Genomic DNA, 115,343 nt, shown 5'->3' on the forward strand with positions numbered 1-115,343 from the left:
AATCTTGGCTATTCGAATTCGGAAGCAGCACTTGCCGTAAAAAAGATCGGCGATATCGGACAGATGGACACAGAAGCTATATTAAAGGCAGCATTGAAGAAATTAATATAAAAACGGATACAGGTGGACATAGTGGGCAGAATTATTTCAACAGAAGCAGATATAGAAGAATTAAATAGCGAATACAGTCTGAGACCAAAGTATCTGGATGAATATATTGGACAGAATAAAGTAAAAGAGAATCTGAAGATTTTTATAGAGGCGGCAAAGAGAAGAAATGAACCCTTAGATCATTTGCTTTTATATGGTCCGCCGGGACTTGGTAAAACGACACTAGCATCTATTGTCGCAAATGAGATGGGTGTCAATATCAAGATCACATCCGGACCGGCAATCGAGAAGCCGGGTGAACTTGCGGCTATTTTAAATAATCTCTCAGAAAATGATATATTATTTATTGATGAGATTCACAGATTAAACAGTCAGGTAGAGGAAGTCTTATATCCTGCAATGGAAGATTTTGCGATCGATGTTGTGATCGGTAAAGGAGCAGGAGCAAGATCGATCCGTCTGGATCTTCCCAAATTCACATTGATCGGTGCAACGACAAGAGCCGGTATGCTTACAGCACCGCTTCGTGATCGTTTTGGAATGGTAGATCGATTGGAGTTCTATTCACCGGAGGAATTGAAGCAGATTGTAATTCGTTCCGGAGATGTGCTTGGTGTAGAAACAGATGATGCAGGAGCCCTTGAGATTGCAAAGCGTTCCAGAGGAACCCCAAGACTTGCCAACCGTCTGTTAAAGAGATGTCGGGATTTTGCTCAGGTGTGCCACAATGGCTGTATCGATTATGAGGTCGCAAAGACTGCACTCGATAAGCTTGAGGTTGATTCTATGGGGCTTGATAATACAGACCGGAATATCTTGATGACAATGATAGAAAAGTTTGGAGGCGGACCGGTAGGACTTGATACTCTGGCTGCAGCCATCGGCGAAGATTCCGGAACGATAGAAGATGTATATGAACCATATCTTATTAAAAACGGTTTTATTAACCGGACTCCAAGAGGTCGGGTTGTGACCGAGCGGTGTTATAAGCATTTCGGACTGGATGCATTTATCGAATAGAAAATATATTAGTAGAATAACGAAAAATAAATACCTGCATGATATGCACGGATATAACAAATATAAAAGAAATAAAATGAATATATAAAGGAGGAGAGTTATGTCACAGAAAAATGATATCCCGGTGGTTATTAACAATAAAGTGTATACATTGAGCGGATTTGAAAGTGAAGAATATCTCCAGAATGTAGCGTCTTATATCAATGGTAAGATTCAGGAGTGTCAGTCTTCCGAAAGTTATCGCCGTTTTAATGCGGAATATCAGAGCGTATTACTTGCACTTAATATCGCAGATGATTATTTCAAGGCAAAGCTTCAGGTGAATCAGATGCTGACGGAGGATGATGACAAGGACAAGCAGATCTATGATCTCAGACATGAAGTGATCGAAACACAGATTAAGTATGAATCTGCGCAAAAGATGATTGACGAATACAAAGAAAAAGTCAACGCTTTACAGAGAGAAATAATTAAGTTGGAAGCAGAAAATAATGTTAAATAGACCTGAGATTTTAGCTCCGGCAGGCTCGATGGAATCATTGAAAGCTGCAGTAAATGCAGGTGCAGATGCATGTTATGCCGGAGGCAATATGTTCAGTGCTCGTGCATTTGCGGGAAATTTTGATACAACAGAATTACTGGAAGCAATTGATTACTGCCATATTCATAATGTGAAGTTATATATGGCAGTTAATACTTTGCTTAAAAATAGTGAAATGAAAGATCTGATTCCTTACCTTGACCCTTTTTACAGGGAAGGTGTAGATGGGATTATTGTACAGGATGTTGGTGTTATAAGAAGTCTTTCAAAAGCATATCCTGATCTGCCTTTACATGGAAGTACGCAGATGAGTGTATGCAGTACTTACGGGGCAGAATTTCTTAAAAATCTGGGCATGACAAGATTTGTTCCTGCAAGGGAATTATCATTAAATGAAATAAAATCTATAAAAGAAGCAGTTGATATCGAGATAGAGACCTTTGTACATGGGGCGATGTGCTTTTGTTATTCCGGAAAATGCCTGATGAGCAGTTTTGCAGGCGGCAGAAGCGGCAATCGTGGACGTTGCGCACAACCTTGCAGAAAGGCTTATAACAGCAAACAATTTAATCATGAATATGCACTCAGCATGAAGGACATGTGTACACTTGCAAGCTTGCCACAGCTGATTGAGGCGGGTATTGACTCTTTTAAGATTGAAGGCAGAATGAAGAAACCGGAATATGTGGCTGCAACGGTTCATGCATATTCAGAGATTACAGATGAATGTATAAACGGACATTTGAATGAGAAGCGGATCGCATATCATACAGACAGGCTAATGGATATCTATAACCGGGGCGGTTTTTCGTCCGGTTATTATTATATGAAGAACGGAAAAGAAATGCTTGCGAACAAGCGCCCGAATCATACCGGAACTTTAATCGGTAAAGTAGAAGCGGTGGAAGCACCATTTGTCTATATTCGTCTGGAACGTGGAATTCAGGCAAAAGATGTCTTGGAGATCCGTACCGGTACAGAACAGAATATTGAACTGACATCCAATGTAACTGCACAGGCAGGACAGAAGATTCGACTGAATGCGAATAATCTCCGGCAGATTCGAAAAGATATGCATGTATACCGGACAAGAAACAATGCGCTGATCGAAGATATCGGTGTACGTTTTATACAGAAAGAAAAACAGACGGATATTTATGGAAAGGTAACAGCAAAAATCGGAGAGCCGATCACTTTGGAGCTGTTTTCAGGTGTGGACGATATCTCGGTAAAAGTTAAAGGAGAATGTATATCACAGGCTGCAAAACGTCCGGTTGAGGTGACGCAGATCATAGATAAGCTGTCAAAAACAGGCGGAACCGGTTTTAACTTTTATCTGGAATCAGAATGCGATGAGAATATCTTTATATCTCTTGGAAGTCTGAATGTATTAAGGCGGGAAGCTGTTCGCCGGTTGGAGCAGGCGCTGATCGGACGATATAGACGAAGGGTATCAGATGAGATGAAACCACTATATAACAGTCGGGAAGATATCAAGCGAAAAAATGAGATGAAAACCGATCTTAAAAGAGCTGCAGGTTGCTATGTGTCTGTAAAAACAATGGAACAATTTCAAATTGTTAATAATTATGAATTTGTACGTCATATCATTATCGATTATAATATAATACGTGAAGCAGAAGTCGGGAAGATGAACAGTGAGAAGAAAATTTATGTGGCGTTTCCTGATATCTTACGTGAAAACAAAAAGCATAACATGAAGGATCTTTATTTTCTGGCCGGAATGACAGATGGAATCTATGTAAAAAATATAGATGAACTGGGGCTTCTTAAAGAATACGGATATAAGGGAACTGTTCTGTTAGATTCTTTCCTGTATGCTTATAATGATGAAGCAATTCGCTTCTATAAGGATACATTTGATAATGTAATATTCGTGGGCTCGGTGGAACTGACTCATCATGAATTAGAAAGTCTTTGTACCGGTACGGTAGAACGGTTATACGGATATCAGCCGGTAATGATCACGGCACAGTGTTTTATCAATAATTATCTGGATGGCTGCGGTTATAACAGAAGCAAGCGCTTTTCGTTCCGGGATGAAAAGGGTAATCGCTTTTTCAGTGTAAATAATTGCAGAGATTGTTATTCAATTATCTATAACGGCGTACCGACAGATAATGTGAAGCAGTTGACAAATAACAGAAATACTGATATAACCAATGAATATTTGATTGATTTTACGATTGAATCCGTAGATCAGACGAAAAAGGTCATGGATCGATTGGAAAAGATTCAGACCGGTGAAACTGATATAGAATCGGATGAGTTAGATTATACAAGAGGACATTATATAAAGGGTATTGAATAATGGCAACAATAATTACTGAAATTTCAAAATACTTGATTATATTTTTTATGCTTTTATATACAGTTAAATGTTTTACGGTCTTGAAGCCTGTAAGAGAAGATAAAAAAAATCATGCACTTAATGTACAGATTTTCTATGTATTTATCATACATTTTCTGTGTTATCTGACCCTGTTTTTAAAATATAAAACAGTCAGTATTATTATTTTTTATCTGTTACAGATGATCGTATCCATTGTATATATGGTGTCTTATCACGGAATATATAAGAAATCATCCAGATTGATCACAAATAACATGTCATTTTTACTTCTGATCGGATATGTTATGCTGACTAGACTGGATTTTGATCTGGCAAAAAAGCAGTTTGCTTTTGCTACGATCACATTAGTTATTACTGCATTTATTCCGCTTATTATTGTCAAATGCAAGAATCTTAAGAACTGGGATATTTTTTATGCAGTATTAGGAATCGGTTTCCTAAGTACGGTCTTTATTCCGTTTCTTGGAGTATCCAAATATGGTTCTATGAACTGGATCCAGATAGGATCGATCTCTTTGCAGCCGATGGAATTTGTTAAAATAATATTTGTATTTTTCCTTGCAAGTGCGCTTAATAAAGCGAGGAGTTTTAAGGATTTGATAAAGGTCACGGTTGTATCCGGATTATTTATGCTGGTGCTTGTTGCAGAAAAGGATCTTGGTGGTGCGGCTATCTTTGTTATGATCTTTATCATGATGGTATATCTTGCAACACAGAAGACGATGATCCTGATTGGAGGACTTGGCGGCGCGGCGGTTCTTGCAACTGTAGGATATATGATATTTAAGAACAAATTCAGTCATGTGACAACCCGAATCAATGCATGGTTAGATCCATTTTCTTATATTAATGATGCAGGTTATCAGATTTGTCAGTCGTTATTCGCCATTGGATCGGGTGGAATGGAAGGGCGCGGTCTGGGAAAAGGTTTACCGACTGCGATACCGGTTGCATCCAGTGATTTTATTTTTTCAGCAATCTGTGAGGAGTTCGGCGTAATCTTTGCACTTTGTCTGATCCTTATGTATATCAGTTGTTTTATTTATTTTATTAATATCTCAATGAAGATAAGAAATACTTTTTATAAAAATGTAGCATTTGGATTTACAATATGTTTTATATTCCAGACATTTTTAAATATTGGCGGTGTAACGAAGTTTATTCCTTCTACCGGTGTAACACTTCCGCTTGTCAGTTATGGTGTAAGTTCGGTAGTGAGCACATTATTCCTGTTTGGTATTATTCAGGGAATCTGTGTACTTGAAAATAATGGAGTTGGTGGCAATGAAGAACAAACGATCTACAAACAAAGCAATCATGAAGAAGTATTCTCAGGGGAGTAGAGAAGAAATCGAAAAAAAGAAAAATGATAAAAAGAACGTTCCTGTACTTATAGTGACATATTTTGTTGTCTTTATCTTTATTGGAATGATGGCGCATCTGATCAAATATGTAATCGTGGATTCAGATTCTGATATCGCAAATTCCTACAATAAAAGACAGAACCTGTATGCGGAGACAGTTATCAAAGGACAGATTATTTCGGATGATGGTGTTGTTCTTGCGGAGACAAAGACAGATGACGATGGAAATGAAACAAGAGTTTATCCGTACAGCAATATGTTCGCCCATGCAGTCGGATATGACAGCAATGGTCAGGCAGGACTTGAGATGGCATCAAATTATTATCTGCTGACCTCGAATCAGAATATCCTATATCGTGTGTACCATGCATTATCAAATAAAAAGAACATGGGAAATAATGTTATAACTACATTAGATTATGATCTTCAGAGTACAGCTTATAATGCACTGGGAAGCAATGATGGCGCGATTGTTGCGATAGAGCCGTCTACCGGTAAGATCAAGGTGATGGTTTCCAAACCGGATTTTGACCCAAACCAGATTACATCTGTTATAGAAGAAACAGCAAATTCAGATAGTTCGTGCCTGTTAAATCGCGCAACACAGGGAATGTATCCACCGGGATCTACATTTAAGATACTTACAACCCTTGAATATATCAGGGAAAATCCAAATTACAAATCATATTCTTATGAATGTGAGGGTGAGGGAATCTTTAACAGTGTATCCATACATTGTTATAATCATAAAGTGCATGGAACGGTGGGTCTGGAACAGTCACTTGCATATTCCTGTAATACTTCATTTTCCAATATAGGTACAAAGCTTGATATGGATGCTTTAAACAAGCTATGTGAGGATTTCCTGTATAATAAAGAACTTCCGTATGACGGATATTATTATAAATCCAGCTATTCACTGACATCAAAGACAGATAAATCTCTGATTCCTCAGACTGTGATCGGGCAGGGAAAGACATTGATTACGCCGCTTCACAATGCGATGATCATGTGTGCGATCGCAAATGGCGGTGTTCTTATGAAGCCGTATATGATGGATCGAATTGAGAATTGTGACGGAAGCGTTGTAAAGAAATTCTCTAAGAGCTCTTATGGCAGGATCATTTCCGCAAAAGAGGCACAGACATTAACGGATCTTATGCGGTCTGTTACGGACTATGGAACAGCTTCTGATTATTTTTCAGGCGCAGATTATACGGTAGCCGGCAAAACGGGAACAGCGGAATTTAATGAAAATAAGGACTCCCATTCCTGGTTTATCGGGTTTTCAAATATTAACAATCCTGATCTGGTGGTCTGCGTTCTGGTGGAGAATGCGAGTAATACAGGAACTTCGGCGACGTCCATAGCCAGAAAGATATTTGATGCATATTATGATTAATCAGCTTGAAATAATGCAGTAATACTGATATACTTATAACCAATTAAGGGCTGGCAGATGTAAGTCGGTTCAGAGTTTTATTCGTAGTCGAATGTGAGTAGAACTTGAAGCATTTACAACACCGAAAAGACAGGAGGATTTGCTGTGATCGAAGCAACAAGCTGCGGAGGTGTGGTAATCTTCAGAGGAAAAGTATTATTACTGTACAAAAACTACAAAAACAAATATGAAGGATGGGTTCTCCCGAAGGGTACAGTTGAAAAAGGTGAAGAGCATAACCAGACTGCACTCAGAGAAGTAAAAGAGGAGACAGGTGTTAGCGCATCTATTATTAAGTATGTAGGAAAAAGCAATTATACATTTAATACTGCTTTTGATGTGGTAAACAAGGATGTACACTGGTATCTGATGATGGCGGACAGCTATTACAGCAAACCGCAGCGTGAAGAATATTTTGTGGATTCCGGTTACTACAAGTATCATGAAGCCTACCACCTTCTGAAGTTTCCGAACGAAAAGGATATTCTGGAACAGGCATATGCAGAGTATGTAGAACTGAAACGGAATAATCTTTGGGGAAGCAGAAAGTATTTTTAAGGTTTAAAATCTGACTGTTTATTTAGAAATAGTCAGATTTTTACTTTATAATAATAAATTACAGTTGTATAAAAATTACATAAGGAGGATCTCGATTCGAATGAAAGAATCAAAAGAAAAGGCAGACATGGATAAGAGACAGCCGGATCAGAATTCAGATTATGATGATTCGTTAAAAAATATGAAAAAAAAGAATGGATTATTTTTAAATATCATACTTGTGCTGTGTATTCTGGTCTTCCTTGGCTGCGGCGGTTATCTGGGTATCTATTTTTATACGAATTATAAAGCGGAGACAGCGTTTTCGGCTATTAAGGAAACGGTAGAAGATGGTGACTGCACAGATGATAAAGGAGAACCTGTCTATGTAACAGTACAGAAGAAGCAGGTTTATAAAAAATATGCTTCGGTATATGAGGAGAATCCTGATTTTATCGGTTGGCTCTATATCTATGGAACGAGGATCGATTATCCGGTTATGTATACGCCGAATGATGAGGAGTATTATATTCACAGAAACTTTAATGGAGAATACAGTGCGGCAGGTACTTTATTTGCAGCGGCAAACTGCAGCCCGACAGGTGAAGTATCTGATAATGTTATCCTGTATGGTCACAATATGAAAGCCGGAAGCATGTTTCACGATCTGTTAAAATATGAGGATGAAAATTTCTATAAGGAACATAAGACGATCATTTTTGATACTTTAGATGGACCGGGTACTTATACCGTGATTGCAGCCTTTTATACAAAGGCATATCCGGAAGATGATACAGAGCATTATAATATATATAGTTTTATTAATGCCGAATCGGGAACAGCATTTGATGATTATGTAAGCCGCGCAAAAGTAAATACACCATATACAATAGAAGAAACAGCTTCTTATGGTGATCACCTGCTGACATTATCAACCTGTGCATATCATACAGATAACGGACGGTTTGTAGTCGTTGCAAAGAAGATTGATAACAGCAGCCGATTACAGTAACAGGGACAGCGCACCGATAGGAATCGAAATTACATTTGCAGAGCAGCTTAAGTCTCATATAAATAAAAAGCCACCAAATCTGGTGGGCAAAAGGTGCAAACATATTGCATTTAGGGGGCAAAATGTTACATTTAATTGCATATGTGATACAATATGAAGCGCCTAGAAACAGCTTAAAACCAAGCTTTTTTCAATTATATTCATAGTTGGGAAAAATTTAGAAAGTGCCGGCAGCGGGACTTGAACCCGCACGATGTTGCCACCAACAGATTTTGAGTCTGCCTCGTCTGCCAATTCCGACATGCCGGCGTTTGTGAACCTTTGTAATAGTAACACATGGTAAAAACAGTGTCAATAATTATTTCCTGAAATGAGGTATGAAACAATGATGAAACGTAATATAAAACAACAGTTGAACGCGAAGCTTACGGAAATGAATATGAATCTTGCCAATAACTATAAAGATCTGGCTCATGATGCTTTAAATGAACTGGATCGGATGGTAGAGGATTTTAAAGCATCTGGTGATCTGAAAGAAAAAGATTATCAGAAGATGCGCCGGATGGTAGACGATTATAAGAGAAAGTTGGCTGATTACCATCATTAAGATGGTGTCAGCTCATTTTCATAATCTCTTTTTTCAATTTCTTTATTATCTTTTTCTCTAATCTTGAGATATAGGACTGGCTGATCCCTAAAAGATCGGCCACCTCTTTCTGGGTGCGTTCTATCCCATTGATAGTATTAATACCATAGCGCAGTTCTATAATAGTCCGTTCCCTTTCCGACAGATGTGAGACGGCGGTCTCCAATAAAGAATGATCCATCTCGGTTTCCATATTTCGATAGACGGTATCCTCATCCGTGCCGAGAATATCGGATAACAGTAATTCGTTGCCATCCCAGTCAACATTTAGCGGTTCGTCGATGGATATCTCCATACGAAGCTTGCTGTTTCTGCGCAGATACATAAGGATTTCATTTTCGATACATCTGGAGGCGTATGTTGCCAGTTTAATATTTTTATCACATTTAAAGGTATTGATAGCTTTGATCAGACCAATCGTACCGATCGAGATCAGATCTTCCACACCGATTCCGGTGTTGTCAAATTTCTTTGCAATATAAACTACAAGACGGAGATTTCGTTCAATCAGTATTTTTTTGATTTCTTGATCGTCGCCGTTTCCAAGACCTGCAACCATTGCACTTTCTTCATAAGGTTCAAGAGGAGCCGGTAGTACATCACAGCCGCCTATGTAATGGACATCCTTTCGGGATACAGGTAATAAAGTCATAATATTTGAAACTACTGAAAATTTAAAATCGTTATTTGCTAATGTATTTATCATTTTTTCTTACCTTTCTCAAATATGCTGAATTTAATAATATGCATTTGGACATATGACTGATTTGTAAGGTATGCCTGCTAAGCCCGATCAATGGTCGGTTTCGAATCAGCCGATTGTTAATAAAGAAGAAATCACAGTCGAAAGCAAGCATTAGGTCCGATTCAGAACTGATTGTCCGGTATGGAACCAGATGGATGCCTTCCGGCATTGATAAAGCTGATTTTCGATCGAAAGACTGGGTGCCGTTTGTGTAGTCATATACAATGTAATGGTATTGTCTGGGCAAAAGATCATACATGATCTCAGGGGATGCAATGACGACGTGTTTTCCTGTTGAAATGTCTTTTAAGGTATTTCCGGTATCCATAAAGCCATTTGCCTGTATTGTCTGATGTTTTCTGCCTATAAATAAATTAAAAAAATAGTTCATATGATTTACTTTCTTTTATTTTGCAAATGCAATTATATATACATACAGGGAAATATTTCGTCGTATTAGGGAATTTGAAAACAAGGAATCCCGACTGTATATGACAAATGTGGATAAATATAGGATGAAATACCTGTTTTTTAGACTGAAAATCTTATTTTTGTGTATAAATCTGTTGATAATGTGGAAAAGTTCTAACTTTATTTATATTTTTCGATGTTTTCAAACAATTAACAACATTTTACAAAATGATTTGAATATTCTAAATTGCTGTAAAAAAACATATGATTAACAGATAAAGATTATACCTGAAAACAGGGTGGAAGTTGAAAATGGAAAATAATATTGATACGCAATTGGAGCTTGCGATATCGACAAGAAATACATACAACGAGAGCGAGGCAGAGCTGTATATCGGATACAGTTCCGAGAAGAGTACATGGCAGCTTTTGATTCGATATAATGATGATATATCTGATCTGGTGGAACGGTATCGGATGCAGATATATTATCTGTTGGCAGGCTATGCAATTATTGAGATTTCAGAAGCGTATTTGAATGCATTTGCAGCAGATCCCAGAATTATCTATATAGATAAACCGAAAAGTGTGGAACAGCAGGTGTCTTATGCTCAGTATGCATCCTGTCTGTCCGGAACTTTCATCAATAATTACGGCCTGGATGGTGACGGAACAATCTTTGCGATTATTGATTCGGGAATTGATTATAGACATAATGAATTTGTCAGGGATGGAAAAAGCAGAATTTTATCTTTTTGGGATCAGCAGGCGGTATATCAGGATACATATGCAAATACTTATAAGCTGGGACGTATTTATACAAATGAAGAATTGAATTCAATACTGGATGGAAGTTATGCAGGAATTCTTCCATCTGAGGATCGTTCCGGGCACGGAACACAGGTTGCGGCTATTGCGGCCGGTACGAATATTGGCGTTGCTCCTCAGACAGAGCTTTTGGTTGTAAAGATCGGAAGCGATACCGCATCTAAGCTCCCAACTACACTTGGTCTTATCCTTGGAATTGACTATGCAATCCGGACGGGAATCGAAATGAATCGACCGATATCGATAAATCTCAGTTATGGAAATAATTACGGCTCCCATAAAGGTGATTCGCTGCTTGAAAATTATATCAACGATGTGTCCAGATTTGCTATCTGCTCAATATCGACGGGAACAGGAAATGATGCGATCAACCGAAGGCATCAGCGTGTAATTCTCGGAAATACTTCATATCGTATGATTGATCTGCTTGTAAGCGACTATGTAGCTTCATTTAATCTTCAGTTATGGAAAAATTATAATGACCGCTTTGATATTGTGATCATTGCGCCAAACGGAGACATCATACTGACCTTAAGTGAGTCGCAAAACATCGGAACAGGATCCTATCGAAACACTTTTGTAAAAGGAATCTATGGAACGCCAAATCCGTATAACCGTAATCAGGAAATATTTGTATCATTTCAAGGACAGAAAAATTATATAGATAAAGGGCAGTGGAAGGTCTTGATTCACCCGAAGCAAATTGTTAGTGGGGTGATAGATGCCTATCTGCCGATTCGGGCAAGTCTTACAGGAAATGTGGAATTCCTGAATCCAACAGAATTTGGGACACTTACGATTCCCGCTACTGCCGAAGGGTTGATTACGGTAGCGGCTTATGATCAGAATGTGGATGATTTTGCATATTTTTCAGGAAGAGGTTATACGGCAAATGACAGGATCAAACCGGATCTTGCTGCACCCGGTGTGGATATTTACACTGCATATCCGGGAAATGATTATTCCTTTGCATCGGGAACATCTATGGCTGTTCCGTTTGTATCCGGATCTGCATGCTTGCTGATGCAGTGGGGAATTGTAAACGGAAACGATCCGTTTCTGTATGGAGAAAAGCTGAAGGCTTCGTTGATCCGCGGAGCAAAAAGGATAAAATCAGCGAGAGAGTATCCAAACATATATATCGGTTGGGGAACTTTATGTGTAGAAAATTCTATCCGTTAGAAATGTGAGCCGTAAGGAACACATAAAAAGAGCCAGTCACTAGAAAAGCTAGTGATTGGCTCCGCTTAATACATGATCTTTAATTGCTTTAAAGCTTTCTTTGCTGATCACATGCTCGATCTTGCAGGCATCAGCAGATGCAATATCGGGATCAACACCAAGTTGTATAAGCCAGGCAGAGAGAAGCTCATGTCGTTCATATATCATCTCAGCAATTTCTTTTCCTGAATCGGTGAGTGAAATAAAACCTGCATCACTCATCGTTATGTAGTTGTTCTCACGAAGATTTTTCATAGCAACACTGATGCTTGATTTCTTATAACCAAGTTCGTTTGAGATATCAACCGAACGGACAACAGGCAGCTTCTTGCTTAATACCAATATTGTTTCCAGATAGTTTTCAACTGATTCATTCGTTGTTAACATAGCTTTACCCCATTAAAAATTTATTTACAAAAAATTATATCACAAACCGGAATAAGGTTCAAATGAAAGAAAGATAAAACTAATGGCATCCGTGACAATTGTTACAGTTTCCTCCGCACTGAACAGATTTTCCGGATTTTTTATCTTTTACCATTGAACGGATCGCAAGTACGCACACAAGTATAATAATAGCAGCAACAATAATAGTACCTATATATTTCTCCATAATAATCCAACCTTTCAATTTTATAATCGTAATTAGTTTAAACTAACCATATGAAAATGTCAAGCATAATAAATAAATTTGCATTTTAAGAATATAGCTTTGTTATATACGACTAAGATACGTTACAAGCTTCTAAATGATGTTATATTTTTCTAAAAAATGTTATTGACTTCTAATGAGGGTTAGTATATACTAACGATGAAATTTGAAACAGCATATTGCTTAATGATAAATTTATACGATTATGAAAGAAGATGGAATATGATGCCTTTAACTTTTATGAATATTGGAGAAACAAAGACCATTACCAAAGTTGGTGGAAAAAATGAAACAAGACAGTTTCTTGAGAAGCTTGGTTTTGTCGTGGGTGGAGAAGTAACAGTTGTTTCAGAGATAAACGGTAACATGATTGTAAATGTAAAAGAATCCAGAGTTGCCATCGGAAAAGATATGGCAGCCAAAATTATGGTATAAGGATACCGAAAAAACAGAAATATAAGTATTTGCACATTGGTAGCTGCCGGTGCAATTGTTTATATACACAAATGTATAAGAAGAAAAGCCGTCACAGAATCCGGTCTGAATATGTGAAGACGTTCTTATATGTATAAAGAAAAAGAAGGAGCAAAATGGTATGAAGACATTAAGAGAGGTTGCCGTCGGACAGACAGTTAAGGTAACAAAACTTGTTGGCGAAGGACCTGTAAAGAGACGTATCATGGATATGGGAATCACGAAAGGTGTAGAAATCTATGTCAGAAAAGTTGCACCGCTTGGTGATCCGGTTGAAGTAACAGTACGCGGTTATGAGCTTTCTTTAAGAAAGGCAGATGCCGAAATGATCGTTGTTGAATAAATGTGTGGATCGTACCGATCCTACAGACAACGAAGCAGATGATTTACTTATTTGATGAATCATAGAAAATGACAGACAAAAAGGAAGGAGCATAAAAATGTCAGTTAAAATAGCGTTGGCAGGTAATCCAAACAGTGGAAAGACAACATTATTTAACGCACTTACAGGTTCAAACCAGTATGTAGGTAACTGGCCTGGTGTAACAGTAGAGAAAAAAGAAGGAAAATTAAAGGGTCACAAAGATATTATCATCACTGACCTTCCCGGTATTTATTCACTTTCTCCATATACATTAGAGGAAGTTGTTGCCAGAAATTATCTGATCAAGGAATATCCGGATGCGATCATCAATATTATTGATGGTACGAACATCGAAAGAAATCTGTACTTATCAACACAGTTGATCGAGCTGGGAATCCCGGTTATCATGGCAGTTAACATGATGGATCTTGTAAAGAAGAATGGTGACAAGATTGATATCAAGAACCTGAGCAATGCACTTGGATGCGAGGTTGTAGAGATCTCTGCATTAAAGGGTACTGGAATTGATGAAGTAAAAGAAAAAGCAGTTGCGGCAGCACAGAAGAAAGTACAGAATAAGCGTGTACATAGCTTTGATCAGGCTGTTGAAGATGCAATCGACAGCGTAAGTGCAAAGCTTACAGTTGAAGAAAGAAAGAAGAGATTCTTTGCGATCAAGCTTCTTGAAAAAGATACAAAGATTGCAGGGCAGATGGACAGTGTTCCGGATTGTAAAGATGAAATCAAAGCACTGGAAGACAAATTTGATGATGATACAGAGAGTATTATCACCAGTGAGAGATATGCATATATCTCATCTATCATCGGAAAATGTGTGAAGAAGAATACAAAGGGTGAAAAGCTTACAACCTCAGATAAGATTGATAAGATCGTTACAAACCGTATCCTTGCACTTCCGATTTTCATCATTGTAATGTGGCTGGTTTATTATATTGCGATGTCAACAGTCGGTGCATGGTGCACAGACTGGACAAATGATAATCTGTTTGGTGACGGTTTCCATTTATTCGGTATCGGAAGCAAAGATTATGAAGAGGCATCCGGTGATTACGATGCAGCTACAAATGCACTTGACGCATACGGCGTACTTGTAACAGATGATGAAGACGCTATAGATGTTGATGCAACAAAGGCAGCTATCGAAGCAAATACAAATACAGAAGCAAGTGTTAAGTATCAGATGGAAGATGAAGAAACTCTTGATACTTACGATATCGATGTATATTATTCAGAAGTACCTGCTGGTGCAAAAGAAGATAAGACAAATGCTATGTCTTATTTAGATGCAGTAGAATACTTCAACAAGACAGAAATGGCAGAGATCGATCCTGCTGATTATGGTGTGTTCGTTCCGTCTATTCCTGATCTTGCGGAAAGAGGTCTTGATAAGATCGGATGTGCAGACTGGTTAAAGGGACTGATCCTTGACGGTATAATCGCCGGTGTTGGTGCTGTACTTGGTTTCGTACCTCAGATGCTCGTATTGTTCATCTTACTTGCAATCCTTGAGTACTGTGGCTATATGGCACGTATCGCATTCATCATGGACCGTATCTTTAGAAAATTCGGTCTTTCGGGAAAGTCATTCATTCCTATTCTTGTAGGTGTAGGTTGTGGTGTTCCTGGTATCATGGCATCTCGTACAATTGAAAATGAAAAAGACCGTCGTATGACAGTTATGACAACAACATTTATTCCTTGTGGTGCTAAGGTTCCGTTTATTGCAATGATCGCAGGTGCGATCTTCGGTGGATCTTCACTGGTTGCTACAAGTGCTTACTTTATCGGTATTGCAGCAATTATCTGCTCCGGTATTATCTTAAAGAAGACAAAGATGTTCGCAGGAGATCCTGCTCCATTCGTTATGGAGTTACCTCCTTACCATATCCCGACAATCGGTTCTGTATTAAGAAGTATGTGGGAGCGTGGCTGGTCATTCATTAAGAAGGCCGGTACCATCATCCTCCTCTCAACAATCTTTGTATGGTTCACAACATACTTCGGTATTCTGGATGGTAAATTCCAGATGCTTTCAGAAGATCAGATCGACCACAGTATCTTAGCTAAGATCGGTGGAGCAATCTGCTGGATCTTCAAGCCACAGGGATGGGGCGACTGGCAGGCAACTGTTGCATCTATTACAGGCCTTGTTGCTAAGGAAAACATCGTTGGTACTATGGGTATCCTTTATGGTGGTGGGGAAGGCACTGTATACAGCGAGCTTGCAAAAGCATTCACAACAGCAAGTGGTTTCTCATTCCTCGTATTCAACTTACTCTGTGCTCCATGTTTCGCAGCAATGGGTGCTATTAAGAGAGAGATGAACAGTGCAAAATGGTTCTGGTTTGCAATCGGATATCAGTGTGGTTTCGCATACCTTGTATCCCTTGTTATTTACAGAATTGCAGGACTCTTCACAGGTGCATGCTCATTCGGTATCGGCACTGTTGTAGCAATCCTGATCATCGTTGCTTTCTTCTTCCTGTTATTCCGTCCGGATCCAAACAAGAAGGTCAAGACAAGCAAAGAATTCTTAAATGCATAATTATAAAGGCTAACATATAATACACATACAATACGATGCGCGCTTCCCTTTGTGGCAGCGCGCATTTTGTGTATCGGTTATTATACAGAAATCAGATTTATATAAATTCCTGTCTGTCGGCTGGCGTTCATAGAATTGACAGACAAGATGACAAATGTAGATATTTATTAAAACTCCGTGAAATGAGTTGACAAATAAATATATGATAGAGGAAAATGAATGTATACTATAATACAAGAACACTTACTTGTCAGAAATGTTTTTTGAAAGTACAGATGTAAGATGATTGAGATGTCTGTATAATTAACGAATGACGAATTGGAGGTTTTTACTATGGCAGTTATACATTTAAATGAAAAAGAATATGAAGATCAGGTTTTAAAGGCAAAGGGACTTACGCTGGTTGATTTCTGGGCCACCTGGTGCGGACCATGCAGAATGGTTGCACCGATCGTTGAAGAATTGGCTGACGAATTTCCGGAGGTAAAGGTATGCAAGGTAGATGTAGATGAGAATCAGGAACTTGCACTTGCAAACAAGGTTGTATCAATTCCAACATTTTTATTATATAAAGATGGAGAAGTTATAAAGAAAATCGTGGGAGCAGTTCCAAAATCCGAGCTGATTCAGGCAATCCGCCAGTTTCAGTAGATAAGAATGCAGTCCAAAACGCTTGCAAAAGAAAGCATATTATTATAAGATGAAAGACAGCGACCAGATAAATGGGTACATGAATTGACTAATTTACTAAACGGAGGTTTACAAATGAAAATGTTATCATTATCAGAGGAACTTAAGGGTAATTCTTATCCCGGCAGAGGAATCGTGATCGGACGTTCGGAAGACGGAACAAAGGCAGTTACCGCATACTTTATCATGGGTAGAAGTGTGAATTCCAGAAATCGTGTATTTGTTACAGAGGGCGAAGGAATCCGTACAGAAGCATTTGATCCATCCAAGCTTGAGGATCCAAGCCTTATCATTTACGCACCGGTTCGGGTTCTTGGCAATCGGACGATCGTAACAAATGGTGATCAGACCGATACGATCTATGATGGAATGGATAAAGAGCTTACATTTGAACAGTCACTCAGATGCCGCGAGTTTGAACCGGACGGTCCAAACTATACACCGAGAATTTCCGGAGTTATGCATATCGAAGGCGGACAGTATGACTATGCAATGTCTATCTTAAAGAGCAATAACGGAGATCCGTCGGCATGCAACCGATATACATTTTCATATGAGAATCCCGCAAACGGAGAAGGACATTTTATTCATACATATATGCATGATGACAATCCACTTCCAAGCTTTGAGGGAGAACCGAAGTTAGTTGGTATATCAGGTGATATCGATACATTTGCAAATATGGTATGGGAAAGCCTGAATGAAGACAATAAGGTATCCCTGTTTGTCAGATATATCGATATCGCAACAGGAAAGTATGAGACAAGAATCATCAATAAGAACAAGTAATTATCACGAATCGGGAGGAAATACAGAATGAACGAAATTCAATTAAAATACGGATGCAATCCAAATCAGAAGCCATCAAGAATCTATATGGAGGATGGAAGTGATCTTCCGGTTACCGTATTAAATGGTAAGCCGGGCTACATAAATTTTCTGGATGCATTTAATGGCTGGCAGCTTGTTAAAGAATTAAAGGCAGCAACCGGACTTCCGGCAGCTACATCCTTCAAGCATGTATCACCGGCAGGTGCAGCGGTAGGACTTCCTCTTACAGATACACTTGCAAAAATCTACTGGGTAGATGATCTTGGTGAACTGTCACCGCTTGCATGTGCGTATGCAAGAGCCAGAGGTGCAGATCGTATGTCATCCTTTGGTGATTTCATTGCATTGTCAGATGTCTGTGATGCAGATACAGCCCGTCTCATTAAGCGTGAGGTATCCGATGGTGTGATCGCTCCCGGATATACAGACGAAGCTATGGAGCTTCTGATGCAGAAGAAGAAAGGTAATTATAATATTATCCGGATTGATGAGAACTATGTTCCTGCTGAGATCGAACGCAAACAGGTATTCGGAATTACATTTGAACAAGGAAGAAATGAACTGAATATTGATAAGGATCTTTTATCCAATATTGTAACAGAGAATAAAAATATACCGGAAGAAGCTCTTATCGATATGAAGATCGCACTGATCACATTAAAATACACACAATCTAATTCCGTGTGCTATGTAAAGGGCGGGCAGGCAATCGGTATCGGAGCCGGTCAGCAGTCCAGAATCCACTGTACAAGACTTGCCGGTCAGAAGGCAGATAACTGGTGGCTGCGTCAGTCTCCACAGGTTATGGGACTTCAGTTTGTTGATGGACTTGGACGTGCAGACAGAGATAATGCGATCGATGTATATATGGGTGATGAATATGAGGATGTTCTCCGTGATGGCGAATGGCAGAAGCGTTTCAAGGTAAAGCCGGAAGTATTCACAGCAGAAGAAAAGAAAGCATGGCTTGCCGGAAATCAGAATGTTACACTTGGTTCTGATGCATTCTTCCCATTCTCAGATAACATTGAACGTGCGAAGAAGAGTGGTGTTGCGTACATTGCTCAGCCGGGTGGATCTGTCAGAGATGATCTTGTGATCGAAGCATGTGATAAATATGGAATGGTAATGGTATTTACAGGTATCCGTTTATTCCATCACTAATCAGGAGCGACAGATATGGCAAGAAGAAACAGAAGACGACGCAGAAAGAAAAGATCCAATATTGATTTTGGAAAAGTATTTATATTTTTGCTTGCATGTGCGATCATTATTTTTGCTGCTGTTGTGATTCTTTCAAAATTAATATCACATAAAGATCGGTATTTTGATGAAGGACTTACATATTATCAGAATTCGGAATATGACAAAGCTCTTGATAAATTCACAGAAGCTCTTTCGGAAAAACAGATTTTTTCTCAAAACAAGGATAAGAATACCAGACTTTATATTGCAGATATCTATATGAAAACTGCAGATTATAAAAAAGCGGTAGATGAATACGATACGATCCTTCAGAAGACATCAGCGGATAAGAAGGATGTGAAGAAGATGCAGGAGATTGCTCAGGCGTTATCGGATTTCTCAGATTCGAATTATGCCGGAGCACTTCCGGTTCTGGAACAGTATGTTAAAGATTATCCGGAATTATATCTTTATATCGGAACCTGTTATGCTTCCATGGATGATTCCGAGCATATGTTTGAAAATTATGAGAAGTATATAAAAAAATATGGATATAATTCTTATCTGTATGCACAATATGCGGCATATTATATCAGTATCGGCGAACTGGATAACGCATACGGCTATATCAATAATGGTCTGGCCAGTGATAACACATTCCAAAAGGAACTCCGTTTACAGGAGATCACATATTATGAGAAGATACAGGATTATGATAAAGCATATGAGCTTGCAAAAGAATTATATAATCTGTATCCCGATTATCAGGCGGGTGCAGATGAATATAATTTCCTTTACACCAGAGTATCCCATGATGATGAATAGATAGAATTGGCAGGAGGCATTTTATTCATGGAAATACAATTATGGAAGGAGATCTTATCTCCATATGAGCAGGCAGTAGATGAACTGCTTCTGAAATTTAAGCATATCATAAAAGATTACCGCAGTCAGGGAATGTATTCTCCGATCGAGAATGTGACCGGACGTGTGAAAAGAATTTCAAGTATTTTGGATAAGATGCAGAAGAAACATATTCCGATGGATCATATCGTGGAAGAAATGGATGATATCGCAGGAATCCGTATTATGTGCCAGTTTGAAGAGGATATCTACAAGGTTGTAGAGATCATAAGAAATCGCAAGGATATGTCAATCCGAGAAGAGAAAGACTATATTACAAATGTAAAGGCAAGCGGATACAGAAGTTATCATATTATACTGAATTATGATGTTTATACGATCAAGGGACTGCAGACAATCCAGGCAGAGATCCAGATACGTACAATGGCAATGGATTTCTGGGCGACGATCGAACATTCTCTTCAGTATAAATATCGTCACAATATGCCGGAGCATATCCGGGAAAAACTGTTAAATGCAGCAAATGCAACCGTTGCACTGGATAAAGAGATGTCATCTGTTCGTGGCGAGATTATGGATGCACAGAATTCATTTAATTATAAGGCATCTGTAGTAGCAGATATACTGACTAATATACAAAATCTGTATTATGTCGGTAATCAGCGAGAGGTTGTAAAGATACAGAATGAATTTTATGATATTTACCAGAAGGATGATCTGGAAAAGCTGGAGGATTTTTCCAAACAGCTTGATATTATCGCAGAAGGATACAAAGCACAGGGGTTATAGATTATGAACTTACCGGAGTCATTTACAAACAGGATAAAGACACAATTAGGAGACGAATATGAAGCATATATGAATTGTCTGGATCAGGGCATGCATCATGGACTTCGTGTGAATACAAATAAAATCAGTGTGGAAGATTTCTTAAAGATCTCTCCATTTGAATTAAAGCCTGTACCATGGACAACAAATGGTTTTTATTATGATGATAAAGCATGTACACCATCCAAACATCCATATTATTATGCAGGGCTTTATTATATTCAGGAACCGAGTGCGATGGCACCGGCGAGTATTCTTCCTGTTGAAGACGGGGATGTGGTTCTTGATATCTGTGCAGCACCGGGAGGTAAATCAACCGAGCTTGCAGCAAAACTTCATGGAACCGGGTTCCTGATCTCAAATGATATCAGTAATTCCAGAGCCAAGGCATTGCTAAAGAATCTGGAATTATTCGGAATCGGTAATATGTGTGTGGTAAGTGAAGCTCCGAATAAGCTGAGCACAAAATTCTATCAGACCTTTGATAAAATTTTGATTGATGCGCCTTGCTCCGGTGAAGGAATGTTCCGTAAATCCCAGTCAATGGTAACAGCGTGGGAGAACAATGGCGTTGAGTTATTTGCCGGTTTACAGCGAGGAATTTTAAATGAAGTTGTAAAAATGTTAAAGCCGGGCGGAACCATGCTGTATTCGACCTGTACGTTTTCTCCGGAAGAAAATGAACAGTCAATCGAATATCTTTTATCACTGGATGATACATTAGAATTAATCGAAGTTCCGAAGTATCCGGGCTTTTGCAATGGAAATCCGGCATGGGGAAAGACCGAAAATGCAGAGCTTGAGAAATGTGCAAGATTATGGCCGCATCATATCGAAGGGGAAGGCCATTTCGTTGCACTTATCCATAAAAAAGAGGCAGAGCAGACACAGGTGTTTCAGTCATGGATTCACAGAGGCTGTAAGCCGGATAAAAATGCGGAAGAATTTTTTACACATATTTCGGCTGATGCAGGAATTAAGTCTGCATATATTGAGGAAAATAACGGAAGACTGTATTACATGGCAGAATGTATGCCGGATGTATCTGGGCTTCGGATGTTAAGACAGGGCTTGTTCCTTGGCGAGATCAAGAAGAACCGGTTTGAACCGAGTCAGTCACTTGCCATGTATCTGCGGCAGGGACAGTTTGATAATGAAGTAAATCTGACTTCTTCAGATGACCGTGTTTTTAGATATCTGAAAGGCGAGACGATCGAAGCATCGGATCAGAAAATTAAAAATGGATACGTGCTTGTTCTGGTGGACGGATATCCGCTTGGATGGGCAAAAAATACAAACGGAACGTTAAAAAATAAGTATTTATCTGGATGGAGGATGATGTCATGAGTAAAATAGCAGTCGTTACCGGAGCTTCTTCCGGATTGGGCAGAGAGTTTGTTGTTCAGATCAGTGAAAAATATAAGACGATTGATGAAATATGGGTGATCGCCAGACGTACAGAACGCTTGTATGCCTTAGAAAGAGAGATTGAAGGCAAGAAGGTTATTGTTCTTCCGCTGGATGTAACAAAGCAGGATGATCTTGAATCCTATAAGAAGATGCTTGCAAAGGAGCATCCATGGGTGCGTGTTCTGGTAAACGCAGCCGGTTATGGCATTATGGGACATGTAGAGGATGTTGTATGCGAGGAACTTACAGGAATGATCGATGTTAACTGTAAGGCTTTAGTTGCCATGACGAAGATTACTCTGCCATATATGAAAGAACAGAGCAATATCATTAATATTGCATCATCTGCGGCATATCTGCCACAGCCATCTTTCGCTGTATATGCAGCAACAAAATCAATGGTAAGAAGCTTTTCCAAGGCATTAAATAAAGAATTGGAGGACAGAGGCATTACAGTGACAGCAGTATGTCCTGGACCGGTTAATACTGAGTTTTTTGATGTAGCCGAGAAATATTCCCATACAAAGGCATTTAAAAGATTGTTCCGTGTAGAAGCAAAAAATGTAGTAAAACGTGCCTTATTTGATGCATATTATCTGAAGACAGAATCTACCTACAGCATAACGATGAAAGCGTTCAAGGTCGTAACAAAGCTGCTGCCGAATGACTGGATCGTTTCCATGATCAAATAGAGACAGATATCCGGTTAATACAAAGATTTACCGGGGATTTGAAGAACATTATAATAAAAACAGAACAGGACAAAAACAATGGAAAAAGGACAGTATGGATATATAAAAAAACATAAGAAAAAGATCATAACCAGTATTATTATACTTGGTGTTATGATCCTTACAGGAGTAATTCTTTCGCTTGTTATGTTTAAAACAACAAAAACCTTGATCATCATACTTCCGATATTGATCAGTCTGCCATTTGCCAAACAGATCGTAGCACTTATCATGTGCTCCAAATTCAAGCCTTTAACAGAGGAAGAACACAAGAAAATAGAAAAAGGGATCCATTATGAGAACCGGGACGGCATCCTGTATGATATCTCAATCAGTCGATACGAGGGAATGATGTTTTTCCCTGCCGTGATCGTACGGGATGGCAGAATGTTGTTCTTGTATCAGAAAGCATTTGATAAGAAGATTCCTGATGTGGAATTCCTGAAAAAAGAAATTGCACGTTCCTTTGAAATGATAAAGAAACCGTATGTTATTATTACAGCGTTAACCGTAGATGAATTTATAAAAAAGGCAGAGGCGATCAAAGAACCGGATGAAGATTACGTAGTAAAGGATCAGTCTATGCGTGAAAAAATATTTGAACTTGGTGTATAGGAGCCGGGCATGAAAGAGATCATTATATCGCAGAATGAAGCAGGACAGCGTGTAAATAAATTTCTTTTGAAATATCTGAATAAGGCACCGTCAAGCTTTGTTTATAAGATGATGCGAAAGAAAAACATCAAATTGAACAATAAGAAAATTGAAGGAAACGAATACATCTATATCGGAGATACGATCCAGATCTATATGTCCGATGAAACGATCGCCAATTTCCGGGAAGATGTCAGCGGGACAGACTGCACTTCCTCTAAAAAGAAGATTCCGGTCGAGATCATCTATTCGGATGAAAATATTCTGATTGCAGATAAGCCGGCCGGCGTTTTGTCACAGAAAGCATCAAAAGATGACTACTCCTTTAATGAAGCATTGATCGACTATCTGCTCGACAGTGGTCATATCACAACTGAAGAATTAAGAACCTATCGTCCGTCTGTATGCAACCGTTTAGACCGCAATACATCCGGACTCATTCTTTGTGGGGTGAGTCTTACCGGAAGTCAGGAATTATCCAGAATTATAAGAGAACATCTATTACATAAATATTATTATACACTTGTACGGGGACGCCTGACGCAGAAGCTTGACAGTACCTGTTATCTACAGAAGGATAATGCAAAAAACAAAGTCCGGATATCGGATCGTCCATGGGAACAGGGCAAGAGTGAAGAAATCCATTCAATCTTTTATCCGGTTAAAAAAAATGATGATTATACGTTGGTAAAGGTTGAGCTTATCACAGGTAAGTCTCATCAGATCCGTGCGCAATTAAAGCATCTGGGATACCCGGTAGTCGGTGATACAAAGTATGGCATACCTGAAGTGAACCGGTATTTTTCAGATTCTTATCATGTAAAGCATCAGCTTCTTCATTGCGGAAACATTATATTTAAAGAAACAGACGGTCCGCTTTCTTATCTGGGCGGGAAAGAGTATTCGGCATTTCTTCCGGAACCGTTTCGGACGATCGAAAAAGATTTATTTGGGTAATTTGGATAATAACTTTAGTAAGATCAGAATCAGATAAAAGATAAAGAGGCAGAATCGGATGGCAACTTGGAATTCCAGAGGACTTCGTGGTTCCTCACTTGAGGAACTGATTAATTATACAAATGAATATTATCGGGAAAAGAAGCTGGCAGTTGTCCAGAAGATCCCGACTCCGATCAAACCGATCCGTATGGATAAAGACAGCAGCCAGATCACACTGGCGTATTTTGAAAAAGATTCTACGGTCGATTACATCGGTGTCGTACAGGGCATTCCGATATGCTTCGATGCGAAGGAATGTGCGGTTGATACGTTTTCCTTACAGAATATACATGAGCATCAGTATCATTTTATGAAAGAGTATGAGGAACAGCAGGGAGTCAGCTTCCTGATCATATTTTTTACGCATAGAAACAAATATTACTATTTACGTTTTTCGGAATTAAAGACTTATATGGATCGCGTGAATGAGGGACATGCAAAGAATTTCAAATATGAAGAACTGAATCCGGATTTCTTTATTCATGCAAAAAACGGTGCATTGGTTCATTATCTTGAGCTTCTCGATAAAGATTTGCAGTTAAGAGCATAAGGGTTCAGGAAAAAATCTTGACAAATATCGACTGCTCCCCTATAATGAGCACATTGTTAAAATAACTAATTACCATGTTATCACTTCAATGTAGTAAAGTGATATGTGGATACAAGGAGGAAAAAAGATGCAGGACAAACTGTTGCAGACTCCGGATGGAGTAAGAGACACTTATGATGTAGAATGTAAAAAGAAAAGAAAGATTATTGAAAAACTGCATCATACTCTGGAGTTATACAGCTATCATGATATAGAGACACCTACATTTGAATATTTTGATATATTTAACCGTGATAAGGGATCTGCACCGTCAAATGAAATGTACAAATTCTTTGATCGTGATAATAATACACTGGTATTACGCCCCGATATCACACCGAGTATTGCAAGATGTGTAGCAAAATATTATAAGGACGAACAGTTACCGATCCGTCTGTGTTATACGGGTAATACTTATTCAAACCCGAGAAAATTACAGGGTAAATTAAAGGAAGTAACACAGATCGGTGCCGAGCTTATAAATGATGATTCATCTGCGGCAGATGCAGAGATCATAGCAACCGTTGTTGATTCTTTTAAGGCACTTGGAATCGATGAGTTCCAGATCGAGATCGGACAGATCGATTACTTTAAGGGAATCGTCGCAGAAGCCGGAATTACAGAAGCTGAGGAGCTTCAGATCAAAGAATATATCAATATCAAGAACTTCTTTGGTTTGGAGGAATATTTAAAGAAGCTGGATATGAGCCCTGTTTTAAAGAAAGCCTTTCTTGCGTTTGACTCTTTATTCGGTGGAGAATCCATGTTAGAGGAAGCAGAGAAGCTGGTTACGAATCCGGTATCACTTGCAGCCGTTCACAGATTACAGAGAATCCATAAAGCGTTATGCTGTTATGGATATGACAAATATATCGGCTTTGATCTCAGTATGTTAAATGGTTATAACTATTATACCGGCGTGATCTTCCGCGGATACACCTACGGAACCGGAGATGCCGTTGTAAAAGGTGGACGATATAATAACCTGTTAAAGCAGTTCGGCAAAGATGCACCGTCTATTGGTTTTGCATTTACCGTAGAAGAACTGATCATGGCACTGTCCAGACAGAATATCGAGGTTTCGGTTGAATATTCGAATACGATCATTCTCTATGATATCGAGAATCAGGAGCCTGCGATCAGCCTTGGTAAGTCTATGCGCCAGAATGATAAGAAGATTGAATTGATACGCAAATCTGTCAGAAAGTCAGTGGACGATTATCTGGAATATGCAAAAAGAGAGCATTTCTCCGGACTGTTTTATTTTGAAAACAGTGATACGGTCAAGGTATTTGATCTTGTGTCCGGTGATGAGAACGAGGTGGCAATCGCATCCCTGAAATAAGCGGACAAAAGCAGAAAGAAATTCAAAATTAGAATTTGATCGATGGATAGATTGGAGAGATAAATCAATGAGATATTTAACATTTGCGCTTGCAAAGGGCAGACTTGCAAAGAAAACCCTTGCATTGCTTGAACAGATAGGAATTACCTGCGATGAGATGAAAGACCCGGATACCAGAAAGCTGATTTTTATAAATGAAGAACTGAAGCTGAAGTTCTTCCTTTCAAAGGCAACAGATGTGCCAACCTATGTAGAATACGGTGCAGCAGATATTGGTGTAGTTGGTAAGGATACGATATTAGAAGAAGGCAGAAACCTGTACGAGGTAATGGATCTCGGATTCGGTAAATGCCGGATGTGTGTCTGCGGTCCTCATAAAGCAAAAGAATTATTGAAGAAAAATGAGATCATCCGTGTTGCCAGCAAATATCCGAATATTGCAAAAGATTATTTTAATAATCAGAAGAACCAGACGGTTGAGATCATCAAATTAAACGGTTCGGTCGAGCTTGCGCCGATCGTTGGCTTATCGGAGGTGATCGTTGATATCGTCGAGACCGGAAGCACCCTTCGCGAAAACGGACTGGAAGTTTTAGAAGAAGTTTGTCCGTTATCTGCAAGAATGGTTGTAAATCAGGTAAGCTTAAAGATGGAAAATGAGAGAATTAGAAAGCTGCTTGCTGATCTGAATTCGTTAATTAATAAGGAGGCATAAAAATGAGAATTGTAAATCTGACGGAAGAAACCAGAAAGAACATTTTAAAAGATCTGTTAAAAAGAAGCCCAAGCAATTTTGGATCTTATGCAGATACAGTAGAGAAGATCGTAAATGATGTCAGAGACCGTGGAGACGAGGCGTTATTTGGATATACAAAGCAGTTTGATAAAGCAGATATCAATGCCGGAAATGTTCTGGTTACAAAAGAAGAGATTGAATATGCTTATACACAGGTTGATGAGAAGCTGATCGAGGTTATCAGAAAAGCAAAAGAAAACATTCGTACCTATCACGAAAAACAGCGTCAGTACAGCTGGTTTGATTCTGATCCGAAAGGTATCATGCTTGGACAGAAGGTAACAGCATTGGAATCTGTCGGAGTATATGTACCGGGCGGAAAAGCTGTGTATCCATCTTCCGTATTGATGAACATTATGCCTGCAAAGGTAGCAGGTGTTAAAAATATTATAATGACCACTCCTTGTAACAGCGAGGGTGAAGTATATGCGACTACATTGGTTGCAGCAAATGAAGCCGGTGCGACTGCTATCTACAAGGCAGGCGGCGCACAGGCAATCGCGGCTCTTGCATATGGAACGGAATCCATTCCAAAGGTTGATAAGATCGTAGGACCCGGAAATATCTTCGTTGCACTTGCAAAACGTGCGGTATACGGACATGTCAGCATCGATTCGATCGCAGGTCCATCCGAGATCCTTGTAATTGCAGATGAGACTGCAAATCCAAGATATGTTGCTGCCGATCTGTTATCGCAGGCCGAACATGATGAGATGGCATCCGCCATTCTGATCACAACTTCAAAAGAACTTGCCGAAAAGGTATCAGCACAGGTTGATGAATTTATAGAAGTATTATCCAGAAAAGAGATCATACGGAAATCTATTGATACATACGGCTACATCTTATTAGCCGATAATATGGCAGATGCGGTTGAAACAGCAAATGCAATTGCCTCCGAACATCTGGAGATTGTAACTGCAAATCCATTTGATGTCATGACAAGAATCAAGAATGCCGGTGCGATCTTCATCGGTGAATATTCATCCGAACCATTGGGTGATTATTTTGCCGGACCGAACCATGTACTTCCAACAAACGGAACAGCGAAGTTCTTCTCCCCGTTAAGTGTGGATGATTTCATTAAGAAATCCAGTATCATCTATTATTCCAGAGAAGCTCTTGAAGAGGTACATGAGGACATTGAAAGCTTTGCAAAATCAGAGCAGCTTACAGCACATGCTAATTCTATTGCAGTAAGATTTGAATAGTGGTATAATATGAAACCAAGATTGCACAGGCGTCTGTATTATCAGTCCGCCTGTGCTTGTAGTTGCCAAAGTATCGGGAGAAAAATGTATAAAAACAAGGGAGAAAAGATATGGCGGATAGAGCAGTAAAATGCACAAGAAAAACCAGCGAGACAGATATTGTTCTGGAATTAAATCTGGATGGAAAGGGAAATGCAAAGATCGATACCGGTATCGGATTTTTCGATCATATGCTGACAAGCTTTGCCAAACACGGATTCTTTGATCTGAATCTGACTGTAAAAGGTGATCTGTATGTGGATTGTCATCATACGATCGAGGATACGGGAATTGTTCTCGGAAAAGCGATCAAGGGTGCGCTTGGAGATAAGAAATCCATTAAGCGTTTCGGTAATTTCTTTCTTCCTATGGATGAAACGCTTGTTATGTGTGCGATCGACCTTTCCGGAAGACCATACCTTGTTTATGATCTGAACCTGACAACAGAACGGGTTGGATATTTTGATACACAGATGGTAAAGGAATTCTTCTATGCAGTATCCTATGGAGCAGAGATGAACCTGAATCTGAAGCAGTTCTCCGGTTCCAATGACCATCATATCATCGAAGCAGCTTTTAAGGCATTTGCAAAAGCTTTAGATGAAGCAACTTCTATAGACGACAGATTAAATGGTAAAGTGTTATCTACCAAAGGTTCACTTTAAGGAGGTACTATGAGTTATAAGAAAATTATTCCATGTCTGGATCTTGAGAATGCACTCGAAATGGCAAAGTTCTATAACGATGCCGGTGCAGATGAGATTGCATATTTTGACAGTAAAGCAACAAAGGAAGGCAGAGAAGCGAATATTGCAGTTATCAAAGAGATCTGCAAGAATGTCGATATTCCATTGATCGCATGTGGTGGAGTAAGAAGACTGGAAGATATCAAGAAGATGTTATACGCAGGTGCTTCCAAGGTTTGTATGAAATCAGCAGCATTAAATACACCGGAGCTTGTAACGGAAGCCGCTGACCGTTTTGGTTCAGAACGTATCATCGTAACGATCGACCTGAGCGAATGTAAAGAGCCTGTAGCTTATGCAGAGCAGCTTAAGGAACTCGGAGCAGGTGAGCTCCTGTTATTACATAATAATATGGTTCCGGAATATATGGATATCGTAAATGAGATCAAAAATCGTGTAGCACTTCCTGTTATTGTTTCCACCTATTCAACAAATGGGGAAGCAATCTGTGAGATGCTTGAAAAGACAAATGCTGAATCCATTTCTTTATATAATCTGAAACAAATGGATATAATGGAGATAAAGCAGGAATGCAGAAAAGAAGGCATTCCGGTTAATACATTTGAAAGTGCAGTATCCTTTGATGAATTCAAGCTGAATTCTGATGGGCTGATTCCATGTATCACACAGCATTATAAGACTGGGGAAGTTCTTATGATGGCATACATGAATAAGGAATCCTTTGAAAAGACGATTGCGACCGGCAGAATGACATATTACAGCAGAAGCAGACAGGAGCTTTGGACAAAGGGAGAGACATCCGGTCATTTCCAGTTCTTAAAATCATTAAAATTAGACTGTGATAAAGATACCCTGCTTGCAGAGGTTTCCCAGATTGGTGCAGCATGCCACACCGGCAGCCCGACCTGCTTCTTTACTGATCTGGTTAAAAAGGAATACGATAATACCAATCCGTTAAAGGTATTTGAAGAAGAATACGATATTATCGTTGACAGAAGAAATCATCCAAAGGAAGGTTCCTATACAAATTATCTGTTTGACAAAGGAATTGACAAAATACTGAAAAAGGTTGGCGAAGAGGCAACAGAGATTGTAATTGCTGCCAAGAATCCTGATTCAGATGAAATAAAATATGAGATATCAGATTTCCTGTATCACCTTATGGTTCTTATGGTTGAAAGAGGTGTCAGTTGGACTGATATTACCAAAGAACTGGCTGATAGAAGGTAGGAGGAGAAAACAGTGGAAAAATATGGCGTAAATCAATTAAGAAAAATGTTTCTGGAATTTTTTGAGAGCAAGGGACATCTGAAGATGAACAGTTTCTCACTGATTCCACATAATGATAATAGTTTGTTATTGATCAACTCAGGTATGGCACCATTAAAGCCTTACTTTACAGGACAGGAGATCCCGCCAAGAAGACGTGTGACCACCTGCCAGAAGTGTATCCGTACCGGAGATATCGAAAATGTAGGTAAGACTGCAAGACATGGTACATTCTTTGAGATGTTAGGTAACTTCTCATTCGGCGATTACTTCAAGCATGAAGCAATTTCATGGTCATGGGAGTTCCTGACCAAGGTTGTAGGCTTAGATGAAAATCGTTTATATCCATCTATCTACGAGGATGATGACGAAGCATTTGATATCTGGAATAAAGAGATTGGAATTGCACCGGAGAAAATCTTCCGTTTTGGGAAAGAAGATAACTTCTGGGAGCATGGAGCAGGTCCTTGTGGTCCATGTTCCGAAATCTATTATGACAGAGGCGAAAAGTACGGATGCGGTAAGCCTGGCTGTACAGTAGGTTGTGACTGTGACCGTTACATGGAAGTATGGAACAACGTATTTACCCAGTTTGAAAATGACGGCCATAATAACTATACAGAACTGGTTCAGAAGAATATCGATACCGGTATGGGACTGGAGCGTCTGGCTGTTGTTGTTCAGGATGTAGATTCCATCTTTGACGTTGATACGATCAAAGCGTTACGTGATAAAGTATGTGAGATGGCTGGCGTAAAGTACATGGAAGATGAGAAGACAGATGTCTCGATCCGTGTTATTACCGACCATATCCGTTCTGTTACCTTTATGGCATCTGACGGTATCCTTCCATCAAATGAAGGACGAGGTTATGTATTAAGACGTCTTCTCCGTCGTGCAGCAAGACATGGCAGATTACTTGGTATCGAAGGCAGATTCCTTGCAGAGCTTTCAAAGACAGTGATCGAGGTTTCTAAGGATGCATATCCGGAGTTGGAAGAAAAGAAAGCACATATCTTTACCTGTATCAATACAGAAGAAGAAAACTTCAATAAGACGATCGATCAGGGCTTATCAATCCTGAACGGCTTCGTTGAGGAGTTAAATAACAGCGGCAAAAAAGTATTAAATGGCGAAAATGCATTTAAGTTATATGATACCTATGGTTTTCCTCTTGATCTGACAAAAGAGATTCTGGAAGAAAAGGGCATCGAGGTTGATACGGAAGGCTTTAATAAGGCTATGGACAAGCAGAGAGAGACTGCTCGTAAATCAAGAAAAGTATCAAACTACATGGGAGCAGATTCAACTATTTATGAAGACATCGACACAGCTCTCACAAGTAAATTCATTGGTTATGACAAGGTAGAAGCATCTTCCAATATTATTGCCATAACAGCAGAATATAAAGAGGGCGATCAGGTAACATCCGAACTGGTTGATGTTATTTCCGAAGGCACAAACGGTTCGATCATCACAGCAGAGACACCATTTTATGCTACTATGGGTGGTCAGATCGGTGATGCCGGTGTGATCGAGACAGAGAGCGGACGTTTCATCGTTAAAGATACGATCAAGGTTGCCGGTGATAAGATCGCACATCTTGGCTATGTTGAATCCGGTGAATTAAAGAATGGAAGCACAGCGAAGCTTTCTGTAACAGCAGACAGACGTGCACTGATCTGTAAAAATCATTCCGCTACACATCTGCTCCAGAAAGCCTTAAAGATGGTCCTTGGTGATCATGTTGAACAGGCTGGTTCTTATGTATCCGAAGACCGTTTAAGATTCGACTTTACACATTTTCAGGCTATGACTCCTGAGGAAATCGCCAAGGTTGAAGCAATCGTAAATGAACAGATTGATAAAGACCTTAAGGTTAAGACAGAGGTTATGAGTATTGAAGATGCCAAGAAGACAGGTGCTATGGCATTGTTTGGTGACAAGTACGGCGAGAAGGTTCGTGTTGTATCTATGGATGACTTCTCCGTTGAATTCTGTGGTGGTACTCATGTTCCGAATACCGGTGTGATCGGTACATTTAAGATCATCTCTGAAATGGGTGTTGCTGCCGGTGTCAGAAGAATTGAAGCACTGACTTCTGTTGGCGCATTTAATTATTATAAAGAGATGGAAGACGAGTTGAAAGCAGCAGCAAAGGCAGCAAAAGCTGAACCTGCAAAGCTGGCTGAAAAGATCGAGACAATGCTCGCTGAGATCAAAGCGCTGACATCTGAAAATTCCAAGCTGAAGGATAAGCTGGCAAAGAATTCTGCCGGAGATGCACTTGCAGATGCAATAGATATAAATGGCGTAAAGGTTCTTGCTACCAGCGTAGAAGATACCGATATGAACGCACTTCGTAATCTGGGTGATGATTTCAAGAACAAGCTTGGTACATCGGTTATCGTTCTTGCTTCCGCAAAGGATGGCAAGGTAAATCTGATCGCTATGGCAACAGACGATGCTGTAAAGAAGGGAGCACATGCAGGAAATATTATCAAAGCGTCTGCAGCACTTGTAGGCGGTGGCGGCGGTGGTCGTCCAAACATGGCTCAGGCCGGGGGAAAGAATCCTGCCGGTATTGCAGATGCACTTGCAAAAGCAGTTGAAACAGCCAAAGAACAGTTAAATGCCTAAAAATAGAAAAATAGAAAATAATAAAATTTTTTGTTGACGTTTTAATAATATATGTTATAATTGACTTCGTGCTTAAATAATACCCAAACAGTTGTTATTTTATTAGCATAGTACACAACTGGAGGGAGGTCAGGTGAGAGAATGTCAAATGTAATAGTTAAAGAAAACGAAACATTAGATAGCGCTCTTCGCAGATTCAAGAGAAATTGTGCGAAGGCTGGTATCCAGCAGGAGATTCGTAAGAGAGAACATTACGAAAAGCCAAGCGTTAGACGTAAAAAGAAATCAGAGGCAGCTAGAAAGCGCAAATATAAATAATCTATAGTTTGGATTAGTAAATATGATTTTTTTGAGTACCGAGCAATCGGTACTCTTTTTTTACGCGAGCAACGAGCCGAAGTCTGTGTTTACACGAGGCCTCGGCGACTGCCGCGATAACCACAAGAAAATTACAAAGTAATTTTCTTGTGGTTGCGGAAGTATCTATCTGTGCTTGGCTCACTTACGCAAAAAGTTGACACAGACAACGCTATAAGATACAATAAATTAATATTCGAAAACGAAAGGGACAAACGAATATGAAAAACGCAATTAATATTTTTGCAATAATCTTTGCCTGGGGAGCACTGATCTTAAGTATTTTTGCATTTGGCGATATGACCGGAAATATATTTAAGGCAGTTACCTATGGATTGATTGTAGGAAATGCCGTTCTGGTTAATTTTATCTGTGTCCATAATCTTAAAGAGAATAAAGAGTAAGTCATAATCCGATACCCAACCAACATAGTATAGATATAAAGTCAATTGGGTATCAGATCATGCAGCTTCCATTTAATCATAACAGTCTATATGATGTGCCGGATGTCACACCGGACATTAAAAAAAGTTCGTCTAAAATCACAATTCATGATAACCACATTATCTATATTGAAAACTATAAATGTATTATATCCTGTTCAGATACTCAGATCCTTGTTAAAACTAAAAAGAATACCATATCGATAAATGGAATTTGCTTGAAAATTGAATATTACTGCCCGGAAGAACTGAAGATATCAGGCAATATTCTATATATCAATTATGAATGATAATGTTGTGTACATAGAAGGGAGAAACCGGATGTTTGATATTATATTAAGGTATCTGTATGGCTTTGCAAAAATTCATCTTCGCGGCATTCATATCAACCGTTTTGTTAATCTATGCAAAGCGAGAGATATTAAGCTTTGGGATCTGGAGCAGAAAGAAGATGAAATATTCTTTTTTACTGCTTCTAAGGATATAGCACGGTTGGAAGAACCTGCACGGAAAACAGAAAGTGACGTAGAGATTCTAAGAGTATATGGTATTCGCGAGTTTATTCGAAAAAATAAAAAAAGAATTCCATTTGTGGCTGGGTTTATCTTGTTTGCTGTTTTGATTTATATTCAATCGTTATTTATATGGGAAATTTCCGTTTCCGGTGAATCAGATTATACATCGGATGAGATACTACAGCATATCAATGAATATTATGTGCAGACAGGAACTCCGAAATCAAAAGTAGATTGCGCCGAGCTTGAGAAGAACCTCCGAAAAGATTTTGAAGATATCGCATGGATATCATGTGCGCTTACAGGAACAAAGTTGTCTGTAGAGATTACGGAAACATTGAATGTATGTACGGACACCTCCATGAAAGGGCCATGCAACATCGTTGCATCAAAGAACTGTACGATCGCAGAGATCGTAACCGCTTCCGGTACACCAGTGGTTAAATCAGGGGATGACGTAAAAAAAGGGGATGTCCTGATATCCGGAGCTGTCTATCTGTATGATGACAATAACGAAGTGATGGATACAAATTATGTGTCGGCAGAAGGAGAGGTTTATGGCATCTGTGTGTATCATTATGATGAAAGTATACCAAGAACAAATTATGTGAAAGAGTATACCGGAAACGAGAAAAAATATTATTCCTTTGGATTGTTAAAGTATGATTTTACCCCTTATGTACCGAAATGTCCTTATGATACATTCGACCGATTAAGTGATGATAAGAGATTACACATAGGAAAAAATCTTTATCTGCCATTTGAGATAAAAAAGACTACAGTCAAAGAATACACATTGATGATGAAAAAATTGTCCGAAAAAGATGCTACAGATAAAATGCAGGAAAAATTAAATCACTATATTGGCAATTTGCAAGAAAAAGGGGTGCAAATAATAGAAAAAAATGTTAAAATAACATGTAGCGAGGACGCATGCCATGCAGTTGGAGATATCACTGTAAAACAGCTGATCGGTGTCCCGCATGAATTACAGATAATAAGTGAGGAGCAGACACTTGAGTGAATTCAGCAAATCAATTACTGTTATGTCCGAATACGTTCAAAATGTATTTGGACAATTTGATGTACATGCAAAAAAAAATTGAAAAAGCATTTCATGTTTCTATGATCCTGCGCGATGATAAGCTGAAGATTTCAGGAGAAGAAAAAGACGTGGAGCAGGCGGTTCATGTACTGATCCAGTTATTTGCAGTTGCAGCCAGAGGTACTGCGATTGATGAACAGAAGGTCGATTATACGATAGCCATGTCTAAGGATCATCCTCAGGAAACACAGGAAAATATCGCTGAGTTGGATCGGGATATCATTTGTCATACGATCAACGGCAAACCGATCAAACCAAAAACACACGGACAGAAGGCATATGTAAATGCAATCGATAAATCCATGATCGTATTCGGTGTAGGTCCTGCCGGAACCGGTAAGACATATCTGGCAATGGCGAAAGCGATCACTGCATTCAAAAACGGTGAAGTGAATCGTATTATATTGACACGTCCGGCGATCGAAGCAGGTGAGAAATTAGGTTTTCTGCCTGGCGATCTGCAAAGTAAGGTCGATCCTTATTTAAGACCGCTTTATGATGCGCTCTATGAGATCATGGGACCGGAATCTTTCGCTAAAAATATGGAAAAAGGATTGATAGAGGTTGCTCCGCTTGCGTATATGCGAGGCCGGACTCTGGATAATGCGTACATCGTGCTTGATGAGGCACAGAATACAACTCCTGCACAGATGAAAATGTTCTTAACCCGTATCGGATTTGGATCAAAAGCCATCATTACTGGAGACCTTTCCCAGAAAGATCTTCCGTTTGAGACAAGATCCGGACTTGAAGTTGCACTGATGGTTATTAAAAACATCGAAGAAATCAGTGTTTGTCATCTGACAAGTCTTGATGTTGTGAGACATCCGCTTGTACAGAAGATTGTCAATGCCTACGAAGTGTATGAGGAAAAGCAGAACAGACAGAAGAAAAGATCCGACCAGACAAAGCATGAGATAAGTGACAGCAAGCGTTACGGAGATAACCGCAATAATAAGAGAAAAAGGTAAGGATGTACAATGTCTTTAAATATTGAAAATGAATTCGGAGAGATCCGTGTGCCTGATTATGAACATGTAATAGAGACTGTGATCGGACAGGCGCTGGATTTTATCAAATGCCCATATGAATGTGAGATTTATGTATTACTCACAGACAATTCGGGCATACAGACTATCAATAATTGTCAGAGAAATATCGATGCACCTACAGATGTGCTGTCATTTCCTCTGATTGATTATAAAGAACCCGGAGATTTTAGTGTTGTAGACGGGGATACCTGTGATTATTTCAATCCGGAATCAGGAGAACTGATGCTTGGAGATATTATTATTTCCATGGATCGAGTATATGAACAGGCAAAAAGTTACAATCACTCGAACACCAGAGAACTGGCATTTCTGGTTGCACACAGTATGCTTCATTTATTTGGTTATGATCATATAGATGAAGAAGAACGCAAACAGATGGAAGATCTTCAGGAACAAATACTTAATGAGAAAGGATACACAAGGGATTATGAAGAAAACTAAATATGCAATTGCATTAGCAGCATTAGGAGTTTTATCACTTGGTGTTATGGGATGTGGAAAGAAAGAGACATCAACAGAAGGAACCACAGAAACCACAACGACAGAAGCAACAACAGAAGCAACTACAGAGGCAACAACAGAAGCTCAGCATGAGGGCGTGTACAACGACCTGACCGGAGAATGGGTTACAGACCGTACAGAAGAATATGGACGCCCGATCGCGGTTATGTTAAATAACATTTCTGACGCAATGCCGCAGTGTGATATAGGAAAGGCAGATATTGTTTATGAGATGAAGGTAGAAGGTGGAATCACACGTTTGCTTGGAATCTTCAATGATTATTCCAATCTTGAAAAACTGGGTTCAATCAGAAGCTGCCGTCCATATTATGTAACAGTTGCTATGGAATATGATGCTATCTACATGCATTATGGTCAGTCTCCACAGGGAGAAGATAAGCTTGCAAGCTCAGGGATCAATAATCTGAGTGGCTTAAGCTCAGAAGGTGGCGTAACATACTACAGAGCATCTGACCGGGTATCTCCACATAATGTATTCACAGATACCGAGAAGATCAAAGCCGGAATCGAACAGAAGGGCTATGAAACAAAACACAGCGACAGCTTTGAAAGTGTATTTTCATTCAATGATGAGATCACAACACCTGCCGGTGGGGAAACCGCTAACGAGATCAAGACACCAATCAGCAACTATACATCACCTTGGTTTGAATATCATGCTGATGATGGTCTCTATTACAGATTCCAGTATGGCGGAGAACAGACCGATGGAAATACAGGCGAACAGCTTAAGTATGAAAACGTCCTGATCCAGTTTGCTCATTATACAAGCATTGACGATCACGACAGACAGCAGCTTGATCTGGTCGGTGAAGGCACAGGCCTTTACGCATCAAATGGTGTGATCATTCCTGTAACATGGAAAAAATCTTCTGAAAATGCTATAACAAAGTACTACACAGAAGACGGCAATGAATTAAAACTGAATCCGGGAAAAACATGGGTAACTGTTTTTGAAAAAGATAAAGCAGACAGTGTAACCTGGAACTAAAATTTAATCAGACTTTTAAGATGTCTGTCATATCGGTTATGATATGGCAGGCATCTTTTTGTATATTTAGCCGTAAAATGCAGATAATCACTGATAAGAGGTGATTATTATGAAAAAAGTGCTTTTTTTGATCGGTGGAGCGGTGTTACTTTTTTTATTTTCATTTTACTGTTCATATTCGATCTATAAGAATTCTCGTGGATGCAATGATACAACGAAAGGACAGTCTAATATCGAAGAATATATCTGGACGATTGACAGAACAGATTCAGAAGAAACCACGGATGCGGTTGACAGGGTAGAGACGGTTGAAACCATATCAAAAAAAGAAAACTCCGAAACAGAAGAAGCTGCAGAAAAAGACTATCATTTTCTGGTCAGTGATCTGAATGGTTATGTTGCGGTTTTTACAGAAAAGGGAAGCTTATATGAATTTACCGACATTCGGATGGATCAATTGGAAAATAATATGAAAAAACGAATAGAAAATGGAATAAAATTTCAAAAAGCGAAAGAATTATTTACTTTCCTTGAATCATGTTCCAGTTAATGCTAGAATATGGGATGATTTAAAAGGAGAGAACAAATGATATATGATATGATCGTTATCGGTGCGGGAGCATCCGGCATGACAGCGGCTGCCTGTGCAGCAGATCCGAATATGATTTCAGATAAAAAGACTGATCCGGCATCGAAAAAACAACTTAAAATTCTGCTACTTGAAAAAAATAAAAAGATCGGGAAGAAGATTTATGCGACAGGAAACGGAAAGTGTAATATCGCAAATCAGGCATTTGATATAAACTGTTATTTCAGTAACAATGAGTTTTTCCCTTATAAGGTAATCGCTGCGGATGATTATAAAAAAGTAATTTCATTTTTTGAACAGGTGGGTGTATTGGTATCAGATGAAAATGGATATTATTACCCGATGTCCAGACAGGCTTCGACTGTTGTATGGGCATTTAATGATGTTCTGAAAAAGAATGAAATCGAGATCCATACCGGAGAACAGGTTGCAGAGATATCCATAAACAAGGATCATATCTATGAGATAAAAACAGATCATGCCGTGTATCATACAAAAAATGTTGTTCTTTCATGTGGCGGATCAGCAGCCCCGGCTCTTGGAGGAACAGATGCCGGTTTAGATCTGCTGGAACAGTTAGGCGTTCCTGTTTATCAGTTCCATCCGGCATTATGTAAGGTGAAATGCACAGAAGATATATCTGAATTATCAGGTGTTCGATGCAAAGCAGGCGTTTATGTTGAATGTGGAGAAAATTCGACTTCTGATCACGAGAAAGAATTTGGCGAGGTACAGTTTACTGATACCTGTATCTCCGGCATTGTCGTATTCAACCAGAGCCATATCATCGGTGAAGCCTTAGAAGCCGGCGAACATGTCAGGCTCCACATATCACCGATACCGACGATGAATAAAGAAGATGTATTAAAGTATCTGAGAACATTTGTAAAGAACAATCCTGAGCGGAATATTCAGGCCTGTCTGAACGGACTGGTGCATGAAAAGCTCGGAGCCTATATAATAAAAAAATGCGGCACAGAGAAAAAGAGTGTGCAGCAATTATCAGAAAAAGAACTGGTAGAGCTGGCAGGTATACTCTTTGATCTACGGTTTGAGATCACGGACACAGCAGAGATTACAGAGGCACAGGTAGCACGCGGAGGAGCAGACACAAGATTTGTAAATCCTGAAACAATGGGATTAAAGATGGTTCCCGGATGTTATGTTACAGGAGAACTATTAGATGTAGATGGAAAATGCGGCGGATACAATCTTATGTGGGCAGTTATCACAGGAATGAAAGCAGGAAAGAGTATATATGATTCGTATAAATAATATCAAATTGAAAATCGGCTATACGGCAGATGATATAGAGGCTGTAATTAAGAAAAATCTGAAGCTTTCGTATGTGCCTGCATATAAAATTGCCAAATTATCGATTGACAGCCGTAAAAAAGATCAGATCCATTATGTGGCAGCTGTAGATGTAATTTGTGACAATGAAGAAAAGATATTGCGAAAAGTTCACAATAACAATATTATGTTAACAAAAGAAACAATATACCTGATACCGGAGCCGGGAACTACGCCGATGCAGTATCGACCGGTTATTATCGGAAGCGGCCCGGCAGGTTTGTTTGCAGGACTTTTTCTCGCAAGAGAGGGCTATCGACCGATTATTCTGGAACGTGGTATGGCGGTTGATGAACGAACAGCCTGTGTAAATGGATACTGGAAAAAGGAACATCCGTTAAATCCAAACTGCAATGTTCAGTTTGGGGAAGGCGGAGCCGGAACATTTTCTGACGGTAAATTGAATACCGTAATTAAGGATAAATCAGGAAGAAGGACTGCGGTTCTTAAGACATTTGTCGAATTTGGTGCAGATCCGTCAATCCTATATGTGAATAAGCCTCATATCGGTACAGATGTGTTATTGACTGTAGTCAAGAATATCAGAAATGAGATTATAAGGCTGGGTGGAGAGGTGCGATTTGAGCAGCTTGTAACAGATATAGAAGTGATAGATTCTGAGACAACGCTCTTACAGATAAAGAAGCTTTTGAAACCGGAAGACACATATGAATTAAAAAGCAATGCGGTGATACTTGCAATCGGTCACAGTGCAAGAGATACCTTTGAAATGCTCTATAAGCGTGGAATTCCGATGGAACAGAAGCCGTTTGCAATGGGACTCCGGATCGAACATCCAAGAACCTTTATCAATGAAGCACAATATGGATATCATCCCGATTATGAAGATTTACTGCCGACAGCAGATTATAAGCTGGTGCATCAGGCAGCAAACGGACGGGCGGTCTACTCCTTCTGTATGTGTCCCGGTGGTTACGTTGTAAATGCATCCTCAGAATCCGGAAGGATATGTGTCAATGGTATGAGCTACAGTGACCGAAAAGCGGATAATTCAAACAGTGCGATCGTTGTGAATGTTACGCCGGAAGATTATCCGGGAGATCATCCGCTTGCCGGTATGTATTTTCAGAGAGAGCTTGAAGAAAAGGCGTATCAGGCAGGAAAAGGAGCAGTTCCGGTACAACGTTTCGGTGATTTTAGAATGAACAGAATGTCTGAAATAGCCGGCAAGATCAAGCCTTGCATAAAGGGGGCGTATACGTTTTCCAACCTGAATTGTTGTTTGCCAGAGTATATCAGAGATGCTATAATAGATGGTGTTTTGTCATTTGACCGGGTGATATCCGGTTTTGCAGATGATGATGCAATATTAAGCGGCGTGGAAGCAAGAACATCTTCGCCGATAAAGATACTACGCGATGCAGATCTGACATCTGCACATACTTGTATTTATCCCTGTGGAGAAGGTGCAGGTTACGCGGGAGGTATAACATCCGCAGCCGTTGACGGAATAAAAGTTTTTGAGGCGGTTATGTCGAAATTTATGATACCGGAAGCATCAACCGGAAATCAGAGAATGTGAGGTTTCAGATATAAAATGGAAGATCGTTTATACTTAAAAAATAAAAAAAGAATCGTGATCAAGATCGGCTCATCTTCATTGATCCATGAGGAGACGGGTGGGCTTGATTACATAAAACTTGAAAAACTGGTACGGATCATCAGTGATCTGAAAAATCAGGATAAGGATGTTGTATTGGTATCCTCCGGTGCGATCGGTGTTGGTTCGAAGTCGTTAGGGCTTCAGAAAAAACCAAAGACAACATCACTCAGACAGGCATGTGCAGCAGTTGGACAAGGACAGCTCATGATGGTATACCAGCGCCTGTTCTATGAATATCACCAGATTGCAGCACAGGTTCTTCTGACATTTGATGTAATCACATCTCAGGAAAGAAGACATAACGCTGTAAATACTTTTAATGAATTATTACAAATGGATGTTATTCCTGTAGTTAATGAGAATGATACAGTTGCAATTGAAGAAGTGGATATAAACTTTGGAGATAATGATACCCTTTCCGCTATCGTAGCCAACATGATCAATGCCGACCTTTTATTATTATTGACAGATATTGATGGCTTGTACACGGACGATCCGAGAAATAATCCGGATGCAACATTGATCCCTGTCGTAGAACGTATCGACGATAAGATCAAAGCAATGGCAAAGGGTGCAGGCTCCGGATATGGAACCGGTGGTATGACGACAAAAATCTCTGCAGCGAAGATTGCTGCAAATTCAGGAGCAGATATGCTTATTTTGTCAGGAGATGATATAGGGAATCTCGGTCGGGCATTAAATGGCGAATCTGTCGGAACCTTATTTAAAGCATATAAAGAGCCGAATTTTGATGTCGTAAGATACATTACACATAAGGAATATCTGCAGTAGCAATGGATATAGTGTGTACCACACGTATCATATATAAGATGGTATCTGATCAAACAGAAGCAGTATACGATTCAGAAATAACAGTAATGAACAGGTGAATAAGAATGGACGAAAAAAAGATTGCAAGAATCAATGAATTATATAAGAAATCCAAGACTCCGGCAGGACTTACGCCGGCTGAAAAGGAAGAACAGAAAAATCTTAGACAGGAATATATTTTTGCCATGAAGCAGAATCTGAGAAGTGTATTAAATAACATTGATATCAAAGAACCGGATGGTAGTATTACCAGACTGGAAGATATCGATCCAACAAAAAAAGTATGATGGAACAGACAAAAGCAGAACTAAGAAAACAATATAAACAAAAGCGGCGTGCCTTAACACCGGAGCAGGTGACCGCTGCTTCAGCACAGATCAGGAAGCGATTTATGAATTCAGATGGATATAAAGACTGCAATCATCTGCTGATCTATGTCAGTCAGGATAATGAAGTGGATACGATCGAGATTATAGAGCAGGCACTTACAGATGACAAAATCGTTGCTGTGCCAAAGGTATACGGAGATCATATGCATTTTCATCGGATTCATGGAATGAGCGATCTAAAGGTAGGTGCATATGGCATCTTAGAGCCTGTCGGCTGTGATATGCTTCATCCGACGGAAGGAATTCTGATCGTTCCGGGAATTGTATTTGATAAAAACGGACATCGGATCGGATATGGTGGAGGATATTATGACCGTTATATGAAGCTTCATCCGGAACTTACTGCGGTTGCATTTGCCTATGATTATCAGGTGTTGCCGGAGATTTCATGCGAATCATTTGACGAAAGGCCGGATCAGCTTCTGACTCCGTCAGAGATATACAGCTTTATGGAGAAGAATATTGGTTAATAAACTTATCAGAATAACGAAAACGAATTTATACAGAAATTCAACAAGAACATTAAACACATACCGGAGAACAATATGATTAATGAAATTGATAAAAAAATAGATACAATCGATATAACAGAACCTTGTCCTGCCGAAGAACCATTTCGGCAATATTATTTTATAAAAAAAGCAAGGGGGTATTACCGGGAGCTTGCGAAAAAAGCAGGAAGAAACCTGACCTGCTCGATCCAGACCTATGGATGTCAGATGAATGTAAGAGACTCCGAGAAGCTGACCGGTATTCTGGAAGAAATCGGATATACAAGCAGTGATTCTGAGGATGCAGACCTTGTTATATATAATACCTGCACAGTCCGTGAGAATGCGAATCGAAAAGTCTACGGACATCTTGGAATCATGAAACATGACAAAGAGACACATCCAGATAAGATGATCGGGCTTTGCGGATGTATGATGCAGGAACCGGATGTTGTAGCTACAATTCAAAAGAAATATCGATTTGTAGATATGGTATTTGGCACGCATAATGTATTCAAACTGGCTGAAATCTACTGCAACCGTATCGAAGCCGGCGGACAGGTAGTGGACATCTGGAAGGATACCAATCTTGTTGTGGAAGATCTTCCGGTTAAGAAGGAATTCCCATTTAAGTCCGGTGTCAATATTATGTTCGGATGCAATAATTTCTGTACATATTGTATCGTGCCATATGTCAGAGGCAGAGAACGCAGCAGACAACCGGAGGACATCATAAGAGAGGTTAAGCGGCTTTCAGAGGAGGGTGTAAAAGAGATCATGCTCCTTGGTCAGAATGTGAATTCTTATGGAAAGACGTTAGAGAAACCGATGACATTTGCCGAATTATTGCAGAAGGTGACAGAAGTTGATGGAATTGAACGTGTTCGTTTTATGACCTCCCATCCAAAGGATCTGTCCGATGAACTGATCGATGTGATCGCGGCAAATGAAAAGATCTGCCGTCACATCCATCTTCCGATGCAGTCCGGCTCATCCAGGATATTAAATCAGATGAATCGTCGCTATACAAAAGAATCTTATCTGGAATTAGTAGACAAGATCCGCAGACAGATTCCTGAAATATCACTTACAACCGATATTATTGTCGGTTTTCCCGGAGAAACAGAAGAAGATTTCTTAGAGACAATGGATGTAGTGAATCGGGTAAGGTTTGATACAGCATTTACATTTATATATTCCAAGCGCACCGGAACACCGGCGGCAACATTTGAGGATCATGCAACAAAGGAAGAGATCCAGAACCGTTTTGACCGTCTGATCAAGCGAGTATCAGAGATCAGCGGTGAGGAGATCTGCCGTTATAAAGGTCAGGTCATGCCTGTACTGATTGAAAGCGTCAGCGAACAGAATCCGGAACTCTTAACCGGTCGTCTGTCAAATAATATTCTGGTACATTTTAAAGGTGATCCGTCTATGATCGGCGAGATCCGGGATGTTTCGCTGGATGAATGTAAAGGCTTTTATTATATGGGAAATCTTGTATAAACCGAATTTATAGAATAGGGGTAAAAAACAGTGGCAGCTTTAACACCAATGATGCAGCAGTATATGGAAGTGAAGAATCAGTACAAGGACTGTATATTATTTTACAGACTTGGTGATTTCTATGAAATGTTTTTTGATGATGCCCTGACCGCATCCAAGGTTCTTGAGATCACTTTGACCGGAAGGGACTGCGGACAGCCGGAACGTGCACCGATGTGTGGCGTTCCATATCATGCCTGCGATGTCTACCTAAATAAGCTGATCGAGAATGGTTTTAAGGTAGCAATCTGTGAACAGGTTGAAGATCCAAAGCTTGCAAAAGGCATAGTAAAACGTGAGGTTATCCGGGTGGTAACACCGGGTACAAATATGTCAAATGCAATTCTTGATGAAACAAGAAATAATTATCTGATGAGTATTTTTGAAAACGATGGTGCATTCGGAATCTCACTGGTAGATATCACGACCGGTGAGTTTAAGACAGCGAGAGTTCCATCCTTATCAAAGCTTACGGATGAGATCAACAAATATTCTCCTGCCGAGATCATCGGCAATCATTCTTTCATGAATTGTGATCTGGATTTCGTTTATCTGAGGGAGAAAATGAAAATTTCCATTTCTGAAGCGCCGGAGCATTATTTCAATCAAATGCTATGTGAAGATGCAATTATGAGGCAGTTCGGCGTTAATAATATGGACGGGCTTGGACTGAAGGATTTCCCTGACTGTATCTTATCCTCCGGAGTCCTGCTTCAGTATCTGCATGAGACACAGAAGAATTTCCTTGCACATATCAATCATATCGTGCTGTATTCCATCGACGATTTCATGATTCTTGATTCCGCAACCAGAAGAAATCTGGAGCTTTGTGAGACACTTCGTGACAAGCAGAAACGAGGTTCTTTGTTATGGGTATTGGATAAAACCAAGACAGCAATGGGTGCGAGAATGCTTCGAAGCATGATCGAGCAGCCTTTGATATATAAAAAGGATATCGAAGCAAGACTTGATGCAATAGAACAGTTAAATAATGATATGATCAATCGTGATGAGATGCGGGAATATCTGAACCCGATCTATGATCTGGAACGACTGATGACAAGGATTTCCCTACGATCCGCAAATCCACGCGATATGATCGCATTTAAGACATCCCTTTCATATCTGCCGTATATCAGACAGCTTTTACAGATCTATCCGGATGGGCTTCTTGCAGATATTTATGAGAAAATGGATGAATTACAGGATATTTATGACCTGTTAGAGCGTTCGATCAACGACGATCCTCCGATACTGATCCGTGAAGGCGGTATTTTCAAGGATGGTTATCTGGAAGAAATTGATACTTTAAAATCGGCAAAGACAGATGGCAAGACATGGCTTGCAGAATTGGAGGAACGGGAAAAGCAGAAGACAGGAATAAAGAATCTTCGCATCAAGTTCAATAAAGTATTTGGCTATTATTTTGAGGTGACTAATTCCTATAAGGATCTGGTACCTGAATATTTTATAAGAAAACAGACACTTGCAAATTCAGAACGATATACAACAGAAGAACTGGACAATCTTGCAGGTTCGATTCTTGGTTCTGAAGATAAATTATATGCACTGGAATATGAAACCTATATTGCGCTCAGAGATAAGATTGCGGGTGAGATCCTGCGTGTGCAGAATACAGCAAGACAGATTGCTTTATTAGACTGTCTCTGTTCGCTGTCATATGTGGCATCTGCCAATCAGTTTGTTCGTCCGGAGATAAACGAAGATGGTGTAATTGATATCAAAGAAGGTCGCCATCCTGTCGTTGAGAAGATGATGAACAACGGTATGTTCATATCAAATGACACCTATCTGAATAATTTTGAGAGCAGGATATCGATCATAACCGGACCGAATATGGCTGGTAAATCCACCTATATGCGTCAGACGGCACTGATCGTTTTAATGGCGCAGATCGGAAGCTTTGTTCCTGCTGCTTCAGCAAATATCGGTATCTGTGATCGTATCTTCACCAGAGTAGGGGCATCCGATGATCTTGCAAGCGGGCAAAGCACTTTCATGGTAGAGATGAGTGAGGTTGCAAATATTCTTCGAAATGCAACGAAGAACAGTCTGCTGATCTTAGATGAGATCGGACGAGGAACCAGTACATATGACGGACTTAGTATTGCATGGGCAGTTGTGGAATATATCAGTAACAGTGAACTGCTTGGAGCAAAAACGTTATTTGCCACCCACTATCATGAGCTGACAGAATTAGAGGGTAAGTTATCCTCTGTAAATAACTACTGTATTGCAGTAAAAGAAGACGGTGATGATATCGTATTCTTACGAAAGATCGTAAAAGGCGGAGCGGATCGAAGCTATGGTATTCAGGTAGCTAAGCTTGCCGGAGTACCGGATATCGTGATCGATCGTGCAAATGAGATCTGCAACCAGCTTATCGATACGGATATAACGACGAAATTAAAAGATATCAAGATAACAAATGATTTTCATAAAAGTGCTTCCGATACCCAGATGTCATTTCTGGCAAATCCTGAAGAAAGTGCTATTTTAGAGGAGATCAAGAATGCGGATCTATCCAACATGACACCGATGAAAGCATTGTTATACCTGAATGAATTACAGGAGCGAATCCGTTAAGGAGAACCTATGATTAAATTACTGGATCAATATACAATTGATAAGATCGCAGCCGGTGAAGTGATCGAGCGTCCCGGCTCGGTTATAAAAGAATTAGTGGAGAATTCCATCGATGCGGGTGCAACCGCGATCACCATCGAGATCAAGGAAGGCGGAATGAGTTTTATCCGTATCACAGACAATGGATGCGGTATCTCAAAAGAAGAAGTCCCGGTTGCCTTCCTTCGCCATGCAACCAGCAAGCTTCAGACGGCGGATGATCTGTTAAAGATCGCATCCTTAGGCTTCCGTGGCGAGGCGTTATCTAGTATAGCCGCAGTTGCCCAGGTAGAGCTGATCACCAAGCAGGAAGATGCGCTTACCGGAACCAGATATCAGATCCATGGCGGAAAAGAGATCTCAAATGAGGAAATCGGCGCACCGCTTGGTACAACGATCGTTGTAAGAAATCTGTTCTATAATACACCTGCCAGAAAGAAATTCATGAAGACGCCTGCAACAGAGGGCTCGTATATTTACGATCTTGTCTGCCGTATGGCAATGTCACATCCGGATGTTTCATTTAAGTTCATTATGAATGGGACAGATAAGCTATTTACATCCGGCAACGGCAGACTAAAAGAGATCATCTATCATATATATGGTAGAGATATTACGAATAACCTCCTGGAGATCAATGCAGCAAATGATCAGGTAAAGATCACAGGATATCTTGCAAAACCGAGTATATCCAGAGGTAACCGTTCATTCGAGGATTATTATGTGAATCAAAGGTATATAAAGAGCAATATATTAACAAAGGCAATCGAAGATGCATATCGTACCTTTGTTATGGTTCATAAATTTCCATTTACAGTTATCAATTTTGAGATTGATCCATCTCTGATCGATGTGAATATCCATCCTGCAAAACGGGAATTGAAGTTCATAAATGAACCGGATATGTATGATTTTACTTATATCAGCGTTAGAAAGGCCCTGTTATTTAAAGAGCTGATCCCGACTGTTACACCGGGAAAGGATATGCGGCCGGAGACACTGGCAGAACGCAAAGTGGAGAAACGCCCGGAGCCATTCGAAGCTAACAGGAGAGCCGCAGAGCTTCCTCCGCAGCCGGCAAGGCCAGCGCAGCAGAAAAAGCCAAGCATGCCAATGCAACCGGCAAATTCAGGTATATCTGCTCAACCAACGCCGACACCATCTGTTACGATGGAAAACAGAAGTAGCTCGCCGGTTGAAATCCAATATTTGAAAGAAGATAACCAGTCTGGTAAAAATATCACAAATAATATGGTCGCTGAAAATATTGTTCCGTATTTGACACAACCGACAAAGACAGCATTAAATCCTGCTGAAGCGGGTGTACAGACTAACGAAACATCAGAACAGAAGAAACAGGAACCGATCACCCCGGAAGCTAAGGTCAAATACGAGCAGATGGATATGTTTGAAGATAAGTTTCTGACACCGGAAGCTAAGAAAAAGCACAGGATCATCGGACAGTTATTTAAGACATACTGGCTGATCGAGTATGAAGACAAGTTCTTTATCATGGATCAGCATGCCGCACATGAAAAGGTAAAATTTGAGGAATTAATGGCAAACTATAAGAATAAGACAGCCATTCCACAGTACCTGATGCCGCCTGCGATCGTATCCTTGAGCGGAACAGAATCAGAGTTCTTACGGGAAAATCTGGAATTTTTCCAGAATCTGGGATTTCAGATCGAGGGCTTCGGAGGAAAGGAATATAAACTGTCAGCCGTTCCGGCAAATCTGTTCGGATTAGACGGCAGGGAACTGTTTCTGGAATTTATCGGAGAGTTATCCGAAAACGGACAGAAACAGACGATCGACACCTTTATCAGCAAACTTTCCACAATGGCGTGTAAAGCTGCGATAAAAGGGAATACTTCCATTAGCTTTAAGGAGGCAGACACCCTGATCGACCAGTTGATGAAGCTTGAAAATCCATATACCTGTCCGCATGGCAGACCAACCCTGATCTCCATGACAGAGACAGAACTAGAAAAGAAATTCAAACGAATTGTTTAGTAATTAAACTTATATAGAAACGGAGCAGCAAATGAAGCCTCTTGTTATATTAACCGGACCGACAGCCGTAGGTAAAACAAATCTGTCGATCGGTCTTGCAAAAAGAATAAATGGTGAGATCATTTCTGCAGATTCCATGCAGGTCTATCGAAAGATGGATATCGGAACTGCCAAGATCATGCCGGAGGAAATGGATGGAGTTCCCCATCATCTGATCGATGTATTAGATCCGAAGGAGCCGTTTAATGTTGTATTATTTAAAAAACTTGCAACAAAGGCGATGGATGATATCTATGCCAGAGGACGGATACCTGTCATTGTCGGCGGAACCGGCTTTTATATTCAGGCAGTTTTATACGATATTCATTTCGATGAAAATGACGATGATAAAAGCTACCGTACTTATCTGGAACAGCTTGCGGAAAAACATGGAAATCTCTGCCTTCATCAGATGCTTGAAAAAGTGGATCCGGCGTCAGCCGCAACCATTCATTATAACAACCGCAAACGTGTGATCCGGGCATTGGAATTCTATAAAGAGACAGGAATCCCAATCTCCGAACATAACGAGAAAGAATCCAAACGGATTTCTCCATATAATTTTGAATATTTTGTGTTAAATGATGCAAGATCAAAATTATATGATAGAATAGACAGGCGAATTGACATCATGGTAGAACAGGGATTGATCGAAGAGGTAAAGGCATTAAAGGATCAGGGATATACAAAAGATCTAATATCCATGCAGGGACTTGGATATAAAGAGATCCTCGATTATCTGGATGGTGTAACATCTCTGGATGAAGCCCTCTATATCTTAAAACGTGATACCAGACATTTTGCCAAACGTCAGATCACATGGTTTAAGAGGGAAAAAGAAGTCACCTGGGTGGATAAGAGTGAATTCACATCAGAAGATACCATTATGGATTTCATGCTTGAACAGTTGCGGTCAAAGGGAATTATTTCATAAAATAAAATGGAGCAGATAAAATGAACACATTATTAAAAGATTATTATACATCCTTACACATTGATGAACGGGTATTTGATTACTGTCAGAAGATTGAAGACAGCTTAAAGGACCGTTTTGCAGCGATCGATGCCATTTGTGAAATCAACCAGATGAAGGTCATCAAAGCCATGCAGGATAATCGTCTGGCAGAAGCGCATTTTGCAGGTTCCTCCGGATATGGTTATACCGATGACGGACGAGATGCACTCGAACGGATCTATGCAGATGTATTCCATACGGAAGATGCGCTGGTCCGTTCTCAGATCACCTGTGGAACACATGCGATCTGTACGGCGTTATTTGGTAACTTAAGACCGGGAGATGAACTGCTTGCAATTTCAGGAAAACCATATGATACGATGGATGAGATCATCGGACTTCGCCCTTCACCGGGTTCTTTGGCAGAATATGGTGTTACATACGCCCAGGTAGATCTGACACCGGAAGGAGAGTTTGATTTTGACGGAATCCGAAATGCGATCAATGAACACACAAAGCTTGTAGAGATCCAGCGTTCCAAGGGTTATGCCGTACGTCCGACTTTATCCTGTGAGAAGATCGGAGAAGCAATCGCATTTGTAAAGAGTATCCGTCCGGACATCATCTGTATGGTAGATAACTGTTATGGCGAATTTGTGCAAGATAAAGAACCAACAGACTATGGCGCAGATCTGATCGCAGGTTCCCTGATCAAGAATCCGGGTGGCGGACTGGCTCCGATCGGTGGTTATATCTGTGGTAAGAAGGAATATGTGGAAAATGCCGCATATCGTCTTACAACTCCGGGACTTGGCAAAGAGGTTGGTGCATCTTTAAATAATACAAAGGCTTTTGCACAGGGCTTATTCATGGCTCCATCGGTTACGGCAAGTGCTTTAAAGGGTGCGATCTTTGCTGCAAATGTATATGAAAATCTTGGTTTTAAGACAGTTCCGAATAAGACAGAGGATCGTTTTGATATCATACAGGCAGTTGAACTTCAGACACCGGAACGTGTAGTTGCTTTCTGTGAAGGGATTCAGGCGGCTGCACCGGTTGACAGCTATGTAAAGCCTGTACCATGGGATATGCCGGGATATGATTCTCCTGTCATCATGGCGGCCGGTGCATTTGTATCCGGTTCTTCAATTGAACTTAGTGCGGATGCCCCTATGAGAGAACCGTATGCTGTATATTTTCAGGGAGGACTTACCTATCAGCATGCAAAATTTGGAATTGTAATGACATTGCAAAAAATGGTAGAAAATAACCTTATAGTGTGGTAGATTATTTTAGAACAAAAGCCGAAAAGAAAAAACGGTAAATACTCCTTACCGATTCGTGGAGAGACGGAGACGAAGGAGGAAAAATGAGATCAGAATTTACAATGAAAGATATGGCGGAATGTGAACGCCCATATGAGAAATGTCTGTTGGAAGGTGCAGCCGTCTTATCAGATGCGGAACTTCTGGCAGTCATACTTCGATGTGGAAGCAGACATGGGAATGCTTTGTTGACTGCGCAGAAAATATTAGCTGCACACCCGGTTCATAAAGGGATCATCGGATTGAATTATCTGTCGGTTGATGATCTTATGAATGTTGATGGTATCGGAAAAGTAAAAGCAATTCAGATGCAGTGTATCGCTGAGTTGTCCAGAAGAATGGCAAGATCAGAACACCGGTCAGGAGTTACCTTTGGTAATCCGAAAAGTATTGCAGACTATTATATGGAGCGCACCAAATATTTGTGCAAAGAACAGGTATATGTATTAATGTTTGATTCGAGCCATCATTTGTTAAAAGAGTGTCGACTGTCAGAGGGAACGGTCGATCATGCAGTTGTATCGCCGAGGGATATTTTTATTGATGCATTAAAATATCAGGCTGTATATATCGTACTATTGCATAATCATCCCTCAGGGAATCCGGAACCCAGCAACCCGGATATTCTTCTGACCAAGCGTGTGGAGGAAGCGGGAAAAACACTGGGGATACGTTTATCGGATCATATTATATTAGGGAATAATTGTTTTGTCAGCCTGGCAGAAAGAGGAATCATAGAATGAGACGACGTAATCGTAAAAGAATAGAAATTACACCAAAATATTTTTTGCTGGCACTTACAATCTTGTGTGTGGTGCTGATGGTTACTTCTTTATTTTTTGACGGAATGATGTCATCCGTCAGAAATGTAACTAATACTTTTATTGTACCGATGCAAAAGGGAGTTAATACAGTAGGTACATGGGTTGAATCCAAGGTAGAAGCCTTCCACAATTACGAGAGTGTAGTAACTGAAAATGAACAGCTTAAGGAGAAGATATCTTCCTACGAAACAAAGCTTGCACAGTATCAGCAGGATTCCTATGAGCTTGACCGGCTTCAGAAATTATATGAATTAGATGCTCTTTATACAGATTATGAAAAGACCGGAGCCCGCGTAATCTCAAAGGATACCGGCAACTGGTTTGATGTCTTTTATATCGATAAAGGTACAAAGGATGGCTTATCTGTTGGATGTAATGTCCTGTATGGTAACGGACTCTGTGGTATCATAACAGAAATCGGTGAATCCTATGCAAAAGTTCGTACGATTATTGATGATACATCAAATGTTAATGCCATGATCCTTCCAAGCAGATCCATCTGTAATGTGTCAGGAAGTCTGACGAATTACGCAGACGGATATATGATTGCTGAAAATATTGATAAAGATGCCGAAATATCGGAAGGAGATCAGGTTGTAACATCCTATGTCTCAAACAAATATCTTTCAGGTATTAATATTGGTTATGTGTCAAAGGTTGAGAGTGATTCCAACAATCTGACGAAGACTGCCTATATTATACCTGCTGCAGACTTCTCAAACATCGAAGAAGTACTCGTAATTTTACAGACTAAGAAAAATATCACGGATTAACAGAAAGAAGTGTAACATTGAAAAGAGTAATAATACTTGGAATATTAATAACAATATGTTTTGTTTTGCAGACTGCCCTTTTCCCGTTTCTTGAAATAGCAGGTATTGCACCGGATCTTATGCTGATCCTTACTGTTTCCTTCGGACTGATGCGGGGAAGAAAAGAAGGTATGCTGGTTGGGTTTTTCTGTGGTTTTTTATATGATGTATATTTTGGATATGCCATCGGACCATTTATGATCTTATATATGATTCTTGGCTATTGTAACGGTTTTTTCCACAGACTTTATCTGGTAGAAGATGTTCTTCTTCCAATAATTATAATCTTAGTTGATGATCTTATTTTTAATTTTGCAACCTATGTAATTTTCTTCCTTATGCGGAACAGACTGGAGTTCGCAACTTATTTAAAAGATATCATATTACCCGAAATGATCTACACAGCACTTATCACGTTGATCGTATTCAAGTTTTTTGCATTTGTAAATAAGGCATTGAAAAAAATGGAAAAAGCAAGTGAATGATCCGGCAATTGTCTGATTATATGATCGTGAAAGGAACGTAAGAATGTTTAAAGAATTTTTCAGTTTGATAAAAGAATCAATAATTGAACATGTCAAGCATCGTCTGTTTGTTGTAACGGTCTTGTTTCTGGTTCTATTTGGAATACTTATATATCGTTTGTTCGATCTGCAGATCGTAAATGGTGAAAAATATCAGGAGAGTTTTACTTATAAATCCGTAAAGACAGTAGCGGTAAAAGCGACCAGGGGAAATATATACGATTGTAACGGAAAGCTTCTGGCTTATAACGAAGCATCCTATACTTTATCTTATATAAGTGGAACGGACCTGACGGAAGCGGCTGCCGCAAAGGAAACGACTTCGAATGAATTGCGTAATGACATAGTATATAAAACTATTCTGATCCTTGAACAAAACGGAGATAAGATGTCAGTGAGTCTTCCTCTGAAGTTAACCTCGAAGGGCTTTGAATTTACTGTATCCGGAAATACGTTAAATACTTTTTTAATGAATGTATATGGTGCAAGCTCTGTCGACAGTCTGACAGAAGAGCAGGCGTCTTCAACTGCCGATGATATATTTAAATATATGCGTGGAAAAGATTTATTCAATATCTCCGAAACATATTCCGATGAGGCGGCATTAAAGATCCTCGCGGTACGATATGAGATATGGCTGAATCGTTACCAGCAGTATATGTCTGTTCAGCTTGCTGATGGTATCAGTGAAGAAAGCTATGCAGCAATCAAAGAAAATTCGGATGAACTTCTCGGCATGGAGGTAAGTGTTGAATCACATCGTGTATATAATGATTCTGTATATTTTGCTCAGATCATAGGTTACATCGGAAATATCTCCAATGAGGAACTGGAAAAATATAATGAAACTCTGGATGATTCAGAAAAATACAGTGCAAATGATATGGTCGGTAAAATGGGACTTGAAAGTGAGTTTGAATCTTATCTGCGCGGCAAAGATGGATATCAGAAGATGTATGTCGATAATATGGGTAAGGTAATAGAAGTGATCGATTCCAAAGATCCTGTCGCAGGTAATGATATCTATTTGACAATTGATTCCGATCTGCAAAAATATTGTTATAATGCGCTTGAAACAGAAATTGCATCCATTCTTCTTGCCCATATAAAGAATGTAACGACATCCACGGATAAGGATGATATTCCGATCACCGATGTATATTTTGCTTTATTTGATAATAATGTTATAAGCATTGATGACCTTGCGGCAAAAGATGCATCTGAGCTGGAACAGTCCGTTAATTCTTACTTCCAGTCCGCAAAACAAAATACACTTTCAAGACTGGATGATATATTAAACGTCAGTCATACTCCATTACATGATCTGACATTACAGTATCAGGATTATATGGAATTTATCTGTGAACAGTTAAGTGAGATGGGAATTTACAACCCGAGCAAGATTGACAAATCTGATGCTGCTTATGTTTCGTATATAAACAACAGTATTTCGCTGTGCGAATATCTGAAATATGCGATCAGCCAGGGCGCCATCGACATCTCCGGCATATCAACAAAGAGCGATTATTATGATACAGATGAGATTTACAACGTACTGACAGAATATATCTTAAAAGAATTTGAAAATAATACCAGTTTCGACAAACTTGTTTTTAAATATATGATAATATCAGGAGAACTTACAGGAAGTCAGGTAATTAACCTGTTATATGACCAGGGTATCCTTAATATGGCAACAGACGCAGATTATTCCGATTATAAAGCCGGTGTTATGGGAAGCTATGACTTCATATGTAAAAAAATTAAAAATCTTGAGATTACTCCGGCAATGCTGGCACTTGATCCTTGCTCCGGTTCAATTGTCGTTACGAATCCGAATAATGGGACAGTTAAAGCAATGACAAGTTATCCAAGCTATGATAATAATCGTCTTACCAATATGATTGATGCAGATTATTATTCGAAAATTACGACAGACAAAACAACACCAATGTACAGTAGGGCAACTATGCAGCAGACAGCGCCCGGTTCTACATTCAAAATGATCACCGCATTTGCCGGTATGAATGAGGGCGTTATCGGGGTCAACGATGTGATCCAGACCAAAGGATACTTTGATAAAACAGAGACACCTGCTAAATGTTGGATTTATCCGTCTGCACATGGAACAATCGGTATATCTAAGGCAATTGAGGAATCCTGTAACTATTTCTTCTATGAACTTGGATATCGGATGGCAACAAAAGATACAGGAACCTACAGCGATATCACCGGTGTGGAACGGCTTCAGAAATATGCAGGTATGTTTGGATTTGACAGCACATCAGGCATTGAACTGCCTGAAAGTAAACCTCAGATATCAGATGCGGATTCAATCCGTACTGCGATTGGACAGGGTACGAATAACTTCACTGCAACTCAGCTTGCCCGGTATGTTACAACCCTTGCAAACAGCGGCACATGTTATGACTTAAGCCTTGTTTCGGAAATAAAGGATATTGATGGCAATGTTGTATATAAAAATGAGCATAAGGTTCAAAACCAACTTGATTTTCCTGTAGAACAATGGAATGTTGTAAGACAGGGTATGCGACAGGTTGTTTCCGTTCATACAAGCAGCAGTGCACTGATCAATCAGATCAATGTCGCAGTAGCAGGCAAAACAGGTACTGCCCAGCAGAGCGAAGCCAGACCGAACCATGCGTTATTTGTATCATTTGCACCATATGAAAATCCTGAGGTAACGGTTACAAGTGTAATACCATTTGGATATTCTTCCGGTAATGCAGTCGAGCTTTCAGGTCTCGTATATGCATATTTGTATGATCCTGATGTTCTTGAGAATACAACTATTACCGGTAACAATGCACTTTCCGATTAAATTCCTGATTGAATATAACAATTTGGATATCAGATACACCAGATAAAAGAGCCTTGGTTTGCAGGCATTTTATTATGATGAGGGATTGAATATGAATACCGACGTTGTTATGAAGGCAAACAGCCATGGAATACGTATCATTCTGAATGAAGATAATTCAATGGAACAGATTCTTTCTGATATCAGAGAGAAATTATACAGTCAGGAAGTATTTTTGAAAAAAAGCGGAAGAGTACCGGTTACATTTGAAGGGAGACTGTTATCCTCCGGAGAAGAGGAACAGATCCTATATGAATTGAATCATCTTCCAAATACCGAAGTGGATTTCTGTCTGGAAGCTTCCAAACAGGATCTGTGTAGTCAGATCGATATTCCACCTCACAGAGCAAAGAGTCCACCTGAAAAAAAACAGGTCAAAAAAAATGTTCAAAAGAAATTGTCTGACAAACAGTTTTCAACAACAGAAAAAAAAGCATTACCACCGGATATATTTAAGAATGATACGATTCAGTTTTTTTGCGGAAATTTACGAAAAGGTCAGACGTTGGAGGTAAAAAAGAGTATAATCATACTCGGAAATATAGAGAAAAAAGCAACGATTATTTCGAATGGAAATGTCATTGTTCTCGGAAAACTTTCAGGAAACGTGATTGCCGGACAGGATCACCTAAAAAACAGATTTGTTCTGGCTCTTCAGATGGAGCCGGTTCATATAAAGATCGGTTCAGCTGTTTATAATAAAACAAAACAGAACCGAAAACAATTTCATACAGATGATGCGATGATGGCAAGCTGCGAAAATGGACAACTTCTTTTTCAGGCGCTGTCACAGACTTCACTTTAAGATAAAATTTCAAAGCATATTTTAAAACAGGAAAAGATATTGACGGAGGTGTTTTATGAGTGAAGTAATTGTTGTTACATCAGGAAAGGGAGGAGTTGGCAAGACAACTACATCAGCCAACATCGGAACCGGACTGGCAGGGTTGAAAAAGAGAGTCGTTATGATAGATACCGATATCGGTCTCAGAAATCTGGATATTGTCCTTGGACTGGAAAACCGGATTGTATATAACCTTGTTGATGTTGTAGAAGGAAACTGTCGGTATAAACAGGCTTTGATCAAGGATCGGAACAACCCGGATCTTTTTCTGATGCCATGCGCACAGACAAGAGACAAGACTGCAGTTTCACCGGAACAGATTATAAAGCTTGTCGACGAAATGCGGGCTGATTTTGATTATATTATTATCGACTGTCCGGCCGGAATCGAACAGGGATTTAAAAATGCTATTGCCGCAGCAGATCGTGCCATCGTAGTTACTACACCGGAGGTATCTGCAATTCGTGACGCGGATCGTGTTATAGGATTATTAGAAGCAAATGAAATAGACAAGATCGACCTTATCATAAATCGTATCCGTTATGATATGGTGAAAAAAGGTGATATGATGTCTGTAGATGATGTTGTCGATATCCTTGCAGTAAACTTGCTTGGGGTTATCCCGGATGATGAGCAGATTGTTATTTCAACGAATAAAGGAGAACCACTCGCGGGAAGTAATACCATATCAGGAAATGCTTATATCGATATTTGCAGACGGATACTTGGTGACAGCATTCCTCTTACAGATTTTAATGTTTTTAAACGAAAACCTTTTAAGCGTTTATTCAGAAAAAAACATGCATAAAGGGGTGAAGTTTAATATTATGAAAGAAAACAGAGCAGTATCGAATGTGATAAGCTATAATTCCGGGCATTATGCCAGAGAACGATTAAAAAATATATTAATGGCTGATCGAATAGGTTGTACTCCGGATGTCGTAACAAGAATTCGGGATGATATGCGAAAATGCGTTGCGGCCTATGTTAATATCGATTCAGCAAATATGACAGTACAGCTTTCGGATTCATTTATCATTGCACGAATCCCGGTTGTAGGAATACATATGAAAAAGGACAAAGAAAAAGATGAAACACATGAAACAGATGGACATGTCAACGGAAAAAAAATACAGTCTGATCAACTATAATTTTAAGCTTGTATTATTTGTGATCGCAGCTATGATTATGGGAACAATCACAATCTGCAGCGTTCGACCGGATTTTCAGACGAAACAGTTGATCGGTGTAGGCGCATGTGTAATTGGAATGATCATTGTATCATTGATCGATTACAATTTTATATGCAAATATTATATGATCCTTTATGCGGGAAATATACTTTTGCTTCTGCTAGTTCTGTTGGTCGGTTCCGGAGGAGGAGATCAGGGCGTTCGCCGTTGGTTCTATATATCAGACTCTTTCACAATACAGCCATCAGAATTTGCTAAAATTATTTTGATCATTTGTACAGCAGTTTTTCTGGAAAAAAACTACGAAGATTTGAACACGCCAAAGGTACTTGCAAAGCTTGCGGTATTTTTGGCTGTTCCTGTTGGTCTGATCGTGGCAGAACCCGATTTGTCTACCTCGATCTGTATTATGGTCACACTATTTATTGTTATATTTGTAGCAGGACTCAGTTTGAAACTCATAGGTATTATGATCCTGATTCTTGTTCCATGTTTTGGTGGATTTATCTGGTATATCCAACAGGATAATCTGCCTCAGTTTTTGAAAACTTATCAGATTAATCGTATTCTGGGACATATATACGGAAGTGAATATGGTGCATCCTCCGATCAACAGGATAATTCAGTTATGGCGATCGGTTCCGGTCAGTTATCCGGTAAGGGTATTAATAACTCAACCGTAGCAACCGTTAAGGATACGAACCTGATATCTGAGCAGCAGACAGACTTTATCTTCTCGGCAGTAGGTGAAGAATTAGGTTTTATTGGAAGTGTGATTATTATTGCAATTTTATGCCTGATAGTGTTACAATGTATTCGGGTTGCTAGGCACGCAAAGGACAAAAAGGGTATGTATATAGCAGCGGGAATCGGTTCACTGGTTGCTTTTCAGACATTCATTAATATCGGAGTTGCAACTGCGTTATTACCGAATACAGGCCTTCCGCTTCCGTTTATCAGTTACGGACTTAGTTCTCTTGTAAGTATGAGTGCCGGTATTGGATTGGTATTAAATATAAATCTGCAAAAGAAGAAATACTAGGAGGAGAGTTATGAATATAGGGTTAATAGCACACGATGCGAAAAAAAAACTGATGCAGAACTTCTGTATTGCTTACAGAGGAATTTTAAGTAAAAATGATTTATATGCGACAGGAACAACGGGACGATTGATTGAGGAGGTTACCAATCTGAACGTTCATAAATATATTGCGGGACATTTGGGTGGTGAACAGCAGTTAGGTTCACAGATTGAGAACAATGATATTGATATGGTTATTTTTCTCCGGGATCCTTTGCATCCAAAGGCACATGAACCGGATATCAACAATATCTTTTTATTATGTGATATGCATAATATTCCGCTTGCAACAAATCTTGCAACTGCAGAGCTCCTGATCAAAGCTTTAGACCGAGGAGATCTCGACTGGCGGGAATTTTATAAATAATTTGGAGATATAAAGATGAAAAAATTGACAAAATGGATGGCAGTCATGCTGATTCCCATTCTTGTTTTATCCGGATGCACAAAAAGAAGTTATGATACAAGCAATCAACTTGCACTTGGAATATCTGAGAATCTGCCTTTATACAGCTCTGACAGCTTTGGTGACCAGTATACAGTCATACCCGATGGAGAGGCTCTTGCTGATGAGAACTACAGCGCGGTTAAGTCGGCAGTTTTGATAAATGACTCAACAAAAGAGGCTTTAGTTGTACATAACGCACATGATCGTATTTACCCTGCAAGCATGACTAAATTAATGACAGGTCTTCTTGTTATGGAAAGTATCGAAGACGGAACTTTATCTTTAGATGACACGATTACATTATCACATACTGTTACATTTCAGGAAGATAATGTAGGTGTGAGCGATCTTACAAAAGGATGCTCTGTAACAGTAAAGAATCTGTTATATGGCCTTTTGATTCGTTCATACAACGACTGCGGTGTTCTGCTTGCAGAAAAGATTGCAGGAAGTGAGGATGCATTTGTTGAGAAAATGAATGAAAAAGCATTTGAATTAGGTGCTACAAATACGCATTTTGTGAACTGCCATGGATTACATTCAGACGATCATTATACGACTGCATATGATCTCTATCTGATCTTTTCAGAATTCATAAAACATGACATGGCATATCTGATTGATTCACTCGATTCATATGATTTTACATATACAGATGAAACAGGTGCAGAGAAAAGTGTCACATTACAGGCAACAAATGGTTATATATCCGGTGAGTTTAAATTCCCGGAGGGGTATTCGTTAGGTTCCTGGAAATCCGGTACGACCACAGCAGCCGGCAACTGTCTGATCCTTGAATTTGTAAAAGATGATACAGGTGATAAATATGTTGCTGTTATTGCCGGAGCAGAAGACAGGGATACGTTATATAATGATATGACTATGTTAATTAATACTGCAAAATAAACAGCTATCTGAGTGGACATTTTGTCCACTCAAAATATATAACTGTTTTAATATAATTCAGGAGGTTTTATTATGATTCAGATTATTACAGGTGATAAGGGTAAAGGAAAAACAAAGGTTCTGATTGACAAGGTTAACAATGAGGTAAAAGTTGTAACAGGTTCTGTTGTCTTTATTGATAATAATAACAAGCATTTATATGAGCTCAGTAATCGCGTCAGAATGATTAACTGTACAAACTACGAAGTGGATAATCTGGAAATGTTTGCAGGCTTTATTCTTGGTATTATTTCTCAGAATAAAGATATTGAAAAGATTTATATTGACAACTTTACATCTGTAACATATGTAAAGCCGGAGCAGATCAGCTATGCTCTTGATCTCATGAACAAGATCAGTGAAAAATATAACATCGGTATCGTTCTCTGTTTTGCAACAGACAGCTCCGAAGTTCCTGATACATATAAGGACAATATCATTGCCGCATTATAATAAAAATATACCTGCGAAGGGTACTGTGTCTCTGATTCAGGATCAGTACACAGACTAAAGGAGATATATATGACTTCCATAAAAAGAAAAGTCAGGAAACGACAGCCTGTCAAGATCAGTTTCGGGTTTATCATTTTTGCGATCATGTTTATATATATGCTGATCCGTATCATTATATCAATGAATGATCACGACCTGAGTGTATTTCAGGTAGAAGAAAGCAGCTATGATACTAACTTTACTGTTCCGGGGCTTGCTGTTCGAAAAGAGACATTGAACTACAGTTCAACCTCCGGCTATATCTGTTATTATATCCGGGATGGCGAAAAAGTAGCAAAAGGATCCAGTGTATATTCTGTTGATGAGACAGGTTCTATGTATGATGCACTTTATGAAGTACAGAACAGTAACAATACTTCGTTATCAGCAAACGATTATAATGATCTGAGTAAACAGATACAGATTTTCAAAACTGGATTTTCGACTTCTGATTTTTCAGAAGTATATGAATTTAAAAATACAATTGATAATAAGGTTCTTGAAATGTATGAGGATATGGCTTTAGAACAGTTATCCTCAGACAAATCATTTGATTCGACATTTACAGCGGTTAAATCATCGGCCAGTGGAATTGTATCCTATTATATGGATGGTTACGAAGACTTTGATATCAACAATTTATCGGCTGATGATTTTGATAAAACCAAGTATTCAAAAGAATTGTTAAAAAAAAGCGATATTGTTGAATCCGGAAAACCTGTATATAAGATTATTGATGATGAGGACTGGAAGATTGCTGTCATGCTTACAAAAGAAGAATACAGCAAAGTAAAAAAAGATGAACATGTTCGATTTCGAATCAATGACTCAAGTAAAAAGATTTCAGCCAAATACGAGACAATTGAAAAGGATGGAATTATTTTATTATCATTGACATGAGCAGATATCTTGCTGAATATGTTTCAGAACGTTATCTGAATCTTACATTTATCTTCTCCGAAACAAAAGGACTTAAGATCCCAAATTCAGCGATTGTTGAAAAAGATGTTCTTATGATACCGGTCGGATATCTGTCCGGCGGAAGCGGAACGACGGAAAAGAAATATTTTAACCAGATCGTATTAACAGAGGATGGCTCAACTTCGGTTGTACAGATATCCCCTACTATATATTTTACAGATGATCATTTCTGCTATGTTGATCCGGCAGATATCAAAGAAGATGCGGTTCTCGCCGCAAATGAATCGGATATCACCTTTAATGTATCAACAGCGGGAATCTATAAGCTAAAAGGTGTTTACTGTATCACACAGGGAACAGCGCTGTTCAAACAGATCGATATAACCGTAAATGGAGATGATTATTCAATAATCGATCCTAATACAGCATATGGAATATCAGCATATGATCGTATTGTACTGGATGGTACATCTGTAAAGGAAAACCAGATCATATATTAGGAGTGATAGAAAAATGTTAAAAGAAAACTATGAGTTAGTAGATCAGAAGATTACAGAAGCCTGCAAACGGGCAGGCAGAGACAGAAAAGATGTTACACTGATCGCAGTCAGCAAAACAAAGCCTTTAAGTGATATTGAAGAACTGCTTGCAGAGACAGACGCTATAGATTTTGGCGAGAACAAAGTACAGGAACTGGTTGATAAGTATGAAACCGTTTCCCGCAAAGTAAACTGGCACATGATCGGTCATTTACAGACAAATAAAGTAAAATACATCGTTGATAAGGTCTGTCTGATTCATTCTGTTGATTCGGTAAATCTAGCTAAAACGATTGAAAAAGAAGCTGCAAAGCACGATGTTATAGTTAAGGTATTGATTGAGGTAAATGTCGCCGGAGAAGAGAGCAAATTCGGTGTTTCTGTTGAAGAAACAGAAGATCTTATTATGCAGATCAAGGATTTTCCTCATATACAGATAGAAGGTCTGATGACGATCGCGCCGTTTGTTGATGATCCTGAGGATAATCGGGTTCATTTCCGACGCCTGAGAGAATTATTACTTGACATCAATTCTAAAAACATTGATAATGTCCATATGAATGTCCTCTCGATGGGCATGACAAATGACTATGAAGTTGCCGTTGAGGAGGGTGCCACTATGGTCAGAGTGGGTACAGGAATTTTTGGTGCAAGAAACTATAATATTTAAAGGAGAACCATTATGGCAAAGAATGGAAAAAAAAGCTTTCTGGATTATTTTAAAATAAATGACTCCAGCGATGAATATGAAGATGATTTATTTGATGATGATGAATATGATGACGATGAAGATGATTTTGATGAAGAATATGAGCCAAAGCCAAAGGCTGTAAATGGAAGATCATCTGCATCTACATATACAGCAGCTGCTACACAGAGTGCCGGCGCTGCTGCTAAAAAATCAAAATTTGTAAAACCGGCAAAGAATACAGCTACAGCTTCCAATAATACAAAACTTGTTTCATTTAACAACAGAAGTCAGGGCGGTTCCCAGCAGGTATTTGTTATTAAACCGGATGAATTTGATGATGCACAGATGATCATCGACCATTTAAAAGGCGGACAGGCGATCGTGATCAATATGGAGGGAATGGAGCTGTCTACAGCACAGCGAATTATCGACTTTATTGCCGGTGCATGTTATTCCCTTGATGGATCGTTACAGGCAATTTCCGGTAATATCTTCATTGCAGCTCCGGCAGATATCTATGTATCCGGTGACCTCAGAGAAGAATTATTGAATGATGCATTTTTGTCTCCAGAATTAAGCAAGTATTAATAAATGACTAAATAATGATCTGCACTTGCAGATTCTGAAGGAATGTTAAGGGAGGATTACAAATGCTTACACCTGTTGATTTACAACAAAAGAAATTTCAGCATGGTATGGGGTATACCAAAAAAGATGTTGATTCATTTTTTGATATTGTTATTTTGAGTTATACAGAGTTGTATAAATCAAATGCTGAACTGACCAATCAGGTCAAGACACTTACAGATAGTCTGGTGCATTACAGGACTACAGAATCAAAGCTTCAGAAATCACTTATGCTTGCAGAGAAGAACGCAGAAGAAGCTACAAAGAATGCAAATGACAAGGCCAAGATTATTGAGAACGATGCAAAAATCAAGGCAAATAATATTGTTCATCAGGCAAGAGAAGAGTTGGAAAGAATTGAAGACAGTATTGAGGGCATTAAGCAACAATACAGAGATTACACGATGGCATTTAAAAATCTGATGGATTCACATCTTCAATTTCTTGCAACGAATCCGATCAACGAAGAATTAGGTGTTGATTTTGACGAAATTATGAAGGATGCCAAGTATTTTAATGGAAATGCTGCAGCATATGCTCCTGCAGGTTCTGATGGCGAGGGGGCAGGTTCAGGCAGTTTTTCTACTTTCAGTGGCGATCCGCAGGGACGTGAAGAATCTACACTTGGCGGAGGAGGAGGTTCCGGTATGGGAGATTCCACACTTGGCGGATCATCCGGAGGTAATCTTTCAAGTGATTCTTCAGTATATACAAAGAATCTTGGTGGCGGTTCTTTCGTAGATCCGTTCAAATATAAAAACCAGTAAATCTAAAATCAAATAACAAATAAAGATTCCCTGCCTGAATATTGTTTCAGACAGGGATTTTACTGATAAATGCAAAAAATCATAGAAAGGAAATCAGAATGAAAAAAAACAGTATATTTGCAATCGTAAGTGTATTCTTACTGATTGGTCTGGATCAGCTTGTAAAATTCCTGATCACAAGCCATATGGCGTTATCCGATACAATACCAGTCATAAAAAATGTATTTCACATCACCTATATCCAGAATCGTGGAGCAGCATGGGGTAGTTTACAGGGAAAACGTATCTTGCTATTAGCTGTTACACTGCTTGTACTGATATTCCTCGTATACTTTTATATTAAAATGTTAAAGATGGATAAATATAAAGATCTCAGGATTCTGTTTTTATTTGTATTTTCGGGCGCAGTTGGCAATATGATCGATCGCATCCGCCTTGGTTACGTTATAGATATGTTTGATTTCCGTCTGATTAATTTTCCTGTCTTTAATGTTGCCGATATCTATGTAACTTGTAGTATGATCATTCTGCTTATCCTTATCTTGTTTAAATATAAGGATAATGAACTGGAAGATTTGTTTGGAGGGTCTAAAAAGGGCTCTGATCAAGAATAAATATATGGAAACTTATAATATAGAAGCAGATGAAAACTGGACAGATAAGCGAGTTGACAAGGGATTAGCCGATTATTTTGACAATTATTCACGCTCTTTTCTGAAAAAGCTGTTAGATGATGGGAATATACTGGTGAATGATAAAAAAGCAAAACCAAGTCTGAAAATCGCGTCCGGTGACAGAATAGACATTACGATTCCGAGTATTGCATCCGTTGAGATTGAACCGGAGAATATTCCACTTGATATCGTATATGAAGATGAGGATATTATTATTGTAAATAAACCAAAGGGAATGGTTGTTCATCCGGCTCCCGGGCATTATTCCGGTACACTTGTGAATGGCTTAATGTATCATTTTAAAGATTCTCTGTCAGGGATCAACGGAGAACTTCGCCCCGGTATTGTCCATCGAATAGATATGGATACAACCGGGCTCCTTGTTGTCTGTAAAAATGATGCTGCTCATAATTTTCTGTCAGAACAGCTTGCTGTCCATTCAATCACAAGAAAATATTATGCAATCTGTTTTAATTATTTTACAGAAGATGAAGGTATCGTTGATCTGCCTATCGGAAGACATCCGACAGATCGAAAAAAAATGGCAGTCAACTATAAAAATGGTAGAAATGCAGTAACTCACTATAAAGTTCTGAAAAAACTAAAAAACAATTTCTGCCTGATTGAATGTCAGTTAGAGACAGGAAGAACGCATCAGATTCGTGTTCATATGTCATATATTAAGCATCCGTTGTTAGGAGATGCCATATATGGACCTAAAAATCAGCCATATCATCTGCAGGGACAGACACTTCATGCCGGTGTACTTGGTTTTATTCATCCATCCACAAAAGAATATGTAGAATTTTCAAGTGAACTTCCTGAGTATTTCCAAAAGTTGTTAAAACAGTTGGAGCTTTAAATGTCTGAGGATTGTAAAATTTCATTTCTAAAAAGATATTCGTTTGAATATTCTTCCATTAATTTATTAAATTCGTTTTATATTATTTTTAGATATAAAACGAATTTTTTGATTTACATTTTTTTGTGGAAATGTTATAATTTTTATTATAAAAAATAAACAATTTTATGGTTTTTATACAGAAAACCGTAGTTTGTTTTTTACAGCAAATAAAAATCATACTTGCAAAGGGGGCTTTTATTATGGCTTGCAATAAAATTATAACAATAGGACGACAGTTTGGAAGCGGCGGAAGAGAAGTTGGACAGAAACTTGCTGAAAAACTTGGTATTCCGTTTTATGATAAGGAACTTTTAAAGATCGCAGCAAGAGACAGTGGTATCTGCGAAGAATTATTTGAGAACTTTGACGAGAAACCAACAAACAGTTTTCTCTATACATTAGTTATGGATCCATATTCATTAGGATTCGGAACATCCGGTGAATTGCCATTAAATCATAAAGTTTTTCTGGCTGCATTTGACACTATCAAATCTATTGCTGAAAAAGATGGTACCTGTGTATTTGTAGGTCGTTGTGCAGATTATGCCTTAAGAGATTATTCTAACGTTGTAAATGCATTTATATATGCAGATATTGATGATCGTATAAAACGTATTGCAAAGAAATACGAACTTACAGATGCGAAAGCAAAGGATTTGATCCGCAAAGAAGACAAATCAAGAGCATCCTATTACAATTATTACACGTCCAAGCGTTGGGGTGAGATGAAAGGCTATGACATCTGCCTGAATTCCAGCCAGTTTGGAATTGATAATTGTGTAGATATGTTATACGATGCCGTTACAAAGTATTAGACCATGATATAATGAACGCAAAATTATTTGCTCGCAAGGATGCTGATTTTGCGAAATGCATAGAATGTGCGAAGCACATGATATAATGATGAAAAATCGCTTGCTTGCAAGGGACGATTTTTCGAATGCATTGAGTGAGTTATGCTCACGATATTACATAATGAAAAAATGCGCTGAGAGATATTTCCCGGCGCATTTTTCATATCAAATACTTAATATTATTCTTTTATTAATTTTCAAAGAATGTTCTTTATTCTAATAACATTTATACTTTATTGCATAGGGGAGTTACAACTGATTTAATCATCACGTTTTTCTCGTAATTGAACACGATTCCTGGCACTTCGCCGCCTGTCCTCATCCATATCTGCATAATGTTTTCTTGTTGTATTTACATCGCTGTGACCAAGAACATCCGCAACCAGATAAATATCACCGGTTTCTCGATACAATTCTGTGCCATAGGTGCTTCTTAATTTATGCGGAGTAATATGCTTCAAAGGGATAACGCCTTCTGAATATTTTTTTACCAGCATTTCAACAGACCGAACAGACATTCGTTTTTTTTGGCTGGAGAGGAAGAGAGCATTTTCATATCCTGATACCGGCTCTATATGTTTGCGTTCCTCAAGATAATCTGTTAATGCGTCTGTAACTTCATCACCAAAATAAACATAAGATTCATAACCGCCTTTTCTGGTAACTTTTACGCGGCTGTTATTAAAATCCACATCTTTAAGATCGATTCCAACACATTCAGATACACGGATACCTGTTCCAAGCATGAGAGTCAAAATTGCAAGATCACGAACCTTTGTCTTTGCATGATATGCCTGTTGGTGTTTGGTTAAATGATCACCATATTCAACAGCATCTAAGAAATCTGCGACCTCATTTGTATCCAGTCTGGTTATTGTTTTACCATGAATCTTTGGCATATCCACTTTTTCAGCCGGATTTGACTTTATACGGTCGTTTTTATACAAATATGCATAGAATACCCTTAATGCAGATAATTTGCGTTTAATAGCCCGTTCAGCGTTCGTATAGACCTTTCCATCCTTTTCATAATACTTAAGATATTCCAGATATTCTTCAATATCTTCAGCTTCGAGGGCTGATATATCCTCCAATGTGATATCAATCGGTTTTCGTCCTCGAAACTGTGGGCATTCGCTGCATAAAAAGTTATAAAATGTTTTTATATCTCTGGCATATCCAAGCCGTGTTCTGGATGAAGTTCGATTTTCAATCCCACGAAAAACAATCTTAACATATGAAGGAAGCTCTGCTAGAATATTTCGTAGAAGAATTGTATTTTTTATATTGATGTCATTTGTATATTCGTTTGCCATTTGAAATTACCTTTTTCCTTTCTACTAACAATATATTTACATATTATTTATTGATTCCGTGTATGTTTTTATATATAATATCTGTTAAATGTATATCAAAAATTGATGTAATTGCAGAATATCATTTAAATGTGGTGTATATTTAATTATGTTTTTTCGTAAAACCTTAGTTTTGCGAAAAGTTATATCTGCTAAATTAGTTATATCACACTCTGCCTCTGAGTGCAATTCTTTCATCAATATTTTCTTGAAACCAATTCCTTTTATAAGTATAATATACACGGTTATGAAACAAATCTTATCATTTTGAGGTAATTATATGAAATTACAAAAGTTATTAAGTTATACAAGACGCGCCATCGATTCATATGAAATGATCGATAATGGTGATAAAATTGCAGTTGGTATTTCCGGTGGTAAGGACAGCCTGACTTTACTCTATGCTCTGGCTGAATTACGACGATTCTATCCAAAAAAATTTGATCTGATCGCTATTACAGTTAATCTCGGCTTTGATAATTTTGATACTGCAAAGATCGAACAATTATGTAAAGAACTGGATGTTCCTTATTATATTGTAGATACAGAAATATATGATATTGTATTCAATGTCCGAAAAGAGAAAAATCCATGTTCTTTATGCGCTAAAATGCGAAAAGGCGCATTAAATCAGAAATTAAATGATCTTGGATGTAACAAGATTGCTTATGCGCATCATAAGGATGATTTTATTGAAACCTTCCTTATGTCATTATTATATGAAGGCAGAATCCATACATTCTCACCTAAAACATATCTGGATAAAAGTGAATTGATGGTTATTCGCCCTCTTATGTATATAAACGAAGGTGAAATTATCTCTTTTAAGAATGATATGCAGCTTCCTGTTATCAAGAGTCCTTGTCCTGCCGATGGATATACGAAACGTGAATATGCAAAACAAACTCTGGCGAAGTTGGAAAAGGAAACTCCCGGCTGCAAGCAGCGGATTTTTTCCGCTATCGAACGGGGAACTCCGGATGGCTGGCCTGTAAAGATCGACAATCCAAGACTTTACAATAAAGATGCCAAATAAGCACATTCTATTATGTAATTCGATAATTATGATTCTTTATACCACGAATTCTGTGTATTATAAATATATATAGTTATATTTTGAATAAAAAAGTATCTGTTTTTATCCTCTTATAAGGCAAATCTGTTTTAAACAGATAAACCATATAACATTTTATAACAGATACTTTTTATTATTTATTCGTAATCATTTACTTTATAATATGGAATCAGTAAATTAGTTCCATCTACGATGACATCTGTATTCAGATTATTCATCGCAAGCACTTCATCGATATAAGCCTGTGTGGAAGCATACTCTTCTGTCTTATATTCATTTGCGATATCCCACAGGGTATCTCCTTCTTCTATGGTGATACATTTATAATATTTCTTACTTGCGTTCGATGCGCTGGTTGCCGGTGAATCCTTATGGGATATAAGGATATATAATACTGTAACCAGGATAATACCTGCTATAATGAAAATCTTTTTTGTACTGATAAATCTTACTACGTTCTTCATGTTCTCTTCCTCCTTAGAATTAAAATCTATATGTAATGTAATATTCTGAACAAATGTTTGAATAAATTATATCGAACAGTTGTTCATTTGTCAATATATTTCCGAACATTTGTATGGATTATTCGAAAATATATTCGTCATATCCCGATGACTTCTTTATAATACCAGTATGGATGAGTAAAAAAGCGCACACAAGAAAGAGAACATTTGTTTGCAAAACGAACAATTATGTGCTACTATTATTCATATAAGTTTTTTTAATACATTTAGGAGGATTTACATATGGGAAAAGAAAAGCTCACGGATAAGCAAACTCAGATCCTTGAATATATACGTCATGAGATTCTTGCAAAGGGGTATCCGCCATCAATCAGAGAGATCTGTCAGGCTGTTGATCTGAAGTCTACTTCTTCTGTACATGCTCAGTTATCATCATTAGAGGCAAAGGGCTATATCAGAAGGGATCTGACAAAGTCCCGCTCAATTGAGATCATAGACGATGATTTTTCACTTACCAAACGGGAACTGGTAAACATCCCTATCGTTGGAACGGTTTCCTGTGGTCAGCCTATCCTTGCTGAACAGAACATCGAAGACTATTTCCCTGTTCCACCGGAATATATTCATAATACGAATAACCAGACCTTTATGCTTCGTGTAAAGGGTGACAGTATGATCAATGTAGGTATTTATGAAAAGGATCTTGTAATTGTTGAGCAGTGCTCTTCTGCCAGAAATGGCGAGATCGTCGTTGCATTGATCGAGGATTCTGCAACAGTTAAGACCTTTTATAAAGAAAACGGTTATATTCGTTTACAGCCGGAAAATGATTATATGGATCCGATCCTTGTCGAACATTGCGAGATCCTAGGTCGTGTGATCGGTCTGTTCCGTAATTTTATCTGATCTGATTTAGATAAGTGCTTTCCGGATAAAAACGATTAGTACAAAAATATATTTTGCACATCAAAAATGCACCTCAATATGACCGGCATAATAAATGCCTGATCATTTCAGAGGTGCATTTTATTGATTTACAAACAGCTTCTTTGCATAATTATATAAGGCATTCTGCCATACTACCGTCTGATGACCGCCTGTGGTTTCATAAAAGATATGTTCGATACCGCGTTTATGCATATAATCATCTAGCTGATGCCAATCCGTTATCCTTCGACATACGAATCAGTTTATTTAGCTGATGAGTTTCCGGCACTGTTACACCTTTACATTCCAAAAAGGCTTTTAATGTAAATTCCACACACTGTTGAAGTTTGTAAGCAGTATCATTAATAAATAGTTCATCCCAACTGAAACATTTTAATGCTTCTTTTGCTGATATAAAATGATGTCGTGCCATTCTGAAATATCGAATATCACACATACTATCCCCTCCTGTAAACTAATACACCGTGCTCCCACAAAATCTTTTTTAAACGTTCACCAATATCAAACAAAATATCGACGTCACTATTTATTTCAAAAAAATCATTCGGTACTTTTTTATAACCATCATTTCGTATAACTACCATGTCTATATCACTTTTTGAGTTACAACGAAATTCAACCGAACTACCAAATATAATTAACGCATCAAGTCCGTTATCCTCGGCACAGCTATTTACTAATTTCTGGATTTCTTTTTGCTTTAAAGGGTGAATCCGGTTACAATTCATAAAACTGACGCCATCTAGGATTTCAAAATCCCATAGATTAGGATTGTTCTCATTAATTAAATCTGCCGGATCTATATGATTATTCCGCATTTTATTCACCTCAAATCCACATCAGATATAATATTTAAACTATTCATATTATTTATAACAGAGATTCAGATATTTATAAAAGGTCTAGACATTTATATAAATTCTAATAATGGCTTTCAAAAATGAATTTTAGCTTTCGATAAAACTATTTAATCTTTAATATTCTTTCAATACATCCGAATAAATATTTCCTATTTATCAACATTCAAAATCTTTAATTAAAACCTTTTACAATTTATTAATTATAAATATTTTCTTGTATATTTTCTATTTTATCATAAATCATGAACATTTTCCCTTTTTAATAATTAAAAAGTACTTTCACCTGTATAATTACCATTAGAATCATAAATATACCCATAATTATCAGTATAACATCTTATTTTACCACTTCCATCATATATAGACCTATACCATCTTCCACTATTTAAAATATTACTTGCAGGACCTGGACCATTGTACTGTTTCACTGGAGTAACTTTCGTTACATCTTTTTTACCATTGGTAAACTTATAGCGTTTACCGTCGCTTAATGTTACATATCCGGTACACAGGGCATATTGCTTTTTAGATTTATTCCACTTCTTAACAGTCTTTTTATTTGAATCATATAAATAAGAAGCAGATTTTGAATTTTTATAAAAGAAATACTGCTGTCCTGATTTCTTATCTTTTTTCCATTTATTACTTTTTACAGAATATGCTGTTTTCTTACCTTTTTTAAAGTAATAATATTTACCATCACTTAGCTTACAGATACCATTATATTTTTTAAAACTACCGTTTTTCCACTGATAAAGAGTCTTATTCTCCCATTTATAAGACGCCGTCGTTTTATTCTTATTAAAATAATACTGCACACCTGACTTTTTATACCAGCCGGCTTTATGGTTTGTTTCCTTTGCAGTAACCTTTTGAGTTGTTTCATTAATTTTTATTTCCGAAATATCGCTGCCTTTTTTAACTGTAATTGCAGCAGCTTCAGCAGTATTCGTGTTCACAGAACAACATGTGATCATCACACATATAACAATTAATAAACTAACAATCCTTTTAAATCCTCTCATAAAGTCCCTCTCTCTCTTAATATACCTGTTTATCCGGCTGTCTCTCTGCGATCTCCTTGAATGCATCAAAGTTCTGCTTGAACAGCTCTACAACCTGCGGATCAAAATGTTTTCCGGATAGACTTACGATCTCATTATACGTCTCTTCTACGGACCATCCACGCTTGTAGTACCGTTCAGAGGTAAGCGCATCAAAAACGTCACATACCGCCATTAAACGGCTGATATAGGCAATCTCCTCACCCTTCATACCTAGATATCCTGTTCCGTCCCAGCGTTCATGATGCTCCTTTGCAATCGTTCTTGCAATCTGCATGATCTCACCCGGACAATGCTCCAGAAGTGCATCACCATAGAGAACATGGCTTTTCATGATCGCATATTCTTCATCTGTCAGTTTACCGGGCTTATCCAGGATCTCCTCACTGATCATAAGCTTTCCGATGTCATGCATCATGGCAGCCGTTGACAGTTTATCCACGTAATCATCATCAAAACCGGATGCCTTTCCGAGCACCCGCATGTAATCTGCTACACGCTTGATATGTTCTCCTGTATATTTGGATTTACTCTCGGATAATTCAGCAAATGCAAATATCAGCTCTTTCTGATTGCTCTTTACTTCTTCTGCGTTATCAATTACAGAATTCAGCATCGTAGAGTTTCTGGATACAATGAAATATGCAACAAGTGACAGGATCAGGATTGTGATCACACATGGAAATACCGACAAGACCATGCTGTCTGTATAGTCCATATAAATCGGCGCAACCATGAAATCACAGTATGTAAGATTGATAAAATCTGCAAGAATAACACCGACAGTAGACATCAGCGCGGTAAATACAACCAGCGTCTTATTATAATATAAAGATGTCAGCAGAATCGGGAAGATCCAGACAACTAATGCCATATGGGAAAATACAGAGCTCAATATCATACAGTTAAAAACTGCGATACATATAACTACATACTTGATCGCCTCATTCCTGTCATGCTTGAAAAAGTCAATAACAAGCGTCGGAATAAGCGAAAAAATACAGCAGAGAACCATACATATCGTAACCACCACAAGGTTACATTCTCTGCTGAAAAATGCGAATGCCCATAACGCAACTACCAGTGCAACAAAAAAACGCATACACTTCGCTGCTATATGATTGATCTTTATATAATTGTCTTTTAATAATCTGTTATCGTTCATACCTACCCCAAAAACATATCTATGAAAGTAAATTCTTTGTTACATCGGCTGCATCATTCCAGATACGTTCTATATCATAGAATCTGCGTGCCTCATCCGAAAAGATATGAACAATTATATCATAATAATCTAACAAAATCCATCCTCCCTGTGAATATCCTTCCACACTTTTTAAAGAATATCCGGCTTTGTGCATTTCTTCTTCCACACTGTCACACATCGCCTGTACCTGATTCTTGTTTGTTCCGTCTGCAATAACAAAATAATCAGCTACAGCAGAGATCTTTTTAATATCAAGGATCTTAATATCAAAGGCTTTTTTATCATCCAGGGCTTTATAAACAATTGCTGCCATTTCCTGTGCTGTATTCATATATGACGCTCCTCCTGCTCTGTATATTGGTTTTAATATTGTATCCCATTCGTTTATTTATTGTTGCCTGTTTAAATATCGACTTCTTTCAGCTTATCCGCTACCGCCTGGTGAGCAACATAATAATTATAGGTATCGATCGACATCGGATCGGTATCATCCGTTGTAGTATCAAGATACGATAAAGTATTTTTCAGGATATGAACGATACATTTGTCAATATCGGCAAATGCTTCCTTCCGGATCTCCTCGATCTCCTTTAATGGTTTCCGGTTCGGCTCTATATAATCTGCAACAAACAGGATCTTCTCAAGCATGTTCATTGCCGGTTTTCCTGTGGTATGACATGCAATCGCAGACAGGATATCAGGATCCTTTACGTCATATTTTTCCCTTGCATAAAATGCCCCAAGCTTGGCATGTAGGAGTTCAGGATTATTATATTCACATTCGCTGATTGGAAGATTATTCTTCGTACAACGCTCGATCTTTTCTTCTGGTGAAAGGCACTTTGCACAATCATGTAACAGTCCGGCAGTCAGTGCTTTTTCTACATTTACACCATGTACCATAGCCAGACAGCCAGATACATATTCTACTCCTAATGAATGTTCAAATCTTCGATCTGTCAGTTTCTTCTGAAGTTTCTCTCTCATTTCCTGTCTGTTCATTGTTCTGCCCCTTCTCCTGTAAACTATTCCTGCACTATATTATACTGTTTTACCAATCTGCGTCAATTATTTGTCTGTTGATCAAGGATTTAATCAAGGTTTTCATCCGTCTGATATAGACCATATTCCTTAATATAGCGGCATACAGCCATTGGTACAGCTCCTGATATATCCTGTCCGGTTTTAACAGCTTCCCGGATGCCGGACGATGACACATCAACCGGATGGATCTGCATCTGTCTGATATCCGCATCTGCATATATTTTCTTTAAATGCCGGATCTTAGCATCGACATCTTCCGCCTGGATCTGATCTCTCGTTGTAACGATCAATTTAGAGAGAGAAAGAATCCTGCCCGGCTCTCTCCAGCTGTCAAATGCAAGGATCGAATCCCCACCCATGATAAAATACCATTCCGTATCCGGATACTGTTCATGTAGCTGTGCCAGTGTATCAACGGTATAGGTAACTCCGCCACGCTGTAATTCCAGATCCGAACAACGAAGTCCGTCATGATCCTTTACTGCAAGTTCTACCATATGGAGTCTGTCTTCATTTGTAACCGATCTGTCCCACTTCTTGTATGCCGGGATATGATTCGGCATCAGCCAGATCTGATCCAGTGCAAACTGCTCCAGAGCCTGTTTTGCAAGCTCCAGATGGCCGTTATGAACCGGATTAAAGCTGCCGCCTAAAATTCCAATCTTCATATTCTGATCTTTCATATTATTTTGGAAGTTCAATCTTCTTATGCTCTTTGGATGGACGATAGAATACGATCTTACGGCCGATAACCTGAACGACTTCTGATTTGGTACGTTCTGCGATCATGGCAGCCATTTCTCTCGGATCATCCAGACAATTCTTTAATACTGAGATCTTAACCAGCTCTCTTGCCTCTAACGCTTCATTTACAGACTGTGTAAATTCCGGTGTCAGGGAACTCTTACCGATGTTTAAGATTGGATCGATATTCATTGCCAGTCCTTTTAAATATGCTCTCTGCTTACTTGTCATAGTATACTCCTAACTTATATCCTGTAACCGGCAGGATCGCCTGCCGGTTTGTTATCACATTTATCTTTATTTATAATAGTCAAATTCCAGTCCATACATACGAACAGTATCACCTTCGCCGATTCCAAGCGCTTCCAGCTGGCCTAAGATACCGTTTGTCTTTAAGAATTTCTGGAAGAACTCAAATCCTTTTTCTGATTCCAGATTCGTATATCCAAGCATACGTTCAATACGAGGTCCCTCGATCACATATACGTCATCTTCTTCATTGTAGCTGACCTCAAAAGGAAGATCCGGATTATCATGGAAATCGAGATCAACCTCCGGTTCGAATTCGACTACATCATCCGGTGCATTCTTTACAAGATCGTTGACATACCATAAAAGCTCGGAAATACCCTTGCCGGATACTGCTGAGATCGGGAATATCTTTACACCATCTTTTTCAAATTCTTCCTTTAACATCTCGATCACGGTCTCATAACCGATCTCGTCTAAGGCATCGATCTTATTTGCAGCTATAACCGTTGGACGGCTTTCGATATCTTTATTATATTTTTTCAATTCTTCATTAATGATCTTTACATCATTCACCGGATCTCTGCCATCGATCGAAGCTGCGTCGACAATGTGGATGATCACCTTTGTACGTTCGATATGACGCAGGAATTCCAGACCAAGTCCGACACCCTCTGCTGCACCTTCGATGATTCCCGGAATATCTGCAATAACAAATCCGTTATGCTCTCCGAGATCTACTACGCCAAGATTCGGTGTCAGTGTCGTAAAATGGTATTCTGCGATCTTTGGTCTTGCATTTGTAACTCTTGCAAGAAATGTTGATTTTCCTACGCTTGGGAAACCAACAAGACCGACATCTGCGATACACTTAAGTTCCAGATCAACGATCAATTCTTTTGCCGGCTGTCCCGGCTGTGCATACTTTGGAGCCTGCATGGTTGACGTAACATAATTACGGTTACCTCGTCCGCCTCGTCCACCCTTTAACAGTACGACCGGCTCTTTCTTATCTGCCATATCAAGGATCACTTTCCCTGTCTCAGAATCCTTAATGACAGTTCCAGGTGGAACTTTTAATACAACATCTGCACCATTTGCGCCATGACAGTTTCTCTTACCGCCCGGTTCGCCATCCTGTGCTCTGTACTTTGTTATATGTCTGAAATCAGTCAGGGTGTTCAAACCTTCATCTACTACAAAGATCACGTCTCCACCTTTGCCGCCATCTCCGCCATCCGGACCTCCGTCCGGCACGTATTTCTCCCGACGGAAGGATACATGTCCGTCTCCGCCTTTTCCTGCTCTGATAAATATTCTGGCTCTGTCTGCAAACATTGCTTTCCTCCTTTATACATACATCCGTATGTAAAGAAAAAGCCGGAATAAACTATATTTACTCCGGCTAATAACATGCATAAACTAAGTAATATTACTCATTTACTACAGGGTAAATAGAAACCTGCTTCTTATCTCTACCCTTTCTCTCAAATCTAACGATACCATCAGCTGTAGCGAATAATGTATCATCTCCGCCGATACCAACGTTAAGACCTGGATGAATCTTTGTTCCACGCTGTCTGTAAAGGATGTTTCCAGCCTTAACGAACTGACCGTCAGCGCGCTTAGCTCCTAATCTCTTAGACTCGGAATCTCTGCCGTTCTTAGTAGAACCAACACCTTTTTTATGAGCAAAAAACTGAAGTTCCATCTTCATCATTTCAATTACACCTCCTTAAAGGTTATACAAACAAAATCACTATAGGATTCACTGATATCCGTAATACCTGTCTCAAACACTCCTATGATCAGTAAGGCATCATGTCCCGGCTGTTCATCAAACAGAAACTTCATATCTCCGTTTTTCTGATCGCTGTCTACATGAAATGCTTCCTCACAAAAGCGTTCAACAGAATTCACAACTGTGATCGCAAGTGCCGATACAGCACTGCATACGATATCAGATCCTGAATCTGCATATCCTGCATGACCGGATACATAAAATCCCATTGTGTCTGAATTAGCGTTTTTATAAATGGTTACCTTTATCATAACAGATTATGCGTTGATTGACTTGATCTCAACCTGTGTATAAGCCTGTCTGTGACCATTCTTCTTATGATAGCCAGTCTTTCTCTTGTACTTGTAAACAACTACCTTCTTAGCCTTGCCATCACCAATTACAGATGCTGTAACGGTTGCGTTTGCAACTGCATCACCACATTTAACGTCTGAATCAGTACTTACTAAAATAACGTCGTCAAATGTTACTTCGCTGCCAGCTTCTGCTCCAAGCTTCTCAACTCTGATTACGTCTCCTTCAGCTACCTTGTACTGCTTACCGCCTGTTGCTATAATTGCGTACATAGGGTTTACCTCCTTAATCAAACTCGCCAGTTATGGTGTCGCATAAAAATATGCAAACTTATACCTCACTGTGCGGCACACTAGTACACTTTACCATTTTGGTTTTATTTTGTCAACTGTTCTTTCAACGATTTGCGAATTTTTTTTCGGGTCAGTTCCACCAGGGAAAGCTTAGTAACATCCACAAATGCTGCAGGAACAGAATCCTTTGCAAGCTCCTGTTCGAGAATATCTTTTATAACATCCATCGAGCCCGGCTGCTTCATATTTATAAAATCAACTACGATGATCCCCGACAGATTTCGCAGTCTTAACTGTCTGCACACCTCTACTGCCGCTTCAGAATTGATACGGAGCAGATGCTCCTCAAAGGAATGTTTATCGACCGATTTACCGGTATTTACATCGATCACGACCATTGCCTCCGTCTGTTCGATCACCAGGTAGGCACCCGACTTCATCCAGACCCGTTCTTTTTTCAAGTTTTCCAGATCTCTTGGTAGATTATATAAAGTCAACAGATTACAATTCTTATCATTATACATGGTAAGCTTCACATCCGTGATCTGTTTTTCCGACAGATACATTGCAAATTCATCAAACACCAGCTTCTGATCTGTTACGATCTCTTGAAGTCCGGCATTATGCTTTAATATAAAATAATCGAGATATTCTGCATCATTCTTATACAGACAGGAATAACAGGTTCTGGTCTTTGCTGTCTGTATGATCTGTTTTAATTGTTTGGATAGTTCGCTTAAATCAGACAATATTGTTTCATCCGGCAGTTCCTGACATACTGTCCGCAAGATACAGCCAAATCCATCCGGCAATACTCTCTTCGCCAGTTGGTGCAGATGATCTCTTGTCTCTTTCTTTCGGATCTTTCCGGATATACCGATCCTGCCTGATGTATTTACAAGCAGATTTTCTGTCTTTAACTCGATCTCTGATGTGGCGACCGGATTCTTTGTCTTGATCGCGTCCTTGCTCACCTGCACAAGGATCTCATCTCCGGCTTTTAACACAGAATTTTTTTTTGCATTTAAAAATATATGTTTATTATCACTGATGCTGTAATAGCATGGAAGCCCTGTGCCGATATCGACAAAAGCAGCGTCAATATTGGCCACGATATTTTCCACCTTGCCGACATAGATATTCGATAAAATGGACTGGCGGTCAAATAACATCAGATCAGACAGCTTCCCATCTGAATAAACAGCTTCCAGTATATGATCTTCATAATTTGTTATTACAAGCTTATTCATCAGAATTCTTCACCTGCCATATAAAGCGGCTGTAATGAGCCGTCTTTGTCATAATAGGTTTCCAGACGGTGAATATAAATCTGGAAGAAATCATAGGTCTCACCGCAAAGGTCATATAATGCCTTTATCACCAATTCCGGTTTCAGGTTATAGACGCTTCCGGTCTGTAACAGCATATAGATACCGTCACCTCTCCGTTCCAGCTTTAAAATACCCGGACGGATATTTTCTTCTTTTTCACTCTTTTTTGTTTTCTTTAATACAATGATCTCGTCCTGTTTATTCAGTTCATCCACAGAAGCAAGCAGCTTTTCGCTTAGATCATTCTGCTCCCGAAATGTGATCTCATAATCCGATGCAGCAACAATCGACATAGCATTCTTTGCATCCTCCGGGATCTGCACACATTTCGTAACATGTATCTCATCAACGGATACCGCATTTAAAGCTTCAATCATCTCAGTCGAAGTTGTCACAGAATTAAATTCCGCGTCAAAATATTCACCATCCGATGTAATTCCAAGTGCAAGCGGAGCTGCAAATGAAATGATCTGATGCGGGGAATAACCTTTGGAATAACTGATATCCAGCTTCGCCCGACGGATCTCCTTCTGGAAATATCGCATGACATCCAGATGACCGATAAATTTCAGATTCCCAAGCTTGGAGTATTTAATTCTTATTTTCAAAACAAACACCTCCTCCAAACTTTGCTGCGCCGCAGCCGGAACACTGCATCCGGCAGTTTGGTGTAACGACCTCTGCTTGTGCGCGCTCCCATTCCTTTTCCATAAACTTTCTTGTCACTCCGATATCTATGAAATCCCACGGAAGGATCTCATCTACACTTCTGTCACGATAGGTATAGAAGCCGATATCAATATGATTTTTTTCAAGCGCATTGTCCCAATTTGATTTATCAAAATATTCCGTCCACGCATCAAAGATCTGTCCTGACTGATAGACATCGTAGATCACCTGACAGAGCTTGCGGTCACCTCTGGCAAGCAGTCCTTCAAGAATCGTAATATCCGCCTCATGATATGCGAATTTCAGACTCTTGTGGTTCTTTGCTTCGCGGAATTTATCTTTTACAAAATACGCACGCTTCTGGAATTCCTCCGGTGTTATCATCGGCGCCCACTGGAATGGTGTAAATGGTTTTGGTACGAAATAAGATGCGGAAGCCGATACCATGACACGGCCATCCCGCTTCTCCTTTGGTATATTTGCAAAATACAGCTCACTGATCTCCTCTGATAGATCAGCAATACCTGTAATATCGTCATAAGTCTCTGTCGGAAGTCCCATCATAAAATACAGTTTGACCTTATTCCAGCCGCCAAGGAACGCCTGTAACGAACCGTTTAATATATTCTCTTTCGTCAGACCTTTATTTATAACATTTCTTAATCGTTGTGTTCCGGCTTCCGGTGCAAATGTCAGGGAATTCTTCTTGATATCCTGAATCTTTTGCATAACATCAAGGGAAAATGCATCGATTCTGAGAGATGGCAGGGAGATATTGACATGATTGTTGTCCATCTTCTCGATCAGACAGTCCGTAAGCTCAGGAAGTGACTGATAATCACTGGAACTAAGCGAACTGAAGGTAATCTCCTCCTGACCGGTATTGTCTAACATAGCCTCTGCATAATGCTTCAGTACGTTTACATCCTTCGGTCTGGTCGGACGATAGATCATACCCGCCTGACAGAACCGACATCCACGGATACAGCCACGCATGATCTCTAATACAACACGGTCCTGTGTAACCTTCATATAAGAAACAACCGGCTTCTCCGGATAGACAGCAGATGACATATCCGTAACTACCTGCTTAAGGATCGTCTTTGGAACCTCTTCGTATTTTGGTCCAAAGGATGCGATCGTTCCATCCTCATGATAAGTGACATCATAAAGAGCCGGCACATAAAGCCCCGGAATCTGTGACACCTTGATCAGGAATTCTTCTCTTGTCATATCGGAATGTTTATAGATCTTATATAATTCGATCAGATCACCATACACCGTCTCGCCCTCTCCGATATAAAAAATATCAAAGAAATCAGCGATCGGTTCCGGATTGTAAGAACAGGGACCTCCTCCGATCACGATCGGATCCCCTTTTTTCCGGTCCTTCGACCAGATCGGTATCTCAGCCAGATCAAGCACCTGTAAAATATTCGTATAACACATCTCATACTGAAGAGTGATTCCAAGAAAATCAAACTCTTTTAAAGGATCTTGAGATTCCAGGGCAAATAACGGAATGTGCTGTTCTTTCATAACTTTATGCAGATCCGGCCACGGAGAATAGACACGTTCACACCAGGTATCTTCTCTCCGGTTGAACATGTCATATAAAATCTGGATGCCGAGATGGGACATTCCGATCTCGTACACATCCGGGAAACACATGCAAAATCTGACATCGACTTGTTCCTTGTCCTTCATGACACTGTTATATTCCCCTCCGATATATCTGGCAGGTTTTTCGATACTCATTAAAATCTCATCTGATAATGCAAGCTTTCTCATTTTGTTCTCCGTTATTTATATTAGTTCTTGAAACTGTGGATAGGCGCAGGGATTCTGCCTCCACGGTTAATAAATTTTTCACATGAAAACCGGTTGACCGGCATGATCGGCGCATAGCCAAGCAGTCCACCAAATTCAGCCTGATCACCAACACCCTTACCGATAACAGGGATCAGACGTACAGCCGTTGTCTTCTGATTGATCATACCGAGTGCCATCTCATCTGCAATGATACCGGAAATGGTAGCTGCTGATGTATCACCGGGAATTGCGATCATATCAAGTCCAACTGAACATACACAGGTCATTGCCTCTAATTTCTCAAGGGAAAGTGCTCCTGCTGATACAGCATCTATCATACGCTGATCTTCGCTGACAGGGATAAATGCACCGCTTAAACCACCAACATAAGAAGAAGCCATAACACCGCCCTTCTTTACCTGATCATTTAATAAGGCAAGTGCTGCTGTAGTTCCCGGAGCACCGGCATATTCCAGACCGATCTCCTCAAGGATCTCACCGACACTGTCTCCGATTGCAGGTGTAGGTGCAAGTGACAGATCTACGATACCAAACGGAACACCGAGACGCTCGGATGCTTCCTTTGCAACAAGCTGTCCAACTCTTGTAACTTTAAATGCTGTCTTCTTGATCGTTTCACAAAGAACCTCAAAGTTCTCACCACGAACTTCTTCCAATGCACTCTTAACAACACCGGGACCGCTGACGCCGACATTGATAACGCAATCGCCCTCAGTAACACCGTGGAATGCACCAGCCATAAACGGGTTATCATCCGGTGCATTACAGAATACTACGAACTTACAGCATCCAAGGGAATCTTCCTCTTTTGTAAGCTCTGCTGTCTCTTTTACCATTTCACCGATCAGTTTTACAGCATCCATATCGATACCGGTCTTTGTAGAACCAACATTTACAGAACTGCATACCTTACCGGTACATGCAAGTGCTTCCGGAATGGAACGGATAAGAAGCTCATCGGATGGAGTCATGCCCTTACATACAAGAGCGGAATAACCACCGATAAAGTTTACGCCTACGGCATCTGCAGCCTTATCCAAGGTCTTTGCGATCGTTACATAATCATCTGTTGACTTACAAACAGAGCTTCCGATCAATGCGATCGGTGTGATCGAGATTCTTTTATTTACGATCGGAATACCATATTTTCTTCCGATATCATTTCCGATAAATACAAGATCCTTTGCCTTTGTTGTGATCTTGGTGTAGATCTTCTCACAGGTTTCTCCTACATCCGCACCAACGCAGTCTAACAGGCTGATACCCATTGTGATCGTTCTGACATCCAGATTCATCTTGCTGATCATGGCATTGGTTTCAATTACTTCATTTATACTAATCATAGTGTGACCTCTTTTCGCCTATTTCTATTCTAAATCTTAGATTCTGTGCATGGTTTCAAAGATCTTCTCATGCTGTACCTTAATCTGTACACCGATCTCATCACCGATCTCTTTCAGCTCATTTGCGATAATTTCTGTTGACTTTGAAGATTCCTGTATATCAACGACCATCATCATATTGAAGTACCCGCCTACAATTGTCTGTGCAATATCAAGGATATTGACACTGTTCTCTGCAAGGTATACACAGACCTTTGCTGTGATTCCGATGCTGTCTTTACCAACTACTGTAATAATTCTTTTTTTCATGATGTATGTATCCTCCTATATATCACCATTTATTTGGTTTTATAATTAATTCTTTTGATATGCAAAAGAATCTTCTTCAAATAGTATTTTTGACTGAAAAACAATTCATTATTATTAATTTCCGACTGTGAGCAAAGCACCGGGCCGGTCGCGCCTCGCTACCTCTAGACCGAATTCCCTGACATCCGATGCATATTCATTATCTGAAAGCTCAAGCTTTACCGTTTCATATGCCAGCTCTTCAAAATTATTTTCCTTACTCAGGTGACCAAGCAGGATTGCTTTGATATGGCTGTTTAACAACGCCTTTATCAACTGCCCGGAACGCTCGTTAGACAGATGTCCGCGGTTTCCCAGAATACGTTGCTTCAGATAATACGGATACGGTCCCGCCTGAAGCATCCGTATATCATGATTTGCTTCGATCACCATGATATCGGAATTCTTTAATTTATTTACAACATATTCATCATAATTCCCCATATCTGTTGCAATGGAAAATTTACTTTTTCCGTCACTGATACTGTAACATACCGGATCAGCAGCATCGTGCCAGATCGCTGATGCATCGATCGACAGATCGTTGATAAAGAATGGTTCATCCGGTTCGATCTCATGGAACAAGCTGTCATCAATCGTTCCAACGGATGACATTTTCTTAATCTCTGAGATCGTTCCCCCAGTTGTATAGATCGGTATGCCATGCTTCCTCGCCATAACGCCCAGTCCTTTCACATGATCGATATGCTCATGTGTCACAAGGATTCCATTCAGATCCGAAGGCTTTCGGTCGATCTCATTTAACGCTGATTCAATTTTCTTACCACTCACACCTGCATCTACAAGCAGATGTGTCTCTTCGCTGCCTACATAATAGCAGTTCCCGCTGCTACCGCTGGCGATACTCAGTAAATCCATATTCTACGCCTCAACTCTACATCTCCAAAATGTATGAAAAAGCTTTCAGGATATCAGCTTATTCTATCTTCCATACATATTCCGGTCTAATATGTCCGAAACGGCAGATGCTCGATATATATTGTATTAAAATCCGAACGATTACTCAGATCCACATAACGTATCTTCTCTTTAAACCTGTTTATTGTATCAATAAAACCCGGTTCAATCAAGGACAAATATGCACCCTCAAGTGAAGTATTACCAAGAACCTTCATTTTTCCCTGAAAGCTCTGCGGAAATAGTCCCAGTGTAACTGCATTTGTCAGATTCAGATGAAATCCAAAACCTCCCGCAATACAGACTTCAGCGATATCGGAAAATTCAATACCGATCTCTCTTACAAGCATCAGAATTCCTGAAAGGATCGCTGATTTTCCAAGCTGAAATGCCCGGATCGTCTCCATGTCGATCTTCATATTGTTACCCATCGAGATACCGGATTCAAAATATGGTTCCGCAAGCACTCCATCTGCATCCATCTGTCCCCGTTTTAACAGTAATGCCAGCATGTCAAATATATTCGATCCGAATATATTTGCTGTTCGAAAACATCCTTCAAACGCCGAACCACAGGCAGCAGAGGTCGCCACTCCGTATTCCTTATTACAGAGAATGATCTCCCCGTTTGTTCCAAGATCGATCAGCATACGATATGAGAAATCCCGATCAATCTCTGCGGCAACTGCGCCTGCTGCAATATCTGCGCCGGAAAATGCCGCAATATTCGGCAGACAGATAACATCCGAAGCCGCATTCTCAAAAGATGGAGAAGCGATAAAGTCATTCTGTTCTATCACCCGGATATCCGAATTCTTAAGTGTAAACGGGTATCCAAACAGATTCTCTGTCGTAAGCCCTTCTGCGATCGAAAGCATCGTTGCATTTCCTGCCAGAACATATCTGCGGATATGATCTACAGCTTTCGGCGTATTTATAAGCATATGGTCAACACCCTTTTGAATATCCGAAAACAAAAGTGACCGCAGATGCTCCAGACCTTCCTTTGTATCTGCCGCCTGAATCCTCGCTACGACATCAGCACCTGTCGCAATTTGTGAGTTAAGCGTACTGAATGAGCATTTAACCGCTTTCTCGTTCAGATCCACAAGCTCCATACCGATCGTAGTCGTACCGATGTCAATGGCAATGCCATATGCGGAAGTAACAGACTTCTTTCTCTGTTCGGTTGGCAGATTCATCTTATGCCCTGTGATACCGGTAAGCTGTTCTTCCTCCAGCCGTATCGAGATATCCCTATCTACAATGTACTGGCAGCTTTTTACAAAACTGCCAGTATCCTGATTCCATACCAGACACCGGTTACAGCGTCCTTTCATGCCGCAGTTTCCTGCAAAGACATGTCCTGCCGCAGTCAATACCTGATACAAATTATCTCCTTTATTACATTTGATCTGTTCTGTTCCGTTTACAGTTACATTTATCATTAATTATAAATTCCTGTTGTCATTTTTTCCTTTGGTCTGTAACCATGTTCTGCAAGCGTATTAATGATCAGCTGCTTATGTTCCGGACCAAATGCTTCCAGTGTGATCACAAGTTCAACTGCCGAATTACGGTTGATCGATACGAACTGGTTATGCTCCAGTTTGATGATATTTCCCTGTAAATCTGCAATGATCTTGGAAATATTCATCAACGCGCCCGGCTTATCCGGAAGCAAGGTTGAAACTGTGAAGATACGGCTTCTGGCAATCAATCCGTGCTGTACTAAGGATGCAAATGTGATCATATCCATATTACCGCCACTTAAGATGCTGACAACCTTCTGTCCTTTCACATTCAGATGCTTTAAGGCCGCAACGGTAAGCAGGCCGGAGTTCTCAACCAACATCTTATGATTTTCAAGCATATCAAGGAAGCAGACGATCAGCTCATTATCCTCTACGGTGATGATGCCATCCAGATTCTTCTGAATGTATGGGAAGATCTTTGATCCCGGAGTCTTAACTGCCGTACCATCTGCGATCGTGTCTACCATTGGAAGTGTCGTTACTTTCTTATTTTTCAAAGAAACCTGCATACAATTTGCACCTGCGGGTTCTACACCGATCACTTTGATATTCGGATTCATCATCTTGGCAAGTGTAGATACACCGGTAGCCAGTCCGCCACCACCGATCGGAACAAGAATATAATCTACAAACGGAAGCTCCTTGATGATCTCCATTGCAACAGAGCCCTGTCCGGTCGCAACATCCAGATCATCGAATGGATGAATAAAGGTATAACCCTTATCTTCTGCAAGCTCTAATGCATATGCGCAGGATTCATCGTATACATCTCCATATAAGATAACCTCTGCTCCATATGATTTGGTTCGGTTTACTTTGATTAGAGGAGTTGACGATGGCATAACGATTGTTGCTTTTACCCCATATGCTTTTGCTGCATATGCAACACCCTGTGCATGATTTCCGGCTGATGCAGTGATCAGACCCTTCTGCCTTTCTTCGTCTGTCAGCGTACTGATCTTGTAATATGCTCCACGGATTTTATATGCTCCGGTAAGCTGCATATTTTCCGGTTTAAAAAATACTTTATTTCCTGTCAGGTTGCTGTAATATTCGCTCTCTACCAGCTTTGTTGGTAAAACAACTTTTTTAATTATATTATATGCCTCTTCAAATTTCTCTAATGTAAGTTCTTCTGCCATTGTCAGTCTCCTTTTTCTGTATTTCATATTCAGACAGTTATCATCCACCATTGTCATATCTTTTTTATTTCCAAACAGCTACTATAATAAACTGCACTATTTTCATAATTATAGATCAGCTCCATCCATAAGAATGTCAAGCTCGCTTCGGTCTTCGTCAAAGCCTGAGAACAGTGCTTCCACATATGCGGACGGATCAAAACGCTGTAAGTCGTCAATCTTCTCACCGATTCCGATAAATTTAACCGGAACATTCAATTCTGCCTGAATTGCAATCGCGATACCACCCTTGGCTGTACCGTCTAACTTTGTGATCACGATACCATCAATCTCCGTTACATTGCTGAACTGTCTTGCCTGCTCTAATGCATTCTGTCCGGTCGTTCCATCTAACACGATCAGGGATTCTACATTTGCATCCGGATAATCTCTGGAAATGATGCGGCGCATCTTAGCCAGCTCATCCATCAGGTTCTTTTTATTATGAAGTCTTCCGGCTGTATCGATCAATAAGATATCGGTATTTCTTGCCTTTGCAGCAGATACCGCATCGTATACAACTGCCGCAGGATCTGCACCCTCATTATGAGAGATCATCTCTACACCTGCACGATCCGCCCAGGTCTTTAACTGATCGATTGCGGCTGCACGGAATGTATCAGCGGCTGCGATCAGAACCTTTTTACCGCTCTTCTTATACTGGGCCGCCAGCTTACCGATCGTAGTTGTCTTACCGACACCATTTACACCGATCACAAGTATAACTGATTTTTTCTTTTCAAAATCATATGCACTTTCATCCACCATCATCTGATCTCTTATGATATTGATGATCAGTTCCTTGCATGCCGCAGGTTCTTTGATCCTGGCCTCCTTGACACGTTCTTTCAGGTTCTCGATCACCTTTTCCGTTGTCTCATATCCCATATCAGCCATGATGAATGTCTCTTCCAGTTCTTCATAAAAATCATCATCAATATGGGATGCTCCGAACACGGAAGAAAAACTGTCTACGATACTATTTCTTGTCTTACTGAGTCCTTCTTTTAATCGTTTGAAAAATCCCTTCTTTTCCTCAGCCATAGCTTGTACCTCCTTATTTGTCCAGATCGTTCTCGATCAGATTTACGGATACCAGAGTGGATACACCCTTTTCCTGCATCGTAATACCATACAGGATATCGGCTGCTTCCATGGTTCCCTTTCTATGTGAAATGACAATAAACTGTGTGTCCTTTGTCAGTCGGTTCAGATACTGTGCAAATCGTCTTACATTTGAATCATCCAGTGCTGCTTCGATCTCGTCCAGCAGACAGAATGGTGATGGTTTCAGACTCTGGATCGCAAATAACAGTGCAATCGCAGTCAGTGACTTTTCACCACCGGAAAGCTGCATCATGTTCTGTAATTTTTTTCCCGGCGGCTGTGCAATGATACGGATACCGGTCTCTAACAGATTGGTATCGTCGACCAGTTCCAGTGCGCCTCGTCCACCACCGAACAGCTCTTTAAAGACCTTGTCGAACATAACCTGGATCTCTTTGAACTTCGTATTGAACTGTTCCTGCATGGATACATTCAATTTCTCGATCACATCTAACAGATTCTTCTCTGCAAGAACGATATCATCATGCTGTCCCTTTAAGAACTCATATCGTTCTGATACTTCTTTATAGTCCTCGATCGCATTGACATTGACATCACCAAGTGATTTGATCTTTGCTTTTACTGCAGTAATCTCTTTCTTTAAAGATGAAAGATCGTTTAATTCCTCATCCCGGAACTCTGCCGCCATATTTAATGTCAATTCATATTCTGCCCACATATAATTCGACAGTTCATCCGACTTCTCTGTATTCTTCTCAATCGCTGAATCAAGCTTGAATACTGCCTTTTCCAGACCTGCGATCTTCTCGGATAATTCTTCCCGGATTGCAAAGAATTCTTTATGACTGGCTGTCATATCATCCCGTTCTTTATGATATGCTGCCAGTTGTTCTTCCTGATCAGATACTTCATCGGAATCTTCCTCGATCGTCTTGCGGATCGCCTCTGCCTGTTCTTCTAACTTCGTGATATCTGTGCCTGTCGCCTGTACCTGTGTTATATAGGATGCCAGTTCTTCCTGTAATTTCTCATCATCCTGCCGGATACGTCTTATATTCTCCTGAATAAAGTCATCCTTCTGTTTTACCGAGTTATATTCGATCAACAATTCAGATACCTTTGTATTTGCTGCTGCAAGCTTACTCTGTGCTTCGATAGACTTGCTTTCCAGTTCCTTGATCATTTCTTCACACTGAACCTTGGCAGCTTCATGCTTCTTATTATTATCAGCAATCTGATCTTTATTTGTATTGATCTCCGCTATCTGACTGTTCAACTCATTGATTTCTTTCTGGATCGATGCAAATGCTTTCTCGGATTCTGCAAGCTTGGATGCTACCTGCTCCATATTTAAAGACAATGTATTCTTCTCAAGATATGCCTGCTGAAGTCTTGTATTTAAGGTCTCAATCTGCGCACGAAGTGCATCTCTTGATGTCTTTAATTCTTCATCCAGTCCGGCTGCATCCTTTGCGATCAGATTTAACTCATCGATCTTTTCCCTGATCTCATCCAATTCTCTCTTTCGTCCAAGAAGATTACTGGAATTACGGAACGCACCACCTGTCATTGATCCGCCCGGATTGATCAGTTCACCTTCGATCGTAACCAGTCTCAGAGACTGATTATATTTTCTCGCAACTGCAAGTGCATGATCGATATTATCTACAACCACGATCCTGCCAAGCAGGTTCTTAACAAGACGGTCAAACTTCGCATCAGCCTTTACCAGAGAAGATGCGATACCGATCACACCCTGTTCTGACAGAACTTCATTTCGAACCTGACCACGGTCTGTGATCGTATTCAACGGAAGGAATGTTGCACGACCATATTTGTTCTGTTTTAAGAACTGAATGATCTTCTTTGCCGTGCTGTCATCCTCTGTAACAATATTCTGAATACTTCCGCCAAGTGCTGTCTCGACAGCAACCTCAAACTTCTTATCGACATCGATTATATCAGCAACAACTCCGATAATGCCCGGATTGTTCTTTTTCTGCTCCATAACACGACGGATGCTGTTGCCATAGCCATCATAGCGTTCTGTAATATTCCGGAGTGCTTCCATCTTGGATCTGGTCGCTGATAATTCTTCGTTTGTATTATGTATCCGCTCACGATTGACCTTATTTCTGCTCTGATTTTCTTCCAGATCCTTTTCTGCAGTTTCGAGTTCCTTGATAATGCCGGATACATTCTGATCCAATACAGATAGCTTTACCTGTAACTCATCATGTTCCTTCCGGTCGTTATTATCATCACTTTTAAATTGCAGATATCTCTGATTTAACTGGGTCTTACGGAAGTTGATGTTCTCAAGCATCGCATCATATCTTCCGACCTTCGCTTGAAGATTTCCACTCTCATGGATATATTCGATGATGTCGGATTTACATTCTTCGATCTTATCCTGACATTCATGGATATAGGCATCCAAGCGGCTGCTTTCTCCTTTTGCAGTATCCAGAGAACCGGAAATGGTTGAAACCTGATCTCCAAGGGCATCCTTTTGTCCTTGATAATTCTCCATCTCTTTCCGGTCAGTTTCCCGCTGACGGTTGATCCTGTCGATCTGTTCCTGTATATTCTTATCATTCTGTCGGGAGTTCAAGATCTGCTGGTTGATAACATTGATCTCACCTTCCAAACGTTCATTCTTTAACCGGAGCTCATGCACCTGATTCTTGGATGCATCGATTGCCTGATTGATCTCCTCTAATGCCTGCTCAATACGCTCATATTCTTCCTTTGTATGCTCCAGTTCTTCTTTATTCTGCGTGAGATCATTATTTAAGATTTCCCGATTCTCTGTATCTTTATCAAGAATCTCTTTTAAATGCTCCATTTCAAGGAAAAAGGCATTGATATCCAGTTTCTTCAGTTCGTCCTTAAACAGCAGATATTTTCTCGCTGTTTCTGACTGCTTCTGTAATGGACCGACCTGCTTTTCCAACTCATATAAAATATCATTGACACGACTTAGATTGTCACGCTCTGCTTCTAATGATTTCTCGGCTGCCGCTTTGTTCTTTTTAAATTTTACGATTCCTGCCGCTTCATCGAACAGTTCCCGTCGTTCCTCCGGTTTACCATTTAAGATCTTCTCAATCTGACCCTGTCCGATAATGGAATATCCCTCTTTACCGATACCGGTATCAAAGAACAGCGAATTTACATCCTTTAAACGACTGACTGTTCCATTAATAAGATATTCACTCTCTCCCGAACGATACACACGTCTGGCAACCGTTACTTCATTATAATCAATCGGCAGATGATGATCACTGTTATCTAACGTGATCGCTACATAAGCAGAACCCTGTGGCTTACGAAGCTGTGTACCGGAGAAGATTACATCCTCCATCTTAGAGCCTCGGAGACTCTTTGCGCTCTGTTCACCAAGTACCCAGCGGACAGCATCCGCCACGTTACTCTTTCCCGAACCATTCGGTCCAACGATACAGGTTATTCCATGATTGAATTTGAATACGATTTTATTTGCAAATGATTTGAAGCCGTTTACTTCAATACTTTTTAAATACATATATTAACCCTGCTTTTTCTTTATTTGTAACAGTGCATTATATGCTGCCGTCTGCTCCGAAGCCTTTCTGGATGCTCCTTCACCTGTCGCAACATGCTCCCCGTTAATGCACACCTCGGATACATAAGATTTATTATGATCCGGTCCCTTCTCCTCTAACAAGGCATAAGTAAGGGTTTTTTCTTCTTTCTGCGCAAGCTCCTGCAAGGTTGACTTGGCATCATAAAACAGTGAATGAGTCTCTACATCATCAAGTAGAAACCGGTGGACAAATTTCTTTGCTTCATCTAATCCGCCATCCAGATAGATTGCACCGAGAACCGCCTCAAACAGATCACACATGATCGAGTTCCGATTTCTCCCTCCGGTCAGATCTTCTCCCTTGCTGAGCAGGACATAATGTCCAAACTTTAGCTCCTTGGATATCTGGGATAAGGTAAATTCACATACCAGACTTGCTCGGAGCTTTGTTAATTTTCCTTCCGGATATTCCGGATAATTCTGATAAAGATATTCACTGACAACGAATTCCAGGATCGCATCTCCAAGGAATTCCGATCGTTCATAGGATTCTACCTTATTGATCTTGCGTTCATTTGCATATGACTTATGTGTTAATGCCGTTACAAGCAGATCCAGATCACGAAAGGTATACCCAATGATATCTTCTATATTATGAAATCGTTCTGTATTCATAATTACTTCGCCACTTCTTTTCCAATATTCTCGGCAATTTTTTCATTTACACCATTTTCCTTGAAATCGATACACTGGAAAATAGCGCTCTTAACCTCTTCGTTATGAGAATTACCATGGATCTTTACAACAAGGCCCTTTAAGCCAAGCAAAGGTGCGCCACCTTTGTTCTTTGCATTAAAACGCTCTTTTAAGCCATTTAATGAACTCTTGATCAGAAGGCCTCCGATCTTGGTCTTAAGTGATGACATGATCGTATTCTTAATCTCACCTAGGAGCATCTTTGCAAGACCTTCATATAATTTTAAGATAACATTTCCGACAAAGGCTTCACAGACAATGACATCCGCTGCACCATTTGGAATCTCTCTTGCCTCGATACTGCCGACAAAATTAATGTCCTTGCATTCTTTTAATAATGGATATGTCTCTTTTACTAGAGCATTTCCCTTTTCTTCTTCATCACCGATATTTACGATCGCAACTCTTGGATTCTTTACATGCTCAATATTCTCCATATAGATAGATCCCATCTTTGCAAACTGTAACAGATGCTCCGGTCTCGCGTCGACATTCGCTCCACAATCGATCAGAAGAGAATACCCCTTTGATGTAGGAAGTAATGGAGCAAGCGGTGAACGTTTTACACCTTTGGAACGTCCGACTACTAACTGACCTCCTGCAAGGATCGCACCTGAGCTTCCGGCTGAAATGATCGCATCAGCTTCTCCGTTTTTTACCATATTCAGACCAACCACCAGTGAAGAATCCTTCTTGCTTCTGACAGCCTGTACCGGGGCTTCATGACAGGTGATCTCCTCTGTTGCATTTACAACCTCGATCTTTGACTGATCGTAAGTATATTTTGCAAGTTCCTTTTTTATTACATCTTCTTTACCGGTCAGTATTACCTGTGCCTTTGCGCCTTCATTGATTGCTTCTACGGCACCTCTTATGATCCACTCCGGTGCGTAATCTCCACCCATGGCATCTACGACTACTCTTGTTACTTCGCTCATCTTATTCCTGTTTCCTTTCTACACCGGAACTTTTCCGGTGTTTCCATATTTCTTATTATACGAATCGGAGTCCAGACTCCTACGCAGACCAACCCCAGGGTTTGTCAGAATAGGACTCTGCTCTGACCGTATAAATACACAAAGCTATTATATATTTTGCCTTTCTTAAAGTCAACAGGGGATATCGGTGCAAAAAAATAAAGCCTTCCGATCGCTCGGAAAGCTCTATTTATAATTACTCACCTACTGAGATAATCTCTTTCTTGTTGTATGAACCACAATTCTTACATACTCTATGTGGAACCATTAATTCGCCACACTTGCTGCACTTTACTAATGCAGGAGCAGTCATCTTCCAGTTAGCTCTACGCTTATCTCTTCTGGCCTTTGAACTCTTATTCTTTGGACAAATTGACATTAATCACACCTCCTCAACCTTTCAAGATGTTTGCAAAAACTGATAATCTTGGATCCGGAACAAAATCATCACAATCACATGTTTCATGATTCAGATTTGCTCCACACACTTTGCACAGACCTTTGCAATCATCTTTGCATAATATCTGCATCGGGACTAAAGTCATTAGTTCCTTCTGTAAAAGCATGTCCATATTAATAATGTGATCTTCCAGATAATCTAATTCCTCGATCTCATCAACTTTATCTGTTTCAAAGATAGCCATATCGATCATCTCGTCTATGTCCACTTCAAAATCTTCTGTAATTTCATCCAGACAACGGTCACATAACATCTTAAGTGTAACAACACAGCCACCCTTAAGACTTGCTTTTCTCTTTCCTTCATTTCTGGCGGTAAGATGAAAATCCTTTACATTATCGACTACATATACATTTCCGTTGAAAGAAAATTCCTTCAATTCAGATGTAACATCGTAGTCTTTTACCTGCCCTTCTGTCGATAAAATCTCTGATAAATCAATTAACATAATATCTCCTAAAAATCGCACATTGGTTATTATACATATTTGAACACTCTTTGTCAACGATAAAATCACATATTTTTTGCCATATTTTTCTTTTTCGTTACACTAAAGCAACAGTCTCTCTGGCAATCGCAAGCTCCTCATTTGTAGGAACTACGAATACCTTTACTTTTGAATCCGGTGTAGAGATCAGCTTTTCATCTCCCATAACCTTATTTGCTTCCTGATCGATCGTAATACCCATGTATTCCATATCTGTCATTGCAAGATTTCTGACATATGGATTGTTCTCACCGATACCGGCTGTAAATGCAATCGCATCTACGCCACCCATGGCTGCGGCATATGCACCGATATACTTCTTGACACCATATGCAAATACATCAAGCGCAAGGCGACATCTGTCATTTCCTTCTTCCATACCCTTGCCAAGATCTCTGAAATCACTAAATCCGCCGGACAGACCATAAACACCGGACTTTTTATTTAAGATCGTATTGATCTCTTCGATATTCTTTCCTGTCTTGTTTGCAAGGAATTCGATAATGGCAGGATCGATATCGCCGGATCTTGTTCCCATGATCACACCTGCAAGCGGTGTCAGACCCATGGTCGTATCTACTGATTTTCCACCCTTAACCGCTGTAATACTGGAACCATTGCCAAGATGACACACGATAATCTTTGTATCTTCGATATTTTTTCCAAGAAGCTCTGCTGTTCTCTTTGATACGAAACTGTGGCTTGTGCCGTGGAAACCATATCTTCTGATCTTATAGTCTGTATAATATTCATAAGGAATACCATAGATATATGCTTTATCCGGCATTGTCTGATGAAACGCTGTATCAAATACACCGACATTCGGAACACCCGGCATCAGCTTCCGGCATGCACGAATACCAATCAGGTTTGCCGGATTATGTAATGGCGCAAGATCGTTACATTCTTCAATCGCAGCAATTACTTCATCTGTAATCACAACAGACTTAGCAAATTTCTCACCACCATGTACGATTCTGTGACCTACCGCATCGATCTCGGACAGATCAGCGATCGCGCCTGTCTCTTTATCTGTTAATGCTTCTAATACATAGCTGACTGCTGCATTATGATCCGGCATAGGAAGATCCTTTGTATATTTCTCTTTTCCTGTCGTTGTATGGGTAAGTCTTCCATCTACAGCGATACGTTCACATAAGCCCTTTGCAAGAAGTTCTTCTGTATCAGAATCGATCAACTGATACTTCAATGATGAACTGCCACAGTTAATAACTAAAACCTTCATATTAAATATCCTCACTTTATATATTTTGTTCTGACTGGCACAAAGCCTGTCGAATATAACATAATTTATTTATACAGTTATCTGCTTTATTCTTTGACCTTTAATTTTCGATCTCTTTTCTTCAAGACTTAAACTTTATTTCTCAGACAACACTTTATATTCTACATTCATCTAATATGTGCTTCAAGTCTTTTTTCGTATTTTCAAGCGACCCGGAATTATCAATCTTATAGTCGCAGGCTTCCAGATAAAAAGCTTCCGACTCCTGTGAATCAATAACCGCCTGTGCTCGTTCTCTGGTAAAGCCACGATATTCGCAGAGTCTGGATATCCGGACATCCAAGTCTGCATAGACATAGCACATCTTATCACAGATACTCTTATATCCATCCTGAATCAGCAAAGCAGCTTCAATCACGAACAGCTTTTTTCCGACATTCTTCTGTTCCTCAATCCGGCGCAGGATTTCTTCTTTCACTAACGGATGTGAGATACTGTTCAGCAAAGCCAGTTTATCTTTATCGTGGAATACGATATCTCCAAGCTTCTTTCTGTCAATCGAGCGGCTAACTGTTGATTGATCGTTGTCTGTCGCTACATTTTCTTCGTCAGATACAGATGTATCTATGTCAGTATCTGCCAAAATCTCCGTACCAAATGCATCCACAATTCCCTGATAAACCGTTCTTCCTGGATTCATCAGCTCATGTGCCAGATGGTCTGCTTCTATTATATATGCATCATATTCTTCCTTTAATATTGTAAGAACTGCTGTCTTTCCGGAACCGATGCCTCCGGTCAGTCCAAGGATCAGCATGTCGTCTTTATTTTGCATCATACCAATTATCTCCTTCACTGATACCGATCTCAAGCGGTACTGCCATGTCGGCTGCACCCATCATTTCCTTTTCCATGATCTCTTTTACAATATCAACCTCATCCTTTGCGGTCTCTACCAGAAGTTCATCATGGATCTGTAAGATCAGGCGGGATTTCAGTCCTCGTTTTTTCAGTTCCATATTCACACGGAACATAGCAATCTTAATAATATCTGCCGCCGTTCCCTGAATCGGCGAATTCATTGCAACACGTTCACCAAAGCTTCTGGTCATGAAGTTTGAAGACCGAAGCTCCGGTACAGGACGGATACGACCGAACATCGTCCGTACAACACCATCTGCTTTTGCTTCTTCCACCTGACGGTCAAGGAATGACTTTATATTCTTATAGGTTGCAAAATATTTCTCAATATAATCAGCCGCTTCTTTTCTGGATATTCCAAGATCCTCCGACAAGCCAAATGCACTGATTCCATAAACAATACCGAAGTTAACTGCCTTTGCATTTCTTCTCTGCAAGGATGTTACCTGATCGATCGGAACATCGAACACCTCGGAAGCTGTCGTTGCATGGATATCTACATGATTCAAAAAGGCATTCTGCATGACCTGATCTTCGGACAGATGAGCAAGTACACGAAGTTCAATCTGAGAATAATCAGCATCCACAAATACATATCCATCCTCCGGAATAAATGCCTTTCGAATCAGTCTGCCAAGTTCCAACTTCATCGGAATATTCTGGAGGTTCGGATCAGTCGAACTGATACGACCGGTCGCTGTGATCGTCTGGTTAAAGGTTCCGTGAATTCTGCCATCTTCTGATATATATGCCGTCAAGCCCTGCGCATAAGTGGAATTCAGCTTTGTAAGCTGACGATATTCCAGTATCGCAGGTATGATCGGATGGTCATTCTTTATCTTTTCCAGTACATCAACGCTGGTGCTGTATCCGGTCTTGGTCTTCTTGCCACCGGAAAGTCCCATATCTTCAAATAAAATAACGCCTAACTGTTTCGGTGAATTGATATTAAACTCTTTTCCTGCATAACCGATGATCTCGGTATGCAGTTCGTCAATCCTGCTCTGCAGCTTTACGCTGTAATCATCCAAGGCTTTTCGGTCAACCCGGATTCCCCGATGCTCCATATCATAAAGCGTATATACCGTCGGCATCTCGATCTCATTATAGAGAGTGAACATCTCCTGTTTTTCCAGACGTTCCATTAGAAGATCACCTGCAAGATATGGGATCAACGCCTTATATGCAAATAATTTCCGGAAGGTCTCATTTGTAAAAGAGAACAGATTCAGTTCATCTTTTCCAACCAATTCTTTTTCGGATGGCAGTGTTGCGCCAAGATAATCTCTTGCGATCGCATCATAGGAATATACATCCTCCATCGGATTTAAGAGATATGCCGCTACACCGATATCATGCACCTTTGTATCACTCTCATCAAACGGAAAGACTGACAATGCTTCCTTTAAATCCAGAATATCAATCTGCATACCATCCCTGGTGACTGACACTATATTCTCTGTCAGTCTGTCATGCTCCATTCCATTCAGATTCGACAAAATAAAGACATCTTTATCGGATATGGCGGCAGCCAGCCCGAATAAGGTTCCATCCTTTCGGATCGGATATAAACCGATCTTATGTGTATTTTTCATCTTATCAGCAAAGAATCCGTCTATCTGCTCTGTTGTTTCAAGCAAGGTGATAACCGGATCGATCTCCGCCGCCTCAGTCACTGTGTCAAACTTTTTTAACAGACTGTTAAAGCCTAATCTTTTAAAAATCTTATATGAATCTTCATTAAATAATGATTCGATCGTCATTTCATCCAGAGAGACATCCAGCTTGCAGTCCAGTTTGATCGTTGCAAGATCCTTTGACATAACTGCAAGATCCATATTCTCTGTCAGATTCTTCTGAACACGCGGAGGCTTTACCGTATCCAGATGATCCAGAATATTCTCCATGCTTCCGTATTCGATCATCAGCTTTGCCGCTGTCTTTTCTCCGATTCCCGGAACTCCCGGAATATTATCTGAAGTATCTCCCATAAGTCCCTTCATATCTATAAACTGAACCGGTGTAACGCCATATGCCTCAACAACATCCTTTGCATAATAATTTTCTATCGTTGTTCCGGTTGCTTTTGTCTTTGGGATACGCACAAGTATTGTATCCGTTGCAAGCTGTAGAAGATCTCTGTCACCCGATACAATAACAGTTGCATAACCATCCCGTTCTGCCATTCTTGATATCGTACCGATAATATCATCTGCCTCATATCCGCCTTTTTCCACGATCGTGACATGCATGGCTGTAAGCACTTCTTTCATAAGCGGAACCTGTTCCCGAAGCTCCTCCGGCATTGGTTTTCTGGTTCCTTTATAAGCACTGTATTTCAGATGGCGGAATGTCGGTTCATGCACATCAAATGCTACGCACATATGATCCGGCTTTTCTTCGTCCATGATCTTAAATATAATGTTAAGAAAACCAAGAACTGCATTTGTATGCAGTCCTTCATAGTTTGTAAGATCCGGCAGACCATAGAATGCACGGTTTAATATACTGTGTCCATCAATTAATAATATTTTATTCATTTTCTATATCGTCCTTCTCTGCCGTTTCCTCGGCGACTTCCAGATAATTTTTATGTGTCTGGTTATATTTCTTTATTTTATCCATAAACTGTACATTCTTATCACTGTTTCCCGGAAGATCCTCATCTTTATATAAAATATTTTCTAGATATTCAATCATATACTTATTACCGAATAACAGCTTTTCGCCGAATGTATCGCTGTAATAATATTCTGTCTGTGATTTCTGCTTGGAATTCTGTTCATAATGATAAACCTTTTCAAGTACGCCACTGTATACCCACAAAAGCCCTGTGATAATAGCCGCAAGAACGAGAACAATCGTAGATGTTGCAATTCGTTTTACAGCTGTCATACGTGTCATTTCTTCATTCAGCTTATCATCCAGTTCCTTTTTAAAGTTAGTTGAAAGATTCTCTTCATTATCCAACTCTTTCATCCCAACGATCAGGGTGTAATAGATTTCCAGTTCCTCTGAACAATTATCACAGTTTTTGACATGCTTAATAAACTCCTTTAACTCGTCATCCGGGAGCTTATTCTCTATAAATGCCATGATCTTCGATTGTGCTTCCAAACATGTCATCTGACTGTCACCTTCTTCATCCTGTCCGTATTTTTTATCGTCTATCGAATATGATCCCGGGATTCATCGGTTGTCTTAACAATCTCCCGTATCACAATATGAAACGGGTCCCCCTTTCCCGGAACCACCTCTACACGGTCACCGACTTTATGTCCAAGTAATGCTTTCCCCATTGGAGATATATTACTGATAATGCCGTTTAATACATCTTCACGTACTGTCGTCACAATACGATAAGTATCTTCTTCTTCATCCTCTTCAAAATAAACACGAACGGTATTATTCAAGCCAACTTCATCATCTGCTGATTCATCCTTTATGATCTCAGCAGTTCTTACCATACGATCCAGATAACGGATTCTCTTTTCATTCGCATTCTTATCCTTCTTCGCAGCATAATATTCAAAATTCTCACTCAGATCTCCCTGTGCTCTTGCTTCCTTCACAGCTTCCAACTTTTCTTTACGAACTACGACTTTTCTATATTCGATTTCTTCTTCCATCTTCTTGATGTCAGATTCTGTTAACTGATTAAACATTAAACCAACCACCCTGTTCACATTTTTGCTAACAGTATAGCACAAAACATTTTTGGATACAACAAAAGCAGATCTTACGTCCGAAAACATAAAATCTGCTTCTGTTATTATATGAAATAAAATATATTTACTTCAGATTAGTTGTTGATGAGCTTGTCTTCACCATTCCAGCTGTACAGCTTTCTGATGCTTTCGCCAACGATCTCTGATGGATGCTCAGCAGCTTTCTTTCTCATAGCCTTGAAGTGAACCTGACGTCCTGCAGGTGACATATCAAGTAAGAATTCCTTAGCAAATGTACCATCCTGAATATCAGAAAGGACTTTCTTCATAGCCTTCTTTGTATCTTCTGTAATGATCTTAGGGCCTGTTACATAATCACCATACTCAGCAGTATTTGAGATAGAATATCTCATTCCCTTGAAGCCTGACTGGTAGATCAGATCTACGATCAGCTTCATCTCATGGATACATTCAAAGTATGCATTTCTTGGATCGTAACCAGCTTCGCAAAGTGTCTCGAAACCAGCCTGCATAAGTGCACATACACCACCGCAAAGAACTGCCTGCTCACCAAAGAGGTCTGTCTCAGTCTCTGTTCTGAATGTTGTCTCAAGAACGCCGGCACGAGCTCCGCCGATACCAAGTGCATAAGCTAATGCTCTGTCAAGAGCCTTTCCTGTGTAATCCTGCTCTACAGCTACAAGACAAGGTGTACCCTTTCCTGCCTGATACTCAGAACGTACTGTGTGACCAGGTGCCTTAGGAGCGATCATAGTTACATCAACATTCTTAGGTGGAACGATTGTTCCGAAGTGGATATTGAAACCATGCGCAAACATTAACATATTGCCTTCTTCAAGGTTTGGCTCGATATCGTTCTTGTACATATCAGCCTGTAACTCATCATTAATAAGAATCATGATAATGTCTGCTTTCTTAGCAGCTTCTGCAGCTGTATATACTTCAAATCCCTGTGCTTCAGCCTTTGCCCAAGACTTACTTCCTTCATAAAGACCGATAATTACGTTACAGCCTGATTCCTTTAAGTTAAGGGCATGTGCATGTCCCTGTGAACCATAACCGATAATAGCGATTGTCTGTCCGTCCAGTAATGATAAATTACAGTCTTCCTGATAATAAATTTTTGCTTCTGCCATTATTTTGTCCTCCTGATATAAATGACTTCTTTATAATAATTAACTGCATAACTGCAATCAATCTATCAATAGTTAAACAAGGTGCGCATGATTAATCCTGACGCTGACCTCTCACCAGTCCTGTCAGGCCGGTACGAACCAGTTCAATGATCTCAAATCCATCTAACAGTCCGAGAAATGCTTCACACTTCGAGGTTGCGCCTGTTAGCTCAATGATCATGGAACCTTTTGAAACATCAACGATGTTTGCTCGGAATATATTTGCAATGGACATGATATCCTGACGGGTATCCTTATCACTTCTCACCTTTACGAGTACAAGCTCTCTGCATACTGATTTGCCCGGCTCCAGTTCAACGATCTCTACGACGTCCTCGAGCTTATTCAACTGTTTCTTGATCTGGCTCAGACTTGCATTATCTCCGCTTACTGCTACAGTCATTCTGGAATATGCAGGATTCTCCGTAACACCTACCGTAACGCTGTCGATATTATAACCTCTGCGGCTGAATAAACCTGAAACTCTGCTCAGTACACCTGATGTATTATCTACAAGAAGTGACAAAACTATATTATCCATCAATAAGTACCACCTTTCAAACCTATGAAACGGCTGTATAATCAATACAGCACAAATCCTTGTTTTATTATAGTTATCTTGTCAATTATTGTCAACGAAGAATTACTCAATATCAAGCAATCTTTTTACAACCTGAACACATTCTGCCGCATCCTCTGAATAACCGTCTGCATGGATCTCCTCGGCAAAGCTCTCCGTGATAACGGCTCCGCCGATAACGACCTTAATATCCAGATTTTTTTCTTTTACCAGTTCCACGACATCCACCATTTTCATCATGGTTGTTGTCATCAGTGCCGAAAGTCCGATGACCTTGGCATCATTTTCTATGGCTGCATCTACGATCACATCCGCAGGTACATCCTTTCCAAGATCGATAACCGGGAATCCGTAGTTTCGTAGCATCAAGACAACCAGATTCTTTCCAATATCATGGATATCTCCCTCTACGGTAGCAACCACGATCGCAGGCATTGCCTTTCCATCATCCTCTCGTACGATAAGTGGTGTGATCTGATTGATCGCAAGCTCCATCGTCTCTGCGCTTGCGATTAACTGTGGCAGAAAGTATTTTTTCTGTTCAAATAATTTTCCAACACGGTTAATTGCCGGAATCAGCTCATCATCAATAATCTTCTGCGGATCTATCCCCTGTTCCAGTTCTTTTTTGACATCTTCTGAAATATTTCTTTTATTTCCTTTTACAACATCTGTGTAGATAACACTTTTTTCTTTTTCATCCTCCTGACTGCCTCCATTCTGTACAGGTGCAGCCGTTGTGATCCCGAGAGGTTTTACATTCTGGATATACCGGATATCTCCTTCGTCTTTGTTAAGAAGCATATCCGATGCATATGCCATATTCATAAGCATAGTCTGTGACGGATTTGCAATTGCCATCGTAAGACCATTCTGGATCGCCATCGTAAGAAAAGCTGCATTTACAAACATACGCTCCGGCAATCCAAATGAGATATTCGAAAGTCCGCATATCGTAGCAAGCCCCATATCATGACAATAACGGATTGTTTTCAGGCAGTTGACAGCAGCAGCTTTCTCTGCTCCGACTGTTGCAACCAGACCATCGACCACAACATCCTCTTTCTGAAAGCCCATCTTATAAGCAGCATCCAGAACTGTATGTATAATGTTTTCTTTTTCATCACTGTCTTTCGGAAGTCCCTCATCAGAAAGCGGAAGCAGAATGAACATCGCACCATATTTACTGACCAACGGAAGGATCTCCTGCATTTTTACCTTTTCCAGAGATACAGAATTCACAAGTGCACGTCCCGGATAGATACGAAGTGCCGCTTCGATAACAGCAGGGTTACTGGAATCAATACATAACGGAAGATTCACTGCCTGTGACACCTCATATACAACCCTTACCATCATTTCTTTCTCATCAATACCATTCATGCCGACATTGATATCAAGGATTGATGCACCCTTTTCCATCTGTTCTTCCGCCATCGTCATAACAGTATCGAGAACTCCCTCCCGAAGCTCTGCCTGCAGTTTCTTCTTACCGGTTGGATTGATACGTTCTCCGACCACCATAAAAGGACCATCCAGACTGATCTGTCTTGTCATGCGTTCTGATGATAGCAAACGTTCTTTCTTGTCTGATATCTCAGGAATATCCATTGTCTTTGCCATATCAGAAAGTGCTTTGATATGGGCAGGAGTTGTTCCGCAGCAGCCGCCGACCATACCGGCTCCCGCTTCTATGATCATCTTCATATCTTCTGCAAAGGTTTCCGGTGTCATGGCATATACACTTTTACCATCCACAAGTTCAGGCATACCGGCATTCGGCTTCGCAAATACGGGAACAAATGCTACCTCTTTCATGGCAGCCACAAGCTCTGTCATCTTGTCCGGTCCTGTGGAACAGTTTACACCTATCGCGTCCACGCCAAGATTCTGTAATACATTGACCGCGGTTACCGGATCCGTTCCATATAAGGTTCTTCCGTCCTCGTTAAATGTAAGGCTCGCCATGACAGGGAGATCACAGATCTCATTTGCAGCGATCACAGCAGCTCTGGTTTCGGCAAGGCTCATCATAGTTTCTACAACCAGAAGATCACAGCCCGCCTCAACAAGAACTTTGATCTGTTCTTTATAGATATCAACCAACTCTTCAAACTGAAGTTTTCCCATCGGATATAGCATCTCACCTGTCATGGTAAGATCGCCTGCGACATAACCATGCCCGCACTCAGCAACAGCCTGCTTTGACAGAGCTACCAGATCCATATTCATCTGATAGAGATTATTCTCCAGTCCATATTCACGAAGCTTTAAACGATTACAGGTAAATGTCGGAGCATATAAGATATCTGTGCCTGCATTCAGATACGACGTCTGAAGTTCCAGCATAACTTCTTTGTGCTCCAGTATGTATTTTTCCGGACATACACCAAGCGGCATGCCTGCATTCATCAGATTTGTTCCGGTTGCTCCATCTAAGATCAGTATTTTCTCATCGAACAGTTGTCTAAATTCGTGTTTATTCATTCGTTATCACACCTTCGTCGTCTATTTTGTTATCTCCGTCTGCCGCTGTCGTTGCAAGCATATCACATCGTTCATTCATCGGATGTCCTGCATGTCCCTTTACCCAGTGAAAGGTTACTGTATGCGGTTCTTTTGCTTTTAACAGTCGTTCCCACAGATCCCGGTTCTTTACCGGTTCATTCTTGCCACGTTTCCAGCCCTTCTTGATCCAGCCCCATATCCAGCCTTCATTAAATGCCTTTACAAGATACTGGGAATCTGAATATAATTCCACATTACAGGGTTTTATCAATGCTTCTAAACCAACAATAGCTGCCATAAGCTCCATGCGGTTATTTGTAGTCTTATTATAGCCCTGTGAAAATTCCCGTTCATGGAGCGTTCCTTTTCCATCAATAAACTGGATAACCGTACCATATCCGCCCGGTCCGTCCGGATTACCTCTCGCTGCACCATCTGTATATATCTTTACATCCATTCTTTTCGCACCTCATATCCATTCTAATTAATCCATATCCGCTTATAAATGACTGATTATCACTTTTCATCAAATGATCGGAATATTTTATTCTGTGCCATCACTATAACTTTCGATCAATTCTGTAAGGAGTCTGCTCATTTTATCAGACATCTCCTTACTGCGATCCAGAATATCCTCATGCTTTAATTCAGCACCAAGTCCTGCCGCTTTATTTGAAATTGCCGAAAAACCGGATACACGGATTCCCATATGGCAGGCCGCGATTGCCTCACATGCTGTACTCATGCCGACCGCATCTGCGCCGAGCAACTGAAACATCCTTATCTCAGCCGGTGTTTCATATTGCGGACCGGTCGCCTGAATGTAGGTTCCTTCCACAACATGAAGTCCAATCTGCTCAAATACTTTCCTGCTTATCTGTATTTTTTCTTTATCATATATATGGCTCATATCCGGGAATCTGACGCCAAACTCATCTATATTTCTTCCAATCAACGGAGATGGAACAAAGCTTGATATCTGATCCGAAATGATCATGATATCTCCCGGTGCCAGCTCTTCACTGATTCCTCCCGCCGCATTGGTAAGGATCAGCCACCGTATTCCTAGAAGCCCCATCAGCCGGATCGGCTTCACGACATCCTGCATGGAATATCCCTCATAGTAATGAACTCTTCCCTGCATGACAACAATCGGCTTTCCACAGGAATAACCAAATATAAACCGTCCCTTATGACCGGCAACCGTCGAAACAGGAAAACCCGGAATCTCTTTATAATAAACATACACAGGATCATCCATGGTAAATGCATCGCCCAGTCCGCTTCCAAGTACAATCCCTATCTCCGGCTTCATCTTTATTTTGTCAGTGATATAACGAACAGCCTCATCATACATAAATAACATCTCCTTATCCCGGTGCTGCAGCTCACCTGTACCCAGTCTCTGAAATACATAATTCTGAGTTTTCCCATATATCCATATGGTAAAAAAGCTGACACCCATCTGAATGTCAGCTTATTTTCATAAAACGGAGATAGAGAGATTTGAACTCTCGCGCCGGTTGCCCGACCTACCGCTTTTCGAGAGCGGACCCTTCAGCCACTTGGGTATATCTCCTTTTTCCTATGACTTTGCTATAATACCATTAATACACAAAATATACAACTATTTTTTATGATACTTTCTGATGCCTTTTCACCGGGCATGGTCATACAATGGTAACACTTAAAACTAATAGTAGCAGATTACAGGCATCCCGGCATAGATATTCTCATAAATAACCGCGGCTTTCTGATATGGCAGATTAACGCAGCCATGCGAACCGCTGGAATAATAAATGTCTCCGCCGAACTTATCACGCCATGTCGCATCATGAAGCCCGATTCCACGATTAAAAGGCATCCAGAAATTGACCTTTGTCTCATAATCCTCTCCTCTTAAAACAGAAGGTGATTCTTTATATGTGATCGAATATAACCCATCCGGTGTACCATGTCCTTTCTTTACACAACCTGTTACACAGGGAGAATCTTCAACCAATTTTCCATCTATGATCAAATATACATGCTGGTTCGACAGATCGACCTCTACATAAGAATAACCGATATCCCCGTATTTGTTATATGCTGCTCCCGTCTGGGAAAACTCCGGTGTACGCTCCTGTGATTTCCCACTTGCAAGTGCTTCCCGCAAGCCCTTTGTCTCCGCTTCTACATCAATTGCCCATCCATAACGATTGCCTGTTTCTTCTACATATCTTCCTGTATAAGTCTGAAAGGTTCTCGTTGTTCCGACTGTATCATATGTCTCTGCAAGCTGTCTCACATATGCCTGAACCGATTTCTTTTTGAACTTCCATTTTCCGTTATCATAATAGAGCCAGCTGCCAAATGTTGATGCATCAAGCGTCCATGATACACGATCAATGCTGTAGTCGATCTGAACCGTAAGATATGTTTCCAGTGCTTTTTTCCGGTCTGCAATCTCCTTACTGTCTGCCGTGATCTCTGCATTCTCGTAACACGCTTCTTTATCAAGGTCTGTAGTAGCTTTCACCTGTTCAAGCGCCGTTTCTATCACTTCATGAACCTTATCTGTATCCAGATAACTGCCTTCTGTCTCTGGTATGATAACCGCCTCGCTCTTATCAACTGCTACATAGGCATTCTTTGGTTTTTCCATATTCTTTTCCTGCATACAGTCCTGATCTTTTAAAAATTGATACAGTTTTTCCTTATCATAGGTTACCTCATAACTGGTTTTATAATCTTTCCGCTTATTATTCAGATATAAAAACCACAGAAAGCCATTTTGCTTCTTCTTAATGCTTTTCTCATTGGAAACTGCCTGTATCGTCATATCGATATCTTCCGGACGGATCACAAATGATGCATGTTCTCTGCCGTTTACGCTTAAAGTATATCCACTCATATATGTATCGATCGTGTTTTTTACGGATTTTACTGTATGATAGGATACATTCTGTCCGTCAATATATGTATTCTTGTTAAAATGGAAGCTAAACCAGATCGACAATGTAAGATAACAAAGTAAAATAACTCCGCCCACAGAAATTGATATAATCGCAGCGATCTTTTTTCCTTTTTTTCGTTTATCGATCTGTTCATAGACACTCTTATCGACAAAGACATCCGATGGTATAGCAGCAGCCGTGGCAGCAACCTCCGGCTGGTCTTTTGTTTCTATTTCTTCAGCCTCCGCCTGGTCTGTCTCTTGGTCTGCTTCAGTTTCAATCTCCATCTGCCCAGCCTCTTTGCCTGCCTCATTCTCTTCTTTGTCTGCGCTGTTTTCTGTTTGCTCTTCTTTAGTCTCTATTTGTGTTGCCTCTTTATCCGCTTCGCATTCTGTTTGTTCTGCATCTTTGACGGCTTTGCTCTCTATCTGCTCTACTTCTTTGTTTTCCTCACTCATAATCTTCCCCTGTTATTCTCCTTCCAAATGGATCACGCATATCTCCGGTTTATTATTGACCCGAAACTTTAAAGTATGACCACCAAGTCCACCTGTTAAGATCATTTTTTTATTGCGATATTCATACATACCCCGGTAATATTTCGGAAACAGCCGTACCATCGGTGATATCACTCCCCCAAAAAACGGAAGTATGATCATGCCCCCGTGTACATGACCGGATAACACCAGATCTGCTCCCCATTCCGCATAAACCGAAAAATAATCCGGGTTATGCGCAAGTAATATCGTATATGCATCCTGATGTCTCGTCGGAAGAAGCTCCACCAGATAGTCCGTCTCCATCTTCAGAAGCCGGAATCTTCTGTAATAAGCCGCATCCATGTCAAGCCCCACCACCCGGATATTTTCAGATGTCAGAATCATTTCCTCATTTATAAGCCATTGAACATAATCCTTTGTCTGTTCATATAGATTTTCCCAGATATCTCCATACTGCTCTGTATATAAACTGGTTCGCATCTCATGATTTCCCTTTGAAATATAAACAGGGAATTCACTTCCAAGCTTTTGCAGAAGGTCTATCGCAACACCCGAACCGACATCTTTCTTTCCGACTATAACATCTCCTGCGATCAAAACTGCATCAGGAGCAATCTTTTTTATCTCTTTTATGAGCTCCTCATTTTTATCTCCGAATTCCGCATTATGAAGATCTGCGATCATCGCAAATGTAGCAGACTTTTTGATTCTTTTATCCGTGATCGTATAATGAGATACCGAAAGCATGTGATTCTCCCGTCTGCTTTCAATCAGAACTGCGAACAGACAGATAAGCGCAAATATACAGATGATACTGATAATATTGAATAACATTTCCTCTTCCTCTAGGAACGAAAGGCAAGATATAATACTTTTTTAAAACTATAGCCAAACGTCATTTTCTTTATATTTTCTGCAGCAACAATCTCAACTGAACCAAGTACACGGCCATTGATCGAATATTCCATTTTTCCAATCACGTCTCCTTTGTTGATCGGTGCTGTAAGCGTCTCTTCCTGAATCGGTGTCTTCTTCACATCATCTGCCTTTTCTCCGCGAAGCAGAACGGATGAGAAGTCCGATGCACTTTCAATCGCCAGTTCGTCACTGATACCATTTTCTATAGAAACGCTGCGGGTGTCAAGTACATTTTCATCTTTATACAGATTGCAGTTTGCATATCCATAATCGAATAGCTTGCAGACCTCTTTATTTCTGATATCCTTTGTTTCAGCTCCCATGATAACTGCGATCAATGTAATGCCGTTTCTGTTCGCCGTCGCCGACATACAGTATTTGGCTGTCGCCGTATATCCAGTTTTAAGCCCGGTCGCCCCAGTGTATATATTAAGGAATTTATTTGTATTAGCAAGGTCAAATCTTGACTCGCCCCTTGCGGTTTTATGTATGATCGAATCCATCCAGATACCGGAATATTTCAGGATCTCAGGATGTTCATCAATTAACTGTCTGGACATAATTGCAATGTCTCTTGCCGATGTCTCATGTCCATCTGCATCCAGTCCACAGGCATTGACAAAATGTGTATGCTCCATTCCAAGTTCCTTTGCCCTGTCATTCATTCTCTGAACAAAGGCTTCCTCGCTTCCTGCCGTGAATTCTGCCATAGCAACTGCCGCATCGTTTCCTGATGCAATAATGATACATTTTATCATATCTTCAACCGTCTGCTGTTCACCGGTTTCAAAGAAACATTGTGAACCACCCATAGAAGCTGCATGTTCACTCACAGTTACAATATCAGACATCTGATAATCGCCTGCCTTCATTGCCTCAAAAACCAGAAGCAGCGTCATTACCTTTGTGACGGATGCAGGTTTCCTTGCCTCGTCTGCATTTTTCTCATATAATACCGTTCCTGTTGTTGCTTCCATAAGGATACAGAATGGTGATTCCAATTGAAGTCCGGACTGATCTGTCGCTATTTCATCTGTTGCTGTTCTATCTGTTACAGTTCCATTTGTTACGGCTTCATCTGTAAGCGGTTCTTCCTGTACGTTTTCCTCAGTTACCACCTCTGGCTCAGCAACACTATATATTACCGATCGGTCGGTATGTCCGACTACAAGTGCTATTCCAAGAACCATACCTATAAATGCTCTGCCTACCCTCTTTCCCATTTTAACCCGTTTCAATAACATCCCTCTAATCTGTTCATTTATACAATTTATGCTTAAAAAAATGAATAAAGAATGTTTGTGTTGATATTTTTCTTTCATAATTAATTATATTCTGCTATAATACTACAGAATTATGCGCAATATGCGGTAATTTAATAAATAATGACACTTTCGTCATTTATTAACTGGACAAATTATAACAGGAGGAAAATCAATGAGTATGAAATTGGTTAAACGAGTACCAACCGGTGAAGAGATCAAAGAATTATATCCTCTCTCACAGGAACTCAAAGACATTAAAGCAAAACGAGACGAAGAGATCAGAAAAATTTTTACCGGAGAAGACAAGCGATTTATATTTATAATTGGTCCATGTTCCGCTGATAACGAAGATGCTGTATGCGACTATCAGAACAGACTGGCAAAGGTTGCAGAACAGGTCAAAGATAAAATTCTTGTAATTCCACGTATATATACGAACAAACCAAGAACAACGGGTGATGGATACAAAGGGATGTTACATCAGCCGGATCCGAATAAGGCGTCTGATATGTTAGAAGGTTTATATGCGATTCGTAAAATGCATATCCGCGCGATCAAAGAAACCGGACTCACAGCAGCAGACGAAATGCTCTATTCCGAGAACTGGCAATATGTTGACGACATCTTATCCTATGTAGCGATCGGTGCACGTTCCGTTGAGGATCAGCAGCACAGATTAACGGCAAGTGGAATGGACATTCCGGTTGGCATGAAGAATCCAACCAGTGGTGATTATACTGTTATGATGAATTCTTGTCTTGCCGGACAGCATCCGCATACTTTCTTATATTCCGGATGGGAAGCCCACACAGACGGAAACCCACTGACCCATTGTATCTTAAGAGGTGCATTAAACAAACACGGTCGTTCCATCTCAAACTACCACTACGAAGATCTGCGTCTTTTATATGAATCATACCAGAAGTTCAATCTGGTAAATCATTCATGTATCGTTGATGCAAATCATAACAATTCAGGCAAAAAATTCGATGAGCAGCCAAGAATCGTAAAAGAGGTTATCCACAGCCGCAATTATGATCCTGATATCAAAGAACTTGTAAAAGGTGTTATGGTTGAAAGTTATATCGAAGATGGTAATCAGCCGGTTGGCGGAGGATGCTATGGCAAATCCATCACAGACCCTTGTCTCGGATGGGAAAAGACAGAACGTCTCTTAAAAGAAGTTGCAGATCTGTTATAAAAAACGATAAAAGAATATGAAATTTCTTTTTAATAACAATTATATGTATGGTAAAAAGGAACCTGCCAAATAACAACTGGCAGGTTCCTTTTTTAATCCTTTATGATGCGTGATAGAAAATTTCTACCTAACGACACATCTCCGGTAATATTCAATTTTCCGGTTGCATATGCATAAATCGGATCCATCACTCCATTTATTACTTTCTCCAGGCAGGATACTGTAACGATAAACTGAACATTTCGTTGCTTATATTCCCCCAAAGAGACCTCAAATGTATCATCTTTCAAATGAATGTAAAAATGCCCGCTATCACGTCCAATAACATCAAACTGGAAATACGTATCATCCTGTAATCCATCTATATTCTTATGCAAGGATAATTCATTAAAATAATCAAGACATTCCCTGTATGTCATATAAACAAACCCGCTTTATAAGAACTCGAAATCGTCTTCCTCGTCGCCATCACCGATCAGAACCTGATTACGCTTAACGCCTTCTTCGATTTCTCCTACAATTACTTCATCTTCTTCATCCTCTGTTACAGCACTCTTACCTGCAAATGCCTGTGGTTTGCTTTCCTCTTTCGGTTCTTCCTTTGGCTTCATCTTTAACTTCTGAGGTTCATTTGTTGTCTGAGACTTCATCTTCAGCTTAGTAATAGGATCAGCTTCTAATGCATCCTCATTAATGGATGAAGCAGTACCTGCTGTTGCTGTTGCAACACCACCATTTGCCTTAATTTCTTCCATCTCTGCTTTTAACTTTGCAAGCTCTGCCTTTGCATTTGAAAGAACTTCATTTGCACGCTTCTTTGCATCGTTAATGATTCTGTTGGCTTCATTGTTTGCTGCATTCTGTTCCTTTTTGGAACCCGGAGCAGCCTGCTCCAACTGTTTCTCTAATTCATAGATCTTTACGCTATTCTCTCTGAGAGAATTCTGAGCCAGTTCATTTTCTGCTGCAGCTGCATCATATTTTGCCTGTAATGAAGCAAACTCATCCGATACTTCTCTCATAAATGAATTTACTTCATCTTTATTATAACCAAAAAGTCCCTTTTTAAAGGTCTTTTCTTCAATGCTTTCCTTTGTTAACATTATAGTGCTTCTCCTTTTCGTGTTTTTTTAACATAACCTAAACTTAATTATATTAATTCTTTGTATGTTTTTCAAGAAATAATCGTATGTTTTTAAAAAAATTTACAATTTTTCATGAAAGATATTCAAGTCTAAGCTATTTTCATGTATTCTTTTACATTTCTTGACTATCAAGCAGAATTGTAAACGGTCCGTCATTAGACAGATCCACTCTCATATCCGCACCGAAAACGCCGCTTTCCGTAACAGTATTCTTCTCTCTACAGGCAGACAGGATATATTCATATAACTTATTTGCCTTATCGGGGTTACCCGCCTTTGTAAAAGAAGGACGATTTCCTTTCCTGCAGTCTGCACATAAAGTAAACTGTGATACGATCAGAAGCTCACCTTTTACATCTGTAAGAGAAAGATTTGTCTTGCCATTTTCGTCTGCAAATATACGAAGCCCCAGCAGTTTACGGATCAATTTATCTGCAACTTCTTCTGTATCTTCTTCGAATACACCTACAAATACCAGCAGACCTTTTCCGATCTTTCCGACCTCTTTATCATCTACTGTTACACTTGCATGATTCACTCTTTGAATCAGAAATCTCATAATCTTTTTCCCCTTTAACGTTCTGACATACTGATTGCTTCTACAGCAACACTTCCCCCTCGAACGACCTCGATTCGGTTCGGAAAACTCTGTTTGAATAATTTGATCGCATCATTATTCTGATTCTCTGTCTGTAAACACTCTACCAGAATATTCTTTTTATCGTAGTCGGTAATTCTAAAATTAAATGCATTTGCAATGCGGAATACCTCATCCTTATCATCCGTATTACATTCCTTGACCTTAATAAACAAAATCTCTTTATTATGAATCGGAATATCTGTATAATCAACCACCTTGATTACTTCCACACTACGGTTTAACTGCTTCTTTACCTGCTCAAAAATACGATCATCGCTTGTAAAACTGATTGTCATTCTGGATATAGTCGTATCCTCTGTCTCACCAACTGTCAGGCTGTTCAGATTATACGATTTGCCTGAAAAAAGGCCGGAAATCCTTGCAAGTACACCTATTTCGTTTTCAACATATAAACATATCCATCTTTTCTTTTCACTCATATGTCCATCCTCCTTAACAATCCATGATCATATCATTTAATGACTTGCCGCCCGGAACCATCGGGAATACATTTGCAGTCGGATCAATATAGAACTCTATAACTGTAGGTCCCTTTGTATTTGCCTTTGCCTGCTCAAATGCTGCCTTGATCTCTTCTTCCTTTGTAACACGGATTCCAAGTGCCTCATAGCTTTCCGCCAGTTTTACAAAATCCGGTGTATATTTCGGACAGCATTTGTCCGGATTCTGACAGTCATGATTACAGCTCTTTCTGTATCGCAGACATGTACTGCTGTAACGCTTGTTGAAGAACAACTCCTGCCACTGACGTACATTTCCAAGATAACCGTTATTTAAGATACAGATTGTGATCGGAAGCTCCTGTGCAACCGCAGTCGCCAT

The 115,343-nt window shown here is 39.7% G+C and carries 119 protein-coding genes, 2 tRNA genes and 1 pseudogene (2 of these 122 running past the window's edge); 70 read left to right on the plus strand and 52 right to left on the minus strand.

The annotated features are described in order from the left end of the window. The 8 genes from ruvA to CLOL250_RS03725 form a co-directional block, all read left to right on the plus strand. On the plus strand, nt 1-111 hold the 3' end of the coding sequence (ruvA, locus tag CLOL250_RS03690; RefSeq protein WP_008400775.1) for a Holliday junction branch migration protein RuvA. Its footprint begins 492 nt before the window's first position; 111 of the gene's 603 nt are visible here — the last part of the coding sequence; its start codon lies off the left edge, out of view; the stop codon is at nt 109-111. Nucleotides 112-123: 12 nt separating this feature from the next. Beyond that, on the plus strand, nt 124-1,131 hold the full coding sequence (ruvB, locus tag CLOL250_RS03695) for a Holliday junction branch migration DNA helicase RuvB (RefSeq protein ID WP_008400776.1): 1,008 nt from the start codon (nt 124-126) through the stop codon (nt 1,129-1,131). Between the two features lie 100 nt (nt 1,132-1,231). Then, on the plus strand, nt 1,232-1,633 hold the full coding sequence (locus tag CLOL250_RS03700; protein WP_008400777.1) for a cell division protein ZapA: 402 nt from the start codon (nt 1,232-1,234) through the stop codon (nt 1,631-1,633). Next, nucleotides 1,623-4,004 (plus strand): U32 family peptidase, encoded by a 2,382-nt coding sequence (locus CLOL250_RS03705; RefSeq protein WP_008400778.1) that lies wholly within the window; start codon nt 1,623-1,625, stop codon nt 4,002-4,004. Before CLOL250_RS03700 ends, CLOL250_RS03705 begins: the two co-directional genes overlap by 11 nt. A 47-nt stretch (nt 4,005-4,051) precedes the next feature. Continuing rightward, entirely contained in the window at nt 4,052-5,389 is a 1,338-nt protein-coding gene (locus CLOL250_RS03710) for an FtsW/RodA/SpoVE family cell cycle protein (protein WP_274922233.1), read from the plus strand. After that, entirely contained in the window at nt 5,331-6,812 is a 1,482-nt protein-coding gene (locus tag CLOL250_RS03715; protein ID WP_274922234.1) for a peptidoglycan D,D-transpeptidase FtsI family protein, read from the plus strand. The genes CLOL250_RS03710 and CLOL250_RS03715 overlap by 59 nt, the downstream gene beginning before the upstream one ends. A gap of 144 nt (nt 6,813-6,956) precedes the next feature. Then, nucleotides 6,957-7,409, plus strand: coding sequence for an NUDIX hydrolase (locus CLOL250_RS03720; protein WP_008400781.1), 453 nt, complete (start codon nt 6,957-6,959; stop codon nt 7,407-7,409). Between the two features lie 100 nt (nt 7,410-7,509). Further along, nucleotides 7,510-8,400 carry a class B sortase gene (locus tag CLOL250_RS03725; RefSeq protein WP_008400782.1) on the plus strand — a complete coding sequence of 297 codons (891 nt, stop codon included), beginning with the start codon at nt 7,510-7,512 and terminating at the stop codon, nt 8,398-8,400. Nucleotides 8,401-8,625: 225 nt separating this feature from the next. Here the strand turns inward: CLOL250_RS03725 and CLOL250_RS03730 are convergent. After that, nucleotides 8,626-8,709, minus strand: a tRNA-Leu gene (locus CLOL250_RS03730). Nucleotides 8,710-8,785: 76 nt separating this feature from the next. On the opposite strand from CLOL250_RS03730, the gene CLOL250_RS03735 reads away from it, so the two are divergent. Continuing rightward, the gene (locus CLOL250_RS03735) at nt 8,786-9,007 is read left to right on the plus strand and encodes a hypothetical protein (protein WP_147554280.1); all 222 of its coding nucleotides are present in this window, start codon (nt 8,786-8,788) and stop codon (nt 9,005-9,007) included. 7 nt (nt 9,008-9,014) lie between these two features. On the opposite strand, the gene sigE is transcribed toward CLOL250_RS03735, so the two are convergent. Together sigE and CLOL250_RS03745 are read right to left on the minus strand one after the other, a co-directional pair. Then, nucleotides 9,015-9,752 (minus strand): RNA polymerase sporulation sigma factor SigE, encoded by a 738-nt coding sequence (gene sigE / locus CLOL250_RS03740; RefSeq protein WP_008400784.1) that lies wholly within the window; start codon nt 9,750-9,752, stop codon nt 9,015-9,017. Continuing rightward, on the minus strand, nt 9,730-10,182 hold the full coding sequence (locus tag CLOL250_RS03745; RefSeq protein WP_008400785.1) for a sigma-E processing peptidase SpoIIGA: 453 nt from the start codon (nt 10,180-10,182) through the stop codon (nt 9,730-9,732). Before CLOL250_RS03745 ends, sigE begins: the two co-directional genes overlap by 23 nt. 332 nt (nt 10,183-10,514) lie before the next feature. Between CLOL250_RS03745 and CLOL250_RS03750 the strand changes: the two genes are divergently transcribed. Beyond that, nucleotides 10,515-12,212 carry a S8 family peptidase gene (locus tag CLOL250_RS03750; RefSeq protein ID WP_008400786.1) on the plus strand — a complete coding sequence of 566 codons (1,698 nt, stop codon included), beginning with the start codon at nt 10,515-10,517 and terminating at the stop codon, nt 12,210-12,212. Between the two features lie 48 nt (nt 12,213-12,260). On the opposite strand, the gene CLOL250_RS03755 is transcribed toward CLOL250_RS03750, so the two are convergent. Beyond that, a complete protein-coding gene (locus tag CLOL250_RS03755; RefSeq protein WP_008400787.1) occupies nt 12,261-12,638 on the minus strand; it encodes a metal-dependent transcriptional regulator in 378 nt (125 codons plus the stop codon). A 79-nt stretch (nt 12,639-12,717) separates the two neighbouring features. Next, nucleotides 12,718-12,864, minus strand: coding sequence for a FeoB-associated Cys-rich membrane protein (locus CLOL250_RS13635; protein WP_008400788.1), 147 nt, complete (start codon nt 12,862-12,864; stop codon nt 12,718-12,720). 261 nt (nt 12,865-13,125) lie between these two features. On the opposite strand from CLOL250_RS13635, the gene CLOL250_RS03760 reads away from it, so the two are divergent. The 57 genes and pseudogenes from CLOL250_RS03760 (at nt 13,126) to CLOL250_RS04035 (ending at nt 67,865) form a co-directional block, all read left to right on the plus strand. After that, the gene (locus CLOL250_RS03760; protein ID WP_044945044.1) at nt 13,126-13,338 is read left to right on the plus strand and encodes a FeoA family protein; all 213 of its coding nucleotides are present in this window, start codon (nt 13,126-13,128) and stop codon (nt 13,336-13,338) included. Nucleotides 13,339-13,498: 160 nt separating this feature from the next. Further along, nucleotides 13,499-13,720, plus strand: a complete 222-nt coding sequence (locus tag CLOL250_RS03765) for a FeoA family protein (RefSeq protein ID WP_008400791.1) — start codon at nt 13,499-13,501, stop codon at nt 13,718-13,720. 97 nt (nt 13,721-13,817) lie between these two features. Further along, nucleotides 13,818-16,307 carry a ferrous iron transporter B gene (gene feoB / locus CLOL250_RS03770; RefSeq protein WP_008400792.1) on the plus strand — a complete coding sequence of 830 codons (2,490 nt, stop codon included), beginning with the start codon at nt 13,818-13,820 and terminating at the stop codon, nt 16,305-16,307. Between the two features lie 333 nt (nt 16,308-16,640). After that, a complete protein-coding gene (trxA, locus tag CLOL250_RS03775) occupies nt 16,641-16,958 on the plus strand; it encodes a thioredoxin (RefSeq protein ID WP_008400794.1) in 318 nt (105 codons plus the stop codon). 114 nt (nt 16,959-17,072) lie between these two features. After that, nucleotides 17,073-17,786, plus strand: a complete 714-nt coding sequence (locus tag CLOL250_RS03780; RefSeq protein WP_008400795.1) for an IMP cyclohydrolase — start codon at nt 17,073-17,075, stop codon at nt 17,784-17,786. A 27-nt stretch (nt 17,787-17,813) separates the two neighbouring features. Further along, nucleotides 17,814-18,992 carry a phosphoribosylaminoimidazolecarboxamide formyltransferase gene (locus CLOL250_RS03785; RefSeq protein WP_008400796.1) on the plus strand — a complete coding sequence of 393 codons (1,179 nt, stop codon included), beginning with the start codon at nt 17,814-17,816 and terminating at the stop codon, nt 18,990-18,992. A gap of 15 nt (nt 18,993-19,007) precedes the next feature. Next, nucleotides 19,008-19,838 carry a tetratricopeptide repeat protein gene (locus tag CLOL250_RS03790; RefSeq protein WP_008400798.1) on the plus strand — a complete coding sequence of 277 codons (831 nt, stop codon included), beginning with the start codon at nt 19,008-19,010 and terminating at the stop codon, nt 19,836-19,838. A 27-nt stretch (nt 19,839-19,865) separates the two neighbouring features. Then, nucleotides 19,866-20,666, plus strand: a complete 801-nt coding sequence (locus CLOL250_RS03795; protein WP_008400800.1) for a GTP pyrophosphokinase — start codon at nt 19,866-19,868, stop codon at nt 20,664-20,666. A gap of 3 nt (nt 20,667-20,669) precedes the next feature. Then, on the plus strand, nt 20,670-22,052 hold the full coding sequence (locus CLOL250_RS03800) for an RsmF rRNA methyltransferase first C-terminal domain-containing protein (RefSeq protein WP_008400801.1): 1,383 nt from the start codon (nt 20,670-20,672) through the stop codon (nt 22,050-22,052). Next, nucleotides 22,049-22,807 (plus strand): SDR family NAD(P)-dependent oxidoreductase, encoded by a 759-nt coding sequence (locus CLOL250_RS03805; protein ID WP_044944953.1) that lies wholly within the window; start codon nt 22,049-22,051, stop codon nt 22,805-22,807. The genes CLOL250_RS03800 and CLOL250_RS03805 overlap by 4 nt, the downstream gene beginning before the upstream one ends. A gap of 78 nt (nt 22,808-22,885) precedes the next feature. Continuing rightward, the gene (locus tag CLOL250_RS03810) at nt 22,886-23,461 is read left to right on the plus strand and encodes a hypothetical protein (protein ID WP_008400803.1); all 576 of its coding nucleotides are present in this window, start codon (nt 22,886-22,888) and stop codon (nt 23,459-23,461) included. 9 nt (nt 23,462-23,470) lie between these two features. After that, the gene (locus CLOL250_RS03815; protein WP_008400804.1) at nt 23,471-24,457 is read left to right on the plus strand and encodes an RluA family pseudouridine synthase; all 987 of its coding nucleotides are present in this window, start codon (nt 23,471-23,473) and stop codon (nt 24,455-24,457) included. 58 nt (nt 24,458-24,515) lie between these two features. Then, on the plus strand, nt 24,516-25,049 hold the full coding sequence (locus CLOL250_RS03820) for a Holliday junction resolvase RecU (RefSeq protein ID WP_008400805.1): 534 nt from the start codon (nt 24,516-24,518) through the stop codon (nt 25,047-25,049). 127 nt (nt 25,050-25,176) lie between these two features. Beyond that, the gene (gene hisZ, locus CLOL250_RS03825; RefSeq protein WP_044944955.1) at nt 25,177-26,433 is read left to right on the plus strand and encodes an ATP phosphoribosyltransferase regulatory subunit; all 1,257 of its coding nucleotides are present in this window, start codon (nt 25,177-25,179) and stop codon (nt 26,431-26,433) included. A gap of 67 nt (nt 26,434-26,500) precedes the next feature. Beyond that, nucleotides 26,501-27,148, plus strand: a complete 648-nt coding sequence (gene hisG, locus CLOL250_RS03830; protein WP_008400808.1) for an ATP phosphoribosyltransferase — start codon at nt 26,501-26,503, stop codon at nt 27,146-27,148. A gap of 2 nt (nt 27,149-27,150) precedes the next feature. Beyond that, a complete protein-coding gene (gene hisD / locus CLOL250_RS03835; RefSeq protein ID WP_008400809.1) occupies nt 27,151-28,440 on the plus strand; it encodes a histidinol dehydrogenase in 1,290 nt (429 codons plus the stop codon). Nucleotides 28,441-28,550: 110 nt separating this feature from the next. Further along, the gene (gene hisB / locus CLOL250_RS03840) at nt 28,551-29,144 is read left to right on the plus strand and encodes an imidazoleglycerol-phosphate dehydratase HisB (RefSeq protein ID WP_008400811.1); all 594 of its coding nucleotides are present in this window, start codon (nt 28,551-28,553) and stop codon (nt 29,142-29,144) included. 9 nt (nt 29,145-29,153) lie between these two features. Then, a pseudogene (locus CLOL250_RS14375) lies at nt 29,154-29,504 on the plus strand (HisA/HisF-related TIM barrel protein); the annotation flags it as partial. A gap of 234 nt (nt 29,505-29,738) precedes the next feature. Then, nucleotides 29,739-30,416, plus strand: a complete 678-nt coding sequence (gene hisIE, locus CLOL250_RS14380; protein WP_446714949.1) for a bifunctional phosphoribosyl-AMP cyclohydrolase/phosphoribosyl-ATP diphosphatase HisIE — start codon at nt 29,739-29,741, stop codon at nt 30,414-30,416. Between the two features lie 12 nt (nt 30,417-30,428). Next, entirely contained in the window at nt 30,429-33,095 is a 2,667-nt protein-coding gene (alaS, locus tag CLOL250_RS03850; RefSeq protein ID WP_008400814.1) for an alanine--tRNA ligase, read from the plus strand. A 141-nt stretch (nt 33,096-33,236) separates the two neighbouring features. Further along, nucleotides 33,237-33,413 carry a 30S ribosomal protein S21 gene (gene rpsU, locus CLOL250_RS03855; protein WP_008400815.1) on the plus strand — a complete coding sequence of 59 codons (177 nt, stop codon included), beginning with the start codon at nt 33,237-33,239 and terminating at the stop codon, nt 33,411-33,413. Between the two features lie 260 nt (nt 33,414-33,673). Further along, on the plus strand, nt 33,674-33,856 hold the full coding sequence (locus tag CLOL250_RS03860; protein ID WP_008400816.1) for a hypothetical protein: 183 nt from the start codon (nt 33,674-33,676) through the stop codon (nt 33,854-33,856). A gap of 59 nt (nt 33,857-33,915) precedes the next feature. After that, on the plus strand, nt 33,916-34,185 hold the full coding sequence (locus CLOL250_RS14385) for a YabP/YqfC family sporulation protein (RefSeq protein WP_008400817.1): 270 nt from the start codon (nt 33,916-33,918) through the stop codon (nt 34,183-34,185). Beyond that, the gene (locus tag CLOL250_RS03870; RefSeq protein WP_008400818.1) at nt 34,178-35,434 is read left to right on the plus strand and encodes a sporulation protein YqfD; all 1,257 of its coding nucleotides are present in this window, start codon (nt 34,178-34,180) and stop codon (nt 35,432-35,434) included. The genes CLOL250_RS14385 and CLOL250_RS03870 overlap by 8 nt, the downstream gene beginning before the upstream one ends. A gap of 65 nt (nt 35,435-35,499) precedes the next feature. Then, nucleotides 35,500-36,486, plus strand: coding sequence for a PhoH family protein (locus tag CLOL250_RS03875; RefSeq protein ID WP_446714947.1), 987 nt, complete (start codon nt 35,500-35,502; stop codon nt 36,484-36,486). A 9-nt stretch (nt 36,487-36,495) separates the two neighbouring features. Then, nucleotides 36,496-37,008, plus strand: coding sequence for an rRNA maturation RNase YbeY (gene ybeY / locus CLOL250_RS03880; RefSeq protein WP_008400821.1), 513 nt, complete (start codon nt 36,496-36,498; stop codon nt 37,006-37,008). Next, nucleotides 36,995-38,080 carry a DUF3048 domain-containing protein gene (locus CLOL250_RS03885; RefSeq protein ID WP_008400822.1) on the plus strand — a complete coding sequence of 362 codons (1,086 nt, stop codon included), beginning with the start codon at nt 36,995-36,997 and terminating at the stop codon, nt 38,078-38,080. Before ybeY ends, CLOL250_RS03885 begins: the two co-directional genes overlap by 14 nt. 109 nt (nt 38,081-38,189) lie before the next feature. Beyond that, complete coding sequence (locus CLOL250_RS13245; protein WP_008400824.1) at nt 38,190-38,630, plus strand: hypothetical protein; 441 nt, start codon at nt 38,190-38,192, stop codon at nt 38,628-38,630. Between the two features lie 36 nt (nt 38,631-38,666). Next, the gene (locus CLOL250_RS03895) at nt 38,667-39,944 is read left to right on the plus strand and encodes an aminoacetone oxidase family FAD-binding enzyme (RefSeq protein WP_008400825.1); all 1,278 of its coding nucleotides are present in this window, start codon (nt 38,667-38,669) and stop codon (nt 39,942-39,944) included. Beyond that, the gene (locus tag CLOL250_RS03900) at nt 39,928-41,565 is read left to right on the plus strand and encodes an NAD(P)/FAD-dependent oxidoreductase (protein WP_008400826.1); all 1,638 of its coding nucleotides are present in this window, start codon (nt 39,928-39,930) and stop codon (nt 41,563-41,565) included. Before CLOL250_RS03895 ends, CLOL250_RS03900 begins: the two co-directional genes overlap by 17 nt. 15 nt (nt 41,566-41,580) lie before the next feature. After that, nucleotides 41,581-42,438 carry a glutamate 5-kinase gene (gene proB, locus CLOL250_RS03905; protein WP_008400827.1) on the plus strand — a complete coding sequence of 286 codons (858 nt, stop codon included), beginning with the start codon at nt 41,581-41,583 and terminating at the stop codon, nt 42,436-42,438. A 104-nt stretch (nt 42,439-42,542) separates the two neighbouring features. Next, nucleotides 42,543-42,764, plus strand: coding sequence for a DUF896 domain-containing protein (locus CLOL250_RS03910; RefSeq protein ID WP_008400829.1), 222 nt, complete (start codon nt 42,543-42,545; stop codon nt 42,762-42,764). Beyond that, a complete protein-coding gene (locus tag CLOL250_RS03915) occupies nt 42,761-43,336 on the plus strand; it encodes a 5-formyltetrahydrofolate cyclo-ligase (protein WP_008400830.1) in 576 nt (191 codons plus the stop codon). The genes CLOL250_RS03910 and CLOL250_RS03915 overlap by 4 nt, the downstream gene beginning before the upstream one ends. Before the next feature lie 75 nt (nt 43,337-43,411). Then, on the plus strand, nt 43,412-44,863 hold the full coding sequence (gene miaB, locus CLOL250_RS03920) for a tRNA (N6-isopentenyl adenosine(37)-C2)-methylthiotransferase MiaB (RefSeq protein ID WP_008400832.1): 1,452 nt from the start codon (nt 43,412-43,414) through the stop codon (nt 44,861-44,863). Nucleotides 44,864-44,911: 48 nt separating this feature from the next. Beyond that, nucleotides 44,912-47,509 (plus strand): DNA mismatch repair protein MutS, encoded by a 2,598-nt coding sequence (gene mutS / locus CLOL250_RS03925; protein ID WP_008400833.1) that lies wholly within the window; start codon nt 44,912-44,914, stop codon nt 47,507-47,509. Between the two features lie 9 nt (nt 47,510-47,518). Then, nucleotides 47,519-49,564 (plus strand): DNA mismatch repair endonuclease MutL, encoded by a 2,046-nt coding sequence (gene mutL, locus CLOL250_RS03930; protein WP_008400834.1) that lies wholly within the window; start codon nt 47,519-47,521, stop codon nt 49,562-49,564. Between the two features lie 31 nt (nt 49,565-49,595). Then, a complete protein-coding gene (gene miaA, locus CLOL250_RS03935; protein WP_008400835.1) occupies nt 49,596-50,537 on the plus strand; it encodes a tRNA (adenosine(37)-N6)-dimethylallyltransferase MiaA in 942 nt (313 codons plus the stop codon). Between the two features lie 20 nt (nt 50,538-50,557). Next, a complete protein-coding gene (locus CLOL250_RS03940) occupies nt 50,558-51,844 on the plus strand; it encodes a methionine gamma-lyase family protein (RefSeq protein ID WP_008400836.1) in 1,287 nt (428 codons plus the stop codon). Nucleotides 51,845-51,927: 83 nt separating this feature from the next. Next, nucleotides 51,928-52,626: a RadC family protein gene (radC, locus tag CLOL250_RS03945; protein ID WP_008400837.1), complete on the plus strand. Its 699-nt coding sequence runs from the start codon at nt 51,928-51,930 to the stop codon at nt 52,624-52,626. Further along, nucleotides 52,623-53,480 (plus strand): rod shape-determining protein MreC, encoded by an 858-nt coding sequence (gene mreC / locus CLOL250_RS03950; protein WP_008400838.1) that lies wholly within the window; start codon nt 52,623-52,625, stop codon nt 53,478-53,480. Before radC ends, mreC begins: the two co-directional genes overlap by 4 nt. Before the next feature lie 17 nt (nt 53,481-53,497). Continuing rightward, entirely contained in the window at nt 53,498-54,004 is a 507-nt protein-coding gene (gene mreD, locus CLOL250_RS03955) for a rod shape-determining protein MreD (protein WP_008400839.1), read from the plus strand. 64 nt (nt 54,005-54,068) lie between these two features. Beyond that, nucleotides 54,069-56,885, plus strand: coding sequence for a penicillin-binding transpeptidase domain-containing protein (locus CLOL250_RS03960; RefSeq protein WP_274922235.1), 2,817 nt, complete (start codon nt 54,069-54,071; stop codon nt 56,883-56,885). A 91-nt stretch (nt 56,886-56,976) separates the two neighbouring features. After that, a complete protein-coding gene (locus CLOL250_RS13250) occupies nt 56,977-57,729 on the plus strand; it encodes a septum site-determining protein MinC (RefSeq protein WP_008400841.1) in 753 nt (250 codons plus the stop codon). A 55-nt stretch (nt 57,730-57,784) separates the two neighbouring features. After that, complete coding sequence (gene minD, locus CLOL250_RS03970; protein WP_008400842.1) at nt 57,785-58,576, plus strand: septum site-determining protein MinD; 792 nt, start codon at nt 57,785-57,787, stop codon at nt 58,574-58,576. A gap of 19 nt (nt 58,577-58,595) precedes the next feature. Further along, a complete protein-coding gene (locus CLOL250_RS13255; protein WP_161116708.1) occupies nt 58,596-58,919 on the plus strand; it encodes a cell division topological specificity factor MinE in 324 nt (107 codons plus the stop codon). Beyond that, nucleotides 58,882-60,003, plus strand: a complete 1,122-nt coding sequence (locus CLOL250_RS03980; RefSeq protein ID WP_008400844.1) for an FtsW/RodA/SpoVE family cell cycle protein — start codon at nt 58,882-58,884, stop codon at nt 60,001-60,003. The genes CLOL250_RS13255 and CLOL250_RS03980 overlap by 38 nt, the downstream gene beginning before the upstream one ends. 10 nt (nt 60,004-60,013) lie before the next feature. Continuing rightward, nucleotides 60,014-60,409, plus strand: coding sequence for a methylglyoxal synthase (gene mgsA / locus CLOL250_RS03985; RefSeq protein WP_008400845.1), 396 nt, complete (start codon nt 60,014-60,016; stop codon nt 60,407-60,409). Nucleotides 60,410-60,424: 15 nt separating this feature from the next. Next, the gene (locus tag CLOL250_RS03990; RefSeq protein ID WP_008400846.1) at nt 60,425-61,396 is read left to right on the plus strand and encodes a D-alanyl-D-alanine carboxypeptidase family protein; all 972 of its coding nucleotides are present in this window, start codon (nt 60,425-60,427) and stop codon (nt 61,394-61,396) included. Between the two features lie 72 nt (nt 61,397-61,468). Further along, nucleotides 61,469-61,888, plus strand: a complete 420-nt coding sequence (locus CLOL250_RS03995) for a hypothetical protein (protein WP_008400848.1) — start codon at nt 61,469-61,471, stop codon at nt 61,886-61,888. Nucleotides 61,889-61,957: 69 nt separating this feature from the next. Next, on the plus strand, nt 61,958-62,827 hold the full coding sequence (locus tag CLOL250_RS04000; RefSeq protein ID WP_008400849.1) for an HlyD family efflux transporter periplasmic adaptor subunit: 870 nt from the start codon (nt 61,958-61,960) through the stop codon (nt 62,825-62,827). Continuing rightward, nucleotides 62,824-63,348 (plus strand): hypothetical protein, encoded by a 525-nt coding sequence (locus CLOL250_RS04005; RefSeq protein WP_008400851.1) that lies wholly within the window; start codon nt 62,824-62,826, stop codon nt 63,346-63,348. Before CLOL250_RS04000 ends, CLOL250_RS04005 begins: the two co-directional genes overlap by 4 nt. Before the next feature lie 13 nt (nt 63,349-63,361). Further along, nucleotides 63,362-64,057: a YggS family pyridoxal phosphate-dependent enzyme gene (locus CLOL250_RS04010; RefSeq protein WP_008400852.1), complete on the plus strand. Its 696-nt coding sequence runs from the start codon at nt 63,362-63,364 to the stop codon at nt 64,055-64,057. Between the two features lie 12 nt (nt 64,058-64,069). Continuing rightward, nucleotides 64,070-64,666, plus strand: a complete 597-nt coding sequence (locus CLOL250_RS04015; RefSeq protein WP_008400853.1) for a cell division protein SepF — start codon at nt 64,070-64,072, stop codon at nt 64,664-64,666. Nucleotides 64,667-64,728: 62 nt separating this feature from the next. Further along, complete coding sequence (locus CLOL250_RS04020) at nt 64,729-65,472, plus strand: DivIVA domain-containing protein (RefSeq protein ID WP_008400854.1); 744 nt, start codon at nt 64,729-64,731, stop codon at nt 65,470-65,472. Between the two features lie 98 nt (nt 65,473-65,570). Continuing rightward, complete coding sequence (lspA, locus tag CLOL250_RS04025; protein WP_044944968.1) at nt 65,571-66,086, plus strand: signal peptidase II; 516 nt, start codon at nt 65,571-65,573, stop codon at nt 66,084-66,086. Between the two features lie 4 nt (nt 66,087-66,090). Continuing rightward, nucleotides 66,091-67,008, plus strand: a complete 918-nt coding sequence (locus CLOL250_RS04030) for an RluA family pseudouridine synthase (protein WP_008400856.1) — start codon at nt 66,091-66,093, stop codon at nt 67,006-67,008. A gap of 242 nt (nt 67,009-67,250) precedes the next feature. After that, nucleotides 67,251-67,865: a cytidylate kinase-like family protein gene (locus CLOL250_RS04035; protein ID WP_044944971.1), complete on the plus strand. Its 615-nt coding sequence runs from the start codon at nt 67,251-67,253 to the stop codon at nt 67,863-67,865. 299 nt (nt 67,866-68,164) lie between these two features. On the opposite strand, the gene CLOL250_RS04040 is transcribed toward CLOL250_RS04035, so the two are convergent. Continuing rightward, entirely contained in the window at nt 68,165-69,220 is a 1,056-nt protein-coding gene (locus CLOL250_RS04040) for a tyrosine-type recombinase/integrase (RefSeq protein WP_008400858.1), read from the minus strand. A gap of 319 nt (nt 69,221-69,539) precedes the next feature. Between CLOL250_RS04040 and CLOL250_RS04045 the strand changes: the two genes are divergently transcribed. Continuing rightward, entirely contained in the window at nt 69,540-70,295 is a 756-nt protein-coding gene (locus CLOL250_RS04045; protein ID WP_008400860.1) for a tRNA 2-thiocytidine(32) synthetase TtcA, read from the plus strand. A gap of 176 nt (nt 70,296-70,471) precedes the next feature. Here the strand turns inward: CLOL250_RS04045 and yneA are convergent, their stop codons facing one another. Then, the gene (yneA, locus tag CLOL250_RS04050; RefSeq protein WP_008400861.1) at nt 70,472-70,798 is read right to left on the minus strand and encodes a cell division suppressor protein YneA; all 327 of its coding nucleotides are present in this window, start codon (nt 70,796-70,798) and stop codon (nt 70,472-70,474) included. A gap of 282 nt (nt 70,799-71,080) precedes the next feature. On the opposite strand from yneA, the gene lexA reads away from it, so the two are divergent. Beyond that, nucleotides 71,081-71,704, plus strand: a complete 624-nt coding sequence (gene lexA / locus CLOL250_RS04055; protein WP_008400862.1) for a transcriptional repressor LexA — start codon at nt 71,081-71,083, stop codon at nt 71,702-71,704. Between the two features lie 238 nt (nt 71,705-71,942). Here lexA and CLOL250_RS04060 read toward each other — a convergent pair whose 3' ends face one another. From CLOL250_RS04060 to CLOL250_RS04255, 40 genes are all read right to left on the minus strand, one after another. After that, the gene (locus CLOL250_RS04060; RefSeq protein ID WP_049941082.1) at nt 71,943-72,182 is read right to left on the minus strand and encodes a HEPN domain-containing protein; all 240 of its coding nucleotides are present in this window, start codon (nt 72,180-72,182) and stop codon (nt 71,943-71,945) included. 1 nt (nt 72,183) lies between these two features. Further along, a complete protein-coding gene (locus CLOL250_RS04065; protein ID WP_008400865.1) occupies nt 72,184-72,564 on the minus strand; it encodes a hypothetical protein in 381 nt (126 codons plus the stop codon). 308 nt (nt 72,565-72,872) lie between these two features. Beyond that, entirely contained in the window at nt 72,873-73,631 is a 759-nt protein-coding gene (locus CLOL250_RS04070; RefSeq protein WP_008400867.1) for a hypothetical protein, read from the minus strand. 16 nt (nt 73,632-73,647) lie between these two features. Beyond that, the gene (locus CLOL250_RS04075) at nt 73,648-74,835 is read right to left on the minus strand and encodes an HD-GYP domain-containing protein (RefSeq protein WP_008400868.1); all 1,188 of its coding nucleotides are present in this window, start codon (nt 74,833-74,835) and stop codon (nt 73,648-73,650) included. A gap of 19 nt (nt 74,836-74,854) precedes the next feature. Further along, nucleotides 74,855-75,208 (minus strand): ribosome silencing factor, encoded by a 354-nt coding sequence (rsfS, locus tag CLOL250_RS04080; protein WP_008400869.1) that lies wholly within the window; start codon nt 75,206-75,208, stop codon nt 74,855-74,857. Between the two features lie 71 nt (nt 75,209-75,279). Further along, nucleotides 75,280-75,879, minus strand: a complete 600-nt coding sequence (gene yqeK / locus CLOL250_RS04085) for a bis(5'-nucleosyl)-tetraphosphatase (symmetrical) YqeK (protein ID WP_008400870.1) — start codon at nt 75,877-75,879, stop codon at nt 75,280-75,282. A gap of 89 nt (nt 75,880-75,968) precedes the next feature. Beyond that, nucleotides 75,969-76,604, minus strand: coding sequence for a nicotinate-nucleotide adenylyltransferase (nadD, locus tag CLOL250_RS04090; RefSeq protein ID WP_008400871.1), 636 nt, complete (start codon nt 76,602-76,604; stop codon nt 75,969-75,971). Between the two features lies 1 nt (nt 76,605). Beyond that, nucleotides 76,606-76,896, minus strand: a complete 291-nt coding sequence (gene yhbY, locus CLOL250_RS04095) for a ribosome assembly RNA-binding protein YhbY (protein WP_008400872.1) — start codon at nt 76,894-76,896, stop codon at nt 76,606-76,608. A 66-nt stretch (nt 76,897-76,962) separates the two neighbouring features. After that, nucleotides 76,963-78,252 (minus strand): GTPase ObgE, encoded by a 1,290-nt coding sequence (gene obgE, locus CLOL250_RS04100; RefSeq protein WP_008400873.1) that lies wholly within the window; start codon nt 78,250-78,252, stop codon nt 76,963-76,965. Nucleotides 78,253-78,346: 94 nt separating this feature from the next. Then, nucleotides 78,347-78,634, minus strand: a complete 288-nt coding sequence (rpmA, locus tag CLOL250_RS04105) for a 50S ribosomal protein L27 (RefSeq protein WP_004850948.1) — start codon at nt 78,632-78,634, stop codon at nt 78,347-78,349. 5 nt (nt 78,635-78,639) lie between these two features. After that, nucleotides 78,640-78,966, minus strand: a complete 327-nt coding sequence (locus CLOL250_RS04110; protein WP_008400875.1) for a ribosomal-processing cysteine protease Prp — start codon at nt 78,964-78,966, stop codon at nt 78,640-78,642. 6 nt (nt 78,967-78,972) lie between these two features. Further along, nucleotides 78,973-79,281, minus strand: coding sequence for a 50S ribosomal protein L21 (gene rplU, locus CLOL250_RS04115; RefSeq protein WP_008400876.1), 309 nt, complete (start codon nt 79,279-79,281; stop codon nt 78,973-78,975). Between the two features lie 104 nt (nt 79,282-79,385). After that, a complete protein-coding gene (locus tag CLOL250_RS04120; RefSeq protein WP_008400877.1) occupies nt 79,386-80,552 on the minus strand; it encodes a ribonuclease E/G in 1,167 nt (388 codons plus the stop codon). Then, nucleotides 80,552-81,241, minus strand: a complete 690-nt coding sequence (locus CLOL250_RS04125; RefSeq protein WP_044944973.1) for a TIGR03936 family radical SAM-associated protein — start codon at nt 81,239-81,241, stop codon at nt 80,552-80,554. The genes CLOL250_RS04120 and CLOL250_RS04125 overlap by 1 nt, the downstream gene beginning before the upstream one ends. Then, nucleotides 81,225-83,093 carry a TIGR03960 family B12-binding radical SAM protein gene (locus tag CLOL250_RS04130; RefSeq protein ID WP_008400879.1) on the minus strand — a complete coding sequence of 623 codons (1,869 nt, stop codon included), beginning with the start codon at nt 83,091-83,093 and terminating at the stop codon, nt 81,225-81,227. The genes CLOL250_RS04125 and CLOL250_RS04130 overlap by 17 nt, the downstream gene beginning before the upstream one ends. Before the next feature lie 20 nt (nt 83,094-83,113). After that, nucleotides 83,114-84,478, minus strand: coding sequence for a PFL family protein (locus CLOL250_RS04135; RefSeq protein WP_008400880.1), 1,365 nt, complete (start codon nt 84,476-84,478; stop codon nt 83,114-83,116). Between the two features lie 36 nt (nt 84,479-84,514). After that, nucleotides 84,515-84,787, minus strand: a complete 273-nt coding sequence (locus CLOL250_RS04140) for an ACT domain-containing protein (protein WP_008400881.1) — start codon at nt 84,785-84,787, stop codon at nt 84,515-84,517. A 114-nt stretch (nt 84,788-84,901) separates the two neighbouring features. Beyond that, nucleotides 84,902-85,705 carry an MBL fold metallo-hydrolase gene (locus CLOL250_RS04145; RefSeq protein ID WP_008400882.1) on the minus strand — a complete coding sequence of 268 codons (804 nt, stop codon included), beginning with the start codon at nt 85,703-85,705 and terminating at the stop codon, nt 84,902-84,904. Between the two features lie 86 nt (nt 85,706-85,791). Continuing rightward, the gene (locus CLOL250_RS04150; RefSeq protein ID WP_008400883.1) at nt 85,792-87,192 is read right to left on the minus strand and encodes an ASKHA domain-containing protein; all 1,401 of its coding nucleotides are present in this window, start codon (nt 87,190-87,192) and stop codon (nt 85,792-85,794) included. Then, nucleotides 87,192-88,421, minus strand: coding sequence for a threonine ammonia-lyase (gene ilvA, locus CLOL250_RS04155; protein ID WP_021943901.1), 1,230 nt, complete (start codon nt 88,419-88,421; stop codon nt 87,192-87,194). Before ilvA ends, CLOL250_RS04150 begins: the two co-directional genes overlap by 1 nt. 108 nt (nt 88,422-88,529) lie before the next feature. After that, on the minus strand, nt 88,530-89,504 hold the full coding sequence (ftsY, locus tag CLOL250_RS04160; RefSeq protein ID WP_008400886.1) for a signal recognition particle-docking protein FtsY: 975 nt from the start codon (nt 89,502-89,504) through the stop codon (nt 88,530-88,532). A 13-nt stretch (nt 89,505-89,517) separates the two neighbouring features. Next, nucleotides 89,518-93,075 carry a chromosome segregation protein SMC gene (gene smc / locus CLOL250_RS04165; protein WP_008400887.1) on the minus strand — a complete coding sequence of 1,186 codons (3,558 nt, stop codon included), beginning with the start codon at nt 93,073-93,075 and terminating at the stop codon, nt 89,518-89,520. A gap of 3 nt (nt 93,076-93,078) precedes the next feature. Further along, nucleotides 93,079-93,771, minus strand: a complete 693-nt coding sequence (gene rnc / locus CLOL250_RS04170) for a ribonuclease III (RefSeq protein WP_008400888.1) — start codon at nt 93,769-93,771, stop codon at nt 93,079-93,081. A gap of 2 nt (nt 93,772-93,773) precedes the next feature. Continuing rightward, nucleotides 93,774-94,790 carry a phosphate acyltransferase PlsX gene (plsX, locus tag CLOL250_RS04175; protein WP_008400889.1) on the minus strand — a complete coding sequence of 339 codons (1,017 nt, stop codon included), beginning with the start codon at nt 94,788-94,790 and terminating at the stop codon, nt 93,774-93,776. 235 nt (nt 94,791-95,025) lie between these two features. Then, the gene (gene rpmF / locus CLOL250_RS04180; protein WP_008400890.1) at nt 95,026-95,208 is read right to left on the minus strand and encodes a 50S ribosomal protein L32; all 183 of its coding nucleotides are present in this window, start codon (nt 95,206-95,208) and stop codon (nt 95,026-95,028) included. A gap of 13 nt (nt 95,209-95,221) precedes the next feature. Next, nucleotides 95,222-95,737 carry a YceD family protein gene (locus CLOL250_RS04185; protein WP_008400891.1) on the minus strand — a complete coding sequence of 172 codons (516 nt, stop codon included), beginning with the start codon at nt 95,735-95,737 and terminating at the stop codon, nt 95,222-95,224. A gap of 97 nt (nt 95,738-95,834) precedes the next feature. Then, nucleotides 95,835-97,022, minus strand: a complete 1,188-nt coding sequence (locus tag CLOL250_RS04190) for an acetate/propionate family kinase (RefSeq protein ID WP_008400892.1) — start codon at nt 97,020-97,022, stop codon at nt 95,835-95,837. A gap of 154 nt (nt 97,023-97,176) precedes the next feature. Beyond that, the gene (gene coaE / locus CLOL250_RS04195) at nt 97,177-97,860 is read right to left on the minus strand and encodes a dephospho-CoA kinase (protein ID WP_008400893.1); all 684 of its coding nucleotides are present in this window, start codon (nt 97,858-97,860) and stop codon (nt 97,177-97,179) included. Continuing rightward, nucleotides 97,847-100,483: a DNA polymerase I gene (gene polA, locus CLOL250_RS04200; protein ID WP_008400894.1), complete on the minus strand. Its 2,637-nt coding sequence runs from the start codon at nt 100,481-100,483 to the stop codon at nt 97,847-97,849. Before polA ends, coaE begins: the two co-directional genes overlap by 14 nt. Next, nucleotides 100,476-101,069 (minus strand): anti-sigma factor family protein, encoded by a 594-nt coding sequence (locus tag CLOL250_RS04205; RefSeq protein ID WP_008400895.1) that lies wholly within the window; start codon nt 101,067-101,069, stop codon nt 100,476-100,478. Before CLOL250_RS04205 ends, polA begins: the two co-directional genes overlap by 8 nt. A 41-nt stretch (nt 101,070-101,110) precedes the next feature. After that, nucleotides 101,111-101,608, minus strand: a complete 498-nt coding sequence (greA, locus tag CLOL250_RS04210; protein WP_044945066.1) for a transcription elongation factor GreA — start codon at nt 101,606-101,608, stop codon at nt 101,111-101,113. 137 nt (nt 101,609-101,745) lie between these two features. Next, nucleotides 101,746-102,768, minus strand: a complete 1,023-nt coding sequence (ilvC, locus tag CLOL250_RS04215) for a ketol-acid reductoisomerase (RefSeq protein ID WP_008400897.1) — start codon at nt 102,766-102,768, stop codon at nt 101,746-101,748. A gap of 91 nt (nt 102,769-102,859) precedes the next feature. Next, on the minus strand, nt 102,860-103,348 hold the full coding sequence (gene ilvN, locus CLOL250_RS04220; protein WP_008400899.1) for an acetolactate synthase small subunit: 489 nt from the start codon (nt 103,346-103,348) through the stop codon (nt 102,860-102,862). Between the two features lie 102 nt (nt 103,349-103,450). After that, nucleotides 103,451-105,874: a homocysteine S-methyltransferase family protein gene (locus CLOL250_RS04225; protein ID WP_008400900.1), complete on the minus strand. Its 2,424-nt coding sequence runs from the start codon at nt 105,872-105,874 to the stop codon at nt 103,451-103,453. Beyond that, complete coding sequence (gene rnhA / locus CLOL250_RS04230) at nt 105,867-106,352, minus strand: ribonuclease HI (RefSeq protein ID WP_008400901.1); 486 nt, start codon at nt 106,350-106,352, stop codon at nt 105,867-105,869. The genes CLOL250_RS04225 and rnhA overlap by 8 nt, the downstream gene beginning before the upstream one ends. Before the next feature lie 87 nt (nt 106,353-106,439). After that, a complete protein-coding gene (locus CLOL250_RS04235; protein ID WP_243143669.1) occupies nt 106,440-107,252 on the minus strand; it encodes a purine-nucleoside phosphorylase in 813 nt (270 codons plus the stop codon). Between the two features lie 134 nt (nt 107,253-107,386). After that, nucleotides 107,387-107,474: transfer RNA gene (locus CLOL250_RS04240), tRNA-Ser, on the minus strand. Between the two features lie 114 nt (nt 107,475-107,588). Further along, nucleotides 107,589-109,289 (minus strand): L,D-transpeptidase family protein, encoded by a 1,701-nt coding sequence (locus CLOL250_RS04245; RefSeq protein ID WP_008400903.1) that lies wholly within the window; start codon nt 109,287-109,289, stop codon nt 107,589-107,591. Between the two features lie 12 nt (nt 109,290-109,301). Continuing rightward, nucleotides 109,302-110,165 carry a metallophosphoesterase gene (locus CLOL250_RS04250; protein ID WP_008400904.1) on the minus strand — a complete coding sequence of 288 codons (864 nt, stop codon included), beginning with the start codon at nt 110,163-110,165 and terminating at the stop codon, nt 109,302-109,304. Between the two features lie 11 nt (nt 110,166-110,176). Further along, entirely contained in the window at nt 110,177-111,493 is a 1,317-nt protein-coding gene (locus CLOL250_RS04255; RefSeq protein WP_446714948.1) for a D-alanyl-D-alanine carboxypeptidase family protein, read from the minus strand. A 193-nt stretch (nt 111,494-111,686) separates the two neighbouring features. Here CLOL250_RS04255 and CLOL250_RS04260 point away from each other — a divergent pair, with 193 nt between their 5' ends. Next, a complete protein-coding gene (locus tag CLOL250_RS04260; protein ID WP_008400906.1) occupies nt 111,687-112,715 on the plus strand; it encodes a 3-deoxy-7-phosphoheptulonate synthase in 1,029 nt (342 codons plus the stop codon). Nucleotides 112,716-112,807: 92 nt separating this feature from the next. On the opposite strand, the gene CLOL250_RS04265 is transcribed toward CLOL250_RS04260, so the two are convergent. From CLOL250_RS04265 to ilvB, 5 genes are all read right to left on the minus strand, one after another. Further along, nucleotides 112,808-113,134 carry an SCP2 sterol-binding domain-containing protein gene (locus tag CLOL250_RS04265; protein ID WP_008400907.1) on the minus strand — a complete coding sequence of 109 codons (327 nt, stop codon included), beginning with the start codon at nt 113,132-113,134 and terminating at the stop codon, nt 112,808-112,810. Nucleotides 113,135-113,149: 15 nt separating this feature from the next. After that, complete coding sequence (locus CLOL250_RS04270) at nt 113,150-113,818, minus strand: DivIVA domain-containing protein (RefSeq protein ID WP_008400909.1); 669 nt, start codon at nt 113,816-113,818, stop codon at nt 113,150-113,152. 154 nt (nt 113,819-113,972) lie between these two features. Then, nucleotides 113,973-114,419 carry a D-aminoacyl-tRNA deacylase gene (gene dtd / locus CLOL250_RS04275; RefSeq protein WP_008400911.1) on the minus strand — a complete coding sequence of 149 codons (447 nt, stop codon included), beginning with the start codon at nt 114,417-114,419 and terminating at the stop codon, nt 113,973-113,975. Nucleotides 114,420-114,433: 14 nt separating this feature from the next. Beyond that, nucleotides 114,434-114,940 (minus strand): acetolactate synthase small subunit, encoded by a 507-nt coding sequence (ilvN, locus tag CLOL250_RS04280; protein WP_008400912.1) that lies wholly within the window; start codon nt 114,938-114,940, stop codon nt 114,434-114,436. Nucleotides 114,941-114,953: 13 nt separating this feature from the next. Next, nucleotides 114,954-115,343, minus strand: partial view of a biosynthetic-type acetolactate synthase large subunit gene (ilvB, locus tag CLOL250_RS04285; RefSeq protein ID WP_008400914.1) — the 3' end only. 1,335 nt of this gene lie beyond the right edge of the window; the window shows 390 of its 1,725 coding nt (coding positions 1,336-1,725); its start codon lies beyond the right edge, outside the window — the gene reads right to left on this strand; it ends in the stop codon at nt 114,954-114,956.

This window comes from Clostridium sp. L2-50 (assembly GCF_000154245.1).
Lineage (GTDB): Bacteria > Bacillota > Clostridia > Lachnospirales > Lachnospiraceae > Coprococcus.

Coding starts and splice junctions, on each gene's coding strand:
- CLOL250_RS04270 (WP_008400909.1), bottom strand. CDS start 113,818: ATGTTAACAAAGGAAAGCATTGAAGAAAAGACCTTTAAAAAGGGACTT.
- yneA (WP_008400861.1), bottom strand. CDS start 70,798: ATGAAGAACGTAGTAAGATTTATCAGTACAAAAAAGATTTTCATTATA.
- rnhA (WP_008400901.1), bottom strand. CDS start 106,352: ATGGATGTAAAGATATATACAGATGGTGCAGCGAGAGGTAATCCGGAC.
- CLOL250_RS14385 (WP_008400817.1), top strand. CDS start 33,916: ATGCAGCTTCCATTTAATCATAACAGTCTATATGATGTGCCGGATGTC.
- CLOL250_RS04150 (WP_008400883.1), bottom strand. CDS start 87,192: ATGATAAATGTAACTGTAAACGGAACAGAACAGATCAAATGTAATAAA.
- CLOL250_RS13255 (WP_161116708.1), top strand. CDS start 58,596: ATGAAAGAAAACAGAGCAGTATCGAATGTGATAAGCTATAATTCCGGG.
- minD (WP_008400842.1), top strand. CDS start 57,785: ATGAGTGAAGTAATTGTTGTTACATCAGGAAAGGGAGGAGTTGGCAAG.
- rpsU (WP_008400815.1), top strand. CDS start 33,237: ATGTCAAATGTAATAGTTAAAGAAAACGAAACATTAGATAGCGCTCTT.
- rpmA (WP_004850948.1), bottom strand. CDS start 78,634: ATGATGAAGATGGAACTTCAGTTTTTTGCTCATAAAAAAGGTGTTGGT.
- CLOL250_RS04020 (WP_008400854.1), top strand. CDS start 64,729: ATGCTTACACCTGTTGATTTACAACAAAAGAAATTTCAGCATGGTATG.
- CLOL250_RS04110 (WP_008400875.1), bottom strand. CDS start 78,966: ATGATAAAGGTAACCATTTATAAAAACGCTAATTCAGACACAATGGGA.
- CLOL250_RS04040 (WP_008400858.1), bottom strand. CDS start 69,220: ATGGCAAACGAATATACAAATGACATCAATATAAAAAATACAATTCTT.
- CLOL250_RS04235 (WP_243143669.1), bottom strand. CDS start 107,252: ATGTATGATGAGGCTGTTCGTTATATCACTGACAAAATAAAGATGAAG.
- CLOL250_RS04060 (WP_049941082.1), bottom strand. CDS start 72,182: ATGTGTGATATTCGATATTTCAGAATGGCACGACATCATTTTATATCA.
- ybeY (WP_008400821.1), top strand. CDS start 36,496: ATGTCTTTAAATATTGAAAATGAATTCGGAGAGATCCGTGTGCCTGAT.
- CLOL250_RS03785 (WP_008400796.1), top strand. CDS start 17,814: ATGAACGAAATTCAATTAAAATACGGATGCAATCCAAATCAGAAGCCA.
- CLOL250_RS13635 (WP_008400788.1), bottom strand. CDS start 12,864: ATGGAGAAATATATAGGTACTATTATTGTTGCTGCTATTATTATACTT.
- miaB (WP_008400832.1), top strand. CDS start 43,412: ATGATTAATGAAATTGATAAAAAAATAGATACAATCGATATAACAGAA.
- rplU (WP_008400876.1), bottom strand. CDS start 79,281: ATGTACGCAATTATAGCAACAGGCGGTAAGCAGTACAAGGTAGCTGAA.
- coaE (WP_008400893.1), bottom strand. CDS start 97,860: ATGATGCAAAATAAAGACGACATGCTGATCCTTGGACTGACCGGAGGC.
- CLOL250_RS04245 (WP_008400903.1), bottom strand. CDS start 109,289: ATGAGTGAGGAAAACAAAGAAGTAGAGCAGATAGAGAGCAAAGCCGTC.
- CLOL250_RS03915 (WP_008400830.1), top strand. CDS start 42,761: ATGATGGAACAGACAAAAGCAGAACTAAGAAAACAATATAAACAAAAG.
- CLOL250_RS04265 (WP_008400907.1), bottom strand. CDS start 113,134: ATGACATACAGGGAATGTCTTGATTATTTTAATGAATTATCCTTGCAT.
- CLOL250_RS03875 (WP_446714947.1), top strand. CDS start 35,500: ATGCAAAAAAAAATTGAAAAAGCATTTCATGTTTCTATGATCCTGCGC.
- mutL (WP_008400834.1), top strand. CDS start 47,519: ATGATTAAATTACTGGATCAATATACAATTGATAAGATCGCAGCCGGT.
- CLOL250_RS03900 (WP_008400826.1), top strand. CDS start 39,928: ATGATTCGTATAAATAATATCAAATTGAAAATCGGCTATACGGCAGAT.
- CLOL250_RS04075 (WP_008400868.1), bottom strand. CDS start 74,835: ATGAACGATAACAGATTATTAAAAGACAATTATATAAAGATCAATCAT.
- ilvN (WP_008400899.1), bottom strand. CDS start 103,348: ATGGATAATATAGTTTTGTCACTTCTTGTAGATAATACATCAGGTGTA.
- greA (WP_044945066.1), bottom strand. CDS start 101,608: ATGTTTAATCAGTTAACAGAATCTGACATCAAGAAGATGGAAGAAGAA.
- CLOL250_RS03725 (WP_008400782.1), top strand. CDS start 7,510: ATGAAAGAATCAAAAGAAAAGGCAGACATGGATAAGAGACAGCCGGAT.
- CLOL250_RS03910 (WP_008400829.1), top strand. CDS start 42,543: ATGGACGAAAAAAAGATTGCAAGAATCAATGAATTATATAAGAAATCC.
- CLOL250_RS04045 (WP_008400860.1), top strand. CDS start 69,540: ATGAAATTACAAAAGTTATTAAGTTATACAAGACGCGCCATCGATTCA.
- trxA (WP_008400794.1), top strand. CDS start 16,641: ATGGCAGTTATACATTTAAATGAAAAAGAATATGAAGATCAGGTTTTA.
- CLOL250_RS03980 (WP_008400844.1), top strand. CDS start 58,882: ATGTCAACGGAAAAAAAATACAGTCTGATCAACTATAATTTTAAGCTT.
- hisG (WP_008400808.1), top strand. CDS start 26,501: ATGAGATATTTAACATTTGCGCTTGCAAAGGGCAGACTTGCAAAGAAA.
- CLOL250_RS03755 (WP_008400787.1), bottom strand. CDS start 12,638: ATGTTAACAACGAATGAATCAGTTGAAAACTATCTGGAAACAATATTG.
- CLOL250_RS04255 (WP_446714948.1), bottom strand. CDS start 111,493: ATGTTATTGAAACGGGTTAAAATGGGAAAGAGGGTAGGCAGAGCATTT.
- CLOL250_RS04030 (WP_008400856.1), top strand. CDS start 66,091: ATGGAAACTTATAATATAGAAGCAGATGAAAACTGGACAGATAAGCGA.
- CLOL250_RS03990 (WP_008400846.1), top strand. CDS start 60,425: ATGAAAAAATTGACAAAATGGATGGCAGTCATGCTGATTCCCATTCTT.
- CLOL250_RS03735 (WP_147554280.1), top strand. CDS start 8,786: ATGATGAAACGTAATATAAAACAACAGTTGAACGCGAAGCTTACGGAA.
- dtd (WP_008400911.1), bottom strand. CDS start 114,419: ATGAGATTTCTGATTCAAAGAGTGAATCATGCAAGTGTAACAGTAGAT.
- hisD (WP_008400809.1), top strand. CDS start 27,151: ATGAGAATTGTAAATCTGACGGAAGAAACCAGAAAGAACATTTTAAAA.
- CLOL250_RS04015 (WP_008400853.1), top strand. CDS start 64,070: ATGGCAAAGAATGGAAAAAAAAGCTTTCTGGATTATTTTAAAATAAAT.
- CLOL250_RS03805 (WP_044944953.1), top strand. CDS start 22,049: ATGAGTAAAATAGCAGTCGTTACCGGAGCTTCTTCCGGATTGGGCAGA.
- CLOL250_RS03795 (WP_008400800.1), top strand. CDS start 19,866: ATGGAAATACAATTATGGAAGGAGATCTTATCTCCATATGAGCAGGCA.
- CLOL250_RS03705 (WP_008400778.1), top strand. CDS start 1,623: ATGTTAAATAGACCTGAGATTTTAGCTCCGGCAGGCTCGATGGAATCA.
- mreC (WP_008400838.1), top strand. CDS start 52,623: ATGAGACGACGTAATCGTAAAAGAATAGAAATTACACCAAAATATTTT.
- mutS (WP_008400833.1), top strand. CDS start 44,912: ATGATGCAGCAGTATATGGAAGTGAAGAATCAGTACAAGGACTGTATA.
- CLOL250_RS04120 (WP_008400877.1), bottom strand. CDS start 80,552: ATGAATAAGCTTGTAATAACAAATTATGAAGATCATATACTGGAAGCT.
- CLOL250_RS03820 (WP_008400805.1), top strand. CDS start 24,516: ATGGCAACTTGGAATTCCAGAGGACTTCGTGGTTCCTCACTTGAGGAA.
- feoB (WP_008400792.1), top strand. CDS start 13,818: ATGTCAGTTAAAATAGCGTTGGCAGGTAATCCAAACAGTGGAAAGACA.
- ftsY (WP_008400886.1), bottom strand. CDS start 89,504: ATGGCTGAGGAAAAGAAGGGATTTTTCAAACGATTAAAAGAAGGACTC.
- CLOL250_RS03885 (WP_008400822.1), top strand. CDS start 36,995: ATGAAGAAAACTAAATATGCAATTGCATTAGCAGCATTAGGAGTTTTA.
- CLOL250_RS04130 (WP_008400879.1), bottom strand. CDS start 83,093: ATGAGAAAGCTTGCATTATCAGATGAGATTTTAATGAGTATCGAAAAA.
- CLOL250_RS03940 (WP_008400836.1), top strand. CDS start 50,558: ATGAACACATTATTAAAAGATTATTATACATCCTTACACATTGATGAA.
- rpmF (WP_008400890.1), bottom strand. CDS start 95,208: ATGTCAATTTGTCCAAAGAATAAGAGTTCAAAGGCCAGAAGAGATAAG.
- CLOL250_RS03790 (WP_008400798.1), top strand. CDS start 19,008: ATGGCAAGAAGAAACAGAAGACGACGCAGAAAGAAAAGATCCAATATT.
- CLOL250_RS04005 (WP_008400851.1), top strand. CDS start 62,824: ATGAGCAGATATCTTGCTGAATATGTTTCAGAACGTTATCTGAATCTT.
- sigE (WP_008400784.1), bottom strand. CDS start 9,752: ATGATAAATACATTAGCAAATAACGATTTTAAATTTTCAGTAGTTTCA.
- CLOL250_RS04250 (WP_008400904.1), bottom strand. CDS start 110,165: ATGTTATTCAATATTATCAGTATCATCTGTATATTTGCGCTTATCTGT.
- yhbY (WP_008400872.1), bottom strand. CDS start 76,896: ATGACAAGTAAGCAGAGAGCATATTTAAAAGGACTGGCAATGAATATC.
- CLOL250_RS03715 (WP_274922234.1), top strand. CDS start 5,331: ATGAAGAACAAACGATCTACAAACAAAGCAATCATGAAGAAGTATTCT.
- CLOL250_RS03895 (WP_008400825.1), top strand. CDS start 38,667: ATGATATATGATATGATCGTTATCGGTGCGGGAGCATCCGGCATGACA.
- nadD (WP_008400871.1), bottom strand. CDS start 76,604: ATGAAAGATCAGAATATGAAGATTGGAATTTTAGGCGGCAGCTTTAAT.
- hisIE (WP_446714949.1), top strand. CDS start 29,739: ATGGAGATAAAGCAGGAATGCAGAAAAGAAGGCATTCCGGTTAATACA.
- miaA (WP_008400835.1), top strand. CDS start 49,596: ATGAAGCCTCTTGTTATATTAACCGGACCGACAGCCGTAGGTAAAACA.
- plsX (WP_008400889.1), bottom strand. CDS start 94,790: ATGAGCGAAGTAACAAGAGTAGTCGTAGATGCCATGGGTGGAGATTAC.
- ilvN (WP_008400912.1), bottom strand. CDS start 114,940: ATGAGTGAAAAGAAAAGATGGATATGTTTATATGTTGAAAACGAAATA.
- lexA (WP_008400862.1), top strand. CDS start 71,081: ATGGGAAAAGAAAAGCTCACGGATAAGCAAACTCAGATCCTTGAATAT.
- CLOL250_RS04000 (WP_008400849.1), top strand. CDS start 61,958: ATGACTTCCATAAAAAGAAAAGTCAGGAAACGACAGCCTGTCAAGATC.
- CLOL250_RS04205 (WP_008400895.1), bottom strand. CDS start 101,069: ATGACATGTTTGGAAGCACAATCGAAGATCATGGCATTTATAGAGAAT.
- proB (WP_008400827.1), top strand. CDS start 41,581: ATGGAAGATCGTTTATACTTAAAAAATAAAAAAAGAATCGTGATCAAG.
- CLOL250_RS03870 (WP_008400818.1), top strand. CDS start 34,178: ATGAATGATAATGTTGTGTACATAGAAGGGAGAAACCGGATGTTTGAT.
- CLOL250_RS03750 (WP_008400786.1), top strand. CDS start 10,515: ATGGAAAATAATATTGATACGCAATTGGAGCTTGCGATATCGACAAGA.
- CLOL250_RS04070 (WP_008400867.1), bottom strand. CDS start 73,631: ATGAGAGGATTTAAAAGGATTGTTAGTTTATTAATTGTTATATGTGTG.
- CLOL250_RS03815 (WP_008400804.1), top strand. CDS start 23,471: ATGAAAGAGATCATTATATCGCAGAATGAAGCAGGACAGCGTGTAAAT.
- CLOL250_RS04140 (WP_008400881.1), bottom strand. CDS start 84,787: ATGAAAAAAAGAATTATTACAGTAGTTGGTAAAGACAGCATCGGAATC.
- CLOL250_RS04260 (WP_008400906.1), top strand. CDS start 111,687: ATGAGTATGAAATTGGTTAAACGAGTACCAACCGGTGAAGAGATCAAA.
- CLOL250_RS04135 (WP_008400880.1), bottom strand. CDS start 84,478: ATGATTAGTATAAATGAAGTAATTGAAACCAATGCCATGATCAGCAAG.
- CLOL250_RS04145 (WP_008400882.1), bottom strand. CDS start 85,705: ATGGATTTACTGAGTATCGCCAGCGGTAGCAGCGGGAACTGCTATTAT.
- CLOL250_RS04035 (WP_044944971.1), top strand. CDS start 67,251: ATGGCTTGCAATAAAATTATAACAATAGGACGACAGTTTGGAAGCGGC.
- CLOL250_RS03765 (WP_008400791.1), top strand. CDS start 13,499: ATGAAGACATTAAGAGAGGTTGCCGTCGGACAGACAGTTAAGGTAACA.
- CLOL250_RS04065 (WP_008400865.1), bottom strand. CDS start 72,564: ATGCGGAATAATCATATAGATCCGGCAGATTTAATTAATGAGAACAAT.
- CLOL250_RS03995 (WP_008400848.1), top strand. CDS start 61,469: ATGATTCAGATTATTACAGGTGATAAGGGTAAAGGAAAAACAAAGGTT.
- mgsA (WP_008400845.1), top strand. CDS start 60,014: ATGAATATAGGGTTAATAGCACACGATGCGAAAAAAAAACTGATGCAG.
- polA (WP_008400894.1), bottom strand. CDS start 100,483: ATGAATAAAATATTATTAATTGATGGACACAGTATATTAAACCGTGCA.
- CLOL250_RS04225 (WP_008400900.1), bottom strand. CDS start 105,874: ATGAATAAACACGAATTTAGACAACTGTTCGATGAGAAAATACTGATC.
- rsfS (WP_008400869.1), bottom strand. CDS start 75,208: ATGAATACAGCACAGGAAATGGCAGCAATTGTTTATAAAGCCCTGGAT.
- radC (WP_008400837.1), top strand. CDS start 51,928: ATGAGATCAGAATTTACAATGAAAGATATGGCGGAATGTGAACGCCCA.
- CLOL250_RS03710 (WP_274922233.1), top strand. CDS start 4,052: ATGCTTTTATATACAGTTAAATGTTTTACGGTCTTGAAGCCTGTAAGA.
- smc (WP_008400887.1), bottom strand. CDS start 93,075: ATGTATTTAAAAAGTATTGAAGTAAACGGCTTCAAATCATTTGCAAAT.
- CLOL250_RS04185 (WP_008400891.1), bottom strand. CDS start 95,737: ATGTTAATTGATTTATCAGAGATTTTATCGACAGAAGGGCAGGTAAAA.
- ilvC (WP_008400897.1), bottom strand. CDS start 102,768: ATGGCAGAAGCAAAAATTTATTATCAGGAAGACTGTAATTTATCATTA.
- CLOL250_RS04190 (WP_008400892.1), bottom strand. CDS start 97,022: ATGAAGGTTTTAGTTATTAACTGTGGCAGTTCATCATTGAAGTATCAG.
- CLOL250_RS03700 (WP_008400777.1), top strand. CDS start 1,232: ATGTCACAGAAAAATGATATCCCGGTGGTTATTAACAATAAAGTGTAT.
- CLOL250_RS03800 (WP_008400801.1), top strand. CDS start 20,670: ATGAACTTACCGGAGTCATTTACAAACAGGATAAAGACACAATTAGGA.
- CLOL250_RS13245 (WP_008400824.1), top strand. CDS start 38,190: ATGAAAAAAGTGCTTTTTTTGATCGGTGGAGCGGTGTTACTTTTTTTA.
- hisZ (WP_044944955.1), top strand. CDS start 25,177: ATGCAGGACAAACTGTTGCAGACTCCGGATGGAGTAAGAGACACTTAT.
- yqeK (WP_008400870.1), bottom strand. CDS start 75,879: ATGAACAGACAGGAAATGAGAGAGAAACTTCAGAAGAAACTGACAGAT.
- CLOL250_RS03780 (WP_008400795.1), top strand. CDS start 17,073: ATGAAAATGTTATCATTATCAGAGGAACTTAAGGGTAATTCTTATCCC.
- CLOL250_RS03860 (WP_008400816.1), top strand. CDS start 33,674: ATGAAAAACGCAATTAATATTTTTGCAATAATCTTTGCCTGGGGAGCA.
- CLOL250_RS03745 (WP_008400785.1), bottom strand. CDS start 10,182: ATGAACTATTTTTTTAATTTATTTATAGGCAGAAAACATCAGACAATA.
- CLOL250_RS03760 (WP_044945044.1), top strand. CDS start 13,126: ATGATGCCTTTAACTTTTATGAATATTGGAGAAACAAAGACCATTACC.
- obgE (WP_008400873.1), bottom strand. CDS start 78,252: ATGTTTGCAGACAGAGCCAGAATATTTATCAGAGCAGGAAAAGGCGGA.
- rnc (WP_008400888.1), bottom strand. CDS start 93,771: ATGAATACAGAACGATTTCATAATATAGAAGATATCATTGGGTATACC.
- CLOL250_RS13250 (WP_008400841.1), top strand. CDS start 56,977: ATGAATACCGACGTTGTTATGAAGGCAAACAGCCATGGAATACGTATC.
- CLOL250_RS03810 (WP_008400803.1), top strand. CDS start 22,886: ATGGAAAAAGGACAGTATGGATATATAAAAAAACATAAGAAAAAGATC.
- lspA (WP_044944968.1), top strand. CDS start 65,571: ATGAAAAAAAACAGTATATTTGCAATCGTAAGTGTATTCTTACTGATT.
- hisB (WP_008400811.1), top strand. CDS start 28,551: ATGGCGGATAGAGCAGTAAAATGCACAAGAAAAACCAGCGAGACAGAT.
- ilvA (WP_021943901.1), bottom strand. CDS start 88,421: ATGGCAGAAGAACTTACATTAGAGAAATTTGAAGAGGCATATAATATA.
- CLOL250_RS04010 (WP_008400852.1), top strand. CDS start 63,362: ATGTTAAAAGAAAACTATGAGTTAGTAGATCAGAAGATTACAGAAGCC.